This is a genomic window from Klebsiella quasivariicola (genome assembly GCF_002269255.1).
In the GTDB taxonomy this organism is placed as follows: domain Bacteria; phylum Pseudomonadota; class Gammaproteobacteria; order Enterobacterales; family Enterobacteriaceae; genus Klebsiella; species Klebsiella quasivariicola.
Map to the genome: position 1 here is coordinate 5,359,190 of NZ_CP022823.1, position 115,343 is coordinate 5,474,532.

The window sequence follows — 115,343 nt, forward strand, 5'->3', positions numbered from 1 at the left end:
TCTTCTCCTGCCCTGAGCTGGAGCCGACCGGCCCGCTGCATACCCAGTTCGGCTACCACATCATCAAAGTGCTGTACCGCAAGTAACCCAGTTAGCACCCTCCAAATCTAACATGTTAGATTAAAAACCCTCTTCCACTTCAACCCTGCAACTTTAAAAGAAGCAGGGTTTCATATTGCGTAAAAATCTTTTATCTGACATGTCAAAAAAAATCTAAACACCACTTATTTTGTGATTAAAATCACTAAATAACGTCATCATGATAACAATATTCGTGATCATTGCTGCATTTTAACGCACTCACTGTCGCCATCCGGAAATCAACAAGTAAACTACGTGACATGTCAGATTAAGAAAGGCTACACAACTGACTAAACCCGCATTATCTCCATGCTATGGTGTGGAGGACGTGTATCAGCACCTCATGACTTTATTCAGGAAGCACGTATATGAGTCAATCAATACAGCAACAGTCCCTGGATGCAAAAAATGATTTAGAAAAAATCATTGTAACAAAAACGACCAGGAAACTTGTTCCACTGATGGTCTTAATGTACATCGTGGCATATATAGATCGTCAAAATATTAGTTTTGCTAAATTACAAATGATAGATAGCCTGGGCTGGAGTGAATCAGCATTTGGCCTCGGTGCATCACTTTTTTTCATTGGCTATTTAGTTTTCAGTGTGCCCGGTAATTTAATTTTATCTAAAGTAGGAGCAAAACGCTGGTTTACCATCAGTTTATTATCATGGGGAATTATTACCATGGCTCTTTCGTGGACAGAGAAAATGTCCACATTCTATGCCCTTCGGTTTATTTTAGGTATTGCCGAAGCTAGTTTTTATCCTGGTTTAATTTACTATTCCACCAAATGGTTCCCCTTAAAATACCGTCCACTCATTGTTGGTTTTTTAGTCACCGCCAGCATGGTGGCAAATATGATTGGCGCCCCAATTAACGGCTCGCTGCTTAGCATGCACGGCTTTATGGGGCTGGAAGGATGGCAGTGGCTATTCCTGGCGACTGGAGTGCTTGCGCTTCTGCTAATTGCCCCGGTGCTGCTGTGGTTTCCGCAAGGTCCGGAACAGGCTCGCTTCTTGAACGCAGAAGAAAAGAACTGGTTGATTAAAAAACTGGCTGCCGAACAGGATGCCAACACCGACAAATCGGTCAATAGCCTGGGTAAGTCGCTGACCGACTGGCGCGTTCTGGCCCTCGCGCTGGTATACGGATTCATCTGCTTTGGCGCCTACGGTATCAGCTACTGGATGCCGACTATCGTTAAAACCTTCGGTGCTTCGGATATGATGAATGGCCTGGTCAATATGATCCCATGGGCGATGGTTATCATCATGCTACGTTGGATAACCAGTAAACCAGAACGTACCGAGAACCCTTATATTAATGTCGCATTACCTATGTTCACTGCCGCAATATGTCTGCTGCTCTCGGTCTGGACATTCGCCCAGCCGGTTATTAGCTTCATCTGTATTTGCGGCGTTGTATTATCAGTATTTGCAATTCAACCCTGCTTCTGGAATCTGACGAAATTCCTTTCAGGCGCAACGGCGGCAGCAGGCATTGCTATTATTAACTCACTGGCAAATCTGGGTGGATTTTTCGCGCAAAATACTATTCCTCTGGTACGTGACTTAGAAAAAAGCGACTCGGCACCAATGCTATATTTAAGCGCGGTTATGCTGATCGGCGGGATCGTCACAATCTTAATTATTCGCTGGTTAAAGAATATTGCCATCAAGGACGCCAAACCCGTTACGCTGTGATGATATAAAGCCTAAGCAAAATACTCATTAATTTCACATCCCGCCTTCAGGATGCGGCGAACTACAGTCGTAGAAATTAAAACACTTAATTTTATAATTAAGAGCGGTAGATATTATGAAGAAGATAGTTGTTATTGAACCCGGATATTTAAATTATTCTGCAGAAGAAAGTATTTTACAGAATTGGGATCCGCAGTTTGTTGTTGTTCCAGCAAACGCCTCGCTGGAAGAGAAGCTGCGCCAGGTAAGCAATGCTGACGCCATCATGGTCCGCGAAGCAACCGTCAGTCGCCCTATGATTGAAGCGATGCAGCAATGCCGCGTTATCGTGCGCTACGGCGTCGGCGTAGACAATATCGATAGCCAGGCCGCCAGGGAAAAAGGCATTTACGTTGCTAACGTACCGGACTACGGCTCGGAAGATGTTGCTGAGCACGCTCTGGCGCTGCTCCTGGCCGCAACGCGCCGCATCGCCACTCGCAACCGTGATGTTCGCGATGGTCAGTGGGACATTGGCCAGCGCGAACCCATGTTCCGCCTGGCAGGAAAAATTCTCGGCGTCGTCGGCTTTGGCCGAATCTCCCGCTGCTTTGTGCAAAAAGCATCAGGGATCGGTTTTAAGCGCATCCTGGTAGTCGATCCGCTGCTTACCGATGAGCAGGCTTTACAGGCCGGCGTGACGCGAGTCAGCCTTGATACGCTGTGCCATGAAGCGGACTTCATCTCCCTTCACGCTCCGTTAACCCCGGACACCCATCACCTTATCGGCGAAGCCGAACTGGCCAAAATGAAGCCCAGCGCCGTACTGGTCAATACCTCGCGCGGCGGGCTTATCGATGAGCAAGCGCTGATCAACGCCCTGCTACAACAACGTATTTTCGCTGCCGGACTCGACGTTTTTGAATCCGAACCCCTCAGTGCAAAAAGTCCATTACTGCAAATGGAGAACACCTTATGCACGGACCACACCGCCTGGTTTACCGAAGAGTCGGTAGTCGAGCTGCAAAGTAAAGCCGCGCATGAAGTGCGTCGGGCATTTGAAGGCGAGCATCCGCTTAATTGGGTTAATCCATAAATTCGCATTCGCTATAAAGAGAGGAAGTGTTATGTACAGCAAAGATATTATCGACGGTTTTCGCGCTATTTTCTCGACCGCTTCCGTCGCTGACGCCTGCGATCAGATCCTGGGCAAAACGATGTTCCTGCCTTTTGAAATCAAAAACCGCATCAACGACAAGAAAATCGTTGGCCCGGCCGTCACTATTTATGAAGACGTCACCGACGAAAAACTGCCACCGCAGCATGCGCTGGACGCCATTGACGAATCCGCCAGCGGTTCGGTCATCGTCATTACCGGCAACCCGTCGCTGGAAACCGTTGCCGTCTGGGGCGGGCTAATGACCGCCGGGGCTGTTGTCAATAAACATGAGGCCGCAGTGTTGAACGGCGGCGTCCGTGACCTGGCGGAGATCCGTCGCGATTACGATTTCCCGGTTTACGCCAAGACCGTAACCCCAGGCACTACGCTTGGTCGCTTCAAGACCATTTCAGCCAACCAGCCCGTCACCATCGGCGATGTCACGGTGAATCCAGGGGATTTGATTGTTGGGGATATCGACGGCGTGGTGTGCGTACCGCAGGCGGTCGCTGCCGAAGTCTTAGCGCTGGCGCAATCCATTGATATCCGCGAGCTGGAACAGGCTAAACTGATTATTCAGTCCGGTTCTCTGCGTGAAGGCCTGGCGAAATACGGCCGAATCTAATTATCCCAGACGCCATCAGCCAAACCGGCTGATGGCGAGCCTGGACACTATCACATGGAGAACGCAATGAAGCAGTTCGATATTCTTTCATTTGGTGAACCCCTTTTCGAATTCAATCAACTTCCCACGGAGCATTCTGAGCAGCATTACCTCAGCGGATTTGGCGGCGATACATCGAATTTCGCCATTAGCGCGGCGCGACAGGGCGCTAAAGTTGCCATGTTAACCCAACTCGGCGATGACGTATTTGGGCAGAATTTCCGCGCATTATGGGATGCAGAAAAGGTCAATCATCAATGGGTTTACACGCATAAAACTGCCCCGACGGGGATCTATTTTATTTCGCACAATGAACAAGGCCACCACTTTACTTTTTATCGTAAAGGCTCTGCGGCCTCAACGATGACTGTCGATGATATCAATGAGTCCGCCATTGCCGCCGCGCGCTTATTTCACAGTTCAGCCATCACGCACGCCATTGGCAATAACGTCAGCGATGCGCTTTTTCACGCCATTGAACTGTGCCAAAAGCACCAAACGCTGATTTCCTTCGACACCAATCTGCGGCTCAAACTGTGGCCGTTAGCCCGCGCTCGCGCCATCATTCATGAAACCATACGCCACGTAGATTACTGCATGCCTAGCCTCGACGAGGCTCGTCTGCTAACCGGCAAGCATCACGCAGATGAAATTACGGATTTCTATCTGCAGCTCGGGGCAAAGAATGTGGTGTTAAAAATGGGCGCGGAAGGCGCGATGTTCGCCAATGAGAACCGGCGGGTTATCTACTCAGGCCATAAAGTCGCCGCCGTCGACGCGACCGGGGCCGGAGACTGCTTCTCGGGCGCGTTTCTTTATCGCATTATCAAAGGCGATTCGCCGGAAGATGCGCTGTGCTACGCCAACGCCGCCGCCGCGCTGACAACAACCGGTTATGGCGCCGTCGCGCCTATTCCTCGCCAACAACAAGTAAAGGCATTTCTCCAGCAAACCGAACAACAGTAATTTATGCCGCGCCTGACAGCGCGGCGCTTTACCACTTACATCTGCTATGGCAACTTGTTGCCATATATCATTTCCCCATTCTCTCAAATTTGTTATACAGTCACCTCTGCAACTGTTCATCACTATCGTTAACTGCCGGAATTTTCAATCAATATGACAACGGACTTACTAAAAGACGTTATTTATCGTCGTATCAGAGATATGATCATTAACGGCACGTTACCAATGGGTGGGAAAATATCGGAATCCGCACTCGCAACACGCCTCTCATCAACCAAGGCCCCCGTACGCGATGCGCTTCGCCGTTTGCAAAGCGAAGGGTTAGTTCATATTCGCCCGAAAAGCGGGACATTTGTATTTAATCTAAATGACATTGAATTCAACGCGTTACTAGAGTTTCGTTACATTGTCGAAGCCAAAGCCCTGGAGCTTTCTTTACAACATAATCCGCGTCAGTTGGTACAAGCCTTATCCTCCAACCTTGACCACATGACTTATTGTCTCGAGAACAGTGCCACGCACGAATATATACGCCTCGATAATCTGTTTCATGAAGCGTTGTTCACTTATTGCGGAAACTCTTATTTACAGCAATCATACGTCTTAATCTCTGCTCAAATGGCGACAATACGTAACTACCTGGGTAGCAACAACGAACATATGCACCGCTCCCATCAACAACATGTTGCTATCATTCAGGCGATTCAGGACGGCAATGCAGCGAACGCGTTAAACGAGCTACAAAAACATATCCTGCCAGACAAAGGCGCTTACTGGGGGCAGTTCTAAGCAATCGTCTCTGCGTATAAAAAAGGCCCAGTAGCAAGGCGCTTACTGGGCCGGATGGTAATGACGGTCTATTAGCCGGCGACCGCAATACGCTTCATATCAGTCATATAACCGCGCAGTTTTTTGCCCACTTCTTCGATTGCGTGGCTGCGAATCGCTTCGTTCACGTCACGCAGCTGGGCGTTATCTACTGCGCCTTCGGCAATCGCCGTGCCCAGGTCGCCCGTCTGCAGGGTAGTCATGAACTCTTTCAGCAGCGGTACGCAAGCGTAAGAGAACAGGTAGTTACCGTATTCAGCGGTATCGGAGATAACCACGTTCATCTCATACAGACGCTTACGGGCGATGGTGTTGGCGATCAGCGGCAGCTCATGCAGTGATTCGTAATAAGCAGACTCTTCGATAATACCGGAGGCCACCATGGTTTCGAAGGCCAGCTCAACGCCCGCTTTCACCATCGCGATCATCAGAACGCCTTTATCGAAGTACTCCTGCTCGCCGATTTTGCCTTCATACTGCGGCGCGGTTTCGAAAGCAGTTTTGCCGGTCTCTTCACGCCAGGTCAGCAGTTTCTTATCATCGTTCGCCCAGTCTGCCATCATACCGGAGGAGAATTCGCCGGAGATGATGTCGTCCATGTGTTTCTGGAACAGCGGCGCCATGATCTCTTTCAGCTGCTCGGACAGCGCATAAGCGCGCAGTTTCGCCGGGTTAGAGAGGCGATCCATCATCAGGGTAATACCGCCCTGCTTCAGCGCTTCGGTGATGGTTTCCCAGCCGAACTGAATCAGTTTTTCTGCATACGCCGGATCGGTACCTTCCGCCACCAGCTTGTCGAAGCACAGCAGAGAACCCGCCTGCAGCATGCCGCAGAGAATAGTCTGCTCGCCCATCAGGTCAGATTTCACTTCTGCCACGAAGGAAGATTCCAGAACGCCTGCACGGTGGCCGCCAGTCGCCGCCGCCCATGCTTTGGCAATGGCCATGCCTTCGCCTTTCGGGTCGTTTTCCGGATGGACAGCGATAAGCGTCGGTACGCCGAAACCGCGTTTGTACTCTTCACGAACCTCGGTGCCCGGGCACTTCGGCGCGACCATCACCACGGTGATGTCTTTACGGATCTGCTCGCCCACTTCCACGATGTTGAAGCCGTGGGAATAACCCAGCGCCGCACCGTCTTTCATCAGCGGCTGTACGGAACGCACAACGTCTGAATGCTGTTTGTCCGGCGTCAGGTTGACCACCAGGTCCGCCTGCGGGATCAGCTCTTCATAGGTTCCGACTTTGAAGCCGTTTTCCGTCGCTTTACGCCAGGAGGCGCGCTTCTCAGCGATCGCTTCCTTGCGCAGCGCATAGGAGATATCCAGGCCGGAATCACGCATGTTCAGACCCTGGTTCAGGCCCTGTGCGCCGCAGCCGACGATGACCACTTTTTTACCCTGAAGGTAGCTTGCGCCATCGGCGAATTCGTCGCGCGCCATAAAGCGGCATTTGCCCAGCTGTGCCAGCTGCTGGCGCAGGTTCAGTGTATTAAAGTAGTTAGCCATGTCTGTAACTCCGTGATGTTGTGTCGTACTTATTGTTCGGTTCGCTTTTGCGAGAATGAACTTACTATATGACAGGAATTTTATTGCGGAAATTGATATATTCACAACGTCACGTTGCATTTTATGAAATATCAAACCGGGGAGTACGTGCCGTGGATTTACGCGATCTGAAAACCTTTCTGCATCTGGCGGAAAGCCGCCATTTTGGCCGCAGCGCGCGGGCCATGCATGTCAGCCCATCGACGCTTTCGCGCCAGATCCAGCGCCTGGAAGAGGACCTCGGCCAGCCGTTATTCGTGCGTGATAATCGCACGGTGACCCTCACCGAAGCCGGGGAGGAGTTACGCACCTTTGCCCAGCAAACTTTATTGCAGTACCAGCAGCTTCGCCACAGTATCGATCAGCAGGGCCCTTCGCTCTCCGGCGAGCTGCATATCTTCTGCTCTGTCACCGCCGCCTATAGCCATCTGCCGCCAATCCTCGACCGCTTTCGCGCCGCGCATCCCTCGGTGGAGATCAAGCTCTCGACCGGGGACGCCGCCGACGCCATGGAGAAGGTGGTCACCGGCGAAGCCGATCTGGCGATTGCCGGTAAACCGGAAACCCTGCCGGGATCGGTGGCGTTTTCGATGCTGGAGAATCTCGCCGTGGTGTTAATTGCCCCAGCCCTTCCCTGCCCGGTACGTAACCAGGTAACCGTCGATCGCCCCGACTGGTCGACGGTGCCGTTCATCATGGCCGATCAGGGACCGGTGCGCCGACGCATCGAGCTGTGGTTTCGACGCCATAAAATCAGCAACCCGTCGATCTACGCTACCGTCGGCGGACACGAAGCGATGGTGTCGATGGTCGCCCTCGGCTGCGGCGTGGCGCTGCTACCGGAGGTGGTACTGGAAAACAGCCCGGAACCAGTACGCAACCGGGTGATGATTCTGGAGCGCAGCGATGAGCAAACCCCATTTGAGCTGGGCGTTTGCGCACAAAAAAAGCGGCTGCATGAGCCGCTTATTGATGCTTTCTGGAAAATCCTGCCTAACCACTAGCCCGCGAGAAAAAAGCGGAACGCCGGGTTATGGGTTTCGTCGTGGCACTCATAGCCCAGCTCATTAAGACGGGTTTCAAAGTCCGGCTCGTGCTCGCCCAGCTCAAAAGCCGCTAACACCCGACCATAGTCGGTGCCGTGGCTGCGGTAGTGGAACAGCGAAATATTCCAGTGGGTGCCAAGGGTATGCAGGAACTTCAGCAGCGCGCCTGGGGATTCCGGAAACTCGAAGCTGAACAGACGCTCCTGCAACGCTTTAGACGGCCGGCCACCGACCATATAGCGCACATGCAGCTTGGCCATCTCATCGTCAGAGAGATCCACCACACTGTAGCCGCCGTCGTTCAGTAACTGGAGGATCTCTTTGCGCTCTTCCAGGCCGCGACTCAGGCGTACCCCGACAAAAATGCAGGCGTCTTTGGCGTCAGCAAACCGGTAGTTGAACTCCGTCACCGAGCGCCCGCCCAGCAGCTGGCAAAACTTGAGGAAGCTGCCCTTCTCTTCCGGGATCGTCACCGCCAGCAGCGCTTCACGCTGTTCTCCGAGCTCGCAGCGTTCAGACACGTAGCGCAGGCCGTGGAAGTTAACGTTGGCCCCGGACAGAATATGAGCCAGTCGCTCGCCGCGAATATTGTGCTGGGCGACATATTTCTTCATCCCCGCCAGCGCCAGCGCGCCGGAAGGCTCCGCCACCGCCCGCACATCTTCAAACAGATCTTTCATTGCCGCGCAGATAGCGTCGCTATCGACGGTAATGATATCGTCCAGATACTCCTGGCACAGACGGAAGGTTTCATCGCCAATGCGTTTGACCGCCACGCCTTCGGCAAACAAGCCGACGCGCGGCAGATCCACCGGATGACCCGCATCCAGCGCCGCTTTCAGACAGGCGGAATCTTCCGCCTCCACGGCGATCACTTTGATCTGCGGCATCAGCTGCTTGATCAGCACCGCCACGCCCGCCGCCAGACCGCCGCCGCCTACCGGGACGAACACACGGTCAATGTGGGCATCCTGCTGCAGCAGCTCCAGCGCCAGGGTGCCCTGGCCGGCGATCACCATCGGATGATCGAACGGCGGCACCCAGGTAAAGCCCTGCTGCTGGGCCAGCTCAATCGCGCGGGCTTTCGCTTCATCAAAGTTGGCGCCGTGCAGCAGCACTTCGCCACCAAAGCCGCGAACGGCATCGACTTTGATATCGGCGGTCGCTACCGGCATCACGATCAGCGCCTTAACGCCCAGCCGCGATGCGGAAAACGCCACACCCTGGGCATGGTTGCCCGCCGAAGCGGTGATCACGCCATGAGATTTTTGTTCCGTGGTCAGGCTGGACATCATCGCGTAGGCGCCGCGCAGCTTAAAGCTGTGTACCGGCTGGCGATCTTCACGCTTCACCAGAATGACGTTATCCAGCCGCGACGAGAGCTTTTCCATTTTTTGCAGCGGCGTTTTCTGCACTGCTTCATAAACCGGCGCGCGCAGCACTGCTCGCAGATACTCGGCGCCCTCAGGAGCGCCGGACAAGGGTTGTGAATCCGCCATGATTAACCACCCAGTTTGGATTTATCACGCACCGCACCTTTGTCGGCGCTGGTTGCCAGACTGGCGTAAGCGCGAAGGGCAAAGGAGACCTGACGCTGGCGATTCTTCGGCGTCCACGCCTGGTCGCCACGCGCTTCCTGGGCTTCACGACGCGCGGCAATTTCCGCATCGCTCAGCTGCAGCTGGATGCTGCGGTTCGGAATATCAATCGCGATCATGTCGCCATCTTCAATGAGCGCAATGTTGCCGCCGCTCGCCGCTTCCGGAGAGACGTGACCGATAGAGAGCCCTGAGGTACCGCCAGAGAAACGACCATCGGTGATCAAGGCACAGGCTTTGCCCAACCCCATCGACTTCAGGAAGCTGGTAGGGTAAAGCATCTCCTGCATCCCCGGCCCGCCTTTCGGACCTTCGTAGCGGATCACTACGACGTCGCCTTCAACAACTTTGCCGCCGAGGATAGCTTCTACCGCATCGTCCTGGCTCTCATATACTTTCGCCGGTCCGGTAAATTTCAGGATGCTGTCGTCCACGCCGGCGGTTTTGACGATACAGCCGTTTTCCGCGAAATTGCCGTACAGCACCGCCAGACCGCCGTCTTTGCTGTAAGCGTGTTCCAGAGAACGGATACAGCCTTCGGCGCGATCGTCATCCAGGGTATCCCAGCGGCAGTCTTGCGAGAACGCCTGGGTGGTACGGATGCCCGCCGGGCCGGCGCGGAACATTTTTTTCACCGCGTCGTCCTGGGTCACCATCACATCGTACTGTTCCAGGGTCTGCGGCAGCGTCAGGCCAAGGACGTTTTTGACCTCGCGGTTCAACAGCCCGGCACGGTCCAGCTCGCCCAAAATGCCCAGCACGCCGCCAGCGCGATGCACATCTTCCATATGGTATTTCTGCGTACTCGGCGCCACCTTACACAGCTGCGGCACCTTGCGGGAGAGCTTATCGATATCACTCATGGTGAAGTCGATTTCTGCTTCCTGCGCCGCCGCCAGCAGATGCAGGACGGTATTGGTGGAACCGCCCATGGCGATATCCAGCGTCATGGCGTTTTCAAAAGCCGCCTTGCTGGCGATATTGCGCGGCAGCGCGGAAGCGTCATCCTGCTCGTAATAGCGTTTGGTCAGCTCGACGATACGTTTACCGGCGTTCAGGAACAGCTCCTTACGATCGGCGTGGGTCGCCAGCAGCGAGCCGTTACCCGGCTGCGACAGGCCCAGCGCTTCGGTCAGGCAGTTCATGGAGTTCGCCGTGAACATCCCGGAACAGGAGCCGCAGGTCGGGCAGGCGGAACGCTCTACCTGATTGCTCTGCTCGTCGGACACTTTCGGATCCGCCCCCTGAATCATCGCATCCACCAGGTCAAGCTTGATGATTTTATCTGACAGCTTGGTCTTCCCGGCTTCCATCGGGCCGCCGGACACAAAGATCACCGGAATGTTTAGGCGCAGGGAGGCCATCAACATCCCCGGGGTGATTTTGTCGCAGTTGGAGATACAGACCATCGCATCCGCACAGTGGGCGTTAACCATGTACTCCACCGAGTCGGCGATCAGCTCGCGGGATGGCAGTGAGTAGAGCATACCCCCGTGGCCCATGGCGATCCCATCATCCACCGCGATGGTGTTAAATTCTTTGGCGACACCGCCAGCCGCTTCAATCTGCTCGGCAACCAGTTTGCCGAGATCGCGCAGGTGCACGTGCCCGGGAACAAACTGGGTAAAGGAGTTAACGACGGCGATAATCGGTTTGCCGAAATCGGCATCGGTCATCCCGGTTGCGCGCCACAACGCGCGGGCGCCCGCCATATTGCGGCCATGTGTGGTGGTGGCGGAACGGTACTTAGGCATGCTCTTTTTACTCCCATCTGTGTTTATTAAATGGGACGGTGCGTGCCGTCCCATTTTTAATTACTTACTTACCGGATCCAACCAGCCCCATTTATCTTCTGTTTCACCGGTGAAGAGGCCAAAGAAGGCTTCCTGAATGCGTTTAGTTACCGGACCACGACGGCCTGCGCCGACCTGGATACCATCCACGCTGCGTACCGGGGTGATTTCCGCCGCGGTGCCGGACATGAAGACTTCATCCGCCAGGTACAGAGATTCACGGGACAGTACCTGCTCGCGCACTTCGATGCCGAGATCTTTCGCCAGCTTGATGATGGCGTCGCGGGTAATGCCCGGCAGCGCGGAAGAGGTGAACGGCGGAGTAAACAGCACGCCATCTTTTACCTCAAACAGGTTTTCGCCTGCGCCTTCGGAGATATAACCGTTCACATCCAAAGCAATGCCTTCCTGGTAGCCGTGGCGACGTGCTTCGCTACCTACCAGCAGCGAGGACAGATAATTACCGCCCGCTTTCGCCGCCGTCGGGATGGTGTTCGGCGCCGCGCGGTTCCAGGAAGAGACCATTGCATCGATCCCCTGCTCAAGCGCTTCTGCGCCGAGGTAGGCTCCCCACGGGAACGCCGCGATGATCACGTCAGTGTTGTAACCCGGAGGCGGGTTTACTCCCATGCCAACATCGCCAACAAATACCAGAGGGCGGATATAAGCGCTGGTCAGATTATTGGTCCGAATGACTTCACGGCAGGCTTCCATCAGTTCGTCGATGCTCTGAGAGACCGGGAAACGATAAATTTTGGCTGAATCATGCAGACGCTGCATATGTTCACGATGACGGAACACCACCGGGCCTTTGTGCGAATCGTAGCAACGGATACCTTCGAATACCGAGGTACCGTAGTGCAACGCGTGGGACATCACATGAACTTTCGCTTCGCCCCACGGAACCATCTCGCCATTGAACCAAATGTAATCAGCTTTTTTCGTCGTCATTTTTCTTCCTTTGCGCTCAGGCGCGGATTTGTTGTGATGTGGGTTGCTGGATCTCGACGCAGGCAACGTCGACCAGTTTGCTTAATTGACTAAACAGTAATTCGACGGGCCGCGGGCTGGCAACGGTCAATTCGATATTTATATTTTGCGCATCTGCCGCGGTTTCCATATTCATTGCGCAGATTTGAAAACCCCGGTGGCGGACAACGCGCAGCACGCGCTCTAAGGTTTCCGGGTTGAAACGTGCCTGTAAAGCGACCTGATGTTGCATCATGATAATTTCTCCAGCATTTCAGAGTTACTGGCGCCGGGCGGCACCAACGGCCAGACATTCTCAAGTTCGTCGATTGAGACATGAAGCAGGTATGGCCCCTGGCTCGAAAGCATGGTGTCGAGTGCCGCTTCAACCTGGTCTTTACGGGTGATATGTTGGCCAGGAATACCGAAGGCGCTGGCCAGCGTGAGGAAATCAGGGTTATCAGTCAGAGTGGTTTCGCTATAACGTTCCTGGAAAAACAGCTGCTGCCATTGTCGAACCATCCCTAACCGCTGGTTGTCGAGCAATACGATCTTCAGCGGTAACTGCTTACGTTTAACGGTGCCCAACTCCTGCACATTCATCATGAAGGAGCCGTCACCGGAGATACAGATAACCGTATCGTCCGGGCGCGCCACCTGGGCGCCAACGGCGGCCGGCAGGCCAAAGCCCATGGTGCCTAAGCCGCTGGAGGTGATGAAGTTTTCCGGGCGGGTATAGGTCATATGCTGAGCCGACCACATCTGATGCTGGCCAACGTCGGTTGTCACCACGCTGTCCGCCGGCTTGCGGTCGGAAAGCTGTTTCAGCAACAGCGGCGCGTAGATTGCCTCACCGGGATGATCGTAACGCCAGGCATGCTCGGCACGCAGTGCGGCATTACGCTCGCGCCAGTCATCGATAGCTAACGGTTGCTGCAGCGCCGACAGCAAGCGGTTCAGATCGCCGGTCAGGCCGATATGCGCCTGGCGCAGCTTGTTCAACTCCGCCGGATCGATATCCATGTGGATCACTTTGGCATGTGGAGCGAAGGTATTGAGCTTACCGGTCACGCGATCGTCAAAGCGCGCACCGACGGCGATCAGCAGATCGCACTCCTGTACCGCCAGGTTGGCCGCCTTAGTGCCGTGCATTCCCAGCATACCGAGATAATACGGATAATCGGCGTCCACGACGCCCAGCCCTTTCAAAGTGCAAGTCGCTGGCATCCGGGTCACCGCCAGGAATTCGCGCAAGGCCGGTACCGCCTGCGCCATACCCACTCCACCGCCAACATACAGCATCGGTTTCTGTGACTGAGCCAGCATCTGCTGAGCCTGAGCAACCTCCGCCTGCGGAAATGCCATCTCGTCAGCGACGGTAGAGAAATGGGGATCGAGATCGCCCTGCGCCATCTGAATATCCTTGGGGATATCAACCAGCACCGGGCCTGGACGGCCTGAGTTTGCCACCTGAAAAGCTTCAGCGATAACCCGCGGCAGCTCGTCCAGAGACTGTACGAGGAAACTGTGCTTAGTACAGGCCAGTGACAAACCGAGAACGTCTACTTCCTGGAATGCATCCGTACCGATGAAGGGAGCGGCGACCTGGCCGGTGATGGCAACAATGGGGATAGAGTCAAGCAGAGCATCCGCCAGGCCAGTGATCAGGTTGGTCGCACCCGGGCCGGAGGTCGCGATGCACACCCCGGTTTTACCGGTTGCTCGCGCATAACCAATGGCCGCCATAGCAGCCCCTTGCTCATGCCGGCACAGCAGGTGCTCCACGCCGCCGTCATACAGTGCATCGTAAACCGGCATAATTGCGCCACCCGGATAGCCAAAAACTGTGTCGACTCCCTGTGTCCGCAAAGCATGTACCACCCACTGCGCGCCATTCATAGTTAGTTCCCCGTCATAAATCGGGAGAAACAGAATTTTATGCTAAAAGTCATCATCTGCTCCTCGCTTAGGTTATTTCAGTTATAAAAAAACCCCCGGACCTTTCGGTGCGGGGGTCTTAGTTCGTTAAGGCTTGATTTCTAAGCCTTTCCTCGTCCAAGTGCAGCCCCGCACGGTGGGATAATAATCACCACCACGCTAATCACGACCAGGCTAATCACTCGTAGAAGGGCTGTCATTTTCTGTACTTTCTGGCTTCTTGTTCGAAGGAATACCTAAAGAGTTACCACAGACATCACATAAAACACAAGATTTTTTTATATCGCCGTTGCTGAGCAGCCTAACAGTTTCAGTAAAAATAATTGTTTTATATGAAAAAAGTCAGAAATGAAAAAAATTCAGTTTTCTCTCGGCTTGCACACTCCTCTCCCTATTTCTCTCCACCCCCACGGGGTTTTGGGACCACACTTCCATTTTTGGTAAAATGTAACGATCTATCGTGAAAATAATGCATTCCTGCTTCTAAATTCGCGTTATTACGGCTCCCTTTTCACAGGAGGTTCGCCATAATCCTTCTCTGTTCAGGAGGTTTTATGTCGCTCGCCATCGTTTATACCCGCGCGGCGCTCGGTATCGAAGCGCCATTGATTACTATCGAGGTTCACCTCAGCAGCGGCCTGCCCGGTCTGACCATGGTCGGACTGCCGGAAACCACCGTTAAAGAGGCCCGCGACCGGGTGCGGAGCGCCCTGATCAACAGCGGCTACGCTTTCCCAGCGAAGAAGATAACCATTAACCTGGCGCCCGCGGACCTGCCCAAGGAGGGCGGGCGATACGATCTGCCCATCGCTCTCGCGCTTCTCGTCGCCTCAGAGCAGCTCAATACGACCCGATTGAATCAATATGAGTTTGTGGGCGAACTCGCCCTTACGGGTGGGTTACGCGGCGTTCCAGGGGCGATCCCCAGCGCAATGGAGGCCATCAAAGCCGGCCGGCGCATTGTCGTCTCCTCTGACAATGCGGCTGAGGTGGGTCTGATCGGCGGCAGCGATTGCCTGATCGCTGATCATCTACAAGAGGTATGCGCGTTTCTCGCAGGGCAGGCATCGCTTTCACCGCCCATCGCTGAGGAACCCTCTCTTGATGAACGCAGTGAAGATTTGCACGATGTTATCGGCCAGCAACAAGGCAAGCGAGCGCTGGAGATTGTGGCGGCTGGTGGCCACAATCTGCTCCTGATTGGCCCGCCTGGTACCGGGAAAACCATGCTTGCCAGCCGGCTCCCCGGTCTCCTGCCGCCATTAAGCAATCAGGAAGCGCTGGAGAGCACGGCTATTCAGAGCCTGGTCAATCTCCACACCGCGAAGACACGGTGGCGTCAGAGGCCGTTTCGCGCACCTCACCATAGCGCCTCGCTGGCAGCCATGGTGGGCGGAGGCTCGATACCTGTCCCCGGTGAGATTTCACTGGCTCATAATGGCGTGCTATTTCTTGATGAACTGCCGGAGTTTGAGCGCCGAGTGCTGGACGCGCTGCGCGAACCCATTGAGTCAGGCAAGATCCACATATCACGCTCGCGCGCCAAGATTGACTATCCGGCGCGCTTTCAGCTTATCGCGGCGATGAACCCAAGCCCGACAGGACATTATCAGGGCAAACACAATCGCGCATCTCCTGAGCAGACATTGCGCTACCTTGGACGCCTGTCAGGTCCCTTCCTCGACCGCTTCGATCTCTCCTTAGAGATCCCGCTGCCGCCGCCAGGGATACTGAGCCAGGGCATGCAGGGCGAAGAATCGAGCGCAACGGTCCGGCAGCGGGTGCTGGCGGCGCGTGAACGGCAAATGCTCAGGCAAAATAAGCTCAATGCCCACCTTGAGAATCATGAAATGAAGAGCTGCTGCCATTTACGACACGAGGATGCCGTCTGGCTGGAACAGACGCTAACCCGGCTGGGGCTTTCTATACGTGCCTGGCAACGTCTGTTAAAAGTGGCGAGAACCATTGCCGATCTGGCAGAGACGGAAGAGATTGAGCGTCGCCATTTGCAGGAGGCGCTCAGCTATCGGGCAATAGACCGAATGCTCAACCATCTGCAGAAAATGATGGCGTAAAAAAAGGGCTTACGCCCTTTTTCTTAGTCATCGCTTTCGGTGTAATCGTCAGCGCCTTCCATCTGCGGTTTGCCGCCAGACAGAGTATGGAAACGCTTCGGCCGCTTAATGCGTGCCATATACTTAATCCATACGCGTTCTGCTTCCGTTACCGGCTCACGTTCACCACGGCACACCGAGACAAATTGTTTTTCATCATCGGTAACAGGTTCGCGTTTACCCAGTTCCAGTTCGTTAAAGGCATAACCATGGCGTTCCAGCAGTTGCGCCTCTTTGATGGTGAAATCACCGTGACGGGAGAACCCGCGTGGATAATTTTTATTGTCGAAAAAACGATTAGTCGTCGTAAAGCTTTCCGCCATCCTACACGCTCCTGATTCTTTGGCCGAGCTATTTATGGCGCGGAGTATTAGTTACGCTTGACAGAGCGTCAAACAAAACATTTAAATCATGACGACAAATAATTTTGTGGAGAACAGTGTGGATACGGAATTGCTCAAGACTTTCCTGGAAGTGAGCAGAACTCGTCACTTTGGGCGGGCAGCAGAGGCACTTTACCTGACACAGTCAGCGGTCAGCTTTCGTATTCGTCAGCTGGAAAACCAACTCGGTGTGAACCTGTTCACCCGTCATCGTAATAATATTCGCCTGACGACCGCCGGAGAAAAGCTCCTGCCCTACGCCGAAACATTGATGAACACATGGCAGGCCGCGCGCAAAGAGGTCGCTCACTCTTCGCGACACAACGAATTCTCCATCGGTGCCAGCGCCTCCCTATGGGAATGCATGCTTAACGGCTGGCTCGGCACGCTTTATAACGCCCCCTACAATCTCCAGTTTGAAGCACGTATCGCGCAGCGGCAGTCGCTGGTTAAGCAGCTTCACGAACGTCAGTTAGATCTGCTGATCACCACCGAATCACCGAAGATGGATGAATTAAGCAGCCAGTTATTGGGTAATTTCACGCTTGCTCTATATTGTGCATCGCCAGCAAAAAACAGAAATGAATTAAATTACTTACGCCTTGAATGGGGACCTGATTTTCAGCAAAACGAAGTGGGGCTGATCGGTAGTGATGATGTTCCGCTGCTTACCACTTCTTCAGCAGAACTCATCTATCAGCAATTATCACGCCTGAACGGCTGCAGCTGGCTACCTGTGCGCTGGGCGAAGGAGAAGCATGGATTACACACAGTCATGGACAGCGCCACGCTATCCCGACCACTCTATGCGATTTGGTTACAAAATAGCGATAAGCAGGCGCAGATCCACGAGATCCTGAAAAGCTCGATTCTGGAATAAGTGGCACTCTCCATGGACGGAGATAATTAAGGTCTTATTGAAAGGAATACTACAGACAAAAAAAATCCTTTGCCTGAGCAAAGGATTCTTATAAATGGCAGGGGCGGAGAGACTCGAACTCCCAACACCCGGTTTTGGAGACCGGTGCTCTACCAATTGAACTACGCCCCTAAAACTTTCTTACCACTAAGCCTGCTATCTGAGCAGGCTTAATGTTAAATAAGTGGCGGAACGGACGGGACTCGAACCCGCGACCCCCTGCGTGACAGGCAGGTATTCTAACCGACTGAACTACCGCTCCACCGAATTTCTTCGCTTTATTACCACCGGTTGTCACCCCGGCTTACTGCAATTTGATGCCTGGCAGTTCCCTACTCTCACATGGGGAGACCCCACACTACCATCGGCGCTACGGCGTTTCACTTCTGAGTTCGGCATGGGGTCAGGTGGGACCACCGCGCTAGTGCCGCCAGGCAAATTCTTTGTGCTCAGTACGCAATTCTTTATATGGCGTACTCAACTCTGAATCTAAGCTGAAAATTCTCTCAAATCGCCAAAACATCTTCGGCGTTGTAAGGTTAAGCCTCACGGTTCATTAGTACCGGTTAGCTCAACGCATCGCTGCGCTTACACACCCGGCCTATCAACGTCGTCGTCTTCAACGTTCCTTCAGGAGACTTATAGTCTCAGGGAGAACTCATCTCGGGGCAAGTTTCGTGCTTAGATGCTTTCAGCACTTATCTCTTCCGCATTTAGCTACCGGGCAGTGCCATTGGCATGACAACCCGAACACCAGTGATGCGTCCACTCCGGTCCTCTCGTACTAGGAGCAGCCCCCCTCAATTCTCCAGCGCCCACGGCAGATAGGGACCGAACTGTCTCACGACGTTCTAAACCCAGCTCGCGTACCACTTTAAATGGCGAACAGCCATACCCTTGGGACCTACTTCAGCCCCAGGATGTGATGAGCCGACATCGAGGTGCCAAACACCGCCGTCGATATGAACTCTTGGGCGGTATCAGCCTGTTATCCCCGGAGTACCTTTTATCCGTTGAGCGATGGCCCTTCCATTCAGAACCACCGGATCACTATGACCTGCTTTCGCACCTGCTCGCGCCGTCACGCTCGCAGTCAAGCTAGCTTATGCCATTGCACTAACCTCCTGATGTCCGACCAGGATTAGCTAACCTTCGTGCTCCTCCGTTACGCTTTGGGAGGAGACCGCCCCAGTCAAACTACCCACCAGACACTGTCCGCAACCCCGATAAGGGGCCAACGTTAGAACATCAAACATTAAAGGGTGGTATTTCAAGGTTGGCTCCACGCAGACTGGCGTCCACGCTTCAAAGCCTCCCACCTATCCTACACATCAAGGCTCAATGTTCAGTGTCAAGCTATAGTAAAGGTTCACGGGGTCTTTCCGTCTTGCCGCGGGTACACTGCATCTTCACAGCGAGTTCAATTTCACTGAGTCTCGGGTGGAGACAGCCTGGCCATCATTACGCCATTCGTGCAGGTCGGAACTTACCCGACAAGGAATTTCGCTACCTTAGGACCGTTATAGTTACGGCCGCCGTTTACCGGGGCTTCGATCAAGAGCTTCTCCTTACGGATAACCCCATCAATTAACCTTCCGGCACCGGGCAGGCGTCACACCGTATACGTCCACTTTCGTGTTTGCACAGTGCTGTGTTTTTAATAAACAGTTGCAGCCAGCTGGTATCTTCGACTGGTCTCAGCTCCGTCCGCAGGGACTTCACCTACACACCAGCGTGCCTTCTCCCGAAGTTACGGCACCATTTTGCCTAGTTCCTTCACCCGAGTTCTCTCAAGCGCCTTGGTATTCTCTACCTGACCACCTGTGTCGGTTTGGGGTACGATTTGATGTTACCTGATGCTTAGAGGCTTTTCCTGGAAGCAGGGCATCTGTCACTTCAGTACCGTGGTACCTCGTCATCACACCTCAGCCTTGATTATCCGGATTTGCCTGGATAACCAGCCTACATGCTTAAACCGGGACAACCGTCGCCCGGATGACATAGCCTTCTCCGTCCCCCCTTCGCAGTAACACCAAGTACAGGAATATTAACCTGTTTCCCATCGACTACGCCTTTCGGCCTCGCCTTAGGGGTCGACTCACCCTGCCCCGATTAACGTTGGACAGGAACCCTTGGTCTTCCGGCGAGCGGGCTTTTCACCCGCTTTATCGTTACTTATGTCAGCATTCGCACTTCTGATACCTCCAGCAGCCCTCACAGGCCACCTTCACAGGCTTACAGAACGCTCCCCTACCCAACAACACATAGTGTCGCTGCCGCAGCTTCGGTGCATGGTTTAGCCCCGTTACATCTTCCGCGCAGGCCGACTCGACCAGTGAGCTATTACGCTTTCTTTAAATGATGGCTGCTTCTAAGCCAACATCCTGGCTGTCTGGGCCTTCCCACATCGTTTCCCACTTAACCATGACTTTGGGACCTTAGCTGGCGGTCTGGGTTGTTTCCCTCTTCACGACGGACGTTAGCACCCGCCGTGTGTCTCCCGTGATAACATTCTTCGGTATTCGTAGTTTGCATCGGGTTGGTAAGTCGGGATGACCCCCTAGCCGAAACAGTGCTCTACCCCCGAAGATGAGTTCACGAGGCGCTACCTAAATAGCTTTCGGGGAGAACCAGCTATCTCCCGGTTTGATTGGCCTTTCACCCCCAGCCACAAGTCATCCGCTAATTTTTCAACATTAGTCGGTTCGGTCCTCCAGTTAGTGTTACCCAACCTTCAACCTGCCCATGGCTAGATCACCGGGTTTCGGGTCTATACCCTGCAACTTAACGCCCAGTTAAGACTCGGTTTCCCTGCGGCTCCCCTATACGGTTAACCTTGCTACAGAATATAAGTCGCTGACCCATTATACAAAAGGTACGCAGTCACACCCGAAGGTGCTCCCACTGCTTGTACGTACACGGTTTCAGGTTCTTTTTCACTCCCCTCGCCGGGGTTCTTTTCGCCTTTCCCTCACGGTACTGGTTCACTATCGGTCAGTCAGGAGTATTTAGCCTTGGAGGATGGTCCCCCCATATTCAGACAGGATACCACGTGTCCCGCCCTACTCTTCGAGTTCACAGCCTGTGCATTTTGGTGTACGGGACTATCACCCTGTACCGTCGGACTTTCCAGACCGTTCCACTAACACACAAGCTGATTCAGACTCTGGGCTGCTCCCCGTTCGCTCGCCGCTACTGGGGGAATCTCGGTTGATTTCTTTTCCTCGGGGTACTTAGATGTTTCAGTTCCCCCGGTTCGCCTCGTTAACCTATGTATTCAGTTAACGATAGTGCAACGAATTGCACTGGGTTTCCCCATTCGGACATCGCCGGCTGTAACGGTTCATATCACCTTACCGACGCTTTTCGCAGATTAGCACGTCCTTCATCGCCTCTGACTGCCAGGGCATCCACCGTGTACGCTTAGTCGCTTAACCTCACAACCCGAAGATGTCTTGTTCTGTCCGGTTCGTTGCGCATCGTGAATCCTGCGTTGTGCCGTACTCGCGATGCTCATGGACATATAGTCCACTCCGCTTGCTGCGTGCGGTACGCCTTGGCTTCACTTTGCTCACGTCACCTTTTACAGTGCCATCTTCTGATTGCGAAAATTTGAGAGACTCGAACACACATTAACTGCGTGTCGTTTCAATTTTCAGCTTGATCCAGATTTTTAAAGAGCAAAACTTCGCAGTGAACCTTTTCAGGTACACTCTGAAGTTTTCTTGTTTTTGCAGTAAAGATGGTGGAGCTATGCGGGATCGAACCGCAGACCTCCTGCGTGCAAAGCAGGCGCTCTCCCAGCTGAGCTATAGCCCCATCGAATGAATCTCTTTTAACCTTAATTCGTTTTCGGGCGCGGCGTGGTGAAGCGAAGCATACTGAAGTATGCGAGCTTTGCCACAACAAAGCACGAGAGCGAATTTGGTAGGCCTGAGTGGACTTGAACCACCGACCTCACCCTTATCAGGGGTGCGCTCTAACCACCTGAGCTACAAGCCTGCAGAGATTACTTACTGCTCTATTTTCATCAGACAATCTGTGTGAGCACTACAAAGGCAGGTTCTTTAAGGTAAGGAGGTGATCCAACCGCAGGTTCCCCTACGGTTACCTTGTTACGACTTCACCCCAGTCATGAATCACAAAGTGGTAAGCGCCCTCCCGAAGGTTAAGCTACCTACTTCTTTTGCAACCCACTCCCATGGTGTGACGGGCGGTGTGTACAAGGCCCGGGAACGTATTCACCGTAGCATTCTGATCTACGATTACTAGCGATTCCGACTTCATGGAGTCGAGTTGCAGACTCCAATCCGGACTACGACATACTTTATGAGGTCCGCTTGCTCTCGCGAGGTCGCTTCTCTTTGTATATGCCATTGTAGCACGTGTGTAGCCCTGGTCGTAAGGGCCATGATGACTTGACGTCATCCCCACCTTCCTCCAGTTTATCACTGGCAGTCTCCTTTGAGTTCCCGGCCTAACCGCTGGCAACAAAGGATAAGGGTTGCGCTCGTTGCGGGACTTAACCCAACATTTCACAACACGAGCTGACGACAGCCATGCAGCACCTGTCTCACAGTTCCCGAAGGCACCAATCCATCTCTGGAAAGTTCTGTGGATGTCAAGACCAGGTAAGGTTCTTCGCGTTGCATCGAATTAAACCACATGCTCCACCGCTTGTGCGGGCCCCCGTCAATTCATTTGAGTTTTAACCTTGCGGCCGTACTCCCCAGGCGGTCGATTTAACGCGTTAGCTCCGGAAGCCACGCCTCAAGGGCACAACCTCCAAATCGACATCGTTTACGGCGTGGACTACCAGGGTATCTAATCCTGTTTGCTCCCCACGCTTTCGCACCTGAGCGTCAGTCTTTGTCCAGGGGGCCGCCTTCGCCACCGGTATTCCTCCAGATCTCTACGCATTTCACCGCTACACCTGGAATTCTACCCCCCTCTACAAGACTCTAGCCTGCCAGTTTCGAATGCAGTTCCCAGGTTGAGCCCGGGGATTTCACATCCGACTTGACAGACCGCCTGCGTGCGCTTTACGCCCAGTAATTCCGATTAACGCTTGCACCCTCCGTATTACCGCGGCTGCTGGCACGGAGTTAGCCGGTGCTTCTTCTGCGGGTAACGTCAATCGGTAAGGTTATTAACCTCACCGCCTTCCTCCCCGCTGAAAGTGCTTTACAACCCGAAGGCCTTCTTCACACACGCGGCATGGCTGCATCAGGCTTGCGCCCATTGTGCAATATTCCCCACTGCTGCCTCCCGTAGGAGTCTGGACCGTGTCTCAGTTCCAGTGTGGCTGGTCATCCTCTCAGACCAGCTAGGGATCGTCGCCTAGGTGAGCCGTTACCCCACCTACTAGCTAATCCCATCTGGGCACATCTGATGGCATGAGGCCCGAAGGTCCCCCACTTTGGTCTTGCGACGTTATGCGGTATTAGCTACCGTTTCCAGTAGTTATCCCCCTCCATCAGGCAGTTTCCCAGACATTACTCACCCGTCCGCCGCTCGTCACCCGAGAGCAAGCTCTCTGTGCTACCGCTCGACTTGCATGTGTTAGGCCTGCCGCCAGCGTTCAATCTGAGCCATGATCAAACTCTTCAATTTAAGTTTGATGCTCGTGAATTAAACTTCGTAATGAATTACGTATGTTCACTCAGAGACTTGGTATTCATTTTTCGTCCGAGGACGTTAAGAATCCATGTCACTTTGAGTGCCCACACAGATTGTCTGATAAATTGTTAAAGAGCGGTGCAACGCGGCGTTAAGCTCACCGTTGCGAGGTCCCGTATAATACGTTTTCCTCATTCAGAGTCAAGCCCTTATTTTGCTTTTCTCTGTTGGTTTTCAGCGTTGAACTTCACCGCTGAAACCCCGCTGACCCGGCGGCTTGCTTGCCGTTGTTCCGTGTCAGTGGAGGCGCATTATAGGGAGTTCTGAGACGTTGACAAGCCCTGTTTTCAAAAAATTATTCAACCGTCTCTTTTTTGTGCAAAACACCTTTAAAGCGGTAATTTTTCCAGCGTTGAGAAGCCATAGCGATGCAAAACGGGTAAAAGTTGTTCTGTTTCTGCCGTCAGCGCCATGCAGAATGCTTTATTCTCGTCACTGGACTTCGCGTCCGGCGCTTCATGCTCTAACAGCCAGGCGGTGCGACGGGCAATTGCCGCGCCAGAATCGATCAGCCGCGTGCCCTCCGGCAGAACGCGCTGCAGCTCCTCCTGTAGAAGAGGAAAGTGGGTGCAGCCCAGCACCACCGTATCCGGCGGCTCCTGCATCCGCAGCCACGGGCGCAGGATGCGGCGCAGTTCTTCTAACGGCACAGGCTCGCCGTGCAGTTTCGCTTCCGCCAGCTCCACCAGCTCCGCTGACCCCAGCATTTCAATCCGGCATTCATTGGCAAAGCGGTCAATCAGCTCACGGGTATAAGGACGCTTAACGGTACCGCGGGTCGCCAGCAGGCCGACAATCCCGTTCGCCGTCAGGCGGGCGGCGGGTTTAATCGCTGGCACCACGCCAACGACGGGAAAGGCAAACTTTTCACGCAGGGCAGGCAGGGAGACGGTACTGGCGGTATTACAGGCGATCACGGCCAGCGCCAGAGGGTAGCGCTGCTGAACGGCAGTGACAATTTCCAGCACGCGCTCAACGATAAACTCTTCGCTCTTCTCACCGTACGGGAAAGCAACGTTATCGAAAGCATAGATGTAATGCAGATTCGGCAGCAGCTGCCGAATCTCATTATAAACCGACAACCCACCGACGCCGGAATCAAACACCAGCACGGTGGGACGTGGATCAGAAGGTGTAGCTGCCAGACAAGGTGTATTCCCGTCCTGCAGATTGGTAGCCATAAACTGTCTCGTAATCTTTATCGAACAGGTTGGCTATTTTACCACGAACTGTCAGGTGTGAGGTGACGGGATACGATAAACCGACATCCCAGAGGCTCAACCCACCCATATTGACGGTACGCGAGTTGTCGTAATCATAATCGTAGCGTTTGCCGATGTAGTGATACGTCACATCCCACCCCAGATCGTAGACCTGACCGTTCAGCTCGTATTTCACCTGCTGCTTCGCCCGGCGATAGAGGATCTTGTTGGTTTCATCGTCGCGAGGGTCAACATACTGCAGCGTCAGATGATGCTCCACCGGCCCGGTGGTGACATTCCCCGTCCATTCCAGCCCCTTAATCGTCGCCGACTTGACGTTGTAATAGGCGTTGTTGTTGTAATCGATGAGGTTCTGAATCTCATAGCGATACGCGGAGAGACGCCAGTCGAGTGGCCCCGTTAACCCTTCCAGCCCGGCTTCCCACTGCTTCGACTCCTCGGGTTTCAGGTTCGGGTTGGAGGCAATGCCATAGCGTTCTGCGCCGTACTGCTGCCCGAGGGACGGTGCGAGGAATCCTGTACCGTACGAGAGCGTTGTCCGATAACCGTCGATAAATTCCCAGCCTGCCGCCGTCTGCCACGTACCGTGCCAGCCAAACTGCTCGTCATGATCCTCACGGCCGGAAGCTTCCAGCGTCACGCTATCGATCTGCTGCTGGCCCGTCAGATAAAGACCGGTGGTGTCACGCTTATACACGTCGGTACTGGTCGTTCCGCTGGATTTCAGCTTCTCTTGTTTCCAGTCTACGCCGCCGCTCACCGCGCCATGCCCCACCACAACATTATTTCCCCACTGGATATAGCGCTGTTCCATATCATCCAGGGTGGTGCCCGCGGCATAGCGGCCAGCGTCGCTGCTGTAGTTGTAATCCTTAATACGCTGATAGTTCGCAATCAGCTGGGAGGAGTAAATTCCGGAGTGATAGTGCAAACCGGTATCCCAGGACTGGGTGTAGGACTGGTCTTCATCGTTTCCGCCTGCGTAGCCCCAGTTACCCTGGTCATAGTCAGCGTTGGCGGAATAGCCGTATCCGCGGAAGAACCCCGAGAAGTTGTCATCGAACTGATGCTGTACCCCGCCCCACAGCATTTTATTGCGGTAGCCGTCGCGATCGCTGTCGCCGCTATAAGAGGAATTCGGCTGGACGTTAAACCCTTTGGTGGTCTGATAGGCGCCAGCAGCGGTAACCAGCGTGTTGCCAAACCGCTTGTTAAAAGCGCCGTCATAGGACTGATAGCCGTTCGTGCCCGCGCCGGCGTTGATTTGCGAACGTTCAGCGTCGGTCATGGTGATAATGTTCACCACCCCGCCGATCGCTCCGGAGCCGTAAACCGCGGAGCGCGGGCCACGGATATATTCCACCCGCTGGACCAGTGAGATAGGGATCTGACTAATATCTACGCCGTTGGAGATACCCGGACGCGCCATCGGCACACCGTCGATCAGCACCAGCACGTGGCGAGCCTCCGTCCCCCGGACATACAGCGAAGCACTCTGCCCCATGCCGCCGTTGCGGGAAATATCAACCCCGGGAAGACGACGCATCACATCGTTTAAATCTTTGGACTGCCAGCGGTCGATATCATCGCGCGTCACAATGTCGGTCGGCGCCAGCACGGTATTTACCGGTTGTTGAAAACGGTTTGCTGTCACCACTAACGTATCTGAATTGCTATCCTGCGCCCAGCCGGAAAATGCCGTGACGGATAAGGCCGTCATCAGCGAAGCTTTTTTAATCATTGTAAAAGCATCCGAAACAGAAAAAGGATGCCGCAGGTTTTATCATTTGCTCGCGACGATAAAACCCAGTGCGACGTATTCCGGCAGGTCTTCGGGCTTGGAGGCTGTTTCAAGAAATAATGACTTCCCACGGCTAGCCGCAGTGTCTGCACCGAGTGCGCTCATTTCTCACCTTCCTTACCGCTGCGCGTCAGCCCCAGATTTCCACTGGGTTCCCTTTTAACTCACAGGACCGGTAGGCGAATGCTACAATTAGACTCATATAGATGTCCAGACTGCTAATTATATTTCCCGCCACATTCGAGGCTGGACATCCCCGGCGCTTTCCCTACAATCCCCGCGTACTTATTTTATTCAGGATGCATCATGACCCCCGAACACCTTCCTACCGAACAATACGAAGCGCAGCTGGCAGAAAAAGTCGTCCGTTTGCAAACCATGATGGCGCCTTTTGCCGCGCCGGTTCCGGAAGTGTTTCGTTCGCCGGTCAGCCACTACCGCATGCGCGCCGAGTTCCGTCTGTGGCATGATGGCGACGATCTGTACCATATTATTTTCGATCAGCAGACCCGGTCGCGGATTCGCGTGGACAGTTTTCCGGCCGCCAGCGCGCTCATCAATCAGCTGATGACCGCCATGCTGGAGGGCGTGCGCAACAATCCCGTGCTGCGCCATAAGCTGTTCCAGATTGATTATCTGACCACCCTCAGCAACCAGGCGGTCGTTTCGCTGCTGTACCATAAAAAGCTGGACGATGCCTGGCGTGAGCAAGCGGAGGCGCTGCGTGACGCCCTGCGCGCCCAGGGGCTCAATGTGCATCTGATTGGACGCGCGACCAAGACCAAAATCGAGCTTGATCAGGACTATATAGATGAGCGCCTGCCGGTTGGCGGGCGGGAGATGATCTACCGTCAGGTGGAAAACAGCTTTACCCAGCCGAACGCGGCCATGAATATTCAGATGCTGGAGTGGGCACTGGATGTCACCAAAGGGGCGACCGGCGACCTGCTGGAATTATACTGCGGCAACGGCAACTTCTCGCTGGCGCTGGCGCGTAATTTCGATCGCGTGCTGGCTACCGAAATCGCCAAACCGTCGGTGGCTGCAGCGCAGTACAACATCGCCGCTAACCATATCGACAACGTACAGATTATCCGCATGGCGGCGGAAGAGTTTACTCAGGCGATGAACGGCGTACGTGAGTTCAACCGGCTGCAGGGGATCGATCTGCAAAGCTATCAGTGCGAGACCATTTTCGTCGATCCGCCGCGTAGCGGACTGGACAGCGAAACGGAAAAAATGGTGCAGGCCTATCCACGCATTCTGTACATTTCATGCAACCCGGAAACACTGTGCCGCAATCTGGAGACGCTAAGCCAGACGCACAACGTTACCCGGCTGGCGCTGTTCGATCAGTTCCCCTACACCCATCACATGGAGTGCGGCGTCCTGCTGACCCGGAAATAGGCCAAAAAAACCGGCAATGCTCTGTTGCCGGTTTTTTTATGGTTGGCAGCTTACTCAGCTGCTGTATGTTTGCGGTTACGCATTTTGTAGCCGATCCAGAAGACCATCGCAACGGACAGGACGGCCGGGAAGAAGTTGGAGCCGATATCAGGATACTCCGCACGCACAACGGTGCTGTACAGCAGCACCCCGAGAATAAAAAAGGCGGCAGCCAGACCTGGTAGCCCAACGGGCATACTGCGATTCTGATAGCGCTGATGCAAACAGTAGACCGTCAGCAGCAGTGACAAAATAGGGAAGACGGAAAACGGAACTATCGAACTGAATAGCGCCGCAAAGGCGCCATTGATGGATAAGCCGGCAATCAGCGCCAGCAGCAGCGTACCTTTATCTTGAACTGAGTGTTTCATTGCTCGTCCTTCACGTTATTCGGAATGATGTGACATTTTTTCTTGTTCACGGCGATACCAGTAATACGCGCCTTTCGAGATCATTCTGAGCTGCAGTACCAACCGTTCTTCCAGCTGTCGGCGCTGTTCAGGGCCGACATCCAGCGCTTCCGCGCCAGCGCTAAAAACGATGGTGACCATAGCTTCAGCCTGCGCTTCGGTAAAGGCGCGCGGCATATGGTTTTCGAGTTCTAAATAGTCGGCAAGTTCCGCAATAAAGTGCTGGATCTCGCGTGCGACGGCGGCGCGAAACGCCGCAGAAGTTCCCGAACGTTCTCGCAGCAGCAGGCGGAAGGCGTTCGGGTTGTTACCGATAAATTCCATAAAGGTGGAGACCGAGGTGCGGATCACGCTGCCGCCTTTAGCAATCCGCTGGCGCGCCTGGCGCATCAGCTGGCGCAGCATCAGTCCGCTCTCATCGACCATCGTCAGGCCCAGCTCATCGACGTCGCGAAAATGACGATAAAAGGACGTCGGCGCGATCCCTGCTTCCCGGGCCACTTCACGCAAGCTCAGGCTGGCGAAACTCCGCTCAGCGCTAAGTTGGCTGAATGCCGCTTCCACCAGCGAACGGCGGGTTTTTTCTTTTTGTTGTGCTCTTACGCCCATCACGATGTATGAATCCTTCCAATAGCCCTGCTGGCACTATACCAGAGATTAAAACTAATCGGTTTGCACTGGATTGTGAATGATTGTTTACGAGCCGTTTCTGCTTTTATGCTGCAAAAAAGCACAACGATAATTGGGTTAAAGCGCAGCGAATGTTATCATCGTGTTTATTTTATGTATAAAACAGGTGAGTAATGCCATGTCACACTCTTGGGATTATGATGCAATAGTGATTGGTTCCGGTCCTGGCGGGGAAGGCGCCGCTATGGGACTGGTGAAACAGGGAGCACGCGTTGCCGTCATCGAGCGCTACCATAATGTCGGCGGCGGTTGCACCCACTGGGGCACCATCCCGTCGAAAGCCCTCCGCCATGCCGTCAGCCGTATTATCGAGTTTAACCAAAACCCCCTCTACAGCGACCACTCCCGCCTTCTTCGCTCTTCTTTCGCCGACATCCTTAACCATGCCGACAGCGTCATTAACCAACAGACTCACATGCGCCAGGGATTCTATGAGCGCAACCACTGTGAAATTCTGCAGGGCAATGCCCATTTCGTGGATGAACATACCCTGGCGCTGGAGTGTCATGACGGCACGGTCGAGACAGTGACTGCGGAGAAATTCGTTATCGCCTGCGGATCTCGCCCCTACCATCCGGCGGATGTCGATTTCCACCACCCGCGCATCTATGACAGCGATTCGATTCTCAGCCTGCAGCATGAGCCGCGCCATGTGATCATTTACGGCGCCGGGGTGATCGGTTGTGAATATGCGTCGATCTTCCGCGGCATGGAGGTGAAAGTCGATCTGATCAACACCCGCGATCGTCTGCTGGCCTTCCTCGATCAGGAGATGTCCGATTCGCTCTCTTATCACTTCTGGAACAGCGGCGTGGTCATTCGCCATAACGAGGAGTATGAGAAAATTGAGGGGGTGGATGACGGGGTGATCATGCACCTGAAGTCCGGCAAAAAGCTGAAGGCCGATTGTCTGCTGTACGCTAACGGCCGCACCGGCAACACCGACACCCTGGCGCTGGAAAATATCGGTCTGCAGACCGACAGCCGCGGCCAGCTGAAGGTTAACAGCATGTACCAGACCGCCCTTCCGCACATTTATGCGGTTGGCGATGTCATCGGCTATCCGAGTCTGGCTTCTGCCGCTTACGATCAAGGGCGCATTGCCGCCCAGGCGCTGGTGAAAGGTGAAGCCTCAGCGCATCTGATTGAAGATATCCCGACCGGGATCTATACCATTCCGGAAATCAGCTCCGTCGGGAAAACCGAGCAGCAGCTGACGGCGATGAAAGTGCCGTATGAGGTGGGCCGCGCCCAGTTTAAACACCTGGCGCGGGCGCAAATTGTTGGCATGAGCGTGGGAACCCTGAAGATCCTGTTCCATCGGGAAACCAAGGAGATCCTTGGCATTCACTGCTTTGGCGAGCGCGCGGCCGAAATTATTCATATCGGCCAGGCGATCATGGAGCAGAAAGGTGGTGGCAACACCATTGAGTACTTCGTCAACACCACCTTTAACTACCCGACCATGGCGGAAGCGTACCGGGTCGCCGCGCTGAACGGCTTAAACCGCCTGTTTTAACGCCTTGTCGAAATGGCCATCCATCGTACCGCGGATGGCCTCCGCCAGATGTTCATAGCGGCTGCGCAGCGGCGAGCCTGGACGGTAAACCAGACCGATGGTGCGTCTTGGCTCTGGCTTAATGCACGGCAGGTAGACTACGCCATCGCGTTTTCTCTCCTGCGGTACCGCCAGCGCCGGCAGCAGAGTAATGCCGCTGCCTGCCGCCACCATATTGCGTAGCGTTTCCAGGCTGGTCGCGCGGAAGTGGGTATCCTCGTCCGCCCCCGCTTCAAAGCAGAAGCCCATCGCCTGATCGCGCAGGCAGTGACCATCCTCCAGCATCAGCAGCTTTTCACCGGCCAGATCCGACATCGGCACCCGGTCGCGGTTCGCCCACGGATGATCTTCATAGATAGCCAGCATCATCGGCTCATCGAACAGCGGCACCTCGATAAAGGCCTCGCTCTCTTTGACCAGCGCCAGGATGGCGCAGTCGAGCTTACCGCTGTCGAGCTGAGCCAGCAGCTGATGGGTCTGCGCTTCGTGCAGATACATTTCCAGCTTCGGGAAGGTTTGATGCAGCATCGGAATGATGTGCGGTAGCAGGTACGGGCCAATTGTCGGGATCAGGCCGATATGCAGCGGCCCGGACATGGTTTCCCCTTGTTGGCTTGCCATCTCCTTGAGCACTTTTACTTCGCGTAACACGGTACGCGCCTGATCCACCAGCAACAGCCCCGCCTGGGTAAACAGAACCTTACGGCTGGTGCGCTCCAGCAGCATGACGCCAAGCTCATCCTCCAGCTTGCGGATCTGTCCGCTGAGCGTCGGTTGGCTCACGTGGCATGAGTCAGCCGCCCGCCGGAAGTGGCGGTGTTCGGCGAGCGCTACCAGGTATTCAAGATCGCGAATATTCATTATTCATCCTCCATCGCCACGATAGTCCATGGCGATAGATAGCATAGCAACGAACGATTATCCCTATCAAGTTTTCTGTTCAATAATACGCCCATAAAGACGGTGAACCTGTGAAAATCATCGACCCGTCACACTGTTTCTCTACCCGAACAACTAAAGCCAACGTGAACTTTTGCGGACCTTGTGTCCGCTTTTTTTTGCATAAAAAACCCGGCGTCGCTGGGCTCGGCCGGGTTCGGGAAGGGGGATGCCTGTGACTTAGCTCAGGCGGGCCTTCGCCTCGCTGATAGCCTGCGCCACCTGCTGCGGCGAAACGCCGCCTTTCGCTGCGCGTTTATCCAGGCAGGACTGCAGGGACAGAATCGGATACACATCGTCCGCAATTACCGGACTGAATTTCTGCAGATCGACCAGGGCCAGCGCCTCCAGCGGTTTCCCTTGCGCAATGGCTTCCACTACCGCCTCACCAACAATATGGTGCGCCTCGCGGAACGGTACGCCTTTCGCCACCAGATAATCCGCCAGCTCCGTGGCGTTGGCATAGCCCTGCTGCGCCGCTTCCGCACAGCGCGGGCGTTTCACCTGGATACCGTCCAGCACCAGAGTCGCCATATGCAGGCAGTCGAGCCAGGTATCCAGGGCATCGAAAAGCCCCTCTTTATCTTCCTGCATGTCTTTGTTGTAGGCCAGCGGCAGCCCTTTCAGGGTCATCATCATGCCGGTCAGCGCGCCCTGCACGCGGCCGCATTTACCACGAATTAATTCCAGCGCGTCCGGGTTTTTCTTCTGCGGCATCAGCGAAGAACCTGAAGTCACGCGATCGGAAAGCTCAACGAAGTTCGCCTCGCCGGAGTTAAAGAAAATCAGATCTTCCGCAAAGCGCGACAGATGCACCATGCCGATAGACGCATCGGAAAGCAGCTCCAGCACATGATCGCGATCGGAAACGCTGTCGAGGCTGTTGCGGGTGGCAGAGGCAAAGCCCAACCAGCCGGCCAGCTGCTCGCGGTCGATTTCATACGCTGTACCCGCCAGCGCGCCGCAGCCCAACGGGCTAACGTCGAGGCGCTTCAGCGCGTCCTGCAGGCGGCTTTCGTCGCGCGCCAGCATTTCAACGTAGGCCAGACACCAGTGCGCGAACGTCACCGGCTGGGCGCGCTGCAGGTGGGTGTATCCCGGCATCACCGCATCCTGATTATGCTGCGCGGTCTCCACCAGCGCGCTCTGCAGCTGGCGGTTCGCCGACAGCAGTTCGACAACGGTATCTTTGCACCACAGTTTAAGATCGGTGGCGACCTGGTCGTTACGGCTGCGGCCGGTATGCAGTTTCTTGCCCAGTTGGCCCACTTTATCGATCAGTTTGCCTTCCACCCAGCTGTGAATATCTTCGGCATCGCTGGCGAGGATTTGCTGCGGATTGGCGCGCACCTCTTCCAGCAGCACAGTCAGCGCTTCTTCCAGCTGCTGCTGTTCAGTGGCACTCAGAACGCCGACCGTTACCAGCGCTTTCGACCAGGCGACAGAGCCAACGATATCCTGCTCCGCCAGACGATAGTCGAAGCGCAACGAGTCGTTGAACTGTTTGAACCGTTGATCTGCTGCCTGTGTAAAACGCCCGCCCCAAAGTGCCATAACATGCTTCCTTTATTCGTTAGTTCTGCCGGTGGCATTGTGCCTCCCCGGCCTACAGTCTGTAAGCCCGGCAGACGACGCGCCGCCGGGCATGAAATCTTAAGCCAGAATACGTGTGCCGATCGGCGTGCCGTTAAATAATGCGGGCAGCTGCTCGGCGTGACGCCAGGAGGCGATATCCACCGGACGGCCCAGAGCGCGCGCGGCGTCGAGGGCCGCATTCACTTTCACAATCATGCCGTCAGTGATAATACCCTGCTCGATCAACTGTTCTGCTTTCTCGGCGGTCATCTCGGCAATGCGCTGCCCTTTACCATCGAGGATACCGCTGACGTCAGACAGCAGGATCAGATCCGCCCCCAGAGTGGCCGCCAGCGCCGTCGCCGCCTGGTCAGCATTGACGTTCATCAGTTGGCCTTCATCGGTCACCCCGATAGAGCTCACCACCGGCAGGTAACCGCCCGCCAGCAGAGTGTTGATCAGCGCCGGGGAACCCGGCTGCGCCAGCCCGACATGGCCAAGCTCGGCATCCAGCTGTGTGACCTTCACGCTATCGCCATCGCCGAGGAACAGGCCGACAGAGGCCAGACCATGCTTTTTCGCCCACGCCAGCAGCGTCTTGTTGGCGGTTCCCGCCAGCGCGCCGGTAATGATGTCAATCTGATCGGCAGGCGTCACACGCAGACCATTTTTCTTTTGCACCGGCAGGTTAAGCTGCTTCATCAGCTCATCCACCACGCAGCCACCGCCATGGACGATGATCAGCGGGCGCTGGTGCGCTTCACGGTAGTTAACCAGCGCGGTAAACAGGCGCTCCAGCGCTTCTTCGCTATCGAGTAATACGCCGCCGAGTTTGATAATTAATGGGTTCATCATCACACCTTAAATAAGAGACTGCGTCTCAGCGAAGCCGAAACGAATATTCGCGCACTGCACCGCCTGCGCTGCGGCGCCTTTCAGCAGGTTATCTTCTGCCGCGACGACGATGAGATGATCGTCCTGAACGGCAAAACCGATGTCACAGAATGGCAGACCCTCGACGCTTTTCAAGGCGGGCACGCCTTTATCATATAAACGTACCAGCGGTTTATCGGCGTAAGCCTGCTGGTAAACCGCCGCGATCTGCGCGTGGCCGACGCCCGGCTTCAGGCGGCAGGTGATAGTTTCCAGGATACCGCGCTTAAAATTGCCCAGGTGCGGAGTAAAAATCACCTTCGCCCCGAGGTGGCTGGCAATCTCCGGCTGATGACGATGGTTAAAGATGCCGTACGGCTGCAGGCTAACTTCACAGAAGCTATTGCCGATCGCGGCTTTACGACCCGCGCCGCTCACCCCGCTGGTGGCGTTGATCACCGGCCACTGATTGAGATCCAGCAGATTGGCATCAATCAGCGGCTTCAGCGACAGCTGCGCCGCCGTCGGGTAGCAGCCAGGCACCGCGATTAACTGCGCTTCTTTAAGCGCATCCGCGCTCCACTCCGCCAGACCATACACCGCCTGTTTGAGCAGGTCGGGATGCTGATGAGTGAAACCGTAGTATTTTTCGTAGAACGCCCCATCGTTAACGCGGAAGGCGCCTGAGAGATCGAACACCACGCAGCCGGCGGCAAGGAACTGCGGCACCAGGTCGTGACTCACTTCGTGCGCGGTAGCGAGAAACACCACATCCACGCCAGCGCTGAATTCGCTGATATCGGACATCGGCTGCAGCGGCATATCGACAATGCCCTTGAGCTGCGGATGCAGGTCGGAAATTAATTTTCCCGCATCATTGCTTTGCGCGGAGACCGTCAAAGCGGTTATGTTCATATGCGGATGACGATTGATATAGGTCACCAGCTCTGCGCCGGCATAACCACTGGCACCCACAATCAGCGTATTTAACATTGGAAGCGCATCTCCTTACATTCGATGGGTTTTCTTACGCTCAACGATATTGTATTTTTATTCACAATAAATGCATGAATATTGATACTATCACGACCCAAGGTGTGTCAACAATGAAAAACAATTTACCGCCCTTTATCGAGATTTACCGCGCGTTGATCGCCACACCATCCATCAGCGCGACCGAAGAGGCTCTCGATCAAAGCAATGAGTCTTTAATCAATTTGCTGGCAGGCTGGTTCCGCGATCTCGGCTTCAATGTTGAAGTACAGCCGGTGCCGGATACGCGCCATAAATTTAACCTGCTGGCCAGCACCGGACACGGCGCCGGCGGCCTGCTGCTCGCCGGGCATACCGATACCGTGCCATTCGATGATGGCCGCTGGACGCGGGATCCGTTCACCCTCACCGAACACGATAACAAGCTCTACGGCCTCGGCACGGCCGACATGAAAGGCTTCTTCGCTTTTATTCTCGACGCCCTGCGCGATGTCGACGTCACCACGCTGAAAAAACCGCTGTATATTCTGGCCACCGCCGACGAAGAGACCAGCATGGCCGGCGCGCGCTATTTTGCCGAAACCACCCAACTGCGCCCGGACTGCGCCATCATCGGCGAGCCCACTTCCCTGCAGCCGATCCGCGCCCATAAAGGCCATATGTCCAACGCGATCCGTATTCAGGGCCAGTCCGGCCACTCCAGCGATCCGGCGCGCGGGGTCAACGCGATTGAGCTGATGCACGACGCCATCGGCCGCATTATGCAGCTGCGCGATCTGCTAAAAGAGCGCTACCACTTCGAGGCGTTCACGGTCCCTTACCCGACCCTTAACCTGGGCGCTATCCATGGCGGCGATGCCTCAAACCGTATCTGTGCCTGCTGCGAACTGCATATGGATATCCGCCCGCTGCCGGGGATGACTCTTAACGATCTTAATGGTCTGTTAGCCGAGGCGCTGGCCCCCGTCAGTGAACGCTGGCCGGGCCGGCTGACGGTTTCGGAGCTACATCCGCCGATCCCTGGCTACGAATGCCCGCCGGACCATAAGCTGGTGCAGGTGGTTGAGAAACTGCTCGGCGCGCAGACCGACGTGGTGAACTACTGCACCGAAGCGCCGTTTATCCAGACGCTTTGTCCGACGCTGGTGCTCGGCCCGGGCTCCATCAATCAGGCCCATCAGCCTGACGAGTATCTGGAGACGCGCTTTATCAAGCCGACCCGGGAGCTGATTAGCCAGGTGGTCCACCACTTCTGCTGGCACTAAAATCGCCCTCTTTTTCCGCCCCGCTCTCCCGGGGCGGAACGGTGACGATCGTCACATTTCCATAAGCGATGCTTATCCAGCGACCCCTGAATTAAATTTCGCAAATTACGGCGATTTACTCGTTTGCTGAAGCGATTTCGCAGTAATTGACGTGGGGGTATTTACGTGGCTTTATAAAAGACGGGTTGCTTATCCGTTGCTCACGTTCCAGCGCAGCGGATATAACAAAATAAAATGAGATGGGGTGTCTGGGGTAACATGAACGAACAATATTCCGCATTGCGTAGTAATGTCAGTATGCTCGGCAAGGTGCTGGGCGATACCATCAAGGATGCATTGGGAGAAAATATTCTTGATCGTGTCGAAACTATCCGTAAGTTGTCCAAATCTTCACGCGCCGGCAACGAAGCTAACCGCCAGGAGCTGCTGACCACGCTGCAGAATTTGTCTAACGACGAACTGCTGCCGGTGGCCCGTGCCTTCAGCCAGTTTCTGAATCTGGCGAACACCGCTGAGCAGTACCACAGCATTTCGCCCAATGGCGAAGCGGCCAGCAATCCGGAAGTCATTGCGCGTACCCTGAGAAAGCTCAAAGACCAACCCAATCTCAACGAAGACACCATCAAAAAAGCGGTGGAATCTCTGTCTCTGGAGCTGGTATTAACCGCCCACCCGACCGAGATCACCCGCCGGACGCTGATCCATAAAATGGTGGAAGTGAACAACTGCCTTAAGCAGTTGGACAACAAAGATATCGCCGACTACGAGCACCATCAGCTGATGCGCCGTCTGCGCCAGCTGATCGCCCAGTCCTGGCATACCGATGAAATTCGTAAGCACCGCCCGTCCCCGGTCGATGAAGCCAAATGGGGCTTCGCGGTGGTGGAGAACAGCCTGTGGGAAGGGGTGCCTAACTATCTGCGCGAGCTGAACGAACAGCTGGAAGCCAACCTTGGCTATCAGCTGCCGGTGGACTTCGTCCCGGTGCGTTTCACCTCATGGATGGGCGGCGACCGCGACGGCAACCCGAACGTAACGGCTGATATCACCCGCCATGTGCTGCTACTCAGCCGCTGGAAAGCGACCGACCTGTTCCTCAAAGACGTGCAGGTGCTGATCTCCGAGCTGTCGATGGTGGAGTGTACCGACGAACTTCGCGCGCTGGCCGGTGCGGAGGGTGCTCAGGAACCGTACCGTTATCTGATGAAGAAACTGCGCGCTCAGCTGATGGAAACTCAGGCCTGGCTGGAAGCGCGTCTGAAAGGGCAAAAACTGCCGAAACCGGCGGGACTGATCACGCAGAACGAGCAGCTGTGGGAGCCGCTGTACGCCTGCTATAAATCGCTGCAGGCCTGCGGCATGGGCATTATCGCCAACGGCGAGCTGCTCGACACCCTGCGCCGCGTGAAGTCTTTCGGCGTACCGCTGGTGCGTATTGATATCCGTCAGGAAAGCACCCGCCATACCGAAGCGCTGGGTGAAATGACTCGCTACCTCGGGATCGGCGACTACGAAAGCTGGTCAGAAGCCGACAAACAGGCTTTCCTGATCCGCGAACTGAATTCCAAACGTCCGCTGCTGCCGCGCCAGTGGGAGCCAAGCGAAGAAACCCGCGAAGTTCTCGACACCTGCAAAGTGATCGCCGAGGCGCCGCGCGGATCGATCGCCGCCTACGTGATCTCGATGGCGAAAACGCCGTCCGACGTGCTGGCGGTTCATCTCCTGCTGAAAGAGGCCGGGATTGGCTTTGCTCTGCCGGTGGCCCCGCTGTTCGAAACGCTGGACGACCTCAACAACGCCAACGACGTCATGACCCAGCTGCTGAATATCGACTGGTACCGCGGCTTTATCCAGGGCAAACAGATGGTCATGATCGGCTACTCTGACTCCGCTAAAGACGCTGGCGTGATGGCCGCCTCCTGGGCGCAGTACCAGGCGCAGGACGCGCTGATCAAAACCTGTGAGAAAGCCGGTATCGAACTGACCCTGTTCCACGGTCGTGGCGGCTCCATCGGCCGCGGCGGCGCGCCTGCCCATGCCGCACTCCTCTCGCAGCCGCCGGGAAGCCTGAAAGGCGGCCTGCGCGTCACCGAGCAGGGCGAGATGATCCGCTTTAAGTACGGCCTGCCGGAAGTGACCATCAGCAGTCTGTCGCTGTATACCAGCGCCATTCTGGAAGCCAACCTGCTGCCGCCGCCGGAGCCGAAAGCCGAATGGCGTGACATCATGGCCGAGCTGTCCGACGTCTCCTGCAAGATGTATCGCGGCTACGTGCGGGAAAACAAAGATTTCGTCCCTTACTTCCGTTCCGCGACCCCGGAGCAGGAGCTGGGCAAACTGCCGCTGGGTTCACGTCCGGCAAAACGTCGCCCAACCGGCGGCGTCGAGTCGCTGCGCGCCATTCCGTGGATCTTTGCCTGGACCCAGAACCGCCTGATGCTGCCGGCCTGGCTGGGCGCCGGCGCCGCGCTGCAGAAGGTGGTCGAAGGCGGGAAGCAGAGCGAACTGGAAGCCATGTGTCGCGACTGGCCGTTCTTCTCTACCCGCCTCGGTATGCTGGAGATGGTTTACTCGAAGGCCGACCTGTGGCTGGCGGAGTACTACGATCAGCGCCTGGTGAAACCAGAGCTGTGGGCGCTGGGTACCGAGCTGCGTAAGCTGCTGGCTGCCGATATCAACGTCGTGCTGGCCATCGCCAACGACTCCCATCTGATGGCCGACCTGCCGTGGATTGCCGAGTCTATCCAGCTGCGTAATATCTATACTGACCCACTGAACGTCCTGCAGGCGGAACTGCTGCACCGTTCACGCCAGGCTGAAGAAGAGGGCAAGGATCCGGATCCGCGCGTTGAACAAGCGCTAATGGTCACCATCGCCGGCGTTGCCGCCGGGATGCGTAACACCGGCTAATCAATGTCTCTCCCCCCGGCCGTCCGGCCGGGGGATTTTTCACTCGTTCTAGTGGTGCAGCATTTCATCAACGATCTGCTCTTTATGCAGCGCATAAGGATAATAGGTCGGCCAGTTATCCATCTCTTTCAGCAACGCCTCCTGTGATTCATTGCCCATGAAAATATGGAAATGCTGCGATTTACGCGGGCCAATGATATGGTCGCTGAACTGGACAAACTTCGGCGCGTTGGCATCGCCCTGCTGGCACTCAAACAAGTAACGCACGCCCTTCTTGCCGGAGGTGTAATGCAGAATTTTGTAGCCTGAATAGCGGTATTTGCAGCTATTGACGGTCTCGCCAACGTGGAACTCAATGACATCATTTTCAATGCCAATCTGCTCTACATCAGTGGCGTAGCCCTTTTTATAATAAGCGCGATACTCCTCCACACTCTTGCCGCCGGGCTTTTTCGCCTTCTGCTCGAGTACCGGATCGAGGTCGCCATTGAGCAGATACGGATTCACCGACTGCCAGACGCCCTCCCAGTCGCTCAGCGAGCGGTCCTGCACATTTTTATCCGCAAAAATGCCTTCGCTGGCCTGACGCTCCACTTCGGTTAGCGCCGGCCCATGGCTATGGTTGCCGTGGGCGAACGCCTGAGCGCTGGCTAACGCCATGCCGAATCCGAAGGCCAGCAGGGGGATCTTTCTGGTCATTACTCTCTCCTGAGTGTGATATCAATAGCGGCAAATTGTTACGATATAACATATCTCAAATGAGAATCAAGAGCGACAGGCAAGCGCTTTTACCGCTGGAATAATGTCCGGTATGATGAAAGAGGTGATGCTTTGAACGGAAGAATGATGGACAACGATATCAATCAGCTTATTGATTCATTGCTAAAAAAGCACAATAGTATCGGCCGGGTTCATTTTGCCGGCGAGGTGCGCTCGCCTGCTGAACCGGTAGTGCAGGTTGATTTTCCCCGTCTGAACATCATCCTCAATGGGCAGTTACGCGACCAGGCGCTCGGCGATAACGCCCTGCCCCTCGGGGCCAGGGACGTGCTCTATATCCCCGGAGATAGCTGGAACTGCCCGCAGTGGCAAGCGCCCTGCCTGCTGTTAAGCATCCTGTTCGATAAGCAGCAGCTGGAGTGCTCGCTGCAGCACTGGAATGGCAAGGCGATAACCGTTGTCGACAAGCGGCAGGCGCTGCGCCGCGGGCCGCGCGTCGGGTCATTTCTGCTGCAGGCGCTCAATGAGCTCCGGATGCAGCCTCATGAACAGCGAACCGCCCGCAGCATCGTCGTCAGCCTGCTTAGCCACTGCCATGATCTTCTCGGTAGCCAGGCGCAAACCTCCTCACGTAGTCAGGCGCTGTTCGAGGCGGTCCGCCAGTACATCGACGTCCATTACGCAGAGCCGCTGAGCCGGGAATCGGTGGCCCAGGCGTTCTATCTCTCTCCCAACTATCTTTCCCATCTGTTCCAGAAATGTGGACCAATGGGCTTCAATGAATATCTGAACCATATTCGTCTCGAACAGGCCCGTATGTTACTCAAGGGCCACGATATGAAAGTGAAAGATATCGCCCACGCCTGCGGCTTCGCCGACAGTAACTACTTCTGCCGGCTGTTTCGCAAAACCACAGAGCGCTCACCATCTGAGTATCGCCGTCAATATCACAGCCAGTTGACGGAAAAATTATCCCCGGCCAAAAACTAGATTTTTGTGTGTTAAACCTGACTTTTGTGCGCGTTTTTATTGCTGTACAACCCCACCATCCCGGATAAATGTGATCTAAATCATCCTTACTCGTGATGCGTACATTTATCCAGTTTTTGGCAAATTTGTCATCTGGCGATCCTTCGAACGAAAGCCGTATGCTTACCTCAACGACAGAACCGAATTAAGTATTGAGGAAAACATTATGGAACTCTATCTGGATACCGCCAACGTCGCTGAAGTGGAACGCCTGGCCCGCATCTACCCCCTGGCCGGGGTCACCACCAACCCGAGCATTATCGCCGCCGGTAAAACCCCGGTCTGGGACGTGCTCCCTCGCCTGCAAAAAGCCGTCGGACCCGAAGGGATCCTCTTTGCACAAACCATGAGCCGCGACGCACAGGGCATGGTGGAGGAAGCCAAACGCCTGAGCAATGCCGTACCAGGCATCGTGGTCAAAATCCCGGTCACCGCCGAAGGCCTCGCCGCCATCAAACTGCTGAAGAAAGAAGGCATCCCGACGCTTGGCACCGCCGTCTATAGCGCCTCGCAAGGCCTGCTGGCCGCACTGGCCGGGGCAAAATACGTCGCGCCTTACGTTAACCGCGTCGACGCCCAGGGCGGGGACGGCATCCGCATGGTGCAGGAGCTGCAATCCCTGCTGGAAATGCACGCGCCGGAAAGCAAAGTGCTGGCGGCAAGCTTCAAGACGCCCCGTCAAGCGCTGGACTGCCTGCTGGCTGGCTGCGAAGCAATCACCCTTCCACTAGATGTAGCGCAACAAATGCTCGGCACCCCTGCGGTAGAGTCAGCGATAGAGAAGTTTGAGCAGGACTGGAATAACGCCTTTGGCACGCTGAACCTGTAACCGGACCCGCGTGCCGCCTGCGGGTGGCACCACGGTCATCGAGGAGGAATCGAAATGGATCGCATTATTCAATCACCAGGCAAATATATCCAGGGCGCAGGCGCCATCAAGCGCCTCGGCGACTACCTGAAACCGCTGGCCGAACGCTGGCTGGTGGTGGGCGATAAATTCGTACTGGGATTTGCGGAAGAGATGCTGCGCAAAAGCCTGGCTGACGCTGGCCTGGCAGCGGAAATCGCGCCGTTTGGCGGTGAGTGTTCGCATAATGAAATCAATCGACTGCGCGATATCGCCGGCAGTGCGAAGTGTACCGCCGTGCTGGGGATCGGCGGTGGTAAAACGCTGGATACCGCGAAAGCGCTGGCCCACTTTATGAATGTGCCGGTGGCGATCGCTCCGACTATCGCCTCCACCGATGCGCCGTGTAGCGCGCTCTCGGTGATTTATACCGACGAAGGTGAATTCGACAGCTATCTGATGCTGCCGCATAACCCTAACATGGTCATTGTCGATACGCAGATCGTTGCCGGCGCGCCGGCCCGCCTGCTGGCCGCTGGTATTGGCGATGCGTTGGCCACCTGGTTCGAAGCCCGCGCCTGCTCCCGTAGCGGCGCCACCACCATGGCGGGCGGGAAATGCACCCAGGCAGCGCTGGCGCTGGCCGAACTGTGCTACAACACCTTAGTCGAAGAGGGTGAAAAAGCGATGCTGGCCGCCGAACAGCACGTGGTTACCCCGGCGCTGGAGCGGGTAGTGGAAGCCAACACCTACCTGAGCGGCGTTGGTTTCGAAAGCGGTGGTCTGGCGGCGGCCCATGCCATCCATAACGGTATGACAGCCATCCCTGACGCCCACCATTACTATCACGGTGAAAAAGTGGCGTTCGGTACCCTGACGCAGCTGGTGCTGGAAAACGCGCCGGTGGAGGAGATCGAGACCGTCGCCGCGCTGTGCCACAGCGTTGGGCTGCCGATCACCCTGGCGCAGCTGGATATCAAAGGTGATATCCCGACCAAAATGCGCCTGGTGGCGGAAGCCGCCTGCGCTGAAGGCGAAACCATTCACAATATGCCGGGCGGCGTTGATTCCGACCAGGTCTACGCCGCGCTGCTGGTGGCCGACCAGTATGGCCAGCGCTTCCTGCAGGAATGGGAATAAACCAGAGCAAAACACCCGGCGTCAGCCGGGTGTTTTTTTATGTTTCTCTGCGGGCCGGAACAGGCTATGCCCCTCGTCTCTTGATACTGATCATCGCCAACGCCAGTACTATCAACGCAATGCCACAGCCCTCCACCTTCCCCGGATTTTCATCTAGCAGCCACCAGGAAAACAGCACGCCACAGACCGGTACGGCCAGCGTACTCAGGCCAGCGATACTCGCCGGTAAATTACGCAATACAAAAAGCCACAAACTCCAGGCCAGCGCCGTTGCCAGGATCGCGCTGTAAGCCAGGGCCCAGAAAACGCCGGGCTGCCAGTCTACCGCCCGTTGCGGGACGAGCCAGGCCACTACGCTCATTACCACGGCGGCATACAGCATCTGCCAGGTCGTTAGCGCCAGCAAATCAACCTGCGGATATCGGGTATACATGCGCTTCGCAACGATCGCACCTGCCCCCCAGCTCACGCCGGAGAGGATTGCCAGCAAGGCGCTTTTCAGAGAAGTAAAGTCGAGTTGCCACGGTTGCAGGACGAGTATCAGACCCACGCATGCCACCCCGATGGCGATATATTGCCATCGCCGCATACGCTCACCTAAGAATAACGCGGCCATCACCACCACCCAGAATGGCATGGTGTAACTCAGGATCGCCACTTTACCGGCGCCACCGCTCATTAGCGCCCACTGCGCCAGACCAACCATGCCACAGGTTTGCAATAACGCGATCGCCAGGGTATAGCCGAAAGGCGTCGGCTTGAGCGCTTTACCGCGGATCAACATCACTATCCACAGCACCACGGCGCCAAAAATACAGCGCAGCGCCGTGAAGTCAAAGGCGCCGATATAGCTCGTCACTTGCTTCATCGCGATCCAGCTAAAGCTCCAGATCAGCGTTAATAACGCCAGCCCACCAAACGCCAGCGGATCGCGCTTCCTTGTCATTGCATAACCCGTCCCTGTCAATTATCAGGCTGGCACTATACGCGCTTTATCTTCTGCTCTCCCCTGACCTGTATCAGCGTTTTGGGCAAAAAAAAGCGATGGCGAAATCAGCTTCGCCATCGCACTAGACGGTAATGAAAACTCAGGCCGGGCGTACGCCCAGTGTATGGCAGATGGCGTAGCTCATCTCAGCGCGGTTCAGGGTGTAGAAGTGGAAATCTTTGACCCCTTCCCGGCTTAAGATCTTCACCATATCCATGGCGATGTTGGCCCCCACCAGCTGACGGGTTTCGGCGTCATTATCCAGCCCTTCAAACATTTTCGACATCCACACCGGGATACGGACGTTGGTCATATCCGCAAACTTTTTCGCCTGTTTAAAGTTGGAGACCGGCAGGATACCCGGAATGATTTCCACGTCGATGCCCGCCGAAACGCAGCGATCGCGAAAACGCAGGTAGCTTTCCACATCGAAGAAGAACTGAGTGATCGCGCGGTTGGCGCCCGCCTCGACTTTACGCTTCAGGTTCAGCAAATCCGCCTGTGCGCTTTTCGCTTCCGGATGCACTTCAGGATACGCGGCGACAGAGATATCAAAATCGCCCACCTCTTTCAGCAGCGTCACCAGATCGGCGGCGTACATATCCGGTTTACCGCTCCCCGGCGGCAGGTCACCGCGCAGGGCGACGATATGGCGGATACCGTTATTCCAGTAATCCTGGGCGATAGTGCGCAGCTCATCACGGCTGGCATCAATACAGGTCAGGTGCGGTGCTGCTTCCAGACCGGTTCGCTCTTTGATGCCCTTAATGATGCTGTGCGTGCGATCGCGCTCGCCGGAGTTCGCGCCATAGGTCACCGAAACAAACTTTGGTTTCAGACTGCTCAGGCGATCGATGGATTTCCACAGGGTTTGCTCCATTTCACTGGTCCGCGGCGGAAAGAACTCAAAGGACACATTAATCTGGCCCTGGACTTCCGCCAGGCTCTGATTCAGGGCTTCCCGCTGATTGGCGTGAAAAAAGCTCATACCTTACCTCATCAATCGCTTGTAATGGCTGTTATATTGCGAACTTCTATACGTTTAGACGTCCAGATGTAAAAATGACGGAAAAGCGCGCGGGCGTCAATAGAAAAATCTGCGTAAAGAGTGAGGAATAGGCCTCCAAAATGAAAAAAATTCATCTTCCGGCGTTTTGCCAGCCGAAAGAGCTCGCTCTGTAGTCAATATGGGGTAGTACGATGTTCAGCCTGAAACTAGCGAGTCGTCAGGTGCTTATCAAGCAGAGGGAGCCATTGCTGCACAGATTCCGCCTGGTGAGGCGCATAGACCACGCCAAGGCTTAACGGCATCGTATCGCCCTCAGCCACCGGGCAGAACGCCACCCCCTGACGCTGAATCGCGGAAAAGGAGGCCGGCAGCAGGATCATCCCTTCCCCACGCGCAATACGCGCCAGCAGCACATCATGCTCGGCCGGCTCTTCCACATAAGTCGGGGCATAGCCAGCCCGGTCGAAAATGCGGCGCGTGTAGTCAAAGAAATCAGGGTTACGCTCGCGTTTAAACCAGAACAGCGGCCGATGATTGAGCGCGCTTAACGTCAGCCCTGGCCTGGCGGCTTCCGGCCATGAGGCCGGTAATGCCGAAATCAGCGGTTCCTGATACGGCAAGGGATGCAGAAGCAGCCCTTCGGTATTCAGCGGCAGCGCGACCAGCGCCGCATCAAGTTTGCCTTTGCGCACCTGTTGAGCCAACACCGGTGAAGCGTGGCGAGTAACAGACAACACGCGGGTATGTTCACTCAAAGCAGACTCAACGGCGGCGAAAATACCTTGTTCAAAGGCAGTGGTCACGCCCAGATGCAGAGGCTGAGGCGAGCGGGTGGCAAGCTCACTCAATGCCGCCAGGGTGCGCGCCTGGAGCGCCAGCATAGGCTGAATGATCTCCAGCACCTCTCTTCCCGCATCGGTCAGGATCAGGCCTTTGCTATGGCGCAGGAACAACGTCACCCCCAGCTGCGTTTCCAGATGGCGAATATGGCGGGTCAGCGGCGGCTGCGAGATAAATAACCGCTGCGCCGCCCGGCTGATGTTATTTTCCTCCGCCACCACGGCAAAAGCGCGCAGCAGGCGAAGATCCAGGGAATGTAATCGCGACGTTGTCATACTGAAAAGGTATCACGAAAAGGGTATTACTCAAGTCCGGTAAACTTCCCTACCCTTCCTCTTAACGCACCATCACAGAGAGGAAAAAACGATGTCCAGCGAACGTTATATCATCGGTCAGGAAATGCTTCAGCGGGTGGATGGCAGTGGCGGGGAGGCCGTCGTCGACAGCCTGCGGGATATCGCCCCCGATTTCGCCCGCTATCTGATCGAGTTCCCCTTCGGCGACATTTACGCTAGGCCAGGGCTCGATTTACGCAGCCGGGAAATCGCCACCATCGCCGCGCTCACCGCGTTGGGTAACGCCGCGCCGCAGCTGAAAGTACACATTGCCGCGGGATTAAATGTCGGCCTGACGCAGGAGGAGATTACGGAAGCGATCATGCAGATGGCAGTCTATGCCGGATTTCCGGCGGCGCTAAACGGTCTGTTTGCCGCCAAAGCGGTTTTTGCGGCGCATTAACAAAAAGACCAGGCTTTGCCTGGCCTTTTTCTCGCGACTACAGCAGTTGCGCCAGACGGTTGATATCCGACTGGATAGCCCCGGCAGTCACATCGCGCCCGGCGCCGGGCCCGCGGATCACCAGCGGGTTATCGCGATACCAGCGGCTTTCGATGGCAAACACGTTATCGCACGGCAGCAGCGCCGCCAGCGGGTGCTCTTCGCGTACCGCTTCCACACCGACGCGTGCTTTGCCGTTGGCATCAAAGCGCGCCACGTAGCGGAGCACCAGCCCCATTTCACGAGCCGCCTCCAGACGCTGCAGCATTTGCTCGTTCAGCTCTTCGCCATTCTCAAAGAAGTGATCAACTGAACCCTCTTCGCAGTGGGCAGGGACCAGCGATTCCACACGTACCTGATCCGGTTCGATGTCATAGCCCGCTTCCCGCGCGAGGATCACCAGCTTGCGCATCACATCTTTACCAGACAGATCGACGCGCGGATCCGGCTCGGTCAGCCCCTGCTGCCACGCCTGATCCACCAGGTCGGTGAACGGCACGGTGCCATCAAACTGCAGGAACAGCCAGGAGAGCGTTCCCGAGAAGATACCGCTCAGGCCGAGGATGGTATCGCCGCTATCGATCAGATCGCGCACCGTATGGTTCACCGGCAACCCGGCGCCCACGGTAGCGTTATACAACCAGTGGCGACCCGTCTTCTCAAACGCGTCGTGGATCTGGCGATATTTATCGCTGCTGCTGGCGCCCGCCAGCTTGTTGGCGCTAATGACGTGGAAGCCATGGCTGGCGAAATCAAGATACTGGTCGGCCAGCTGTTCGCTGGCGGTGACGTCCAGCACGACTAAATCATCATACGGGTGCGCGCGCATCCACAGGAACAGCGACTCTTCATCCTGCTCTACCGCTTCATCGTTGAAGAAAGCCAGCGCCCGGCTGGCATCCAGCCCGTCGTAGTTCAGCAGGCTGCGTTTACTGTCGACTACGCCGGCGAGAATAAACTCAAAGCCGGTGCGCGCTGACAGCGTGGTTTGTTCACGGGCGAACAGCTCCAGCCAGCGGGAACCGATGTTCCCTTTGCCGAACAGCATCAGACCGATACGCTTTTCGGCGCGAAACAAGGACTGGTGCAGCCCCTGGATCAAGCTTTCCGTCGGCCCGGCGCGCAGCACCGCCACCAGGCTGATCCCCTCTTCAGACTGCCAGGTAAACTCCACCGGCTGCCCTTTAAGCTGCTGCCAGAAACGGTGGCAGTGCAGTGGGTTACGGGTGACACCCGCGCCCACCATCGCCACCAGTGCCAGCTTCTGACGCAGACGCAGCTCGCCCGGCAGACCGGCTTCATCGAGCAGCTTCAGCGCGCTGTCAGCCACCTCGGAGGTGTAGCAGAACTGCAGCAGCTTACGGTCGGCATGGACGCCAACGGCTAACGGGCGCAGCTGGGCGCGTTTGAGCAGAGCGTCCAGCTCTTTATGCGCCAGTTTGAAATCGTGACCGGCCGGCACCTGGAATTCCACCAGACAGACGTCATCATGGCTGGTGACAATCCGCGCACCGGTACCGGAGGCCAGCACGCGCTCAATGCGCGTGGAGCCCTGTTCCGGCGTATAGCTGCAGCGTAACTGCAGATCGATATCGCTGGCGGAGACCGGCTGCAGCGTGCGGGCATGGAGCACCGGCGCGGCCAGGCGCGCCAGCTCGCTGGCTTCATCCAGACGCAGCAGCGGCAGCAGACAGGCGTCTTTGACCTTACGTGGATCCGCGCTGTACACCCCGGCGACGTCGCTCCAGATGGTGACGCGAGAGGCGCCCGCCAGCGCACCGATCTGCGTGGCGGAGTAGTCAGACCCGTTACGGCCCAGCAGGACGGTTTCTCCGGCCTGGTTGCGGGAGATAAAGCCGGTCACCACCAGACGTTTATTAGGATGCTGCGCCATCAGCTGCTGCAGCAGTGGATAAGATAATCCCTCATCCACCTGCGGCTGCGCGGCGCGTTCCGCGCGCAGGAAAGCGCGGGCGTCAAGCCAGGCGGCTTCCATACCCAGCTGGTTGAGGACCGCCGCCATCAGGCGTGCGGACCAAACTTCCCCATGGCCGACCACTTCCGCATAAACGGCTTCGGTAACCCCGCCGTCCAGCAGGCCTGCCAGACGCTCAAGGTCGTGGATAAAAGCGGCGATCAACGTATCCGCCGCCGCTGGCTCCAGTAAACCGCCAATCAGCTCGGTGTGATAGCGGCGAAGCGACTGCTGGACCTGATGCGCAGCGAGGCGATCGCTCTGGCTAAGTTTAAGCCAGCTGATCAGCTGGTTGGTGGTGCTGCCAGCGGCAGAGACGACCATCATGTCCCCCGCCTGCGAATACTCTGTCATGATCCCCGCGACGCGCAGGTAACATTTCGCATCCGCTAAACTACTCCCACCAAATTTGTGCAGCTGACGACCCTTCGCCCCTGCCTGCGCAATCACACTCATCTTTATTCCTCGTTTGCTGCCCGGAAGCCATTTTCCAGGTCGGCAATTAAATCTTCACCATCTTCAATACCGGTTGAAATACGCAGGAGCGTTTCTGAAATTCCGGCGGCGGCACGCGCTTCAGGCGCCATGCCGGCATGCGTCATGGTTGCCGCATGGGAAATCAGGCTTTCAACGCCCCCCAGCGATTCCGCCAGTGTAAACAGCGACAGCCCGCTCAGGAAACGGCGCAGCGTCTGCTCGTCACCGTCCAGCTCGAAGCTTAACATTGCGCCAAAACCTTTTTGCTGACGCGCCGCAATTTCATGCCCCTGGTTTTCCGGCAGCGACGGATGATACAGCTTTTTCACCAGCGGCTGGGTTTTCAGATACTCAACGATCGCCAGGGCATTACGCTGCGCCACTTCCATACGCGGAGACAGCGTCCGCAAACCGCGCAGCAGCAGGTAGCTATCGAAGGCGCTGCCGGTGACGCCAATATTATTCGCCCACCATGCCAGTTCGGTGACAGTCGCCGGATCTTTGGCAATCACCACCCCGGCCACCACATCGGAGTGGCCATTCAGGTATTTAGTACAGGAATGCAACACCAGATCGGCACCCAGCGCCAGCGGGTTTTGCAGCGCCGGGCTCAGGAAGGTGTTATCGACCACGCTGATCGCCCCGGCCTCGCGCGCCAGGCCGCAGATTTTCGCAATATCCACCACCCGCAGCAATGGATTACTTGGGCTTTCCACCAGCACCAGCTTCGGTTTTTCCGCCAGCGCTGCCCGCAGCGCCTGCTCATCGTTTTGATCGACGAACTGAACGCGATAGCAGCCGCGCTTCGCCAGGCTGTCGAACAGACGGTAGCTGCCGCCGTAGCAGTCGTGCGGCGCCACCAGCAGATCGCCCGGTTTAAGGAACACCGTCGTCACCAGCAGGATCGCCGACATTCCGGTATTGGTCAGCACCGCGCCGGCGCCGCCCTCCAGCTCCGCTAAGGCGCGCTGCACCACATCGCGCGTCGGGTTGCCGCGACGGGAATAATCGTGGGCGCGAGGTTCGTTAAAGCCGGTGAAATTATAGGTGCTGGAAAGGTGGATCGGCGGGACAACGCAACCGTACTGCTCGTCGTCATTTAAACCGCTACGCACTGCGATGGTGGCCTGTTTACGCGTCATGTTGGGAAGTTCCTGGGCTGAGTCGGTGAAAAGTCAGGCTCCAGAGTAATCATTGTCACAATAGACGTCAATACATCTGGACATCTAAACTTCTTTGCGTATAGATTGAGCAAAGTGCAAATAGCCGTTAAAATTATATGCATTAGCGCACGCCGACGGCGGCTTATCTCATGTCAGAAAGCCCGCGCATACGGTAAACTACGCGCAATTATAGCCCGGGCGGAATATTCTGGCCCTTCACTAATAAACAGAGGATTAAGGTATCTCATGGCTGAATGGAGCGGCGAATATATCAGCCCATACGCTGAGCACGGTAAGAAGAGTGAACAAGTAAAGAAAATTACGGTTTCCATTCCTCTGAAGGTGTTAAAAATCCTCACCGATGAACGCACGCGTCGTCAGGTGAATAACCTGCGTCATGCAACCAACAGCGAACTGCTGTGCGAAGCATTCCTGCATGCCTTTACCGGACAACCGTTGCCTAACGATGAAGACCTGCGTAAAGAGCGCAGCGATGAGATCCCGGAAGCGGCAAAAGCGATTATGCGTGAACTGGGGATCGACCCGGATACGTGGGAATACTGAGACGATAAAAAGGGCGGAAGCAATCTTCCGCCCTTTTTCTTTCCCGCCCAGGCAGGCGAGAGAGACAAAAAAGCCGCCCTGAGGCGGCTTTTTCTGGCAACTTACTTGCTGCCCGGGATGCTGAAGCGCTTGTTGAAGCGGTCAACACGGCCACCGGTAGCAACATCACGCTGTTTGCCGGTGAAGAACGGGTGGCATTTGCCGCACACGTCGAGGTTCAGGTCGTGACCAACGGTGGAGCGGATTTTCATGACATTACCGCAAGAACAGGTAGCAGTAATTTCGTCGTAATTTGGGTGAATACCTTTTTTCATGGGAGAACCTCAGTTAAGGCCGCGTCGCTCTTCCAGCCCTAACGCCAGACACCACGCGATATTAGTAATTTCCCGTCGCCTTCTACGCTGCTGACAGCGTGAAGCACGCGGTAATGGTCAATCTTCAATGCGATATAAAGCGCATCAAAGGCGGCGAATCATACAGAATTTGACCAGCATATGCAAACTGATCCGCGCCGCCTTATCGTAATGTGTATACTATCCCGCCAGATTTCAAGTCAGGAAGATGACATGTCCGTCGCCCACGTTGCCCTACCCGTTCCGCTACCGCGCACTTTTGACTACCTGCTGCCTGAAGGCATGGCGGTCAAAGCGGGCTGTCGGGTGCGGGTGCCGTTCGGCAAACAGGAGCGGATCGGCATTGTCGCGGCGGTGAGCGAGCGCAGCGAACTGCCGCTGGATGAGCTAAAACCGGTCGCCGAAGCGCTGGACGACGAGCCGGTCTTCTCCACGACTGTCTGGCGACTGCTGATGTGGGCGGCTGAGTATTACCATCACCCGATCGGCGATGTGCTGTTCCATGCATTACCCGTTATGCTGCGCCAGGGCAAACCCGCCAGCGCCACGCCGCTGTGGTACTGGTTCGCCACCGAGCAGGGGCAGGTTGTCGACCTTAACGGCCTGAAACGCTCCCGGAAGCAGCAGCAGGCGCTGGCGGCGCTGCGCCAGGGTAAAATCTGGCGTCATCAGGTTGGCGAACTGGAATTCAATGAAGCGGCGCTGCAGGCGCTGCGCGGCAAAGGGCTGGCGGAGCTGGCCTGCGAAGCGCCCGCCCTCACCGACTGGCGCAGCGCGTATTCGGTTGCCGGCGAACGCCTGCGCCTGAATACCGAGCAGGCCACCGCCGTCGGGGCGATCCACAGCGCCGCCGATCGTTTCTCCGCCTGGCTGCTGGCGGGTATTACCGGCTCCGGGAAAACGGAAGTCTATTTGAGCGTGCTGGAGAATGTGCTGGCGCAGGGGCGCCAGGCGCTGGTGATGGTGCCGGAGATCGGCCTGACGCCGCAAACCATCGCCCGATTTCGCCAGCGCTTTAACGCGCCGGTGGAAGTGCTGCACTCCGGGCTCAATGACAGCGAACGTCTCTCGGCCTGGCTGAAGGCGAAAAATGGCGAAGCGGCCATTGTGATCGGCACCCGCTCCTCGCTGTTTACCCCATTTAAAGATCTCGGCGTCATCGTCATCGACGAAGAGCATGACAGCTCCTACAAGCAGCAGGAAGGCTGGCGCTACCATGCCCGCGACCTGGCGGTATGGCGCGCCCACAGCGAGCAGATCCCGATAATTCTCGGCTCGGCGACGCCGGCGCTGGAGACTCTGCATAACGTCCGCCAGGGTAAATACCGCCAGTTAACCTTAAGCAAACGCGCGGGCAATGCGCGCCCGGCCCAGCAGCACGTGCTCGATCTCAAAGGGCAACCGCTGCAGGCGGGCCTGTCTCCCGCGCTGATTAGCCGTATGCGCCAGCACCTGCAAGCGGATAACCAGGTGATCCTGTTTCTTAACCGCCGCGGCTTTGCGCCAGCGCTGCTGTGCCACGATTGCGGCTGGATAGCGGAATGCCCGCGCTGCGACAGTTACTATACGTTGCACCAGGCGCAGCACCATCTGCGCTGCCACCATTGCGACAGCCAGCGCCCGATCCCGCGCCAGTGTCCTTCCTGCGGCTCCACGCATCTGGTGCCGGTAGGGATCGGCACCGAGCAGCTGGAGCAGGCCCTGGCGCCGCTGTTCCCTGAGGTGCCTATCTCGCGTATCGACCGCGATACCACCAGCCGCAAAGGAGCGCTGGAGGAGCATCTCGCCGCCGTCCATCGCGGCGGGGCGCGTATTCTGATTGGCACCCAAATGCTGGCCAAAGGGCACCACTTCCCGGACGTCACTCTCGTCTCCCTACTGGATGTCGACGGGGCGCTGTTTTCCGCTGATTTCCGCTCCGCAGAGCGTTTCGCTCAGCTTTATACCCAGGTCTCCGGACGAGCGGGCCGGGCAGGAAAACAGGGCGAGGTCATTCTTCAAACCCACCATCCGGAACACCCTCTACTGCAGACCCTGCTGTATAAAGGCTACGACGCCTTTGCCGAACAGGCGCTGGCAGAGCGGCGGACGATGCAGCTGCCGCCGTGGACCAGCCATGTGCTGATTCGTGCGGAAGACCATAACAACCAGCAGGCGCCGCTGTTTTTACAGCAACTGCGCAATCTGCTGCAGGCCAGCCCGCTGGCCGACGATAAACTGTGGGTGCTCGGTCCGGTTCCGGCGCTGGCGCCGAAGCGCGGTGGACGCTGGCGGTGGCAAATATTGCTGCAGCATCCTTCGCGGGTGCGCCTGCAGCATATCGTCAGCGGTACGCTGGCGCTGATTAACACGCTGCCGGAGGCGAGAAAAGTGAAGTGGGTACTGGATGTCGATCCTATTGAAGGGTAAGGCTTCTCTTGCGAGCCGGATCGAAAAATTCAGCAAGCATCACGTTTTTCATGAAAATTCTGTAACTCACTGCTGCGACTATCTGATAAAAATGATGCAGCAGTTAGCGCCCAAGGGAAATGCCAGCGCCATTCAGCGAGGAGAAACCAGGTGAAGCCCAAAAAACAAGTGGTTGCCGCCACCATGAAAGACGTCGCCCTCAAGGCAAACGTTTCCACGGCAACCGTGTCCCGAGCGTTGATGAACCCTGATAAGGTGTCGCAAGCCACCCGTAACCGGGTCGAGCAGGCGGCGCTGGAAGTCGGCTATTTACCGCAGTCGCTCGGACGCAATATGAAGCGCAACGAATCGCGGACGATCCTCGTGATCGTCCCGGATATCTGCGATCCCTTCTTTAGTGAAGTGATCCGCGGTATTGAAGTCACTGCCGCCGAGCACGGCTATCTGGTGTTAATCGGCGATTGCGCCCACCAGAATCAGAAAGAAAAAACCTTTATCGACCTTATCATCACCAAGCAGATCGACGGCATGGTGCTGCTCAGTTCGCGCCTGCCGTTCGACGCCAGCGTGGAAGAGCAGCGCAATTTGCCGCCGATGGTCATGTCGAACGAGTTCGCGCCGGAGCTGGAGCTACCCACCGTCCACATCGATAACCTGACGGCAGCCTTTAACGCGGTGAATTATCTCCATGAGCTGGGACACCAGCGTATCGGCTGTATCGCCGGCCCGGAAGATATGCCGCTGTGCCATTATCGCCTGCAGGGCTATGTGCAGGCGCTGCGCCGCTGCGGTATCACCGTCGATCCGCACTATATCGCTCGCGGCAACTTTACCTTCGAAGCCGGCGCCAATGCGCTGGAGCAGTTGCTGTCGCAGCCGATACCGCCTACCGCCGTCTTCTGCCATAGCGATGTAATGGCGCTGGGCGCCTTATCGCTGGCGAAACGCCGCGGCCTGAAGGTGCCGGACGACCTGTCAATTGTCGGCTTCGATAACATCGCGTTGTCTGAATTTTGCGACCCGCCGTTGACCACGGTTTCACAGCCACGGTTTGATATCGGCCGTGAAGGAATGCTGCTATTACTGGAGCAAATGCAGGGGCATAACGTGAACAGCGGCTCGCGTCTGCTCGATTGCGAACTGATTGTTCGCGGCAGTACGCAAAAAATCAGACGATAACCATCAGGCTTTCGGGCCTGCTCTTCTGGTCAAAGGCCCGCCGCTTAAGTAACATGGCGGGCTGACGAACGAATATAAGACAGCGAAACGATAGTGGCACAACGAGATTATGTACGCCGCAGCCAACCGGCTTCTTCGCGGCGCAAAAAGAGCACGACCCGAAGCTCAAGGAATAAGCAAAGCAGCCTTCCGGCAATTTCACCGGCGATGGTGGCGATCGCGGCGGCTGTGCTGGTGGCCTTTATCGGTGGCCTCTATTTCATTACGCACCATAAGAAAGAAGAAGCGGAAGCGATGCAAAATCGCCAGGCCGCCGGCAACGGCTTGCCGCCCAAACCGGAAGAGCGCTGGCGCTATATTAAAGAGCTGGAAAGCCGCCAGCCGGGTGTTCGCGCGCCAACCGAACCGACCGCCGGTGGCGAAGTCATGAAACCGGAACAGCTGACCGACGAGCAGCGCCAGCTGCTCGCCCAGATGCAGGCCGATATGCGCCAGCAGCCAACCCAGTTGACCGAAGTGCCGTGGAACGAACAAACGCCGGCGCAGCGCCAGCAGACGCTGCAGCGTCAGCGTTTAGCACAGCAGCAACAGCAGGCGCAACAGCAGCAGTGGACGCAAACTCAGCCGCAGGCCGTTCAACAGCAGCCGCGCGTCCAGCAGCCGAAGCCGGTTCAGCAGCAACAGCCGAAGCAGACCGCGTCGAACCAGCAGCCGTATCAGGATCTGCTGCAGACGCCGGCGCATACCAATACCACGCAGCCGCGTACCCAGGCCGCGGCGCCAGTGACTCGCGTGGAAGAAACGCCGAAAACGACCGCCGAGAAGAAAGACGATCGTAGCTGGATGATCCAGTGCGGCTCCTTTAAGGGCGCTGAGCAGGCCGAAAGCGTCCGCGCTCAGCTGGCTTTTGAAGGGTTTGCTTCGCACATCACCACTAACAACGGCTGGAACCGCGTGGTCATTGGCCCGCTGAAAGGCAAAGAAAGCGCCAACGAGATGATCACCCGCCTGAAGATGGCCGGACACGCGAACTGCATTCGTCTCGCCGCCAGGGGTTGAAACCCTCAAAATCCCCCCCATCTATAATTGCATTCGGCCCCGCGAACAGCGCGGGGCCCCTGTTCCGCTTTTGCAACCAAGGGGTCTGCTCGTGACTACAATTGTAAGTGTTCGCCGTAACGGCCATGTTGTTATTGCCGGTGATGGCCAGGCCACGCTGGGCAACACCGTGATGAAGGGCAACGTGAAAAAAGTGCGTCGTCTGTACAACGATAAAGTGATTGCCGGTTTTGCTGGCGGCACTGCTGATGCCTTCACGCTGTTCGAACTGTTTGAACGTAAACTGGAAATGCACCAGGGCCATCTGGTGAAGGCCGCCGTTGAGCTGGCCAAAGACTGGCGAACCGATCGGATGTTGCGCAAGCTGGAAGCGCTGCTGGCCGTCGCAGACGAAAACGCGTCGCTCATCATCACCGGTAACGGCGACGTGGTACAGCCAGAAAACGATTTGATTGCTATCGGCTCCGGCGGTCCTTACGCCCAGGCCGCGGCCCGCGCGCTGCTGGAAAATACCGATATGGGCGCGCGCGACATCGCCGAGAAAGCGTTGGATATTGCAGGTGATATCTGCATCTATACCAACCATTTCCACACCATCGAAGAATTACCTTCTAAAGCGTAAGGATCTCCCATGTCTGAAATGACCCCACGCGAAATTGTCAGCGAACTGGACAAACACATTATCGGCCAGGACGCCGCCAAGCGTTCTGTTGCTATCGCCCTGCGTAACCGCTGGCGCCGGATGCAGCTTAACGAAGAGCTGCGTCATGAAGTCACGCCGAAAAACATTCTGATGATCGGCCCAACCGGCGTCGGTAAAACCGAGATTGCCCGTCGTCTGGCAAAACTGGCCAACGCGCCGTTTATTAAAGTTGAAGCGACCAAGTTCACCGAAGTGGGCTATGTCGGTAAAGAAGTGGACTCGATCATCCGCGATCTGACCGACGCAGCGATCAAAATGGTGCGCATGCAGTCCATCGATAAAAACCGTTACCGCGCGGAAGAGCTGGCGGAAGAGCGCGTGCTTGACGTGCTGATCCCTCCGGCGAAAAACAACTGGGGCCAGGCTGAACAGCCGCAGGAACCCTCTGCTGCGCGCCAGGCGTTCCGCAAGAAACTGCGTGAAGGCCAGCTGGACGATAAAGAGATTGAAATCGATCTCGCTGCGGCGCCGATGGGCGTTGAAATCATGTCCCCTCCGGGCATGGAAGAGATGACCAGCCAGCTGCAGTCCATGTTCCAGAACCTCGGCGGCCAGAAGCAGAAACCGCGTAAGCTGAAAATCAAAGACGCGATGAAGCTGCTGATTGAAGAAGAAGCGGCCAAACTGGTCAACCCGGAAGAGCTGAAGCAGGAAGCCATTGACGCGGTAGAGCAGCACGGTATCGTCTTTATCGATGAAATCGACAAAATCTGTAAGCGCGGCGGCAACACTTCCGGCCCGGATGTGTCTCGTGAAGGCGTACAGCGCGACCTGCTGCCGCTGGTGGAAGGCTGCACCGTCTCCACCAAGCACGGGATGGTGAAAACCGACCACATCCTGTTTATCGCCTCCGGCGCGTTCCAGGTGGCCAGCCCGTCCGATCTGATCCCTGAGCTGCAGGGGCGTCTGCCGATCCGCGTTGAGCTGAAAGCGCTGACCACCCATGACTTCGAGCGCATCCTGACCGAGCCGAATGCCTCCATCACCGTGCAGTACAAAGCGCTGATGGCGACCGAAGGGGTGAATATCGAATTCACCGAAGACGGTATCAAGCGTATCGCCCAGGCCGCGTGGCAGGTAAACGAAACCACCGAGAACATCGGTGCGCGTCGCCTGCACACCGTGCTGGAGCGTCTGGTGGAAGATATCTCCTATGATGCCAGCGAGATGAACGGCCAGACCGTCACTATCGATGCCGAATATGTGAGTAAACACCTGGATGTTCTGGTGGCAGATGAAGATCTGAGCCGTTTTATCCTATAATCCGGTGCAATGCATTTTCATCACTGTTGATGGGGGCTATCGCCCCCATTTTTATTGGCTAAAATAACTATGACTGATATCAGCCGTTCACAGGCGTGGCTGGAAAGCCTGCGTCCTAAAACGTTACCGCTGGCATTTGCCGCGATTATTGTTGGCACCGTCCTTGCCTGGGAGCAGGGCCATTTTGATCCCTGGGTTGCCCTGCTGGCGCTGATCACCGCCGGCTTGCTGCAAATTCTTTCCAACCTCGCCAATGACTACGGCGACGCGGTTAAGGGGAGCGATAAACCGGATCGCATCGGGCCGCTGCGCGGGATGCAGAAAGGGGTGATTACCCCCCAGCAGATGAAGCGCGCCCTGATCGTCACCGTCGTACTCATCTGCCTGTTTGGTCTGGCGCTGCTGTGCGCCGCCTGGCAGAGCGTCGGCGATTTCATCGGCTTCCTCGCCCTGGGAGGCCTGTCTATCGTGGCCGCCATCACCTACACGGTGGGCACCCGTCCGTATGGATATATTGGTCTGGGTGATATCTCAGTACTCGTTTTCTTCGGCTGGCTGAGCGTCCTCGGCAGCTGGTATCTGCAAGCCCATAATGTGGAAGCGGCCATTTTTCTGCCGGCGACAGCCTGCGGTCTGCTGGCGACCGCCGTGCTAAACATCAATAATCTGCGCGATATCGACAGCGACCGGCAGAACGGGAAGAACACCCTCGCCGTGCGCCTGGGCCCGGTCAATGCCCGCCGCTATCATGCCTGCCTGCTGCTCGGCGCCCTGCTGTGTCTGGCGCTATTTAACCTGCTGGCGCTGCATTCAGCCTGGGGCTGGCTGTTTATTCTCGCCACGCCGCTGCTGGTGAAACAGGCGCGCTACGTCCTGCGCGAATCCGATCCGCTGGCGATGCGGCCAATGCTCGAAAAGACGGTCAAAGGGGCCTTACTGACCAACCTGCTGTTTGTTATCGGAATTATTGCCAGTAAGCTGATGGCTTAACTGACAAATATCAATTAACAATTGATGATTTTGCCAACAATGCGATTCGCGGGATATACTAAAAACTCTCGCAGCAACTGAACGTTAAGCCTATGAAATACGATACTTCCGAGCTTTGTGACATCTACCAGGAAGATGTCAACGTCGTGGAACCGCTGTTCTCTAACTTTGGAGGACGGTCGTCGTTTGGTGGACAGATCATTACGGTTAAATGTTTCGAGGATAACGGGTTGCTCTACGATCTGCTCGAGCAGAATGGCCGTGGTCATATTCTCCTGATCGACGGCGGCGGCTCAGTACGACGCGCGTTAATTGACGCTGACCTGGCGCGTCTGGCCGTCCAGAATGAATGGGAAGGGTTGGTGGTCTATGGCGCGGTGCGCCAGGTTGACGACCTTGAGGAACTGGACATTGGTATTCAGGCGCTGGCGGCTATTCCGGTCGGCGCGGCTGGCGAAGGCATCGGCGAAAGCGACGTGCGCGTCAATTTCGGCGGGGTGACTTTCTTCTCCGGCGACCATCTGTATGCCGATAACACCGGGATGATCCTGTCGGAAGACCCGCTGGATATCGAATAAACCTTCCGCCATAAAAAAGGCCTTCTCCATGAGAAGGCCTTTTGTTTATCCGGCGCGTAACTTAGTACAGTTTCTTCGCGCAATCCAGCCAGTCGTTCTTGAACGGACGCTTCATGTTCTCGATGGCATCGATGATGTCGTGGTGCACCAGCTTCTCGTTCTGGATGCCGACGCAACGGCCGCCATGGCCCTGCAGCAGCAGCTCAATCGCATAGGCGCCCATGCGGGAAGCCAGGATGCGGTCGTAAGGAACCGGGGAACCGCCGCGCTGAATGTGGCCGAGGACGGTGGCGCGAGTTTCACGGCCAGTCTCTTTCTCGATGTAGCTTGCCAGCTCGTCAACGTCGCACATGTGCTCGGTGATGGCCACGATAGCGTGTTTTTTCCCTTTCGCGATACCGGCTTTGATTTCTGCCACCAGATCGTCACGGGTATATTCCACTTCAGGCACCATGATGAACTCACAGCCGCCGGCAATCGCCGCCGCCAGGGTCAGGTCGCCACAGTAACGGCCCATCACTTCCACCACGGAGATACGCTGGTGCGAAGAGGAGGTGTCGCGCAAACGGTCAATCGCTTCCACCACGGTGCTCAGGGCGGTGAAAAAGCCGATGGTGTAGTCAGTGCCTTTGATATCGTTGTCGATAGTGCCTGGCAGACCGATGCACGGGAAGCCCATCTCGGTCAGGCGCATCGCCCCCATATAGGACCCGTCACCACCGATAACCACCAGCGCGTCCAGGCCGCGCTTCTTCATGTTTTCGATAGCCACAGCGCGAATGTGTTCTTCGCGGAATTCCGGGAAGCGAGCGGAGCCCAGGAAGGTGCCGCCGCGGTTGATCATGTCGGAAACGCTGTAACGGTCGAGCTGAACCATACGGTCTTCATACAATCCGAGGTAACCGTCATAGATTCCAAAAACTTCCAGACCTTCCGTTAATGCCGCGCGCACCACGCCACGAATTGCTGCGTTCATGCCCGGCGCATCACCGCCACTTGTCAACACACCGATTTTCTTAATCATGACTACCTCTGAACTTAGGAAGCAAAAAATAATTCTGTTGCCTGAAGCGCTCCCTCACCAGGAGTGCACGACGCTAATGACAATAGTATATCAAACGCCTCAAGCTGAATTGATTCAGGTCAGACCAAACGGCGGTAATTTATACAAAAAATGCCGATCTGCCCCACATTTTTACATCGAGTTTACAGACTATAACCTAACGCTCAAAAAAGCCCTGCTGCGCCGCTGGCACCACAGAACTGGGATCCTGATGGATAATGACATCAGAACCCGGGAAACGGCGCAGAATCGCCTGCTCCACCTGGTCTGCAATCACGTGGGCTTGCACCAGCGGGAGGTTATCTTCCATTTCCAAATGAATCTGAATAAAGCGGGTCGGCCCTGACTGCCGCGTTCGTAGATCGTGCGCCCCGCGGATACCGGGCCATGCGGTCACGATGGTGATAATGTCCTGACGCTCCTCGTCAGGCAAGGCGCGGTCGAGTAGTGACTGAACCGCCTCATAGCCCATCCGCAGCGCGCTATATAAAATATAGATGCCAATTCCTAAGGCAAACAACGCATCGGCGCGATGCCAGCCATACCAGGAGAGGCCCAGCGCCACCAGAATGGCGCCGTTCATCATAACATCAGACTGATAATGAAGCATATCCGCCCGCACCGCCTGGCTCTGGGTTTTTCGCACCACCCAGCGCTGGAAGGTCACCAGCGCCAGCGTGCTGAACAGGGCGATCAACGTGACGACGACACCAACGCCAGCGGCCTGCAGCGGCTCCGGACGCACCAGGTGCTGAATGCCGGTGAGAAACAGAAACAGCGCCGAGCCGGAGATAAACATGCTTTGCGCCAGCGCCGCCAGCGATTCCGCTTTGCCATGGCCAAAGGTATGTTCTTCATCAGCAGGTTGCAGCGAATAACGAACCACCAGCAGGTTGGTCAGCGAGGCGGCAATATCCACCAGCGAATCCACCAGCGCAGCCAGAATACTGACTGAACCGGTATACCACCACGCAAAAATTTTGATCAAAAGTAACGCGGAGGCCATGGCTGTCGCCGCGATAGCGGCGCGGCTGACCAACCGGCCATAAGATTGATTCATATAGGCTCCTTCTCCTGCAATGCGCTTAGTATAACCCGAACTTGTGACGCTCACGGGATAGGCGAAGGAGTTGATTTACCGTAAAAAGGGCAAAAAAAAACCCCCACATCATGTGGGGGAAGACAGGGATGGTGTCTATGGCAAGGAAAACAGGGTTTGTTACTGGGGTTGCAGGGTGTTGCTACTACTCGAAAGCATCATCGCTGAGCCTTTCTGCATCCTTGCAACCTCACGCAACTGATCCATACGCTGCTGGTGCTTAGCATTTAAAACCGCTTGCTGCTCTGGCGTAAGCAGGTGATACATCTGGTTGCGGACCTTAGCCATTTCGACCTGGCGGGCAACCTGTTCCTGCGCCATCTTTTCTGCCTGAGCGCGCACAGCGTTTTCATCAAAATTTTCTGCGGTGACAAGGCGATGCATTGTCTCCATTTCGCTAACATTAACGGGGAGCCTGTCGTGGCGTGCCCGTTGCATAAGATCCCGTAACTGCTGACGTTGCTGCTCGGTTAAACTTATGCCGTCAAACATATGGCTTTGGCTACCGCGCTGTCCCCCGTCGTCTCCGGGGAGCCAGTTAACGCTGGTAACGACTTCAGCGGCCTGGCTATATGCACTTAGCGCCAGCGTTGAGGCCATGACGGCAGCGATAACATTGCGCATCACATACTCCCAAAACGTTTGTGTCGCGATTCAACGAGAGACAGTCTACGATTCAGGCTGCAAACATGCGTCAGGGGGTGTAAAACAAAGTAAAGTCATGGATTAGCGGGCCTTGATGACGTAATTTCTGCCTCGGAGGTATTTAAAAGATGAATAAAATCCTGTTAGTTGATGATGACCGGGAGCTCACCTCCCTGTTAAAAGAGCTGCTCGATATGGAAGGTTTTAACGTGCTGGTGGCCCATGATGGGGAACAGGCGCTGGCCCTTCTGGACGACAGCGTTGATTTATTGCTGCTCGACGTGATGATGCCGAAGAAAAACGGTATCGATGCGCTGAAAGAGCTGCGTCAGACACACCAGACTCCGGTTATCATGCTAACAGCGCGCGGGAGCGAGCTGGATCGCGTTCTCGGCCTCGAACTGGGCGCGGATGACTATTTGCCTAAACCATTTAACGATCGCGAGCTGGTGGCCCGTATACGCGCGATTCTGCGTCGTTCCCACTGGAGCGAGCAGCAGCAGACGACCGAAGCCGGATCGCCAACGCTGGAAGTGGATGCCTTAAGTCTCAATCCGGGCCGTCAGGAAGCCAATTTCGACGGTCAGACGCTGGAGCTCACCGGTACCGAGTTCACCCTGCTCTATCTGTTAGCGCAGCATCTCGGCCAGGTGGTGTCCCGTGAGCATTTAAGTCAGGAAGTGTTAGGCAAGCGCCTGACGCCGTTCGACCGCGCTATCGATATGCATATTTCCAATCTGCGGCGTAAGCTGCCGGAGCGTAAAGATGGTCATCCGTGGTTTAAAACGCTGCGTGGTCGCGGGTATCTGATGGTTTCCGCTTCATGATTGGAAGTTTGACTGCACGCATCTTCGCCATCTTCTGGCTCACGCTGGCGCTGGTGTTGATGCTGGTGCTGATGTTGCCCAAACTGGATTCCCGGCAGATGACCGAGCTGCTGGAAAGCGAGCAGCGTCAGGGCATTATGATCGAACAGCACGTCGAGGCCGAGCTGGCGACCGATCCGCCAAACGACCTGATGTGGTGGCGCCGTCTGTTTCGCGCCATCGATAAATGGGCGCCACCGGGACAACGCCTGCTGCTGGTGACCAGCGAAGGCCGCGTGATCGGCGCAGAACGCAACGAGATGCAGATCATTCGTAACTTTATCGGCCAGGCCGATAATGCCGATCATCCGCAGAAAAAACGCTATGGCCGCCTGGAAATGGTGGGCCCGTTTTCCGTCAGGGACGGCGAGGATAACTATCAGCTCTATCTGATTCGTCCCGCCAGCACCTCACAATCCGACTTTATCAACCTGCTGTTTGATCGACCATTGCTGCTGCTTATCGTCACGATGCTGGTCAGCGCCCCGCTGCTGCTGTGGCTGGCGTGGAGCCTGGCGAAACCGGCGCGTAAGCTGAAAAATGCCGCCGATGAAGTTGCCCAGGGTAACCTGCGGCAGCATCCGGAGCTGGAAGCCGGGCCGCAGGAGTTTTTAGCCGCTGGCGCCAGCTTTAACCAGATGGTCACCGCCCTGGAAAGGATGATGACCAGCCAGCAGCGGCTGCTGTCCGATATCTCGCACGAGCTGCGCACGCCGCTTACGCGCCTGCAGCTGGGTACCGCCCTGCTGCGCCGCCGCAGCGGTGAGAGCAAAGAGCTGGAGCGTATCGAAACCGAAGCGCACCGGCTGGACAGCATGATCAACGACCTGCTGGTGATGTCGCGCAATCAGGCGAAAAACGCCCTGGTCAGCGAGACGGTGAAAGCCAATCAGCTATGGGGGGAAGTGCTGGACAATGCGGCGTTTGAAGCCGAGCAGATGGGGAAATCTTTCACCGTTGAGTATCCGCCGGGCCCATGGCCGCTGTACGGTAACCCTAATGCGCTGGAAAGCGCGCTGGAGAATATCGTCCGCAACGCCCTGCGTTACTCGCACACGAAGATTTCCGTCAGCTTCTCGGTGGACAAAGACGGAATTACGGTTAACGTGGACGACGACGGCCCGGGCGTCAGCCCGGAGGATCGCGAACAGATTTTCCGGCCATTCTACCGAACCGACGAGGCGCGCGACCGCGAGTCCGGCGGTACCGGCCTGGGGCTGGCAATTGTCGAAACCGCTATTCAGCAGCACCGCGGCTGGGTGAAGGCCGACGACAGCCCGCTGGGTGGTCTGCGTTTAACAATCTGGCTGCCGTTGTATAAAAGAACCTGATGCTATCCCGGCTTACGCTGCGCTAAGCCGGGAGCTTCCCCGGAAATACGCAATAGGGGGGAATTATTTCCCCCATAATCTCCGCGAATTATCCTCGATCTTGCCGCTTAAACGCCGTTTCTGCATGGTTCTGCTCCAGCTCACCGACAGGCCCGCTGCCGACAATAAACGATGATACTGGTCATCATCAAACGGCATCTGCCAGGCAATCGCCCCGGCCTCATGAACACTGACATCACTCAGCCGGGAAACCAGCTTGAGCGGCGCATCGCTGGAAACTTGCCCTCCGGCAATCACCCGGTACAGCCAGCCGGTTTTTCCGCTGTTTTGCATCAGCTGAGCCATATCATTGATCGCAAAATGAAAGTTGAGCTTGAAGCACGGCGATCGCGGCTGGGTGACCTGAATCAGCGCGTCGCCCCAGCGAAAGATATCGCCGATATAGACGTTTTGCTCGGTAAGCCCGGTGGTGGAGAGGTTTTCGCCGAACGCCGGCGCACAGAACCGCTCGGCCTGCTGGGGGAAGTCACGGATCCAGTCGGCATAGTGTTCGCGCGGATAGTGGCACAGCGCGCGGTCCGGACCGCCGTGGATTTTTTTCTCCGCCTGCTCGTCCCCTTCGAGACCGCGTTCGCCAAGCAGCAGTTCGCCATCAACCTGGATTTTACCGATCGCGCTGGGGCGACTGCCCGCGTAATCCCTGATTTTGCCGATAAAGACATTCACCGGATAATGCATGGCTGCTCTCCTTGCTACAGATATAAAAAAAGCGAGTCATCAGACTCGCTTCTCTCTTAGCGCAATGCAACCTTATTTTTTGGCGGCAAAACGCGCTGCAGCTTCGTCCCAGTTCACCACGTCCCAGAAGGCTTTGATGTAGTCCGGACGACGGTTCTGGAATTTCAGGTAGTAAGCGTGTTCCCATACGTCCAGACCCAGGATCGGGTAGCCGGAAGCGCCGGAAATGGCTTCGCCCATCAGCGGGGAATCCTGGTTAGCCGTGGAGACAACGGCCAGTTTGTCACCTTTCAGTACCAGCCACGCCCAGCCAGAGCCGAAACGGGTCGCAGCGGCTTTTTCAAATTCCGCTTTGAAGTTGTCTACGGAGCCGAAATCGCGCTCGATAGCCGCTTTCAGATCGCCCTGCAGGGTAGTGCCGGTTTTCAGGCCTTTCCAGAACAGGCTGTGGTTCGCGTGGCCGCCCGCGTTGTTACGCAGTACGGTTTTTTTGTCAGCCGGCAGCTGATCCAGTTTGGTGATCAGCTCTTCAGCGGACAGGTTAGCGAACTCCGGCAGGCTTTCCAGCGCGGCGTTGGCGTTGTTCACATAGGTCTGGTGGTGTTTAGTGTGATGGATCTCCATCGTCTGCTTGTCGAAGTGCGGTTCCAGAGCATCGTAAGCGTACGGCAGGGATGGCAGGGTATAGCTCATAATCATCTCCATTATTGTCGAGCGGCTCAAGTGTTAACGCCGCGTAAGCAGTTTGTCCATTATAGTTAATTAAATGGTATTGAAAATGCTTATCAATGCCGTATTTTTCATATGGATATAACCAGAAGAAATACCCGCCGTTTTGTGATGTAGAACAACTAATTAAGTCAGTAGTTGCCAGGGTTCGCCATCCTGTGGCAAGGACTTGAAGGCGGCCAAAGCGGCCAATTTTTACACTCATCACATCGGAAGCCGCCGTCTCCGATAAAAAAAGATGAGGATAAAATCAATGAACCACGCGATTACGATGGGTATTTTTTGGCATTTGATAGGAGCCGCCAGTGCCGCCTGTTTCTATGCCCCGTTCAAGAAAGTAAAACACTGGTCGTGGGAAACCATGTGGTCGGTTGGTGGGATTGTCTCCTGGCTGATCCTGCCCTGGGCCATCAGCGCCACGCTGTTACCCGATTTCTGGGCCTACTACCGCTCTTTTAGCGCCTCCACGCTGCTGCCGGTCTTTCTGTTCGGCGCCATGTGGGGCATCGGTAATATTAACTATGGCCTGACCATGCGCTATCTCGGCATGTCGATGGGGATTGGCATCGCCATTGGTATCACGCTGATTGTCGGCACGCTGATGACGCCCATTATTAACGGTCAGTTTGCAGTGCTGATGCACACCCAGGGCGGTCAAATGACGCTGCTCGGCGTGCTGGTGGCGGTGATTGGCGTCGGCATCGTCACCCGCGCGGGCCAGTTGAAAGAGCGTAAAATGGGCATTAAAGCCGAAGAGTTCAATCTGAAGAAAGGGCTTCTGCTGGCGGTGATGTGCGGCATCTTCTCGGCAGGGATGTCGTTCGCGATGAACGCCGCCAAACCGATGCATGATGCCGCCGCAGCGCTCGGCGTCGACCCGCTGTACGCTGCGCTGCCAAGCTATGTAGTCATTATGGGCGGCGGGGCGCTGGTCAATCTTGGCTTCTGCTTTATTCGTCTGGCGAAAGTGAAGAACCTGTCAGTCAAAGCCGATTTCTCGCTGGCAAAACCGCTTATCATCAGCAACCTTCTGCTCTCCGCCCTCGGCGGTCTGATGTGGTATCTCCAGTTCTTCTTCTATGCCTGGGGCCACGCCAGCATTCCGGCGCAGTATGACTATATGAGCTGGATGCTGCACATGAGCTTCTACGTGCTGTGCGGCGGAGTGGTGGGCCTGGTACTGAAGGAGTGGAACAATGCCGGCCGCCGTCCGGTGAGCGTCCTGAGCCTCGGCTGCGTGGTGATTATCATCGCCGCCAATATCGTCGGTCTGGGAATGGCCAGTTAACCATCGGGTCATCAGACAGACAATAACGGCCTTCAGGCGGCGGCGCGACTGCGCTGCCGCCACTGCCCCGGCGACATGCCGATTTCCCGGCTAAAAACCACCGAAAAGTAGTTACTGTCCTCAAAGCCGCACTGCATGGCGATATCGCCGATTAAGCGCTCGGTATGCTGCAGCAGGTACTGCGCGTGGCAGATCCGCAGCTGGCGTAAATAGTGATTGATGGTCATCCCGGTTTGCTGGCGGAACTGCTGACGAAGCGCCCGCTCGCTGCCGCCCTCTTGCTCGCAGAAACGCTCCAGAACAAAGGGGCGGCTAAGGCTGGCCGCCAGCGCGGCCAGCAGTTTGTCGAGCAATGCTTCGCGCTGCGTCGCCGCCGGATCATCCGTCGCGTAGCGATGGCGCTGCAGCGTCAGCGCCAGCTGGGCAAACAGCAGCTCAGCCATCGCATTTCCCTGCGCGTCGCGCCGGGCGCACTCATGCTCAAGCTGGCTAATCACCTGGCGCGCCTGAGCCATACCGGTGCTGCCCATGCGCCAGTGGGGCTTCCACGGCGTGCCGAAAAGGCCAGGGATCGCCCCGGCCCAGTCGAAATTGAGCTGCAGCCGCTCCGGGCAATAGATGATGTTCTGCAGAACGAGATCGTTAACGGAAGCATAGGAGTGTTTATCTTCGGCGCGAATATAGAACAGATCGCCGCGGGTAATGCGCCAGGGGCGATCGTTAAGGACGTGCAGCCCGTTGCCCCGCCACACCAGCACCAGCTCGCAGAACTCATGGGTATGTTCGGCAAAGACATTTTGCGGATAGCGGTCGGCCACCGCCACCGCCTGCGTGGCGGAAGGGAAAAACTCCTCTTTACGTAGAATCAGACCGGCCACGGCTCACACTCCAAACGCGGATAACGGCACATTATTCGCGTTTTTAGTCCGCAATACGTTGACTCTTCTCGCGTTACTGAAGAATGGCGTCGCGCCCCTGGCGGATATCGCGCGGTGACCAGTCAAACTCGCGGCGAAAAAGCGTCGAAAAATGATTACTGTCGCCAAAGCCGCAGCGATAAGCGATATCAGTCACGCTTTCATCGCTATGGCGCAACAGGTGGCGGGCCTTCATCAGGCGCACCCGATTAAGATAGCGCTGGGGCGTCAGGCCGGTCTGCTGCTTCAGCTGGCGGTGCAGGGTACGCAGCGACAGCGAAAACTGCGCCGCCGCCTCCTCCCAGCAGATCTCCTGCGCAAAATGGTCTTCCAGCCAGGCCAACAGTTGATTCAAGCGCGCATCGTTGTTGGTGGCCTCTTCCGCAAGGCTGCTTTTACGTAACAGCACCAGCAGCTGCATAAACAGGATCTCACGGCTGGCGACAGCATGGGTATCCGTGTCGCTCCCCACGGCCTCGATCTGCGCCACGATATGCCGCACCTGTTGCAGGACGGTCTGATTCACCCGCCAGTGCGACGGGTAGTTCCCTTCCTGCTCCTGGGGCAGGAGTTGACTGACCCCGGCGAGAAAGCGAAACGCATCCGGCGCGCGATAGAGCACATTGGTCAGACACAAATTGTCCGTGTGCTCGTAAAGATGGCGATCGTGATCGCGGATAAAACAGACCGAACCGCCGCCAATGGTATAGGGCTGGCCATTGAAGACGTGAATACCCGATCCCTGTTCCACGATAACTATTTCATGGAAATCATGATGATGTTCCGGAAAGGCCGACTGAGGGAGGCGGGGTTCAATAGCCACCGTCGAGATCCCGGCCTTAAAGAAATCCGTACTGTGCAATATGGTCATGATACCACCCTCGTAATGAGAAAAATTATCAGTCACCGGCTGATAGTAATGAAGGGTTGGCTATCCGGCCTTCAATTTTTGACCGCGAAATTCGTAAATCCTGCCGCTTTTTCAAGAATCAGCCGGAAAGATGCGGAACTGCGGACGCCATCACATCCCCCTCGCCACCCCCTAAAACTGCAAACTGTGATGTCCCTCACGGTCACCTTTGCTTTCTTGCCAGCGGCCAGTTTGCACTGTCCGTAATGAGAAGGTGTCAGTAAGCGGCCTTTTTTAGACTGCGAACAATGATTTTAAGAAGGATCGTTCCATGAGTATTCGTCATTGTGTCGCCGTCGATTTAGGCGCCTCCAGCGGGCGGGTAATGCTCGCCAGCTATCAGTCCGGGCCGCGCGCCCTGACGCTGCGCGAAATGCACCGCTTCACCAATAGCCTGCAGAAGGTAGACGGCTTCGACTGCTGGGATGTGGATAGCCTGGAAGGCGAGATCCGCCGCGGGCTGGAGAAAGTGTGTGAGCAGGGCATTCTGATCGACAGTATCGGCATCGATACCTGGGGAGTGGATTATGTCCTGCTGGATAAGCAGGGTCAGCGCGTCGGGCTGCCGATCTCCTATCGTGACGACCGCACCCAGGGCCTGCTGCGTCACGCTGAAGCGCAGCTGGGCCGGGCGGAAATCTATCGCCGCAGCGGTATTCAGTTTCTGCCGTTTAACACCCTTTATCAGCTGCGCGCTCTGGTGGAGCAGCAGCCGGAGCTGGTCAGTCAGGCCGCCCACGCCCTGCTGATCCCCGACTATTTCAGCTTCCGCCTGACCGGCAATCTGAACTGGGAGTATACCAACGCCACCACCACCCAGCTGGTCAACATTAACAGCGACAGCTGGGATGAGACGCTGCTGAACTGGACCGGCGCGCCGTTGGCGTGGTTCGGAAAGCCGACCCACCCCGGCAATGTGATTGGTCACTGGATCTGCCCGCAGGGCAACCGTATTCCGGTGGTCGCTGTCGCCAGCCACGACACCGCCAGCGCGGTGATCGCCTCCCCGCTGGCCGACCGCCATGCCGCCTATCTCTCCTCCGGCACCTGGTCGCTGATGGGGTTTGAAAGCCTGACGCCATATACCTGTGACGCGGCGCTGCAGGCCAATATCACCAACGAAGGCGGAGCCGAAGGCCGCTATCGGGTGCTGAAAAATATCATGGGCCTGTGGCTGCTGCAGCGGGTGCTGAAAGAGCAAAACGTCAGCGACCTGCAGGCGCTGATCGCCCGCACCGCCGCGCTACCGGCGTGCCGCTTCATTATTGACTGCAACGATGATCGCTTTATCAACCCGGCCAGTATGAGCGCCGAGATCCAGGCCGCCTGTCGCGACGCGGGCCAACCGGTTCCTGACAGCGACGCCGAGCTGGCGCGCTGCATTTTCGACAGCCTGGCGCTGCTTTACGCCCGGGTACTTAACGAGCTGGCGACTCTGCGCGGCCAGCCCTTCAGCCAGTTGCATATCGTCGGCGGCGGCTGTCAGAACGCCCTGCTCAACCAGCTGTGCGCTGACGCCTGCGGGATCGCCGTCGTGGCCGGCCCGGTGGAGGCCTCCACCCTCGGCAATATCGGCATCCAGTTAATGACCCTCGACGAGCTGGCCAATGTCGATGAGTTTCGTCAGGTGGTGCGCGGCAACGCAGCGCTCACCGCTTTTACCCCCAATCCTGATAGTGAAATTGCCCGTTTCGTGGCGCAGTTTCAGCCACAACAGACCAAGGAGCTTTGCGCATGACCACTCAACTTGAACAAGCCTGGGAAATTGCTAAGCAGCGCTACGCCGCCGTCGGCGTGGATGTCGAGGAGGCCCTGCGCCAGCTGGACCGTCTGCCCGTCTCCATGCACTGCTGGCAGGGTGACGACGTCGCCGGTTTCGAAAACCCGGCGGGAAGCCTGACCGGCGGCATCCAGGCGACCGGCAACTACCCGGGCAAAGCGCGCAATGCGCAAGAGCTACGCGCCGACCTTGAGCAGGCGCTGAGCCTGATCCCGGGACCAAAGCGTCTCAACCTGCACGCTATTTATCTGGAATCCGACGCGCCGGTAGCGCGCAATGAGATTAAGCCAGAGCACTTTAAAAACTGGGTTACGTGGGCGAAAGCCAACAACCTGGGGCTGGATTTCAACCCTTCCTGCTTCTCGCATCCGCTGAGCGCCGACGGCTTTACCCTGTCGCATGCCAACGATGAGATCCGCCAGTTCTGGATCGACCACTGCAAGGCCAGCCGTCGCGTTTCCGCGTATTTCGGCGAGCAGCTGGGTACGCCGTCGGTGATGAATATCTGGATCCCGGACGGCATGAAAGATATCACCGTTGACCGCTTCGCCCCGCGCCAGCGGCTGCTGAATGCGCTTGATGAAGTGATCAGCGAAAAATTCGACCCGGCGCATCACATCGACGCGGTGGAGAGCAAGCTGTTCGGGATTGGCGCAGAGAGCTACACCGTCGGCTCCAACGAGTTCTATATGGGCTACGCCACCAGCCGCCAGACCGCTCTGTGCCTCGATGCCGGCCACTTCCACCCGACGGAAGTGATCTCCGACAAAATCTCCGCCGCGATGCTCTATATCCCGCGCCTGCTGCTGCACGTCAGCCGCCCGGTGCGCTGGGACAGCGACCACGTGGTGCTGCTGGATGACGAAACCCAGGCCATCGCCAGCGAAATTATTCGCCACGATCTGTTCGACCGCGTGCATATCGGCCTCGACTTCTTCGATGCCTCGATCAACCGCATCGCGGCCTGGGTGATTGGTACCCGCAATATGAAGAAAGCGCTGCTGCGCGCTCTGCTGGAGCCGACCGCCCAGCTGCGCCAGCTGGAACTGGATGGCGATTACACCGCCCGCCTGGCGCTGCTGGAAGAGCAGAAATGTCTGCCGTGGCAGGCCATCTGGGAGATGTACTGCCAGCGTCACGATACGCCAGCAGGCAGCCAGTGGCTGGATAACGTGCGGGCTTATGAGAATGCGGTTCTGAGCCAGCGCGGGTAATGCACGGGCTTTCCCGGGTCGCGGCTGACGCCTTACCCGGGCTACGAACTGCGCGATGTTGCCAGAGCGCACCGAACAGTTCCCTCTCCCCTGTGGGGAGAGGGTTAGGGTGAGGGGCTACCCCCACCGAATCAACAGGAAAGACAAGACTATGCAGACCATTATCGACGCCTGGTTCGTCCAGGGCATGATCAAAGCCACCTCCGACGCCTGGCTGAAGGGCTGGGACGAGCGCAACGGCGGCAACCTGACGCTGCGTCTGGATGAAGCGGATATCGAACCTTACGCGGCGGATTTCCACGCCAAACCGCGCTATATCGCCCTCAGCCAGCCGATGCCAACCCTGGCCAACCAGCCGTTTATCGTCACCGGCTCCGGCAAATTCTTCCGTAACGTCCAGCTCGACCCGGCCGCTAACCTCGGGGTGGTGAAGGTCGACAGCGACGGCGCGGGATACCATATCCTCTGGGGCCTCACCGAAGATGCCGTACCGACCTCCGAGCTGCCGGCACACTTCCTGTCGCACAGCGAGCGCATCAAACTGACCGGCGGCAAAGACCGGGTGATCATGCACTGCCATGCCACCAACCTGATCGCCCTGACCTATGTTCTGGAGAACCACAGCGATCTGTTCACCCGCAAGCTGTGGGAAGGTAGCACCGAGTGTCTGGTGGTCTTCCCGGACGGCGTCGGCATTCTGCCGTGGATGGTGCCGGGCACCGATGAAATAGGCCAGGCGACCGCCGAAACCATGCAAAAGCACTCGCTGGTGCTGTGGCCGTTCCACGGCGTCTTCGGCAGCGGCCCCACGCTGGATGAGACCTTCGGCCTGATCGATACCGCCGAGAAGTCCGCCGAAGTGCTGGTGAAAGTCTTGTCCATGGGCGGGATGAAGCAGACCATCACCCGCGAAGAGCTTATCGCCCTTGGCAAACGCTTCAACGTGCAGCCGCTGCAGTCCGCATTAGATCTTTATCCATAACAACATCGCGCCCCGCTCACCGAGACGGGGCGAAACATCACCTGCAAACCCTACAAAACTAACTCATGTGGAGTAAAAGCAATGAAAACAAAGACAAGCTTGATCCTCACCGTTGCCGCCCTGGCGTTGTCCGGTTCCGCCTTAGCAGAAGTTAAAATCGCCCTCGTGGCGAAATCGCTGGGAAATGGCTTCTTCGAAGCCGCCAACGCTGGCGCCCAACAGGCAGCCAAAGAGTTAGGTGATGTCAAAGTGATCTACACCGGCCCGACCACTACCACCGCCGAAGCGCAGATCGATGTGCTGAACGGGTTGATCGCCCAGGGGGTGGATGCGATCGCCATTTCCGCCAACGATCCGGACGCGGTGGTGCCGGTGCTGAAAAAAGCGATGCAGCGCGGCATCAAGGTGGTCTCGTGGGACTCCGGCGTGGCGCCGGCAGGCCGCCAGATCCATCTTAACCCCTCGAATAACGCCTTAATTGGCGAAACCAACGTCAAGCTCGCCGCCGAGGCGCTGAAGGCGCTGAACGTTGAGAAAGGCGAGGTGGCCGTGTTAAGCGCCACCCCAACCTCCACTAACCAGAACATCTGGATTGAGGAGATGAAAAAGGTGCTGCCGCAGTATCCGTCCGTACAGCTGGTCACCGTCGCCTACGGGGACGATCTGTCGGATAAAAGCTACCGCGAAGCGGTGGGCCTGCTGAAATCATATCCGGACCTGAAAGTCATTGTTTCGCCGTCGTCGGTGGGGATTGTTGCCGCCGCGCAGGCGGTGAAGGACCAGGGCAAAATCGGCAAAGTGTATGTCACCGGGCTGGGGCTGCCGTCGGAAATGGCCGGCGCGATTAAGTCCGGCGCCAGCAAAAGCTTCGCCATCTGGAACCCGATTGACCTGGGCTACGCCGCCACCTATCTGGCCGACGATTTAGTCAAAGGCACGGCGACCAAAACCGAAGCCAGTATGGGCAAGCTGGGCAAAGTGAAGCTGGATGCCGAGGGGAATGGCGCGATGGCCGAGCCGTTTGTCTACGATGCGAGCAACATTGATAAGTTCTCGAAAATTTTCTAACCCTTGTTCCCTCACCCCGGCCCTCTCCCGAAGGGAGAGGGGGAAAGGCTGGTCCTCTGCACGATGCGGCCAGGGAGCACTAAATAGCTCCCTTGCTCCTTTGGCAAGAGGAAAGTCCAGCCCTCTGCGCGATGCGGCCAGCGGGCGCCGGACCGTTCCTTCGCCCCTTTGGGGAAGAGGAAAAGGGCTGGCCCTCTGCGCAATGCTGTCAGGGCGCACCAAACGGTCCCCTCGCCCCTTTGGGGAGAGGGTTAGGGTGAGGGGGATTTTACGGAGAACTATCATGTCAGCATCAACACCACTGCTGTCGCTGAAGGGGATCACCAAGATTTTTCCCGGTGTGCGCGCCCTTGAGAACGTACAGCTCGATCTCTGGCCCGGCAAAGTGACCGCCTTAATCGGCGAAAACGGCGCGGGGAAATCCACGCTGGTCAAAGTGATGACCGGTATTTATCAGCCCGAAGAGGGCGAGATCCTCTATAAAGCGATCCCCATTCATCTGCCAACGCCGGAGTCGGCGCATAAGGTGGGGATCACCGCCATTCACCAGGAAACCGTGCTGTTTGACGAACTCTCGGTCAGTGAGAATATTTTCGTCGGCCAGTATCTGTATAAAGGGCTGCTCAAAACGCTCGACTGGCCGGCGATGCACCGCAGAGCCAGCGAAATCCTCGCCCGGCTGGAAGTCCAGATCGACCCGCGGGCCACGCTGAAAACGCTCAGCATCGCCCAGCGGCACATGGTGGCGATTGCCCGGGCGCTGGCTTTCGACGCCCAGGTGGTGATCCTCGATGAGCCAACCGCCGCGCTCTCCCAGCATGAAATTCTGGAGTTCTATCACATCGTTGAGCGCCTGAAGCAGGACGGCAAAGCGATCCTGTTTATCTCACATAAGTTCGATGAAATTTTCGAGCTGGCCGACTATTACACCATCCTGCGCGATGGGGTGTACGTCAGCTCCGGGGCAATGAGTGACATCACCGAAGAGCGGATGGTGTCGATGATGGTGGGCCGGGCGATCAGCCAAACCTACCCGAAAGTCGACTGCACACCCGGAGAAACGGTGCTGGAGGTAAACGATCTCTGTCATCCTACCGAGTTTGCCCATATCAGCTTCCGCCTGCGCAAGGGAGAAATTCTCGGCTTTTACGGCCTGGTGGGCGCCGGACGCACCGAGCTGATGCAGGCGCTCTCCGGTGTCTCGCGTCCCTCCTCCGGCGAGATCCGCCTGAACGGCAGATCCATGCACTTTGACCAGCCTGCCGATGCCATCCGCGCGGGCATCGTCTGCGTGCCGGAAGAGCGACAGAAACAGGGAGCGATCATCGCCCTGCCTATCGCCCAGAACATCAGTCTACCGCAGCTCAGCAAGCTCAATCCTAACGGCGTCCTGAACGACGCCCGGGAATGGCGGCTGGCGGACGAGTACGCCTTGCGCCTGCAGGTTAAAGCCTTCAGCTGGCGCCAGCCGGTGGAGACCCTCTCCGGCGGCAACCAGCAGAAAGTGGTGATCGGCAAATGGCTGGCGACCCAGCCCGAGGTGATCATTCTCGATGAGCCGACCAAAGGCATCGATATCGGCTCAAAAGCCGCCGTGCATCAGTTTATGTCCGAGCTGGTCAGCCAGGGGCTGGCGGTGATTATGGTGTCGTCAGAGCTGCCGGAAGTGATGGGCATGGCCGACCGGATTATCGTGATGCACGAAGGGCTGATGGTCGCCGAGTACCAGGCCGGTGAAGCGACAGCGGAAACCATCGTCAGCGCCGCCAGCGGCATCGGCCAGGAGGCAGCATGATGGGACACGCATGGCTGAAACATCGTGAAGCGCTGCTGGCGGTGGTCATCATTTTGATGATCGGCGCTATTGGCAGCCGGGCGCCCTCGTTCGTTTCACCGGGCAATCTGGTGGAGATGTTTAACGATACCGCCATCCTTATCATCCTCGCCCTCGGGCAGATGATGGTGTTGCTCACCAAAGGCATCGATCTGTCTATGGCCGCCAACCTGGCGCTGACCGGGATGATCGTCGCCCTGCTTAACGCCCACTATCCGGGTATTCCGGTGGTAGTGCTGCTGGCGCTGGCGACTCTGCTGGGCCTGCTGATGGGGATGATTAACGGCCTGCTGGTCTGGCGCCTCGGCATTCCCGCCATCGTGGTGACCCTCGGCACCATGAGCATTTATCGCGGCATTATCTTCCTGCTGACTGACGGCGGCTGGGTTAACTCACATCAGATGAGCGCTGATTTTCTCAGTCTGCCGCGCAGCACGCTCCTGGGGCTGCCTCTGCTGAGCTGGTGCGCCATCGCCGCGCTGCTGCTGGTGGGGTATTTCCTGCGCTACAGCCGCACCGGCCGGGCCTTATACACCGCGGGCGGCAACGCGACGGCGGCGTACTACACCGGCATTAACGCCGGAAAAATGCAGTTCGTCAGCTTCTGCCTCTCCGGCGCGCTGGCCGGCTTCTGCGGCTATCTGTGGATCTCGCGCTTCGCTGTCGCCTATGTCGACGTCGCCAACGGTTTTGAACTCCAGGTGGTCGCCGCCTGCGTGATCGGCGGCATCAGCACCATGGGCGGAAGCGGACGGGTGCTGGGCTGCCTGTGCGGCGCACTGTTCCTCGGCGTCATCAATAACGCCCTGCCGGTGATCGGCATCTCGCCCTTCTGGCAAATGGCGATTTCCGGGGCGGTGATCGTCATGGCGGTGCTGCTCAACGAGCGCGGCAATCGCGGTCATGGGCGGTTAATCCTGCGCAACGCGGCGTTAGCCCGACAGAAACAGGCGGTGAAATCATGAGCAAGATGATGGTATCGGAAGAGATGAAAAACGCCCCGGCCGCGCCGTCGCCGCTGCGCCGCCTGCTGTGCTGGGAAGGGTTTTTACTGGCGGTCACCCTGGCGGTATTTATCGGCAACGCGGTGGCTTCCCCGTACTTTCTCAATATCTGGAACCTGTCGGACGCGACCTTTACCTTTACCGAGAAGGCGATCGTCGTCCTGCCGATGGCGATGCTAATTATCGCCCGGGAAATCGATCTGTCGGTAGCCTCGACGATGGCCCTCAGCTCAACGGTGATGGGCTTCTGCGCGGCAGCGGGGGTTGATACTCCGCTGCTGGTGGTCATCGGCCTGGGCGTAGGTCTGCTGTGCGGTCTGTTCAACGGCTTGCTGGTGACCCGCTTTAACCTGTCGTCCATTGTGATCACCATCGGCACCATGAGCCTGTATCGCGGCATCACCTATATCCTGCTGGGCGATCAGGCGCTCAACCACTATCCGGAGAGCTTCGCCTGGTTCGGCCAAGGGTATGTGTGGGGGGCGCTCTCTTTTGAGTTTGCGCTGTTTATCCTCCTTGCCGCCGCCTTCACCTTCCTGCTGCATAAAACCAACTTTGGCCGCCGGACCTACGCCATCGGCAATAACCCGACCGGCGCCTGGTTCTCCGGGATCAACGTTAAGCGTCATAACCTGGTGCTGTTCGCGCTGGTCGGGCTGATGGCCGGGCTGGCGGCGGTCCTGCTGACCTCACGGCTCGGCAGTACCCGCCCTACCCTGGCGATGGGCTGGGAGCTGGCGGTTGTCACCATGGCGGTGCTCGGCGGCGTCAATATTCTCGGCGGTTCCGGCAGCATGCCCGGGGTGATCATTGCCGCCTTTCTGATGGGGCTGGTGACCTTCGGCCTGAGCCTGCTGAACGTCCCCGGCATCGTGATGTCGGTGATTATCGGCGCCATGCTGATCGTGGTGATCTCCCTGCCGATTATTACCCGGCGGATGATGCAGCGAAGACGATGTTAATTTCCCCCTCACCCTGGCCCTCTCCCCAAGGGAGAGGGGACTGCCCGGCGCACGCAGGCAGCCTGTAGTCCGGGACCGGTTTTCCCCCTCTCCCTGCGGGAGAGGGTCGGGGTGAGGGGAAACGGATTTCCCAAAATAAACATTAAGGAGAATTATCATGAGCTTTATGTTGGCACTACCAAAAATCAGCCTCCACGGCGCAGGCGCTATCGGTGATATGGTTAAACTGGTGGCCGGTAAGCAGTGGGGCAAGGCGCTGATCGTCACCGACGGTCAGCTGGTGAAGCTGGGCCTGCTGGACAGCCTGTTCGCCGCGCTGGATGAACAACAGATGGCTTATCAGCTATTTGACGAGGTGTTCCCTAACCCCACCGAAGCGCTGGTGCAGCAAGGCTATGCGGCATACCAGGCGGCACACTGCGATTACCTGATCGCCTTCGGCGGCGGCAGCCCGATTGATACCGCCAAAGCGATAAAAATCCTCACCGCCAACCCGGGGCCATCAACCGCCTACTCCGGCGTCGGCAAAGTGAAAAACGCTGGCGTACCGCTGGTAGCCATCAACACCACCGCCGGCACAGCGGCGGAGATGACCAGTAATGCCGTGATTATCGATAGCGAGCGGCAGGTGAAAGAGGTGATTATCGACCCGAACCTGATCCCGGATATCGCCGTCGACGACGCCAGCGTGATGCTCGACATCCCGCCAGCCGTTACCGCCGCCACCGGAATGGACGCCCTGACCCACGCCGTCGAGGCCTTTGTCTCCGTTGGCGCCCATCCGCTGACCGATGCCAATGCCCTCGAGGCCATTCGCCTGATCAATCTGTGGCTACCGAAAGCGGTAGACGATGGACACGATCTGCAGGCCCGCGAGCAGATGGCCTTTGGTCAGTATCTGGCGGGCATGGCGTTCAACAGCGCCGGTCTCGGGCTGGTACACGCCCTGGCGCATCAGCCTGGTGCCACCCATAATCTGCCGCACGGGGTATGCAACGCCATCCTGCTGCCGATCATCGAAAACTTTAACCGCCCGAACGCGGTGACGCGCTTTGCCCGCGTGGCGCAGGCGATGGGCGTCGATACTCGCGGCATGAGCGATGAGGCTGCCAGCATGGAGGCCATCAATGCCATCCGCGCGCTGAGCAAACGCGTCGGGATCCCCCAGGGTTTCAGCCAGCTTGGCATCAGCAAAGCCGATATCGAAGGCTGGCTGGATAAGGCGCTGGCCGACCCATGCGCGCCGTGTAACCCGCGCACCGCCAGCCGCGATGAGGTTCGCGAGCTCTATCTGGAGGCCTTATGATCCGTAAAGCCTTCGTCATGCAGGTGAACCCCGACGCGCACGAAGAGTACCAGCGCCGCCATAACCCCATCTGGCCAGAGCTGGAAGCGACGCTGAAAGCACACGGCGCGCACCACTACGCCATTTATCTCGATAAAGAACGCCATCTGCTGTTCGCGACGGTGGAGATTGAGTCGGAAGCCCGCTGGGAGGCGGTCGCCAGCACGGAAGTATGCCAGCGCTGGTGGAAATACATGCGCGAGGTGATGCCCAGCAACCCGGATAACAGCCCGCTGAGCGCGGAACTTAAAGAAGTGTTTTATCTGGCGTAAAAAATCGCGAGGCCGGACAGTCTCTTCTCCGGCCTCCGCCCGATCCGGGCTGGAGGCCGGTTCAAAACAAATAACATGATCCCTTACGCCACCCGGTTTCTATCGCCCATCATCCGGGGAAAAGCGCGTATTTGTCTTTATCCGCCTCGGTAATTTCTCTTAATACCCGGCAAGGTACGCCTGCGGCAACCACATTCGCCGGTATGGAACGATTCACCACACTGCCCGCGCCAATGACCGAATTCTCCCCAATCGTTACCCCGGGATTAATAATCACCCCCGTGCCTAACCAGACCCCATCTTCAATCACCACCGGCAATGAAAACTGTTGATGCGTATGGCGCAGCGCGGGGTGGATGGGATGTCCGGCGGTGGAGATAGTGACATTTGGTGCAAACATGACGTTATTGCCGATGATAATGTCCGCATCGTCGACCAACGTGAGGTTAAAATTGGCGTAAAAATTGTCACCAATCGTCGTATGGATCCCATAGGCAATATTGATCGGCGGTTCTATCCAGCATTGTTCGCCAACTTTAGCGAACATGCGCTGAATAATATCGTTGCGCAATTCCTGATTAAACGGATGCGAATGATTATATTCATAGGCCCGCGCTTTACCCATCAGTCGCTGCTCCGGCAAGCCATATCCTGCATCCAGGTAAAGCTCGCCGCTGTTCATACGTTTTTTCATATCCATCATGACATCTTCCTTCTCTGTCAGGCACCACCCTGTGCCACGGAATGTTGATAATTAAACGGTCATCGCATTATCGCGCAGCGGCTCGGTTTTCGCCTTACCCGCTAACGTAAACGCGGAGATTAAGGTGACGGTCAGGGCAATACCGCCGAGGATCATATAGGTATCCTGAAAGCCGATCCGATCGTACATATTGCCGGCGAAGGCGGAGAGGAAGATCGCCGCCACCTGCTTGGCGAACTGGAAGCCCACCAGGTAAATGGTCGCCGACAGCCGGACATCAAACACGCCGGTAATATATTTAAAGGCGCCCACCAGCAGGAACGGCACCTCCAGCGCATGAAGCATTTTCAGCGCCACCACTTCTGCGGCCGTAGTGGCGAAGGAAGAGCCAATCATCCGTGCCGCCATCACCATCCCGGCGATCAGCAGGGTATTCTTCGCCCCGATGCGGTTAATAATCCACGGTGAGCTGAACATAATGATGGCGTTACATATTTCTCCCGCGGTGGTGGCGAAACCAAAGGCGCGGGTGCCCGCTTCCGGGGTCGCGAAGAATGATTTGAAGAAGGTGGCGAACTGCTGATCGAAGACGTCATACACGCAGGCCACGCCGATGACATACAGAATAAACATCCACATCTTCCGCTGGCGGAACATGCGCACCGCCGTTTTTAAATCGACGGCCGGGCGATTGGCGCCGAGCGAGTCCATCACCTGCGCGGCCTGACTGGTCTGCGGTTTGGCGATGGCCACCAGCACCACCAGCAGCAGCGCGGCGGCCGACCCCATCCAGAACACCCATTCGGGATTAATGCTGAACAGCATTCCGGCGGTGGTCGCGCACAGCGCCCATCCCAGGCAGCCAAAGGTGCGCGCCTTGCCGTATTCAAACCCGCTGTTGCGGCTTACCCGTTCGATATAGGCCTCCATCGCGCCGGCACCCGCAGAGAAAACAAAGCCGATATAGGCGCCGCCGCTCAGCGCCCCGAGCCAGATGTTGGCTTTCAGCAGCGGAGCAAAAACATAGAGGAAGAAGGGAGCGATCAGCACCAGCAGAACGGTCACGATCCACATCAGGTGTTTTTTCAGCCCCAGCTTGTCAGAGATCACCCCGAGAACCGGCTGGAAACAGATGGCGAACAGCGACAGGCTGGAGAAAACGAGGCCGGTTTCGGTTTTATTCAGGCCAATGACGTCCGACAGCCAGATCGGCAGAAACGGAAAGCAGGTGGCCATGATGAAGAAGTAGAGAAAGAAGAACAGCCCGAAAATCCAGAAGTTGGGGTTGTTTTTGTGGGTACAGACGGTCGGGTTCATTATATTTTCCTCAAGAAGGGCCGCGACGCGGCCCGATACCATCACACGCGTTGCAGGCCAATTAGAATGGCGCTTTCCGGATCAAGAATGGGCAGCGCCAGCCCCGCCTGCTGTAGCCACTCACCGCTCACCGTTTGCGGCGTCGTCATCCATGCCGGCAGCTTGCGCATGGTGTGGCCGCCCTCGCCGGTGATCTGAATATTCGGATGATCGAGGAGCGTCACCTGATAGCGGGCGCTCGTCTCCAGCCCCGCCAGGCGCAGGGGCGCCATCAGGGTGTAGTCCGGCATCGCCAGCTGGCTAACGAGGAAAATCGCCTGCGCTTTATCCGGGCTGACGACGCCATGGGCAAGCGTGGTGGCGTCCGGCATATCTATCCGCCACTGCACGCCGTGATGGATCACGTCGCGCCACTGTTTATGCAGGGCCGCATATTTCCGGTATCCGGCGCGCTCTTCTTCATCGGCGCTCACCGGATCCAGCTCAAGCCCCATATGACCGAACAGCGCCGTCAGGCCGCGGAAGGCGATACTGTGCTGGCGGAAGGTGGCATGACAGTGGCGGTTGCCGATGTGCGCGCCCATCACCTCCGGCGGGAAGAAGTAGCTCATGCCCCGCTGGATGGTGTTGCGCTCAAGGGCGTCATTGTTGTCAGACGCCCAGAAGCGATGGCTGCGCTTGAGAACTTCATAATCGATCCGTCCGCCGCCGGAGGAGCAGGATTCAAATTCAATGTGCGGGAAACGGGCCACCAGCGTATCCAGCAGGCGGTAGAACTGGCGCGTTTGCGCGTCCGCAGCGGCGCGTCCCTGATGCCCGGGCTGCACCAGCTCGCGGTTCATGTCCCACTTCACATAGTCCACTGCATGCTCGCCCAGCAGCCAGCTCATCCGCTCCAGCAGATAATCAAACGCTTCGGGAATATTGAGGTTCAGGACAAACTGATGACGGCCGGTCAGCGGGGTATAGCCCGGCAGCGCCAACACCCAGTCCGGATGTGCCCGGTACAGATCGGAATCCGGGTTAATCATTTCCGGCTCCACCCAGATACCGAATTCCATCCCCAGCGATTTCACATGATCGATAACCGGCGTCAGGCCGTGGGGATATTTTTTCTCATCGAGATACCAGTCCCCAAGCGCCGCCCAGTCGTCGTTGCGCCCTTTAAACCAGCCATCATCGATAATAAAGCGCTCGACGCCCAGCGCTGCCGCTTCTTCGGCCATACGCATGATGTAGTCCGGGTCGTGATCGAAATAGATCCCCTCCCAGGTGTTGAGATGCACCGGGCGCGGCTTGTTGCCCGGGAAACGGATAATCTGTTGTCGCAGGAAGCGATGGAACTGTTGGCTCATGCCGTTCAGCCCATTCGCCGAGTAGCTGGCATACAGGTACGGTGTCCACAAGGTTTCCCCTTCCGCCAGCGCCATTTCGCCCGGCAGATAGAGCGCCTCGGCCTGCAGATAGCGGCGGCCGTCGGTTTTCACCTCCGCCCGCAGGCGATGGTTGCCGCTCCATCCCAGATGCACGCCCCAGACTTCACCCTGCATCTCGCTAAAGGCGCGGCTGCCGGTGATCAGGGCCGGGAAATGTTCGTGAGAGGTGCGCCCGCGACGGTTCTCCAGCACAAAGCTGTCGTGTTCCAGGACCAGACGATGGGGCTGAAACTCGCGGATCCAGCGGCCATGGAAAGCCATCACCTCACGAGCGCGTTCAGCGACCGGCAGCGTGACTGCCAGGCGATCGACCTGCCATGGGCTGGCGCGCAGATTAGTCACGCCATGACGCACGCTCAGCACGCCGCTGGCATCCAGCGCAATTTCACTGTGCAGACGCAGGCCGGCATGCGGGTCCTCACTGACCAGGATCAGCGCCTGGCCCTCGCGCCGCACTTCGGTAGTGGTGAACAGCGGAGAGGCATCCAGCCCCTGACGATGGCCTTCAATGCCCGGCGCGCCAAACAGGCCATGGCCCAGCTCCGCCATTAAGGTCACTGGCGAATCGATATCCAGTCTGCCGTTGGCGACCGGGCGCGTCAGGCTGTCGGCATCCTGCGGTGAAAAATGGCTTAAATGCGGCCCCCAGTAGACAATTTCGGCGAAAGGACGGGTTTTAATCACAACATCGGCACCCGCGCTTTGCAGGTGAATCAGCGAATCAGACATCAGACATCTCCATAACAAGGAATGTCTTACTGTTGATCCGAAACGTTTCGGATGCCAACCAAAACGTTTTGGATCCGTGATCGGCTTCAGAATTACGATTTAAAAAACGTCAGATCAGGCGGTTTCACCCGGGATAAATTCTGGCTGCCACAGCACCTGCAGCGTGGCGAGATCCTCCCCGGCGATTAAGCGGCGCACCATATCGGCAATCTGGCGTCCCACGCCCTGGCGCGTGGACTGGATCACCGCGGCAACGTCGGTCTCAATGATGCTGTCCTGCGGCAAGCCGTCATACACTACTAAGGCGACGCGGTTGTCACCGGTCAAACGCCCCAGATGGGCGAGCGCCATTGCGGCGCCATCGCCATGGGTGTTGCAGTCGGTGATAATCGCGGTGGGCGGCTCCGGCAGGCGCAGCAGCTCCAGCGTGGCCTGATAGCCGCCGCGGCGCGTCGGCGACACGCTGCGCAGCCATGCATCAGATAAACCCGCCTCGCGCAGGGCATCGAGGTAGCCGTTACGCCGTTGCAAAATAAACGCCTGATTATTGTTCTCGCCCAGCAGAGCGATACGCTGGTGGCCCTGCTGAATCAGATGGCGGGTGGCGCGACAGGTACCGGCATAGTTATCGAAATCAAACCAGGCGTAGGGCTGCGTCAGGCGGCTACGGCCGAGCGCCAGAAATGGAAAGCCAGAGGCCTGCAGCTGCGCCAGCCGCGGATCGTCATCCAGGGTATGAGCCACGATTAATGCGTCGACGCGACGGCCCTGCACCATGCGCATATAGCCATGTTTATCCGCCTGTTCATCATCGGCGATCAGCAACAAATCAATGTCATGGCGCGCCAGCTCATGGCTGATCTCCCCGACCATCTCGAGAAAAACGTTATTGTTGAGCGGCGCGGGGCGGACAGGAAAGACGAGACCAACGGCATCAATGGTGCCCATTTTCAGACGGCGGGCAAAGGTGTTGGGGCGATAGCCCCGGCGCTGCGCTTCAGCCTCAACCCGGGCGCGGGTCTCCTGCGACACATCGTCATAGCCGTTCAACGCCCGGCTGACGGTCGTGACGGAGATCCCAAGTTGTTTAGCAATGGCTTTCAGCGACATAAAATTCCCTGTTTTCGCATAGGAAAAGCTAGTTTCCCGCAATACGGCTATGGCGTCCAGCGAGCGCGCGTCCCCCGCCGGTGCGGTGTCAGTTTTGCTCAGCGATCAGCAGAGCCTGCGTATCCGGCTCCAGCGCCTGAAAAACATGCTCCTGATCCGCCGGGTAACAGATATAGTCGCCCTCGCCCAGCTCTTCCGGCGCCGACGTCAGCCCGACCCGCGCCCGCCCCTGGGTGACGATAATATGTTCCACCGAGCCTGACGGATGGGGATGTGAAATACGGTCCGCCCCGGGCTGGGTTAACAGTAAATAAATATCCCGACGCGCGCCGGGGGGACAGGCGGCCAGTAAAATAGCCTGATAGTTCGCCTGCTCCGCCACCACTTTGGTCCCCTCGCCGCGGCGGATCACCTGCGTTTTGTTCACCTGCGGCTCAAGCAGCCGGGCAAACGGGATATCCAGCGCCACGCAGAGCGACCACAATGTTTCCAGACTCGGATTGCCATTCCCGGACTCCAGTTGTGAAAGCGTGGATTTTGCGATACCTGCCCGGCGCGCGACTTCCGCCAGCGAAAGACCGGTCCGCGCCCGCTCCCGCACCAGGCTCTTGGCAATAACGCTAATTGGCTGTGTCATATCCGCCCCTTAGTTTTTTATATCGAACGATTCGTTCGTCTTGAAAAACGATTTTTCTGCGTTCATTATAATGGAAATTCGTTCGATATGGCTAAGTGATATGAAACAAACTCTCTCCAGTCTCAGCGGAGACACGATAAAAGCGATTGTTTTAGTTTGCCTCGCCGTCGGGGTGGTGGGCATGTCCTATGGGTCGCTGGCGGTGGCTTACGGCTTCCCCTTATGGGTGCCGCTCTTGCTGTCGGTGTCCGTCCTGGCGGGCGCCTCTGAATTTATGTTTATCGGCATTGTTGCCAGCGGCGGTAGCCCGCTAGCCGCCGCTGCCGCCGGCCTGCTGGTCAATGCACGCCATATCCCGTTCGGGGTGACCGTGCGCGAACTGGTTGGTCAGCGCGCCTTAAGCTTTATCGGGTGCCACATTATGAACGACGAGAGTGTGGTCTTTGGTTTGTCGCAGCCCACCCCCGCGCAGCGCAAAGCGGCCTACTGGCTGTGCGGCGCCGGCGTGGCGCTGATCTGGCCCCTCGGAACCCTAACCGGCGCAGCCGTCGGCAAACTGCTGCCGGCGCCGGAAACCATCGGGCTTGATGCGGTCTTCCCGGCGATCCTGCTGGCGCTGGTGATCCCGGCCTTTAAAAACCGCACTACGCTGATCCGCGCCGCCAGCGGCGCCGCGCTGGCGCTTGCCGCCGTACCGTTTGTGCCCACCGGGCTGCCAGTGCTGCTTTCACTGTTTGGTTTACTGTCGAGGAAAAAATAATGGGCAATATGACGCTGTTTATCGCCGGTATCGCCATCCTGTCACTGGGAACCTATCTGATGCGTCTCGGCGGCGCGAAGCTCGGCAATCGGCTGGCGTTTTCCGAGCGCTCGCAGGCGCTGCTTTCCGATGCGGCGACGGTACTGCTTTTTTCCGTCGCCCTGGCTACCACCTTCTATGAAGGCGCACACTTCGCCGGCATGGCGCGCGTCCTGGGCGTTGCTTTCGCTGTGTTCCTCGCCTGGCGCAAAGTCCCGCTGATCGGCGTGATTATCGCCGCAGCGGTAGTGACGGCGCTGCTGCGCCTGGCGGGTATGCCCTAGGACGAGTAAGCGTAATCTGTAAAACCGCTGTGCTGTCGGGCGATCGTGCCTTCAAGCCACTGAATAACCGGTTCGATCTGCAGCGGGTGCCGCTGGTCTATCGTCAGTACAGGTCCTAACGACATGGGCTGCGCCCGCCCGGCCAGCTGGGCCAGCTCCGGCAGATACTCTTCTCCGGGGTGGCCCGGCGGCCGCGTCGCCAGCCGCGAGGCATAGCGCGCGACGGCCAGCTCCGGAGAGATATGGTTCCAGACCTCAATCACCTGCTCCACGCCCGCCTGCTGTAGCAGTCTCTGCAAGGTCTCCCGTGGCTGAAAGCCGAACCAGGCGTCGATCAACCAGACCATGCTGGCAGGCGATGCGCCGACAATCGACCAAATCACCTCATACGCCGCGCAGCCCAGCTGGCGATTCATCGGCCGGTCGACAGGGGCCAGGCGCGCCATAAACGGCTCTTTGATGCCGTCGATCGTCAACACCGGCAGGCTAAAGGTCTCCGCCAGCAAACGGGTAATGGTACTCTTCCCGGAAGCCGGAATGCCGTTGATTAAAATGGCCGTTTTACAGCCTGGCGTCAGATGTCTGTTCATAATAATGCGACGACCTCCTCCCGACTGCGGGCCGTCCGCAGTTTGGCCATCGTTTCATTGTTATCGAGCAAGGCGACGATGGCACGAATGCCCTCCTCGATGTGCGCATTGCTGTCCTGAGCGCCAAACATAATGACAATATCCGCCTTTTCACTGTCCGCAAATGGGATAGGCTTTTCCAGCACCACCAGGCTAAAGCAGTTGCGTCTGACGCCGCACTCGGGGCGGGCATGGGGGATGGCAATCCCTTCATCAAAAACATAATAGGCGCCATGGTTCAGAGTATTGGCGATCACCGCCTGGCTATATTCCGCCGAAATAAAGCCTTTCGCCTCCAGCGGGCGGGCAGCCAACTTTATTACCCGCTGCCAGTCAGATTCCACAACGCCAACCTGTATTGCATCGGCCTCAATAAGCAGTTCTTTTATGGTCATTCTCTGTTCCTAAATATTGCGGCGAATAATATTGCGTAAATTATCAATCTGCAGAAACAGCGCATCGATATCCTGCCGGTGGCTCTTACTTTTGGCATATACCGATAGTGCCCGGTTGTAAGTCAACATCAATGTTTTTTGCACGTCGCTATTATCGGGCTTGCGCTGTAATTCGCCTTCCAGTCTGGCGATCTCTTCCGCCAGCTGACGGGACTGTTGATCATAATCCTGCAGCGGGCTTTGCTCTTTTTTCCACAACGTTTTCAATGATTCAAACATAGCAAGCTCCCTCCCTGGCGGAAGACAGGGCAACGAAATAGAGTGTGATAGAGAAAACGTTATTTAAATAACGCCATTTTTTCCATTAAGACGTCAGTGACCGCCTGGTTGGCGGGAATTAAAAATTTCCGGACACTGTCATTCACTTTTCCTTTCTCAAACGTCGTCTTACAGCGGTCGACCCATTGCACGTTCATTTCCGTGCCGACGTTCACTTTATTAATCCCTTCGGTGACGGCCAGCCGCATATCCTCATCACTGACGCCGGTGCCACCATGCAGCACCAGCGGCACGCCGGTCGCTTCGCTTATCGCCTTCAGCCGCGCATGCTGTATCTGCGCTTTACCGGTGTACAGGCCATGCACTGTGCCCACGGAGATGGCCAGCATATCGACCTGCGTCTCCTGCACAAAACGTTTCGCGTCTTCAACGGTAGTAAAACAAATATCTTCCGCCGCCACCGCTTTTCCATCCTCTGATCCGCCGATTGCCCCCAGTTCGCCTTCGACCGTAATATTCCGCGGGCGGGCCATCTCCACCACAATTCGCGTATTACCGATATTTTCCTCGAGGCTTAAATGAGAGCCGTCGTACATCACCGAAGAAAAGCCCGCATTCATTGCCGTCTCGATGGCCTTAATATCGGAACAGTGATCAAGATGCAGGCAGGTTGGGATATTTTCGCTGTCAGCTAATGAACACACGGCATCGACCAGTAACCGATACCCCAGATACTCTGCGGTACCGGTTGAAATTTGGATCATTAACGGACTATGACTGTTTTGCGCGGCTTTAAAAAATGCCGGCAACATCTCAATACAGTGTAAGTTAAACGAGCCAATCGCTTTGAAATTTCTCTCCTGAGCGATATTTAAAATCTCATTAAAATTATACAGACTCATGAACATTTTCCCCTTTCGGCTTAGCGGATTTACCGTTTACAAACCATGCCAGTGCGGCGACAAACACAATAAGCACGGCGACAAAGAGCCAGTTATTCTGGAAGGCGTGACCTAATACCAGGCCGGAGCTGATAACGTCTGAATCGCTGAAGGTGACGCCTGTAAAGCCGTAGCTCTCCAGCATGGGTACCAGGATGGCTGGCAGAAAGGTGATAAACAGGCCATGGATAACCCCGCCGATCATCGCCCCACGGCGTCCACCCAGCGCATTGCCAAATACCCCTGCTGTGCCACCGGCAAAAAAGTTGGTTAACAGCCCGGGGAGGATCATCGCCAGGCCGAACATCGGGAAGACCAGCATGCCGATGATTGAGCCGACCGTGGTCGCCAGAAATCCGACAATCACCGCATTCGGCGCATAGGGAAACAGCACCGGGCAATCGAGAGCGGGCTTTGCATCCGGGACAATACGCATCGCGATACCGCGAAAAGCCGGCACCAGCTCATTGAGCAATAAACGCACGCCGCTATAGAGAACAAAAACCCCGGCGACGAACTGAATGGATTGCATAAAGGCATACATCAGGTAGTTAATGCCGCCGGAGAATTGGGCGATGTACTGCGGCCCCGCCGCGACAGCCGGAATGAGATACATCGGCACCATCACCACCGCCATCGCCAGATAGGTATCCTGCAGAAACTTAAAGTTATCAGGCAGCTCGAGATCTTCCGTGGAGCGAGAGCCTTTTCCGACAACTTTAGCGACGGCGGCCTGCACCAGATAGCCGATGGTACAGAAGTGCCCCAGGGCCACATCGTCAGACCCGGTAATGCGCCTGACCACCGGCTGCGCCAGGGCCGGCATTAAGACCGCCATCACCCCGCCGAAGATACCCCCGGTTAAAATCAGCGGTACGCCAGTGAGCCCGGACTTATAGCCAATGACAGCCCCAATTGTCGCCATCCACAGCAGCGCCTGGCCGGTCAGGAAAATATATTTCAGCGGCGTCAGACGAGCGATAATAATATTGACGGCAAAGATCACCAGCAGCGTCAGCGCCACTTCCGACCCTAATTCCCGATTCGCTAACCCGGCGATAGCGGCCACATCGGTAATGTAGCCCTTCATGCCAAATCCCTGGGTGAAGATATCGTTCAGGAAGGTCAGCGTGGCGACAATGATGTTGATCCCGGCCATCATAATTAAGAAACCGAGCAGCGTTTTAAACGTCCCTTCCGCGGTTTTGCCTGGCGATTTCTTTTGCAGGATCAGGCCAAGCATGGCAATAAAAGCAATAAGGATGGATGCCTGGCCGAGTAAATCCTTAACAATAAACGCAACGAAGCTATTCATAATCAGCCACCTTCAGATGACGTTCTTTTAAGAATGCGACGATCTTGGTTTCAATCTCCTCTTTATCAGTAAGTTTATTCAATACCACGACACGCTTAATTTCTTCTTCACTGGCATCGGCAGTTAAGATGTCGGCAAAGGTTTTTTGCGTCAAAATCATATCCGATTTAAAGGCTCCGGCTTCGGAAACGGTGGTGTGTTCAATATGAGCGGGAATTTCCAGCTTCTTTAAAACTGCCTTCGCCGTCATTTCAATGGCAAAGCTTGAACCGAGGCCGCAGCCACATACGCATAAAATTTTCAGCATGGAGGGTCTCCTCAAATAATATTGAGTTGCTTGGCAAGTTTATAATGATGTCCTTCAGTATCGACCAGACGTTTTTTCATACTGACTAAATCAATCGGAATAGGTTTGTTACTGGAATTAATTATTATGGCTTTATTTTTCATACCTGACTGAATACAGCGAACCACTTCACTGGCCATAATAGTGCCCTGATAAATCTCTTCGCAGGTTGGATCACCGCTGCGTAAACCATAGCCGACGATCGTTTTACGGATACGGACACCTATTTGTGGTTCCAGCTGTTTAATCATGGTATCAATCGCCCCCTGAAAGCCGGGAGAGTACTCTTTGGTATAGCCTTCTGAGCAGAGGATAACGACGCTATTCTGCGTACTCAGCTTCCGGGTAATCCGTTCCGCGAGCACGGCCAACGGCATCTGTGCCTCCGGGATCAGGGCAATATCCGCATTACATTTAATGGCGGACTGCAACGTTAGTTCTCCACAATAGCCTCCTAATATCTCAACCATAAAAACCCGACCGGGCAGCGCTCTTCCGGTATTTCTTAAACGAGAGACTTCTTTAATAATTTGCTCACAGGCCGTGGAAAAACCAATCGTATAATCACTGCCATACACATCATTATCGATAGTCATTCCCACACCAAAGCAATTAATCTCAAATTCACTAAGGGTATTCAGAAACTGCAGGCTGCCATCCCCCCCGGCCATAATGAGCACATCAATACGCAGAGATTTAAGTTTTTTAGCAATGCTTTCATATTCACTGCGCTGCAGTTTGCGACTGGTTCGCCCCGAGGTAATGATCGGCACCGCGGTAATTGAATAATCAACCAGATCGCGCCACGCCATATCCTGATGACTTTTCTCCAGTAGCCCTGGAATACCGCCATTAAACAGCGTGATATCGGCATTAGCCTGCCTGGCTATCTGGAATATAAAATTATTCATTCCAGAAACATCCCCGCCGCTAATAACGATACCAATTTTCATGACGCATCCTCGCTCATTTGCCTGACAACATTTTTCCCTGAGTACAAGCCTTCTATTTGCAATGAAGATCACATAATGCGTATTAAATTACCGCAGTGAATAGTTGACAGGTACGGCGAAACGCCTATTTTTGTGATACATATCCCATTTAAAGAGAGTGATCTCCATCGCTTTCTGTTTTTAATATCTTTAAATTTCATGGCGTTAAAAAATCGAGATATTCAGGCGTGCTGACCTTTCCTTTGCCATAAAAAGGAGGATTTAAGAAAAGAACGGAAACGTGATTACTGCCACATTTTTTTCGTAGCAGAGGAAAATATTGGCAAATTTCGCAGAGACGGGAAGCGGAAAACGAAAACAAAAAAAGCGCCCTGAGGCGCTCTTTCGACAGTTGCTATACGCTTATTTGTTCAGTTCGGCAGTCATATGCACGCGGTTGCCGGTAAACGCTTCGGTGATTTTGTAAGACGAAGCGCCGGCAGCCTGCGCCTGTGCGGCGATTTTCGCTTCCGCGCCGTCCATTGTGGAGGCGGTTGCGGTCACGGTTTCAGCAGCGAAGGAAGCGAAAGAGGCGGCCATAGCGATTACTGCGACAAAAGTTTTGATGCTTTTCATGATATAAACCCTTTCATTTAGTTGTTTAGATAAGGCGCTGTGCCTTGATGTGTTAAATAGTATCCCGCACATCGCTAAACAAAAAGCGGAAGGATTTGCTGTCATTGTTCAAATTTATTGACCAATATTTAACCCGCAATTAAACGCTGCGGATGGGTGTAAACTGTCGCCCTGCCCGGCTTGCAAAAGCCCACCAGCGTCAGATTGCAGCGCTCGGCAACTTCCACTGCTAAGGTGGTGGCCGCCGAGACCGCGAACAGGATCTCGACGCCGCACATCGCCGCCTTCTGCACCATTTCATAGCTGGCGCGGCTGGAGACCAGCGCGGCGCCATGCTGCCACCCCTCGCCGACTTCCGCCCGCCGGCCCAGCAATTTATCCAGGGCGACATGCCGGCCAACGTCTTCAAACCCCCCCGCCAGTTCGCCCGTCAACCGGACCCACGCGGCCGCGTGAGTACAGCCGGTGAGCCGGCCAACCGGTTGAAAGTCGTTAAGATGCGCCAGGGCCTGATCGAGATTGGCTAAATCGAACGACTGAGTGAACGGCAGCGGCTGGACCGGCTTACCAATATCATTGAGCTGCTCGACGCCGCATACGCCGCAGCCGGTGCGCCCGGCCAGCGCGCGACGCCGGGCTTTGAGGCCCATAAAACGCCGGCTGGAGAGCTCAATCTGCACCTCAAGGCCGTTGCACACCGCTACCACGTCCATGCCGAAAATCTCCCGCCGGTGCTCGATAATCCCTTCGGATAAGGAGAAGCCGACGGCGAATTGCTCCAGATCTTTCGGGGAGGCCATCATCACCACGTGGGAGATACCGTTGTAGACCAGCGCGACGGGCACCTCTTCCGCTAACTCATCTGGCTGAGGGTGTTGCAGATCCTCGCGTTTCCAGAGGGAGACCTGGCGATATCCTGTGACATTCGTCACATTTTTGATTTGTTCGAGAGGCTTCTTGTTCACTTTGCTTTAACCGTATTGGAACAGGCATACACACAATGTGGTATTCTGTTTTTATCCCTTCAGGAATGAGGGAAATTTGCCCTAATTCTGAACCTTTGCGGCCTTCACCGCAAAGCAAATAACTACATGTGACAATGTCGAAACAAGGAGCGAACCATGCAGGTCAGCAGAAGGCAGTTCTTTAAGATCTGCGCTGGCGGTATGGCGGGAACCACGGCAGCAGCGCTGGGCTTTGCCCCGGCAACTGCGCTCGCGGAGACACGGCAGTACAAATTGCTGCGCACGCGCGAAACCCGTAACACCTGCACATACTGTTCTGTCGGCTGTGGGCTGTTGATGTATAGCCTCGGCGACGGCGCGAAAAACGCCAAAGCATCCATTTTCCATATCGAAGGCGATCCGGATCATCCGGTCAACCGTGGTGCGCTCTGTCCGAAAGGGGCTGGTCTGGTGGACTTTATCCATTCTGAAAGCCGCCTGAAATTCCCGGAATATCGCGCGCCAGGCTCCGATAAATGGCAGCAAATCAGTTGGGACGAAGCGTTCGATCGCATCGCCAAGCTGATGAAAGAGGACCGCGACGCCAACTTTATCGCGCAAAACGACGCCGGCACCACCGTCAACCGCTGGTTGACTACCGGGATGCTGTGCGCCTCCGCCTCCAGTAACGAAACCGGCTATTTAACGCAAAAATTCACCCGCGCCCTCGGGATGCTGGCGGTGGATAACCAGGCGCGTGTCTGACACGGACCAACGGTAGCAAGTCTTGCTCCAACATTTGGTCGCGGTGCGATGACCAACCACTGGGTTGATATTAAAAACGCCAACCTGGTCGTAGTGATGGGCGGTAACGCCGCAGAAGCGCATCCGGTGGGGTTCCGCTGGGCGATGGAAGCCAAAATTCATAACGGCGCCAAGCTCATCGTTATCGATCCGCGCTTTACGCGTACGGCGTCGGTGGCTGATTTCTATACCCCGATTCGTTCCGGTACCGACATTACCTTCCTGTCGGGCGTGATCCTGTATCTGCTGAATAACGAAAAATTCAACCGCGAATACACCGAAGCCTACACCAACGCCAGCCTGATCGTGCGTGAGGACTATAGCTTCGACGACGGGCTGTTCAGCGGCTATAACGCAGAAAAACGCCAGTACGACAAAACCAGCTGGAACTATGAGCTGGACGAAAACGGCTTCGCCAAACGCGATACTACGCTGCAACATCCGCGCTGCGTCTGGAACCTGCTGAAACAGCACGTCTCCCGTTATACCCCGGATGTGGTCGAAAATATCTGTGGTACGCCGAAGGCTGACTTCCTCAAAGTCTGTGAATACATTGCCGAAACCAGCGCGCCGGATAAGACCGCGTCGTTCCTGTATGCTCTCGGCTGGACCCAGCACTCCATCGGCGCACAGAACATCCGCACCATGGCGATGATCCAGCTGCTGCTCGGCAACATGGGGATGGCAGGCGGTGGCGTCAACGCCCTGCGCGGTCACTCCAATATCCAGGGTCTGACCGACCTCGGCCTGCTCTCCACCAGCCTGCCAGGCTACATGTCGCTGCCGAACGAAAAGCAGGCCGATCTGCAGACCTACCTGGCGGCCAACACGCCGAAACCGCTGCTGAAAGATCAGGTCAACTACTGGGGCAACTATCCGAAGTTCTTCGTCTCGATGATGAAAGCTTTCTTCGGTGACAAAGCCACCGCAGAAAACAGCTGGGGTTATGACTGGCTGCCGAAATGGGATAAGAGCTACGACGTTCTGCAGTACTTCGAGATGATGAATCAGGGCAAAGTGAATGGCTATATTTGCCAGGGCTTTAACCCGGTGGCGTCATTCCCGAACAAAAACAAGGTTGTGGCTTCTCTGTCGAAACTGAAGTTCCTGGTGACCATCGATCCGCTCAACACCGAAACGTCCACCTTCTGGCAAAACCACGGTGAGTCCAACGATGTTGATCCGGCGAAAATCCAGACCGAAGTGTTCCGTCTGCCATGTACCTGCTTCGCCGAAGAGAACGGGTCTATCGTCAACTCCGGCCGCTGGCTGCAATGGCACTGGAAAGGCGCTGATGCCCCGGGGATTGCCGTCACCGATGGTGAAATACTCGCCGGTATATTCTCACGCCTGCGTAAGATGTATGCCGAAGAAGGCGGCCCAGCGCCAGAGCCGGTGCTCAACATGACGTGGAACTACTCCACACCGCACGAACCGGCATCGGAAGAAGTGGCGATGGAGAGCAACGGTAAAGCGCTGGCGGATATTATCGACCCGGCAACCGGGGCGGTGATCGTCAAGAAAGGCCAACAGCTTAGCTCCTTTGCCCAGTTGCGCGATGACGGCACCACCTCCAGCGGCTGCTGGATCTTCGCCGGGAGCTGGACGCCGGAAGGCAACCAGATGGCGCGCCGCGATAACGCCGATCCATCCGGTCTCGGCAATACGCTGGGCTGGGCCTGGGCATGGCCGCTGAACCGCCGCATTCTGTATAACCGCGCCTCCGCGGACCCGCAGGGTAAACCGTGGGATGCGAAGCGGCAGTTGCTGAAGTGGGACGGCGCCAAATGGGGCGGCGTGGATATTCCGGACTATAGCGCCGCCGCGCCTGGCAGCGATGTCGGTCCGTTTATCATGCAGCCGGAAGGGATGGGCCGTCTGTTCGCTATCGATAAGATGGCGGAAGGACCGTTCCCGGAACACTACGAGCCATTTGAAACGCCGCTCGGAACCAACCCGTTGCACCCGAACGTGGTCTCTAACCCGGCCGCTCGCGTCTTTAAAGGCGATCTCGAGCAGATGGGTAAGGCCGAGAAGTTCCCGTACGTCGGCACCACATACCGTCTGACCGAGCACTTCCACTACTGGACCAAGCATGCGCTGCTCAACGCTATCGCACAGCCGGAGCAGTTTGTGGAGATCGGTGAAAAACTGGCGAATAAGCTCGGCATCGGTCACGGCGATACCGTGAAAGTTTCCTCCAACCGCGGCTATATCAAAGCCAAGGCGGTGGTGACCAAGCGTATTCGCACGCTGAAAGTTGACGGTAAGGATATCGATACCATCGGCATTCCTATTCACTGGGGCTATGAAGGTGTGGCGAAAAAAGGCTTTATTGCCAACACGCTGACGCCGTTCGTCGGTGATGCGAACACGCAGACGCCGGAGTTCAAAGCTTTCCTCGTGAACGTGGAAAAGGTGTAACGGAGACGACTTATGGCTTATCAATCGCAAGATATTATTCGTCGTTCCGCGACTAACGGTTTCACCCCCGCGCCTCAGGCGCGGGACCACCAGCAGGAGGTGGCGAAGCTTATCGACGTCACCACCTGTATCGGCTGCAAAGCCTGTCAGGTGGCCTGCTCCGAATGGAACGATATTCGTGATGAAGTCGGTCACAACGTCGGGGTGTATGACAATCCGGCGGACCTGACCGCCAAGTCATGGACGGTGATGCGCTTCTCGGAAGTAGAGCAAAACGACAAGCTGGAATGGCTTATCCGCAAGGATGGCTGCATGCATTGCGCTGACCCGGGCTGCCTGAAGGCCTGCCCGTCAGAAGGCGCGATCATTCAGTACGCCAACGGTATCGTCGACTTTCAGTCCGAGCAGTGCATCGGCTGCGGCTACTGCATCGCAGGTTGCCCGTTTGATGTACCGCGTCTGAACCCGGAAGACAACCGCGTCTACAAATGTACGCTGTGCGTAGACCGTGTGACCGTCGGCCAGGAACCAGCCTGCGTGAAAACCTGCCCGACCGGCGCAATCCACTTTGGCTCCAAAGAGGATATGAAAACGCTGGCCGGCGAACGCGTGGCTGAGCTGAAAACCCGCGGTTACGACAATGCGGGCCTGTACGATCCGGCCGGCGTCGGCGGCACCCACGTCATGTACGTGCTGCACCACGCCGACAAACCGAATCTGTACCATGGCCTGCCGGAGAATCCGGAGATCAGCCAGACCGTGAAGTTCTGGAAAGGCATCTGGAAACCGCTGGCGGCCGTCGGCTTCGCCGCGACCTTCGCAGCCAGTATCTTCCACTACGTCGGCGTCGGTCCGAACCGCGCGGAAGAGGAAGAGGACAATCTGCATGAAGAGAAAGACGAGGTGCGCAAATGAAAAGACGTGACACCATCGTGCGCTACACGGCGCCGGAACGCATCAACCACTGGGTCACCGCCTTCTGCTTCGTCCTGGCGGCGGTGAGCGGGTTAGGCTTTTTCTTCCCGTCCTTTAACTGGCTGATGCATATTCTCGGCACGCCGCAGCTGGCGCGTATTCTCCACCCGTTCGTCGGGGTGGTGATGTTCGCGTCGTTTATCATCATGTTTTTCCGTTACTGGCACCACAACCTAATCAATCGGGATGATATCTTTTGGGCGAAGAATATTCGTAAGATCGTCGTCAACGAGGAGGTAGGCGATACCGGGCGCTATAACTTCGGCCAGAAATGCGTGTTCTGGGCGGCGATTATTTTGCTGGTACTGCTGCTGGTGAGCGGTGTGATCATCTGGCGTCCGTATTTTGCGCCGGCTTTCTCAATCCCGGTGATCCGATTTGCGCTGATGCTGCATTCATTTGCCGCAGTGGCGTTAATTGTGGTTATCATGGTGCATATCTACGCCGCCCTCTGGGTGAAAGGCACCATTACCGCGATGGTGGAAGGCTGGGTTACCAAAACGTGGGCGAAGAAACATCACCCGCGCTGGTACCGAGAGGTCCGCCAGAAACAGGAAAAGTCATCTGAATGAGTATTCGCATAATCCCGCAAGACGAGCTGGGTTCGAGCGAGAAACGCACGGCGGAAGCAATTCCGCCGTTACTGTTCCCCAGGCTGAAAAATCTGTACAACCGCCGCGCTGAACGCCTGCGCGAGCTGGCCGCCGATAACCCGCTGGGCGATTACCTGCGCTTTGCCGCACTGATTGCCCATGCCCAGGAAGTGGTGCTGTACGACCATCCGCTGCAGATGGATCTCACTGCCCGCATTAAAGCGGCCAGCGAACAGGGTAAACCGCCGCTGGATATCCACGTTCTGCCGCGCGACAAGCACTGGCACAAGCTGCTGCACTCGCTGATTGCCGAGCTGAAGCCGGAGATGAGCGGCCCGGCGCTGGCGGTCATTGAGAATCTGGAAAAAGCCTCTGAGCAGGAGCTGGAGCAGATGGCCAGCGCGCTGTTTGTTTCCGATTTCGCCTCCGTCAGTAGCGACAAAGCGCCGTTTATCTGGGCCGCGCTGTCGCTCTACTGGGCGCAGATGGCCAGTCTGATCCCAGGAAAAGCGCGCGCCGAATATGGAGAACAACGGCAGTTTTGCCCGGTGTGCGGCTCGATGCCAGTCTCCAGTATCGTGCAGATCGGCACCACTCAGGGGCTGCGCTATCTGCACTGCAACCTGTGCGAAACCGAGTGGCACGTGGTGCGCGTCAAGTGCAGTAACTGTGAACAGAGCCGCGACCTGCACTACTGGTCGCTGGACAACGAGCAGGCGGCGGTGAAAGCCGAAAGCTGTGGCGACTGCGGAACCTACCTGAAGATTATGTATCAGGAGAAGGATCCGAAAGTCGAAGTCGTCGCCGACGATTTGGCATCCCTGGTGCTCGACGCCCGCATGGAACAGGAAGGCTTCGCCAGAAGCTCGATTAACCCGTTCATGTTCCCTGGCGAAGGGGAGTAAGTTCTGCGCTACTATAACGGGCGGCTCAGGTCGCCCGTTATAATTCATACGGTGTGAGCACGCCGGGAATGCCTGCAAAATCCTTCGTATTCCGTGTAATCAGTTCAAGACGATGAACCCGCGCCGTCGCCAGGATAATGGCGTCCGGCAGTTTCATGCGATACTCATGTCGCAGATCGACGCTTCGTTCAGCAATCTCATGCGAAACATCAATGATGTTAAAAGAGCTCAAGGCAATCCGCGTACGCTGCTCCTGGTGATACTTTTTGGCGCCAACCATGACCTCCATCCAGGTAATTAAACTAATTGCATTCTGCGACGGCCAGGACTCTAACGCCTCCTTGGCTTCACGCCGCCCGCTAAATAAATCAATGAGAATATTAGTATCAAATAGCGCGACGCCCTTAACCATTACCACTCCTCGCGCAGTTTACGTTGGTATTCAACGCCGTCTTCTTCGCAGCCTTGCCACAGGCCGAGGGCGCCTGAAATGCTCTCTTTAGCCCGATCCTGCTTCTCCAGATATTGTTCAACGGCTTCACGTAACAGCTCCGCTCGCGGAAGATTACGCTGCGCTTTGAGGTCATCCAGCCGTTTGATGACATCGTCTGGTAAATCGAGAAGAATTCTGCCCATATCGCTTTCAGCCAGCATGCTCATATATACCTCCAGTATATCATCAGCGTTCAGATAACGAGCAAATTACACCCGATAAAAGCTAAGAAGAAGCAGATCTCTGTTGAGAAATACGCTTTTGCGAGCCGCTTTCCAGAATGCGATCGCGGCTTTATTCGGTATATCTTTTTCGCATAAACCAGGCTATAACACTGGATATTAATCCAGTAAAAGGGACTTACCATGACGTTGGAAAAAGGTATTGCTTCGCTGGTTGAGGAGTTTATTGCTGCGGGGCGGCCATCATCGCGAGAACAGAGTATTGATGACCGGAGAAACGGCTATCTCGCCAGCACCGTTCTCGCCGGGGCAATGGAAACGCGGGTACAGGTTGAAGACATTACGCTCGATGGCATGACCTTGCGCGTCGTCTCGCCGCCAAGAAGCAACGGCTTGCTACCCACCATGGTGTATTACCACGGCGGCTGTTTTGTGAGTGGCGGCTTTGCCACCCATGACAATCAATTGCGCCAGCTTGCCTGGTTCAGTGGGTGCCGGGTGATCGCCATGCAGTATCGCCTGGCCCCGGAGTACCCTTTTCCGGCGGCGCACGATGATGCGGAACGAGGCGCCAACATTATCCATCGGTATGCGCAGCAGCTTGGCGTTGACGCGGCGCGCATCACGCTGGCCGGCGACAGCGCCGGCGGCCACCTTGCCCTGGTCACGGCTTTGCGCCTGAAAGCGGCGGGAGCATGGCAACCTGCGCAGCTTATCCTGATTTACCCGATGCTCGACGCTACCGCCAGCATGGAAAGCTACGCCAGCAACGGCGAGGATTACATCATTACCCGGGACACACTGCTGAGCGGCTACGAAATGTATTTAGCGGCCACACCCGCTACCCATCCGGAAGCCAGTCCGCTGTGGCGCGACGATTTTCACGGTCTGCCACCGGTTCATATCCTGACGGCCGAATTTGACCCTTTGCGCGATGAGGGAGAAGCGCTGTACCGAAGGCTGACGGAGCAAGGGGTGGAGAGTTCCTGCCAGCGCTATCTGGGGGTGATCCACGGCTTCTTTCAGCTGGGAGGCGTCAGCAACGCCGCGCGTGATGCCATGCGGGATATCGCCTGGCGCGTGGCATCGTCAGGACGATAACTGCCGCAGGCGCTTACTCTTCTTCGTTGCCACCCTCTTCGTACGAGCCAAAGGGCTTCGCCGGCAGCACGATGTAGATCCCCTCGAAAACGGCGCCTTGTTTATCGTCGCCAAAAAGCTCCACCTGCATTTGCACGCGGGCTTTACGCCCCCGCGCCAGGCGGTCGAGGTCGCCGCTCAGCGATCCCAGGTCGGCGATGGCGCTGGGGCGGCCGCTAATGGGCTGACTGTAACGGATATGCGCATCCGCCAGAATGATGGTACCCCCCAGGTGCCGCTCGCGCAGCATCAGCCAGATAAGTCCCCAGCCGGTTAAGGTGGCGAGCGAAAACAGGCTGCCGGCAAACAGCGTATGGTGCGGATTCTGGTTCCCCGCTTCCGGCATGGTGGTAATAAATTTCTGCCCGGTGTACTGCTGAATGCGTACACCCATTTTTTCACTCAGCGGAATGTGCTGATACCACGCCTGCTGGAGCTGCGCGCACCAGTCGCCGCGATGCAAAATATCGTCCAGCGACGCGACCGGTTTAATCATCAGAAAATGGCGGATCGGCGTGGTGGTTGGGGTAGTGATCTCCCCCTGATTGACAAAGCCCAGCTTAGAGAAAAACTCCACTGCATCTTCGCGGGCGCTACAGGTAACCCGCTTCACCCCTTCCTGGCGCGCGACGGACTCGAGGGTCATCGCCATCAGCGTCCCGAGCCCTTTATCCTGCACCGAGGGATGAACGGCCATAAAGCGAATAGACGCTTCATTCTCCGCATTGATATATAGCCGACCGACGGCAACCAGATTGCCCTCTTCATCCACCACCATCTGATGATGCGCCATCGCATCCCAGGCGTCGCGTTCCGATCCTTTAGGCTGATGCAGCGGCTTACGCAGCATCTCCCAGCGGAACTGGTAGTAGCTCTCTAACTCTTCTGCTGTTTGCGGTACACGAAGGTGATACATAGTCGTACTCTCTTTTGTTACCCGCAGCCTGCCCGGAAGCTGGGTCATACCTGCAACCAAAAGGTCACGGGACCATCATTGACCAAAGAAACCTGCATATCCGCAGCGAATCTTCCGGTCTGGGTGTTCATTTCCTGCTGGCGACAGCGGGCGACGAAATACTCATATAGCGCCTCGGCGCGGTCCGGTGCTGCACCTTTCGAAAAGCTCGGCCGCATCCCCCTCTCGGTATCCGCCGCCAGCGTAAATTGCGAAACCACCAGCACGCTGCCGCCCGCCTGCTGGACATTCAGGTTCATTTTACCCTCCGCATCGCTAAAGATGCGGTAGCCCAGCACTCGTTCACAGAGGCGATTCGCCTTTTGTTCATCATCGTCTTTCTCGACGCCCAGCAGCACCAGAAGCCCCGGGCCGATTTCGCCCGTCACTTCATCCGCCACGGTAACGCTTGCACGGGATACGCGTTGAATTAATGCAATCATGGTTGTTCTGTTTCTTCTGTTTTAAGTTTGCGGTATTCACCGAGAGTGACAGTAATTTCAGCGCCAAGCAAGACGATACACCAGGTCCAGTACACCCAGACGAACAAAATCGGTACCACCGAAATCACGCCATAAATTAACTGGTAGGACGGAAAGGTAGTGATATAGAGGGCAAATGCTTTTTTACCTGCCTCAAACAGCAACGCCGCCACCAGCGCCCCGATCACCGCATCGCGGTTACGCACCTGGGTGGTCGGCACAATACTGTAGAGCAGCCAGAACGCTGCCCAGGAAAGGATCAGCGGGAAGAGGCGGAGCAGATTATCAATCACACCGTCCAGATCGCTCGCCCAGCGCAGCGACAGCAGATAGGAACTGATCGCCAAACTCGCGCCCGCCAGCAGCGGGCCGAGGGTCAGGATCATCCAGTAGACGGCAAAAGAGTAAATTTTGGGACGGCTGCGCGTGCTGCGCCAGATGGTGTTTAGCGCACTGTCGATGGAGTACATCAGCAGCAGCGAGGTGACAATCAGGCCAAACGCACCCACAGCGGTCATACGGCTGGAATTGGCCACGAACTGCTCAATATAGCCCTGAATAACATCCCCGGTCGCCGGAATAAAATTGGCGAAGATAAAGTGGCGGATCTGTACGCTGACTTCAGAAAACATGGGAAAGGCCGCAAACAGCGCGAACACGACGGCTATCAGCGGCACCAGGGAAAGTAATGACACATAGGCGAGGTTCCCCGCCAGGGTGGTCATATGGTCTTCATCAATGCGCCGCCACAGCAGCTTAAGCCACGCTAGCAGCGGCCGGGTATGGTGGAGTAATTTTTGCTGAACGGTTTTTAGCATAGCTGTTTCGCGAAATAGTCAGGGATGGTCTTCTTCCCGGTCACCAGAATACTGGTGATCCCCAACCGGTTGGCCCCTGCTATATTATCGACGTTATCATCAAAAAAGACCGTATCTGCGGCGGAAAAGCTCTCTTCTTCCAGTACTCGCTGATAAATTTGCGCTTCAGGCTTACGCATTCCCATCTCCTGTGAGAGATAGATGCGATCGGCGGCAGCACGCACTTCCGGGTATTCATCAGGCCAGAACGTGGTGTGCAGACGGTTGGTATTGGAGAGCACCACTACCCGATGCCCCTGGGCACGAAGTTTATGCATGATGGTGATCACCTCCGGGCGCAGCGCGACGAATACCGCCTGCCAACCGTGAGCAAACTGCTCATAGCTGAGGGACATATTCATTTCATGACACATGGCAGCGGCAAAGTCTTCATCGCTGATCTCGCCGCGCTCATGCTGATGGAAAGCCTCTCCCATGGTGAAATGTTGCTTAAGCGTCGCCAGCGGGATGCGGGTTAAATCACTCCAGGCTCCCAATACCCGGTTGAAGTCAATGTCGACAATCACATTACCTAAATCAAAGATATAGAGCATTTTTGTCTCCTTCCGCGCCGTGGAAAATTAACTTTAGCGGGAAAGATGAGGTTTGACTATGCATAAACCTGAAACAACCGCGTGGGTCGCCAGCCCCTGACGAACAAAGCCGCATAGCGCGGCTTTGAATAAACAAAATGAGGTGGGGGGTTATTCAGTCGCAGCGCGCAGCGTTTTCCTGCCACCGCTAATTCGTTTCACTAACATGACCGAAACGAACGCGCCGCAGAGCGCAAAGCCCGCCATGATGCCAAAGACTATCTTGTAGCCTGCCAGACCTGGGTTGAGGTCAAGAATGTAGCCGTACAGGCTGTAGCAGAACATGGCCGGCGCATAGCCTATAAAGCTCCCCAGCGCCATGGCTGCGCCTGTCCGGTTTTCAGCGATTTTTGCTTCCCCGATCGGAGCAAAGAATACCGCTCGCTGCGTAAACACAATCGCGCCAAATCCGAGGGTGCAGATCATGCCCAGATAGACCGGCATACTTTCATGGGGCAACAATATTAACGCGACTAAGGCCACGGTACTGACACAGAAGGTATAGAAGAGATATTTGCTAGGCGACTTAAGGATTTTATCGGCTATCAGGCCGCCAATCGGTCCGCCAACCATTTTTAAACAATACTGATTAATGATGCCGTAGGCGCCCACCAGCGCCACCGGCAACAGGTAGATATTTTTCAGGAAGGGGATAAAGAAAGTAAGTCCACAGTAAACGGCGTAAACGAAGAAGACGTTGAACGCGATGAGCCAGATGGTTCTATCTTTTAATACCGAAGAGATGCTACTTTTCTCTGTCGCGCTCTCGGCGATAGTTTTCTCAGGCGCATCCTCATCCTTTTCTTTCAGCATAAAAAACAGCATGATCCCGACAACAATCACGATGAGAGCGTAGAACCAGATCCCGGCTTTAAAACCCAGCAAACCGCTACCAAACCAGGTGAAAATAGCCAGGGCAGAGAAAGCAATAATCGTGTCGACAATCCCCCGTCCGGTTTCAAAGAAACCAAATAATCGCCCCTGCTGTTCGCTGTTACCCAGCCGACTCACCGACTTTAATAACACCGGCCAGTTCATCATATCGCAGGTGACACCAAATAAGGCCCAAACGAAGAGAACCCCCCAATATCCAGGCATCGTCGTCAGGTAAATTCCTAATAAACCTGTCGCAATCAGTGACAATGACATGGTGTAACGGCGAGGAAGCTTATCGGCAAAGTAAATTGACAAGAAAAAACCAATCGTGGTCACCAAGGAGTTCACCGACATGGCATTACCTATCTGGCCATTAGTCAGATGAAAATAGTCCTGCATGGGAATATAAAAGGCATCTTTCAGTGAAGGCAGTTTATAAATGGTGCCGCCGCACAGGGTTAATAAACTGAATATAGCCCATTTCTTTTTCGTGAGCATAGGTTCCCCTAATGATTTAACATCATTTGGTTTAAGGAATATAACAAACCATCATCATTTATTAAAAATGATGTTCCGGTATAACGAATTATCGATAAATTTAGTGTGCCAGTACGGCAAGCGCTTCGTCTTTTATTATTTGCAAAGTATCTTCGACATATTTCAACTGCGCAATTGCATCCTGCTTTTCTTTCAGCAGTCGTTCTTCAAGCTGGTCAGCGTCAGGCAGTGGGGTTTCGCTCATCTGCCGCCACGGGATCCACGGGTTGTCACCTTCCGTGGCAAACCGGAACGGGGGAGCATAGTAATCCACCTCCTCTTCCAGGCCATACGCGATGACCTGCGGCTGGTCATCGCCAAGGCAAATTAATTTCGTCAGCAGCGCCTTAAATGGCATATCGCCCTGGCCTGAGTTACAGGCCCGATGCCCAAGCCCACCGTTCTCAGCAATAATACAAGCATCTTTAATATGAACCTGCGTAATGTAAGGTGACATCAACGCTAACGCCTCAAGCGGTCGTTCATTGGCGTTGATCATATTGGCAAAGTCAAAAAGGAGCGATAGAGATGGCATCTCGCTGTGTTTAATTAAATTCACCAGTTCAACGCTTTTCAGATCTTCATGTTGCTCAAGGGTGAACGTCAGGCCGGTATGGCTATATGCTTTTTTAATATATTGAATATCGAAGGCGATTTTTTCAATAACGTCGTGTAAATGCCCTTCATAACGAGGATAAAAGCGAACGGAGGATGCGCCTGTTTTTAAGGCGATAGTAACGGCCTGATCGATAGTCGGTTTATCGGAGGCACTGGTCTCGATATGAATATCCAGCTGCAACGATTTTGCTTTATCACCAAACTCGGCTAACTGGATATCATTCATATTGCTCAGCGAGTAACGCTCGCCATCAAGAACATGTATTTTCACCCCCTTTAAATGCAGGCTGTCTGCGATGTTCAGCAAATCATTCGGTAAAATACGTTCAAGCCGCATATTCAAATGATAGGCATAGGCATGAAGGTAGAGCGGTATATTATCAATACGGGAAAGGATCTTCCCGGCGTTATCTTTAGTGACCATAAAATACCTACAAGTTAATAAAGAGATCCACAGCTTCAAATCGCCAGTATTCGAGATCTATCTGCACAATATTACCTTCACTATCGGCACGGTGTTTTTCAATCAGGATGGCTGGCAGGCCCGCAGAGCCGCCGATAAATTTGCTCACCTCTCCCGACATTCTTACGGGTCGAAAGGCCAGCTTTTTAATGACGACAGGTTTGTGATATTCACGCTCCCAAACGGAGGAAAAAGACTGGTTCTTAAGTCTGTCAATAAAACCTGGCGCGACGTTAGGATTGATAAAGGTCTCGTGGTAGAAAACTTTATGCCCTTCCAGCGCTCCCCAGCCGGTCACCAGATATAAATCATCAGCCGGGGTTGCTGCGAGCAGGGGCTTAGCAACGTCGGGATACTCTCGGGTACGCTGTTTCTCAAAAAAGCCCCATGAGGGTTCTCTGCCCTGCTCAATGGCGGCCCGCTGAAAGCTCGCGGAGAGCTCAGGGCTATAGTTAAAACGCGGCTGGGCGACAAACCATCCTTTACGGTCTTTACGAAAAATCCTCGATTCCGCTTCCAGGCCGAGCAGCGCCTGACGCAGCGTCATCCGTTTGATGCCCAGTAACTCACCAAGCTCTCTTTCTGACGGCAGTTTCCCCCCCGCAACCGTCAGCCCTTGCTTAAGCCACAGATCCAGTTTCTCTTTCGCATTTTCGACAGTGGAGAGATTTTCAGTCATTGTTTAATCCATTTGGTTTAAACCAGATGACTCATCTTACTCTTCCGTAAAAAAAGAAAGCAATTCCTCGCGCAAACTTTAGATATAAATGTGACCGAGCTCTCTCGGGATCCCGGAGACAGTACGACGATAAGCAGATTCCGCCCATAAAAAAACCCCGCCGGAGAGGCGGGGTTTAGCGAACAAAGAAAAGAAAAATTACTCTTCTTTTGCACCGCGCATCGCGCGTTTACGGTCGTTCTCGGTCAGGTGACGTTTACGGATACGGATAGAGGTCGGAGTGACTTCTACCAGTTCGTCGTCATCGATGAACTCCAGAGCCTGTTCCAGGGTCATCTTAACCGGCGGAACCAGAACCGTGGCTTCGTCAGTACCGGACGCACGCATGTTGGTCAGTTTCTTACCGGTCAGGCAGTTTACGGTCAGGTCGTTAGAGCGGCTGTGAATACCGATGATCTGGCCTTCGTAAACTTCCGCACCGTGACCGAGGAACAGCTTACCGCGATCCTGCAGACCGAACAGCGCGAACGCTACCGCTTTACCCTGACCGTTGGAGATCAGCACGCCGTTGTTACGCTGGCCCACTTCGCCCGGACGAACGTCGTCGTAGTGACTGAAGGTGGAGTACAGCAGACCGGTACCGGAGGTCATGGTCATGAATTCTGAACGGAAGCCGATCAGACCGCGGCTTGGGATCACGTAGTCGAGACGTACGCGGCCTTTACCGTCCGGATTCATGTTTTTCAGGTCGCCTTTACGCTCGCCCAGCGCCTGCATGACAGAACCCTGGTGCTGCTCTTCGACGTCCAGCGTCACGTTCTCGAACGGCTCTTGTTTACGGCCATCGATTTCGCGGAAGATAACTTTCGGACGGGAAACCGCCATCTCGAAACCTTCACGACGCATGTTTTCAATCAGAACAGACAGGTGCAGTTCACCACGGCCGGAAACGCGGAACGCGTCAGCGTCTTCGGTTTCTTCAACGCGCAGCGCCACGTTGTGCACCAGCTCTTTGTTCAGACGGTCCAGGATCTGGCGAGAGGTAACGAACTTACCTTCTTTACCGCAGAACGGAGAGGTGTTGACGTTGAAGAACATGGAAACGGTCGGCTCATCAACGGACAGGGCCGGCAGCGCTTCGACATTCTGCGGGTCGCAGATGGTGTCGGAGATGTTCAGCTCACCCAGACCGGTGATCGCGATGATGTCGCCCGCTTCAGCTACGTCGCTCTCGATACGCTCAAGACCCAGGTGAGTCAGCACTTTACCAACTTTACCGTTACGGGTTTTGCCTTCGCTATCGATGATAGTGACCTGCTGGTTCGGCTTCACTTTACCGCGTTTGATGCGGCCGATGCCGATGACGCCAACGTAGTTGTTGTAGTCCAGCTGGGAGATCTGCATCTGCAGCGGGCCGTCAAGGTCAACGTCCGGCGCCGGCACGCGATCGACAATCGCCTGATACAGCGGGGTCATGTCGTCAGCCATGTCTTCGTGGTCCAGACCGGCGATACCGTTCAGCGCGGACGCGTAAACGATCGGGAAGTCCAGCTGTTCGTCGGTCGCGTCGAGGTTAACGAACAGGTCGAACACCTGATCGACAACCCAATCCGGACGCGCGCCCGGGCGGTCAACTTTGTTAATGACCACGATCGGCTTCAGACCGTGGGCAAAAGCTTTTTTGGTCACGAAGCGCGTTTGCGGCATCGGGCCATCAAAGGCATCTACCACCAGCAGCACAGAGTCAACCATGGACATAACACGCTCAACTTCACCTCCGAAGTCGGCGTGCCCTGGGGTATCAACGATGTTGATACGGTAATCATTCCATTTGATTGCGGTGTTTTTAGCGAGGATGGTAATCCCACGCTCTTTCTCCAAATCGTTGGAGTCCATCACACGTTCTTGTGCTTCAGTACGTGCGTCGAACGTACCGGATTGCTGTAGCAGCTTGTCAACCAGGGTAGTTTTACCATGGTCAACGTGCGCGATGATGGCGATATTACGCAGATTTTCGATCACAACTTTGCCTCAGGCATTAGAAATAGCGCGTTATTGTACACGTATTAAGCGAAGGACTGAACAGGATCACAAACATCCTCCGCAAACAAGTATTGCAGAGTTTCTTTGTGACCGCTTTCACGGAGCGATAAAAGGGCACCGTAACAAAAATTGCACCAAAATGGTGCTCAATGTTCACACTGAGGCACTATTTTGGTGCATTATCTCCATCATGGTGCAGTCCTTTTGCACTATGGTGCGCATGATACAGCGTTTTATGGGGCATTTAAAAGTTGGCACAGATTTCGCTTTATATTTTTTAAGGCAACAACGCCACTTTTAAGCAGTATGAAGTTTTCGTTACCACGACGACAATGACCAATCCGGGAGAGTTTAAGTATGTCCGCTGAACACGTTTTGACGATGCTGAACGAGCACGAAGTGAAGTTTGTCGATCTGCGCTTCACCGATACCAAAGGTAAAGAACAGCACGTCACGATTCCGTCTCATCAGGTAAATGCCGAATTCTTCGAAGAAGGCAAAATGTTTGATGGCTCCTCGATTGGTGGCTGGAAAGGTATCAACGAATCTGACATGGTCCTGATGCCGGACGCGTCCACCGCGGTCATTGACCCGTTCTACGAAGAACCGACCCTGATCATCCGCTGCGATATCCTCGAGCCAGGCACCCTGCAGGGCTATGACCGTGACCCGCGCTCCATCGCGAAACGCGCTGAAGAGTACCTGCGCGCCACTGGCATCGCTGACACCGTCCTGTTCGGGCCAGAACCAGAATTCTTCCTGTTCGACGACATCCGTTTTGGCGCCTCTATCTCCGGCTCCCATGTCGCGATCGATGACATCGAAGGTGCGTGGAACTCCTCCACCAAATACGAAGGCGGTAACAAAGGTCACCGTCCGGGCGTGAAAGGGGGTTACTTCCCGGTTCCGCCAGTAGACTCTTCTCAGGATATCCGTTCCACCATGTGTATGATCATGGAAGAGATGGGCCTGGTTGTTGAAGCTCACCACCACGAAGTGGCTACCGCAGGTCAGAACGAAGTGGCAACCCGCTTCAACACCATGACCAAAAAAGCGGACGAAATTCAGATTTACAAATACGTTGTTCACAACGTCGCTCACCGCTTCGGTAAAACCGCGACCTTTATGCCGAAACCAATGTTCGGCGATAACGGCTCCGGCATGCACTGCCATATGTCTCTGGCGAAAAACGGGACTAACCTGTTCTCCGGCGACAAATACGCTGGTCTGTCTGAGCAGGCGCTGTTCTACATCGGCGGCGTCATCAAACACGCTAAAGCCATCAACGCCCTGGCGAACCCGACCACCAACTCCTACAAGCGTCTGGTCCCGGGTTACGAAGCGCCGGTTATGCTGGCTTACTCTGCCCGTAACCGCTCTGCCTCTATCCGTATTCCGGTAGTAACCTCTCCGAAAGCGCGTCGTATCGAAGTGCGTTTCCCGGACCCGGCTGCCAACCCGTACCTGTGCTTTGCGGCGCTGCTGATGGCTGGCCTTGATGGTATCAAGAACAAAATCCATCCGGGCGAAGCAATGGACAAAAACCTGTATGACCTGCCGCCGGAAGAAGCGAAAGAGATCCCGCAGGTTGCAGGCTCTCTGGAAGAAGCCCTGCAGGCCCTGGATGCTGACCGCGAGTTCCTGACCGCTGGCGGCGTGTTCACCAATGACGCTATCGATGCCTACATCGCCCTGCGTCTGGAAGAGAACGACCGTGTACGCATGACGCCGCATCCGGTTGAGTTCGAACTGTACTACAGCGTCTAATTTTGCTGTAAATCCAGGGTATGTCGTGTTGTGGCGCGGGATGCCCGGGATATTTTGTTGCCGTGGAAACTTTCAGCCCATCTCAGGATGGGCTTTTTTCTCCACCAACACGCTGATCTCGCGAGCTTTTTACCGCTAAAAAGCTATACTGCACTAAATTGGTGCACTCATTTTCAGGAGACTGTCGAATGGCAACAGGCACACTGCCCGATGCTGGGCAGATCCTTAACTCTCTTATCAACAGTATTTTACTGGTCGATGATGACCTGGCGGTGCACTTTGCCAACCCTGCGGCGCAGCAGCTGCTGGCGCAGAGTTCGCGCAAGCTGTTTGGCACCCCGTTACCTGAGCTGTTGAGCTATTTCTCACTGAATATTGGGCTGATGCAGGAGAGTCTGCAGGCGGGCCAGGGATTTACCGATAACGAAGTCACGCTGGTTATCGATGGCCGCTCGCACATCCTGTCGCTGACCGCCCAGCGGCTACCGGAAGGCTTTATTCTGCTGGAAATGGCGCCGATGGATAACCAGCGCCGCCTGAGCCAGGAGCAGCTGCAGCACGCGCAGCAGGTCGCCGCCCGCGATCTGGTCCGCGGCCTGGCACATGAGATAAAAAACCCGTTAGGTGGCCTGCGCGGCGCGGCACAGCTGCTCAGCAAAGCCCTGCCCGACCCGGCGCTAACGGAATATACCAAAGTGATCATTGAGCAAGCCGATCGGCTGAGAAATCTGGTCGACCGCCTGCTTGGGCCACAGCATCCGGGTATGCACGTTACCGAAAGCATCCACAAAGTCGCCGAGCGGGTAGTGAAACTGGTCTCCATGGAGTTACCGGACAACGTGAAGTTGATCCGCGATTACGACCCCAGCCTACCAGAGCTACCCCACGACCCGGATCAAATTGAACAGGTGTTGCTGAACATCGTCCGTAATGCGCTGCAGGCGCTGGGGCCGGAAGGGGGCGAAATTGTTCTCCGCACCCGCACTGCTTTCCAGCTGACGCTGCACGGGGTGCGTTATCGCCTCGCCGCCCGTATTGACGTTGAAGATAATGGCCCGGGTATTCCGCCCCATCTTCAGGATACGCTGTTTTATCCGATGGTCAGCGGCCGCGAAGGCGGTACCGGTCTGGGTTTATCGATCGCCCGCAGCCTTATCGATCAGCACTCCGGCAAAATTGAATTCACCAGCTGGCCGGGTCATACCGAATTTTCGGTATACCTGCCTATTCGGAAGTAGAGGTGTTTATGCAACGAGGGATAGCCTGGATCGTTGATGACGATAGCTCCATCCGCTGGGTGCTTGAACGCGCGCTCACCGGAGCCGGCTTGAGCTGCACAACGTTCGAAAGCGGCAATGAGGTGCTAGATGCCCTCACCACCAAAACCCCGGATGTCCTGCTGTCAGATATCCGTATGCCGGGAATGGATGGTCTGGCGCTGCTCAAACAAATTAAGCAGCGTCATCCAATGCTTCCGGTCATCATAATGACCGCGCATTCCGATCTGGACGCTGCGGTCAGCGCTTATCAGCAAGGCGCGTTTGATTATCTGCCCAAACCTTTTGATATTGATGAAGCCGTCGCCCTGGTCGACCGGGCGATTAGCCACTATCAAGAGCAACAGCAGCCGCGAAATGCGCCGATAAGTAGCCCAACCGCCGATATCATTGGCGAAGCGCCGGCTATGCAGGATGTCTTTCGCATTATTGGCCGCTTGTCGCGCTCATCCATCAGCGTATTGATCAATGGTGAATCCGGTACCGGTAAAGAGCTGGTCGCTCATGCCCTGCATCGTCATAGCCCGCGCGCGAAAGCGCCGTTTATCGCGCTTAATATGGCGGCGATCCCCAAGGACCTGATCGAGTCTGAACTGTTCGGGCATGAAAAAGGAGCCTTTACCGGCGCCAATACCGTCCGCCAGGGACGCTTCGAACAGGCTGATGGCGGCACGCTATTCCTGGATGAAATTGGCGATATGCCGCTTGATGTCCAGACTCGTCTGCTGCGCGTGCTGGCGGATGGCCAGTTTTATCGTGTGGGCGGCTACGCGCCGGTGAAGGTTGATGTGCGGATCATCGCCGCCACCCACCAGAATCTGGAGCAGCGGGTGCAGGAGGGGAAATTCCGGGAAGATTTATTCCACCGCCTGAACGTCATCCGGGTGCATTTGCCGCCGCTGCGCGAGCGCCGGGAAGATATTCCGCGTCTGGCCCGCCATTTCCTGCAGATAGCCGCCCGCGAGCTGGGCGTTGAAGCCAAGCAGTTGCATCCGGAAACGGAGACGGCGCTGACCCGCCTGGCGTGGCCGGGCAACGTCCGTCAGCTGGAAAATACCTGTCGCTGGCTCACCGTCATGGCCGCCGGCCAGGAGGTGCTGACGCAGGATCTACCGAGCGAACTGTTTGAGACCACGGTCCCGGACAGCCCGACGCAAATGCAGCCCGACAGCTGGGCGACGCTGCTGGGCCAGTGGGCCGATCGGGCGCTGCGCTCCGGTCATCAAAACCTGCTCTCCGAAGCGCAACCCGAAATGGAACGCACGCTGCTGACGACCGCCCTGCGCCATACTCAGGGGCACAAACAGGAGGCTGCGCGCCTGCTGGGATGGGGGCGTAATACCCTGACACGTAAGCTAAAAGAGCTGGGCATGGAGTAGTGATTAACGGCGTGATGAAAAATCGCCGAACAGCGCAAAGTGCTGCTATTTTGTACTTTACTGTTCCGATGAGTTGAGTATGATCGTGCCCGGCATTAGGGGAGAGCATCATGTTTGAATCACTGGTGAGTATGATATCGAGCGGCGCCGCTGCGAGTCACACGCCACAAACGGCAGTCGCTGCCGTGCTGTGCGCTGCGCTGGTCGGGCTGTTCAGCTAATTGTTCCCCCTCTCCTGCGGGAGAGGGGGAAAACCTTAAATTACCCGTGAGAACTGCTGCATCCGGGCCTTTTGCCGTAGATAGGCATCAAAGCACATACAGATGTTGCGGATCAGCAGGCGGCCTTTCGCCGTTACCTGAATTGCCTTACTATCCACCTCCACCAGCCCGTCATGCGCCAGCGGCGCCAGCAGCTTCAGGTCTTCCGCAAAATAAGACGCAAAATCCACGTCCCACTGCGCCTCGACCGCCGCGATATCCAGCCGGAAATTACAGATCAACGCCTTAATCACGTCGCGACGCAGACAGTCATCGCGGGTTAACGCGATCCCGCGCCACAGGGCGTTTCCTTGCTCAGCCACCTGCTGGTAGTACTGCTTGAGCTCTTTTTGGTTCTGGGCGTAGCTGTCGCCAATCATGCTGATCGCCGAAACGCCCATCCCCAGCAGATCGGTATCGCCCTGGGTGGTGTAACCCTGGAAATTGCGATGTAGAACGCCGTGACGTTGTGCGACAGCTAATTCATCATCAGGACGCGCGAAGTGGTCCATACCGATAAACTGATAACCTGCCGCCGTTAACGAGCCGATGGTCTCCTGCAGGATCTCCAGTTTCTGTTCAGCAGAGGGCAGATCGGCATCTTTAATCTTCCGCTGAGCGGCAAAGAGCGTGGGCAGATGCGCATAGTTGAACACGCTGAGGCGGTCAGGGTTAAGTTCCGCAACCTTTTGCAGGGTAAAGGCAAAGCTCTCCGGCGTTTGCTTCGGCAGGCCATAAATGAGGTCGATATTGGTCGAGGTAAATCCAATCTCCCGCGCATGGTTGAGCAAATCAAAGATGAACGCTTCGTCCTGCTCGCGGTTAACCAGACGCTGAACCTCTTTATTGAAGTCCTGCACGCCCATACTCAGGCGGTTGAACCCTTCAGTGCGTAAATGATCGAGGACATCCAGTTCGATTTCACGCGGATCGACCTCAATGGAGATCTCAGCTTCCGCGCTGAAATGGAAGTGGCTCCGCAACAGGGCCATCAGACGACTGATTTGCGCCTTATTAAGATAGGTTGGCGTGCCACCCCCCCAGTGCAATTGCTTAACCTGACGGTTAGCAAACAGTGGCGCGCGGTGAATAATTTCCTGTTCAAGGACATCAAGATACTGATCGGCCTTATGCTGCTGGCGGGTGACTATCTTATTGCAGCCGCAGAAATAACACAGCTTATGGCAAAACGGGATATGCACGTACAGCGACAGGGGACGCTGTGGGTATCGAGCCACAGCGGCATCGAATTCCGCCGCGCCGAATTGCGGTGAAAACTCCAGCGCGGTGGGATACGAGGTATAGCGCGGCCCGGAATAGTTATATTTCTGGATCAGGGCCAGATCCCAGTCGATTATCTGCTCAGACATGCTCACTCCTTCCGATGGTGCCGCCGACGGGTACGCCGTCCCGGCCCTACCGCACCGCGGGTCATGAGCCGGTTGCGCAGCCATTTCTGACGCCGCGACAACCGTCGTAGTTTAACGAATAACCACAGCAGATAACATATAACCAGAAGGGTTATAAGCAGTACCGGGAATCCGATGGGATGCAAATGTTAGTTTCCACCCTTCAGCAGACGCATCATATCTTCCTGCCGCTCTTCCTCTTCTTCATCTTCGTCATCGTAAGAGAGGCCGAGCTGTTGCATCAGCTCATCAATGCGATCCAGTTTGGCATCCACCCAGCTCTGCTCTTCAGCATTCAGGGTGCCGCCCTCTTCCAGACGTTCCAGTAGCGCGTCCAGGCGCTCATCATTCTCCAGCAACTCCAGCTCAGCCTGCGGTGAAAGCATAGGTTTCTCGCTCTTTGGTTTATGCTGCTTGGGAGCTGGGGTGCTGCTTTCGCTCACGCCCAGCGGGATCGGTTTTTTGCTGCCAACGCGCGGATCTTGCGCCTGACGCTGTTTTTTACCCGCTGAAGCCGCATCGCCGCCGTTCGCGCGACTTCCAGCCGCGTGGCCACGATGTTTCTTCTGCCGTTTGCGATCGCGAGCTTCCTGATTTAACTCTTCACGCGACTTGCGGCCGGATTTGCCACGGGTGGCGGATGTCGGTTTTTTCATGGTGTGTAATCTTCAGACAGTATTATTCAGTATAGAATTGAGGCGGAATCTAGCAGAAAGCAAGCAAAGAAAAAAGGCGACAGATTACTCTGTCGCCTTTTTCCTCACTGACCACCCTTTACGGGCTCTTCTTTCCCTGTTCGCTAACGACTTACCCTGTCTTTCCCTTAGCGTCCAACTATCCTTGTTACTTCCTTTTCCCTTCGAAACGTCTCCAAGACGCGCGTCATCCTGACAATCCTGTGGTCTTCGCCTCCTGGCGCTTCCTGACTCCTCGTCCTGAGTCCTAATCCTTTCAGCATCCCCGCCGTTGTGTATTACTTTACCTTGCTGACAAAAATCGACAACCAGTCTGGCCGTTAAAAATCCATTTTCAGATTTC

105 protein-coding genes, 4 tRNA genes, 3 rRNA genes and 1 riboswitch (1 of these 113 cut by a window edge) are annotated in these 115,343 nt (G+C 56.2%); of the genes, 48 read left to right on the forward strand and 64 right to left on the reverse strand.

Features of this window, described 5'->3' with window-relative positions:
• The 6 genes from ppiC to B8P98_RS26965 form a co-directional block, all read left to right on the forward strand.
• Positions 1-86 carry the final stretch of a peptidylprolyl isomerase PpiC gene (ppiC, locus tag B8P98_RS26940; protein ID WP_002883180.1) on the forward strand. The gene continues 196 nt to the left of window position 1, outside the view, so 86 of the gene's 282 nt are visible here — the last part of the coding sequence; its start codon lies off the left edge, out of view; it ends in the stop codon at positions 84-86.
• A 363-nt stretch (positions 87-449) separates the two neighbouring features.
• On the forward strand, positions 450-1,787 hold the full coding sequence (locus tag B8P98_RS26945; RefSeq protein WP_095033588.1) for an MFS transporter: 1,338 nt from the start codon (positions 450-452) through the stop codon (positions 1,785-1,787).
• A gap of 115 nt (positions 1,788-1,902) precedes the next feature.
• Positions 1,903-2,862 (forward strand): C-terminal binding protein, encoded by a 960-nt coding sequence (locus B8P98_RS26950; RefSeq protein WP_025711249.1) that lies wholly within the window; start codon positions 1,903-1,905, stop codon positions 2,860-2,862.
• 31 nt (positions 2,863-2,893) lie between these two features.
• On the forward strand, positions 2,894-3,550 hold the full coding sequence (locus B8P98_RS26955; protein WP_025711250.1) for an RraA family protein: 657 nt from the start codon (positions 2,894-2,896) through the stop codon (positions 3,548-3,550).
• A gap of 66 nt (positions 3,551-3,616) precedes the next feature.
• Entirely contained in the window at positions 3,617-4,555 is a 939-nt protein-coding gene (locus B8P98_RS26960; protein ID WP_025711251.1) for a sugar kinase, read from the forward strand.
• 153 nt (positions 4,556-4,708) lie between these two features.
• Complete coding sequence (locus tag B8P98_RS26965; RefSeq protein WP_042929076.1) at positions 4,709-5,344, forward strand: GntR family transcriptional regulator; 636 nt, start codon at positions 4,709-4,711, stop codon at positions 5,342-5,344.
• Positions 5,345-5,415: 71 nt separating this feature from the next.
• On the opposite strand, the gene ilvC is transcribed toward B8P98_RS26965, so the two are convergent.
• Complete coding sequence (gene ilvC, locus B8P98_RS26970) at positions 5,416-6,891, reverse strand: ketol-acid reductoisomerase (protein ID WP_064164665.1); 1,476 nt, start codon at positions 6,889-6,891, stop codon at positions 5,416-5,418.
• Between the two features lie 152 nt (positions 6,892-7,043).
• Between ilvC and ilvY the strand changes: the two genes are divergently transcribed.
• Positions 7,044-7,934: an HTH-type transcriptional activator IlvY gene (gene ilvY, locus B8P98_RS26975; protein ID WP_025711254.1), complete on the forward strand. Its 891-nt coding sequence runs from the start codon at positions 7,044-7,046 to the stop codon at positions 7,932-7,934.
• Here ilvY and ilvA read toward each other — a convergent pair.
• The 7 genes from ilvA to ilvL all read right to left on the reverse strand — a co-directional run bounded on the left by ilvA (position 7,931) and on the right by ilvL (position 14,474).
• A complete protein-coding gene (ilvA, locus tag B8P98_RS26980) occupies positions 7,931-9,475 on the reverse strand; it encodes a threonine ammonia-lyase, biosynthetic (protein WP_025711255.1) in 1,545 nt (514 codons plus the stop codon). The two genes, ilvY and ilvA, sit on opposite strands and share 4 nt — an antisense overlap.
• A gap of 2 nt (positions 9,476-9,477) precedes the next feature.
• On the reverse strand, positions 9,478-11,328 hold the full coding sequence (ilvD, locus tag B8P98_RS26985) for a dihydroxy-acid dehydratase (protein WP_002883173.1): 1,851 nt from the start codon (positions 11,326-11,328) through the stop codon (positions 9,478-9,480).
• A gap of 60 nt (positions 11,329-11,388) precedes the next feature.
• Entirely contained in the window at positions 11,389-12,318 is a 930-nt protein-coding gene (gene ilvE / locus B8P98_RS26990) for a branched-chain-amino-acid transaminase (protein WP_025711257.1), read from the reverse strand.
• A gap of 16 nt (positions 12,319-12,334) precedes the next feature.
• On the reverse strand, positions 12,335-12,592 hold the full coding sequence (ilvM, locus tag B8P98_RS26995) for an acetolactate synthase 2 small subunit (protein WP_004886870.1): 258 nt from the start codon (positions 12,590-12,592) through the stop codon (positions 12,335-12,337).
• A complete protein-coding gene (ilvG, locus tag B8P98_RS27000; protein WP_025711258.1) occupies positions 12,589-14,235 on the reverse strand; it encodes an acetolactate synthase 2 catalytic subunit in 1,647 nt (548 codons plus the stop codon). Before ilvG ends, ilvM begins: the two co-directional genes overlap by 4 nt.
• A gap of 2 nt (positions 14,236-14,237) precedes the next feature.
• The gene (gene ilvX / locus B8P98_RS32095) at positions 14,238-14,291 is read right to left on the reverse strand and encodes a peptide IlvX (RefSeq protein WP_201281575.1); all 54 of its coding nucleotides are present in this window, start codon (positions 14,289-14,291) and stop codon (positions 14,238-14,240) included.
• A gap of 84 nt (positions 14,292-14,375) precedes the next feature.
• Positions 14,376-14,474 (reverse strand): ilv operon leader peptide, encoded by a 99-nt coding sequence (ilvL, locus tag B8P98_RS27005; protein ID WP_001311244.1) that lies wholly within the window; start codon positions 14,472-14,474, stop codon positions 14,376-14,378.
• Between the two features lie 354 nt (positions 14,475-14,828).
• On the opposite strand from ilvL, the gene B8P98_RS27010 reads away from it, so the two are divergent.
• Positions 14,829-16,349, forward strand: a complete 1,521-nt coding sequence (locus tag B8P98_RS27010) for a YifB family Mg chelatase-like AAA ATPase (RefSeq protein WP_025711259.1) — start codon at positions 14,829-14,831, stop codon at positions 16,347-16,349.
• Positions 16,350-16,372: 23 nt separating this feature from the next.
• On the opposite strand, the gene B8P98_RS27015 is transcribed toward B8P98_RS27010, so the two are convergent.
• On the reverse strand, positions 16,373-16,711 hold the full coding sequence (locus B8P98_RS27015; RefSeq protein WP_004886877.1) for a MaoP family protein: 339 nt from the start codon (positions 16,709-16,711) through the stop codon (positions 16,373-16,375).
• 118 nt (positions 16,712-16,829) lie between these two features.
• Here B8P98_RS27015 and hdfR point away from each other — a divergent pair, with 118 nt between their 5' ends.
• Positions 16,830-17,651, forward strand: coding sequence for an HTH-type transcriptional regulator HdfR (gene hdfR / locus B8P98_RS27020; protein ID WP_025711260.1), 822 nt, complete (start codon positions 16,830-16,832; stop codon positions 17,649-17,651).
• Between the two features lie 95 nt (positions 17,652-17,746).
• Here hdfR and B8P98_RS27025 read toward each other — a convergent pair.
• From B8P98_RS27025 to btuB, 9 genes are all read right to left on the reverse strand, one after another.
• Positions 17,747-17,822, reverse strand: a tRNA-Trp gene (locus tag B8P98_RS27025).
• A gap of 53 nt (positions 17,823-17,875) precedes the next feature.
• Positions 17,876-17,952 (reverse strand) — tRNA-Asp (locus B8P98_RS27030).
• Positions 17,953-18,009: 57 nt separating this feature from the next.
• Positions 18,010-18,125: ribosomal RNA gene (gene rrf / locus B8P98_RS27035) — 5S ribosomal RNA — on the reverse strand.
• 100 nt (positions 18,126-18,225) lie between these two features.
• Positions 18,226-21,127: ribosomal RNA gene (locus B8P98_RS27040) — 23S ribosomal RNA — on the reverse strand.
• Between the two features lie 306 nt (positions 21,128-21,433).
• A tRNA-Ala gene (locus B8P98_RS27045) sits at positions 21,434-21,509 on the reverse strand.
• A 106-nt stretch (positions 21,510-21,615) separates the two neighbouring features.
• Positions 21,616-21,692: transfer RNA gene (locus B8P98_RS27050), tRNA-Ile, on the reverse strand.
• A 71-nt stretch (positions 21,693-21,763) separates the two neighbouring features.
• Positions 21,764-23,303 (reverse strand): 16S ribosomal RNA (locus tag B8P98_RS27055).
• The 16S, 23S and 5S rRNA genes sit together here with 4 tRNA genes alongside, the layout of an rRNA operon.
• Before the next feature lie 395 nt (positions 23,304-23,698).
• Positions 23,699-24,550, reverse strand: coding sequence for a glutamate racemase (murI, locus tag B8P98_RS27060; protein WP_042929041.1), 852 nt, complete (start codon positions 24,548-24,550; stop codon positions 23,699-23,701).
• Positions 24,495-26,333, reverse strand: a complete 1,839-nt coding sequence (gene btuB / locus B8P98_RS27065) for a TonB-dependent vitamin B12 receptor BtuB (RefSeq protein ID WP_087805114.1) — start codon at positions 26,331-26,333, stop codon at positions 24,495-24,497. The genes murI and btuB overlap by 56 nt, the downstream gene beginning before the upstream one ends.
• A gap of 65 nt (positions 26,334-26,398) precedes the next feature.
• Positions 26,399-26,585: riboswitch (cobalamin riboswitch) on the reverse strand.
• Between the two features lie 114 nt (positions 26,586-26,699).
• Between btuB and trmA the strand changes: the two genes are divergently transcribed.
• Positions 26,700-27,800, forward strand: coding sequence for a tRNA (uridine(54)-C5)-methyltransferase TrmA (gene trmA, locus B8P98_RS27070; RefSeq protein WP_004203692.1), 1,101 nt, complete (start codon positions 26,700-26,702; stop codon positions 27,798-27,800).
• A gap of 50 nt (positions 27,801-27,850) precedes the next feature.
• Here the strand turns inward: trmA and B8P98_RS27075 are convergent, their stop codons facing one another.
• Complete coding sequence (locus B8P98_RS27075; protein WP_025710969.1) at positions 27,851-28,210, reverse strand: YijD family membrane protein; 360 nt, start codon at positions 28,208-28,210, stop codon at positions 27,851-27,853.
• A 15-nt stretch (positions 28,211-28,225) separates the two neighbouring features.
• The gene (fabR, locus tag B8P98_RS27080; RefSeq protein ID WP_004151856.1) at positions 28,226-28,861 is read right to left on the reverse strand and encodes an HTH-type transcriptional repressor FabR; all 636 of its coding nucleotides are present in this window, start codon (positions 28,859-28,861) and stop codon (positions 28,226-28,228) included.
• 196 nt (positions 28,862-29,057) lie between these two features.
• Here fabR and sthA point away from each other — a divergent pair, with 196 nt between their 5' ends.
• Complete coding sequence (gene sthA / locus B8P98_RS27085; protein ID WP_002883016.1) at positions 29,058-30,458, forward strand: Si-specific NAD(P)(+) transhydrogenase; 1,401 nt, start codon at positions 29,058-29,060, stop codon at positions 30,456-30,458.
• On the opposite strand, the gene oxyR is transcribed toward sthA, so the two are convergent.
• The 4 genes from oxyR to argC form a co-directional block, all read right to left on the reverse strand.
• Positions 30,441-31,358, reverse strand: coding sequence for a DNA-binding transcriptional regulator OxyR (gene oxyR / locus B8P98_RS27090; RefSeq protein ID WP_002883015.1), 918 nt, complete (start codon positions 31,356-31,358; stop codon positions 30,441-30,443). The genes sthA and oxyR overlap by 18 nt on opposite strands.
• Before the next feature lie 258 nt (positions 31,359-31,616).
• Positions 31,617-32,990 carry an argininosuccinate lyase gene (gene argH / locus B8P98_RS27100; RefSeq protein ID WP_025710968.1) on the reverse strand — a complete coding sequence of 458 codons (1,374 nt, stop codon included), beginning with the start codon at positions 32,988-32,990 and terminating at the stop codon, positions 31,617-31,619.
• A gap of 99 nt (positions 32,991-33,089) precedes the next feature.
• The gene (gene argB / locus B8P98_RS27110; protein ID WP_087805116.1) at positions 33,090-33,866 is read right to left on the reverse strand and encodes an acetylglutamate kinase; all 777 of its coding nucleotides are present in this window, start codon (positions 33,864-33,866) and stop codon (positions 33,090-33,092) included.
• A 6-nt stretch (positions 33,867-33,872) separates the two neighbouring features.
• Positions 33,873-34,877, reverse strand: coding sequence for an N-acetyl-gamma-glutamyl-phosphate reductase (gene argC / locus B8P98_RS27115; protein WP_087805118.1), 1,005 nt, complete (start codon positions 34,875-34,877; stop codon positions 33,873-33,875).
• Between the two features lie 113 nt (positions 34,878-34,990).
• On the opposite strand from argC, the gene argE reads away from it, so the two are divergent.
• Complete coding sequence (gene argE / locus B8P98_RS27120) at positions 34,991-36,142, forward strand: acetylornithine deacetylase (protein ID WP_025710966.1); 1,152 nt, start codon at positions 34,991-34,993, stop codon at positions 36,140-36,142.
• Between the two features lie 258 nt (positions 36,143-36,400).
• A complete protein-coding gene (gene ppc, locus B8P98_RS27125; RefSeq protein ID WP_025710965.1) occupies positions 36,401-39,052 on the forward strand; it encodes a phosphoenolpyruvate carboxylase in 2,652 nt (883 codons plus the stop codon).
• 48 nt (positions 39,053-39,100) lie between these two features.
• Here ppc and zinT read toward each other — a convergent pair whose 3' ends face one another.
• Positions 39,101-39,751: a metal-binding protein ZinT gene (gene zinT / locus B8P98_RS27130; RefSeq protein WP_025710964.1), complete on the reverse strand. Its 651-nt coding sequence runs from the start codon at positions 39,749-39,751 to the stop codon at positions 39,101-39,103.
• A gap of 147 nt (positions 39,752-39,898) precedes the next feature.
• On the opposite strand from zinT, the gene B8P98_RS27135 reads away from it, so the two are divergent.
• From B8P98_RS27135 to gldA, 3 genes are all read left to right on the forward strand, one after another.
• The gene (locus B8P98_RS27135; protein WP_025710963.1) at positions 39,899-40,762 is read left to right on the forward strand and encodes an AraC family transcriptional regulator; all 864 of its coding nucleotides are present in this window, start codon (positions 39,899-39,901) and stop codon (positions 40,760-40,762) included.
• 205 nt (positions 40,763-40,967) lie between these two features.
• The gene (fsa, locus tag B8P98_RS27140; protein WP_025710961.1) at positions 40,968-41,630 is read left to right on the forward strand and encodes a fructose-6-phosphate aldolase; all 663 of its coding nucleotides are present in this window, start codon (positions 40,968-40,970) and stop codon (positions 41,628-41,630) included.
• A 54-nt stretch (positions 41,631-41,684) separates the two neighbouring features.
• A complete protein-coding gene (gldA, locus tag B8P98_RS27145; protein WP_025710960.1) occupies positions 41,685-42,788 on the forward strand; it encodes a bifunctional L-1,2-propanediol dehydrogenase/glycerol dehydrogenase in 1,104 nt (367 codons plus the stop codon).
• A 64-nt stretch (positions 42,789-42,852) separates the two neighbouring features.
• Here the strand turns inward: gldA and B8P98_RS27150 are convergent, their stop codons facing one another.
• From B8P98_RS27150 to B8P98_RS27160, 3 genes are all read right to left on the reverse strand, one after another.
• A complete protein-coding gene (locus B8P98_RS27150; protein ID WP_025710959.1) occupies positions 42,853-43,734 on the reverse strand; it encodes a DMT family transporter in 882 nt (293 codons plus the stop codon).
• A 142-nt stretch (positions 43,735-43,876) separates the two neighbouring features.
• Complete coding sequence (metF, locus tag B8P98_RS27155; protein ID WP_002882952.1) at positions 43,877-44,764, reverse strand: methylenetetrahydrofolate reductase; 888 nt, start codon at positions 44,762-44,764, stop codon at positions 43,877-43,879.
• A 227-nt stretch (positions 44,765-44,991) separates the two neighbouring features.
• Positions 44,992-45,900, reverse strand: coding sequence for a LysR family transcriptional regulator (locus B8P98_RS27160; RefSeq protein WP_025710957.1), 909 nt, complete (start codon positions 45,898-45,900; stop codon positions 44,992-44,994).
• A 91-nt stretch (positions 45,901-45,991) separates the two neighbouring features.
• Between B8P98_RS27160 and B8P98_RS27165 the strand changes: the two genes are divergently transcribed.
• The gene (locus tag B8P98_RS27165) at positions 45,992-46,363 is read left to right on the forward strand and encodes a carboxymuconolactone decarboxylase family protein (RefSeq protein ID WP_087805120.1); all 372 of its coding nucleotides are present in this window, start codon (positions 45,992-45,994) and stop codon (positions 46,361-46,363) included.
• 37 nt (positions 46,364-46,400) lie between these two features.
• Here B8P98_RS27165 and B8P98_RS27170 read toward each other — a convergent pair whose 3' ends face one another.
• Together B8P98_RS27170 and metB are read right to left on the reverse strand one after the other, a co-directional pair.
• On the reverse strand, positions 46,401-48,833 hold the full coding sequence (locus B8P98_RS27170) for a bifunctional aspartate kinase/homoserine dehydrogenase II (RefSeq protein WP_087805122.1): 2,433 nt from the start codon (positions 48,831-48,833) through the stop codon (positions 46,401-46,403).
• 2 nt (positions 48,834-48,835) lie between these two features.
• Positions 48,836-49,996 (reverse strand): cystathionine gamma-synthase, encoded by a 1,161-nt coding sequence (gene metB / locus B8P98_RS27175; protein ID WP_087805124.1) that lies wholly within the window; start codon positions 49,994-49,996, stop codon positions 48,836-48,838.
• A 267-nt stretch (positions 49,997-50,263) separates the two neighbouring features.
• Here metB and metJ point away from each other — a divergent pair, with 267 nt between their 5' ends.
• On the forward strand, positions 50,264-50,581 hold the full coding sequence (metJ, locus tag B8P98_RS27180) for a met regulon transcriptional regulator MetJ (protein WP_002882924.1): 318 nt from the start codon (positions 50,264-50,266) through the stop codon (positions 50,579-50,581).
• A gap of 101 nt (positions 50,582-50,682) precedes the next feature.
• On the opposite strand, the gene rpmE is transcribed toward metJ, so the two are convergent.
• Complete coding sequence (rpmE, locus tag B8P98_RS27185; RefSeq protein WP_002882922.1) at positions 50,683-50,895, reverse strand: 50S ribosomal protein L31; 213 nt, start codon at positions 50,893-50,895, stop codon at positions 50,683-50,685.
• A gap of 252 nt (positions 50,896-51,147) precedes the next feature.
• Between rpmE and priA the strand changes: the two genes are divergently transcribed.
• The 7 genes from priA to rraA all read left to right on the forward strand — a co-directional run bounded on the left by priA (position 51,148) and on the right by rraA (position 59,115).
• On the forward strand, positions 51,148-53,343 hold the full coding sequence (gene priA, locus B8P98_RS27190; RefSeq protein ID WP_095033589.1) for a primosomal protein N': 2,196 nt from the start codon (positions 51,148-51,150) through the stop codon (positions 53,341-53,343).
• 150 nt (positions 53,344-53,493) lie between these two features.
• Positions 53,494-54,522 carry a DNA-binding transcriptional regulator CytR gene (gene cytR, locus B8P98_RS27195; protein ID WP_025710953.1) on the forward strand — a complete coding sequence of 343 codons (1,029 nt, stop codon included), beginning with the start codon at positions 53,494-53,496 and terminating at the stop codon, positions 54,520-54,522.
• Between the two features lie 93 nt (positions 54,523-54,615).
• Positions 54,616-55,581, forward strand: coding sequence for a cell division protein FtsN (gene ftsN / locus B8P98_RS27200; RefSeq protein WP_080897834.1), 966 nt, complete (start codon positions 54,616-54,618; stop codon positions 55,579-55,581).
• 91 nt (positions 55,582-55,672) lie between these two features.
• Positions 55,673-56,203: an ATP-dependent protease subunit HslV gene (gene hslV / locus B8P98_RS27205; RefSeq protein WP_002882918.1), complete on the forward strand. Its 531-nt coding sequence runs from the start codon at positions 55,673-55,675 to the stop codon at positions 56,201-56,203.
• Between the two features lie 9 nt (positions 56,204-56,212).
• Entirely contained in the window at positions 56,213-57,547 is a 1,335-nt protein-coding gene (gene hslU / locus B8P98_RS27210) for an HslU--HslV peptidase ATPase subunit (protein WP_080897835.1), read from the forward strand.
• 69 nt (positions 57,548-57,616) lie between these two features.
• Positions 57,617-58,537 (forward strand): 1,4-dihydroxy-2-naphthoate polyprenyltransferase, encoded by a 921-nt coding sequence (gene menA / locus B8P98_RS27215; protein WP_002882914.1) that lies wholly within the window; start codon positions 57,617-57,619, stop codon positions 58,535-58,537.
• 92 nt (positions 58,538-58,629) lie between these two features.
• Complete coding sequence (rraA, locus tag B8P98_RS27220; RefSeq protein ID WP_002882913.1) at positions 58,630-59,115, forward strand: ribonuclease E activity regulator RraA; 486 nt, start codon at positions 58,630-58,632, stop codon at positions 59,113-59,115.
• Between the two features lie 61 nt (positions 59,116-59,176).
• On the opposite strand, the gene pfkA is transcribed toward rraA, so the two are convergent.
• The 3 genes from pfkA to cpxP form a co-directional block, all read right to left on the reverse strand.
• Positions 59,177-60,139, reverse strand: a complete 963-nt coding sequence (gene pfkA, locus B8P98_RS27225) for a 6-phosphofructokinase (RefSeq protein ID WP_002882911.1) — start codon at positions 60,137-60,139, stop codon at positions 59,177-59,179.
• Positions 60,140-60,335: 196 nt separating this feature from the next.
• Positions 60,336-61,238, reverse strand: a complete 903-nt coding sequence (gene fieF, locus B8P98_RS27230; protein WP_008807873.1) for a CDF family cation-efflux transporter FieF — start codon at positions 61,236-61,238, stop codon at positions 60,336-60,338.
• Positions 61,239-61,397: 159 nt separating this feature from the next.
• Entirely contained in the window at positions 61,398-61,901 is a 504-nt protein-coding gene (gene cpxP / locus B8P98_RS27235; RefSeq protein WP_002882903.1) for a cell-envelope stress modulator CpxP, read from the reverse strand.
• A 149-nt stretch (positions 61,902-62,050) separates the two neighbouring features.
• Here cpxP and cpxR point away from each other — a divergent pair, with 149 nt between their 5' ends.
• Positions 62,051-62,749 (forward strand): envelope stress response regulator transcription factor CpxR, encoded by a 699-nt coding sequence (cpxR, locus tag B8P98_RS27240; protein WP_095033590.1) that lies wholly within the window; start codon positions 62,051-62,053, stop codon positions 62,747-62,749.
• A complete protein-coding gene (gene cpxA, locus B8P98_RS27245) occupies positions 62,746-64,119 on the forward strand; it encodes an envelope stress sensor histidine kinase CpxA (RefSeq protein WP_025710950.1) in 1,374 nt (457 codons plus the stop codon). The genes cpxR and cpxA overlap by 4 nt, the downstream gene beginning before the upstream one ends.
• A gap of 63 nt (positions 64,120-64,182) precedes the next feature.
• On the opposite strand, the gene yiiM is transcribed toward cpxA, so the two are convergent.
• Together yiiM and sodA are read right to left on the reverse strand one after the other, a co-directional pair.
• Positions 64,183-64,857, reverse strand: a complete 675-nt coding sequence (yiiM, locus tag B8P98_RS27250) for a 6-hydroxyaminopurine reductase (RefSeq protein WP_095033591.1) — start codon at positions 64,855-64,857, stop codon at positions 64,183-64,185.
• A 72-nt stretch (positions 64,858-64,929) separates the two neighbouring features.
• Complete coding sequence (gene sodA, locus B8P98_RS27255; protein ID WP_025710948.1) at positions 64,930-65,550, reverse strand: superoxide dismutase [Mn]; 621 nt, start codon at positions 65,548-65,550, stop codon at positions 64,930-64,932.
• A 289-nt stretch (positions 65,551-65,839) separates the two neighbouring features.
• Between sodA and rhaT the strand changes: the two genes are divergently transcribed.
• A complete protein-coding gene (rhaT, locus tag B8P98_RS27260; RefSeq protein WP_002882892.1) occupies positions 65,840-66,874 on the forward strand; it encodes an L-rhamnose/proton symporter RhaT in 1,035 nt (344 codons plus the stop codon).
• 32 nt (positions 66,875-66,906) lie between these two features.
• On the opposite strand, the gene rhaR is transcribed toward rhaT, so the two are convergent.
• Entirely contained in the window at positions 66,907-67,752 is an 846-nt protein-coding gene (gene rhaR / locus B8P98_RS27265; protein WP_002882891.1) for an HTH-type transcriptional activator RhaR, read from the reverse strand.
• Positions 67,753-67,825: 73 nt separating this feature from the next.
• A complete protein-coding gene (gene rhaS, locus B8P98_RS27270) occupies positions 67,826-68,662 on the reverse strand; it encodes an HTH-type transcriptional activator RhaS (RefSeq protein WP_025710946.1) in 837 nt (278 codons plus the stop codon).
• A 310-nt stretch (positions 68,663-68,972) separates the two neighbouring features.
• Between rhaS (B8P98_RS27270) and rhaB the strand changes: the two genes are divergently transcribed.
• From rhaB to rhaM, 9 genes are all read left to right on the forward strand, one after another.
• Positions 68,973-70,439: a rhamnulokinase gene (gene rhaB / locus B8P98_RS27280; RefSeq protein ID WP_025710944.1), complete on the forward strand. Its 1,467-nt coding sequence runs from the start codon at positions 68,973-68,975 to the stop codon at positions 70,437-70,439.
• Entirely contained in the window at positions 70,436-71,695 is a 1,260-nt protein-coding gene (rhaA, locus tag B8P98_RS27285) for an L-rhamnose isomerase (protein WP_025710943.1), read from the forward strand. Before rhaB ends, rhaA begins: the two co-directional genes overlap by 4 nt.
• 151 nt (positions 71,696-71,846) lie before the next feature.
• Positions 71,847-72,677, forward strand: coding sequence for a rhamnulose-1-phosphate aldolase (gene rhaD / locus B8P98_RS27290; RefSeq protein ID WP_025710942.1), 831 nt, complete (start codon positions 71,847-71,849; stop codon positions 72,675-72,677).
• An 81-nt stretch (positions 72,678-72,758) separates the two neighbouring features.
• A complete protein-coding gene (gene rhaS / locus B8P98_RS27295) occupies positions 72,759-73,745 on the forward strand; it encodes a rhamnose ABC transporter substrate-binding protein (RefSeq protein WP_095033592.1) in 987 nt (328 codons plus the stop codon).
• A gap of 283 nt (positions 73,746-74,028) precedes the next feature.
• Complete coding sequence (locus tag B8P98_RS27300) at positions 74,029-75,540, forward strand: sugar ABC transporter ATP-binding protein (protein WP_025710940.1); 1,512 nt, start codon at positions 74,029-74,031, stop codon at positions 75,538-75,540.
• Positions 75,537-76,544, forward strand: a complete 1,008-nt coding sequence (locus B8P98_RS27305) for an ABC transporter permease (RefSeq protein ID WP_162263624.1) — start codon at positions 75,537-75,539, stop codon at positions 76,542-76,544. Before B8P98_RS27300 ends, B8P98_RS27305 begins: the two co-directional genes overlap by 4 nt.
• Positions 76,541-77,545 (forward strand): ABC transporter permease, encoded by a 1,005-nt coding sequence (locus tag B8P98_RS27310; RefSeq protein ID WP_025710937.1) that lies wholly within the window; start codon positions 76,541-76,543, stop codon positions 77,543-77,545. Before B8P98_RS27305 ends, B8P98_RS27310 begins: the two co-directional genes overlap by 4 nt.
• A gap of 157 nt (positions 77,546-77,702) precedes the next feature.
• The gene (fucO, locus tag B8P98_RS27315) at positions 77,703-78,851 is read left to right on the forward strand and encodes a lactaldehyde reductase (protein ID WP_080897838.1); all 1,149 of its coding nucleotides are present in this window, start codon (positions 77,703-77,705) and stop codon (positions 78,849-78,851) included.
• Positions 78,848-79,162 (forward strand): L-rhamnose mutarotase, encoded by a 315-nt coding sequence (gene rhaM / locus B8P98_RS27320; RefSeq protein WP_025710935.1) that lies wholly within the window; start codon positions 78,848-78,850, stop codon positions 79,160-79,162. Before fucO ends, rhaM begins: the two co-directional genes overlap by 4 nt.
• 109 nt (positions 79,163-79,271) lie before the next feature.
• On the opposite strand, the gene B8P98_RS27325 is transcribed toward rhaM, so the two are convergent.
• From B8P98_RS27325 to B8P98_RS27345, 5 genes are all read right to left on the reverse strand, one after another.
• A complete protein-coding gene (locus tag B8P98_RS27325) occupies positions 79,272-79,865 on the reverse strand; it encodes a maltose acetyltransferase domain-containing protein (protein WP_077253998.1) in 594 nt (197 codons plus the stop codon).
• 51 nt (positions 79,866-79,916) lie between these two features.
• Positions 79,917-81,182, reverse strand: a complete 1,266-nt coding sequence (locus B8P98_RS27330) for an MFS transporter (protein ID WP_025710932.1) — start codon at positions 81,180-81,182, stop codon at positions 79,917-79,919.
• Positions 81,183-81,223: 41 nt separating this feature from the next.
• Positions 81,224-83,347, reverse strand: coding sequence for an alpha-galactosidase (locus B8P98_RS27335; RefSeq protein WP_080897839.1), 2,124 nt, complete (start codon positions 83,345-83,347; stop codon positions 81,224-81,226).
• Positions 83,348-83,461: 114 nt separating this feature from the next.
• The gene (locus tag B8P98_RS27340) at positions 83,462-84,457 is read right to left on the reverse strand and encodes a substrate-binding domain-containing protein (protein WP_095033593.1); all 996 of its coding nucleotides are present in this window, start codon (positions 84,455-84,457) and stop codon (positions 83,462-83,464) included.
• A gap of 88 nt (positions 84,458-84,545) precedes the next feature.
• Complete coding sequence (locus B8P98_RS27345) at positions 84,546-85,094, reverse strand: helix-turn-helix domain-containing protein (protein ID WP_025710929.1); 549 nt, start codon at positions 85,092-85,094, stop codon at positions 84,546-84,548.
• A gap of 100 nt (positions 85,095-85,194) precedes the next feature.
• On the opposite strand from B8P98_RS27345, the gene B8P98_RS27350 reads away from it, so the two are divergent.
• Entirely contained in the window at positions 85,195-85,854 is a 660-nt protein-coding gene (locus B8P98_RS27350) for an AzlC family ABC transporter permease (RefSeq protein WP_025710928.1), read from the forward strand.
• Positions 85,854-86,177 carry an AzlD domain-containing protein gene (locus B8P98_RS27355; protein ID WP_002882863.1) on the forward strand — a complete coding sequence of 108 codons (324 nt, stop codon included), beginning with the start codon at positions 85,854-85,856 and terminating at the stop codon, positions 86,175-86,177. The genes B8P98_RS27350 and B8P98_RS27355 overlap by 1 nt, the downstream gene beginning before the upstream one ends.
• Here the strand turns inward: B8P98_RS27355 and B8P98_RS27360 are convergent.
• From B8P98_RS27360 to fdhD, 9 genes are all read right to left on the reverse strand, one after another.
• Complete coding sequence (locus tag B8P98_RS27360; protein ID WP_025710927.1) at positions 86,174-86,767, reverse strand: AAA family ATPase; 594 nt, start codon at positions 86,765-86,767, stop codon at positions 86,174-86,176. The two genes, B8P98_RS27355 and B8P98_RS27360, sit on opposite strands and share 4 nt — an antisense overlap.
• The gene (locus tag B8P98_RS27365) at positions 86,764-87,201 is read right to left on the reverse strand and encodes a PTS sugar transporter subunit IIA (protein WP_025710926.1); all 438 of its coding nucleotides are present in this window, start codon (positions 87,199-87,201) and stop codon (positions 86,764-86,766) included. Before B8P98_RS27365 ends, B8P98_RS27360 begins: the two co-directional genes overlap by 4 nt.
• A gap of 9 nt (positions 87,202-87,210) precedes the next feature.
• A complete protein-coding gene (locus tag B8P98_RS27370) occupies positions 87,211-87,480 on the reverse strand; it encodes a hypothetical protein (RefSeq protein WP_025710924.1) in 270 nt (89 codons plus the stop codon).
• A gap of 59 nt (positions 87,481-87,539) precedes the next feature.
• Positions 87,540-88,382, reverse strand: a complete 843-nt coding sequence (locus B8P98_RS27375) for a class II fructose-bisphosphate aldolase (protein ID WP_025710923.1) — start codon at positions 88,380-88,382, stop codon at positions 87,540-87,542.
• The gene (locus B8P98_RS27380; protein WP_095033594.1) at positions 88,369-89,736 is read right to left on the reverse strand and encodes a PTS sugar transporter subunit IIC; all 1,368 of its coding nucleotides are present in this window, start codon (positions 89,734-89,736) and stop codon (positions 88,369-88,371) included. The genes B8P98_RS27375 and B8P98_RS27380 overlap by 14 nt, the downstream gene beginning before the upstream one ends.
• On the reverse strand, positions 89,729-90,043 hold the full coding sequence (locus B8P98_RS27385; protein ID WP_004151864.1) for a PTS sugar transporter subunit IIB: 315 nt from the start codon (positions 90,041-90,043) through the stop codon (positions 89,729-89,731). The genes B8P98_RS27380 and B8P98_RS27385 overlap by 8 nt, the downstream gene beginning before the upstream one ends.
• Positions 90,044-90,054: 11 nt before the next feature.
• Positions 90,055-91,035 (reverse strand): 6-phosphofructokinase, encoded by a 981-nt coding sequence (locus tag B8P98_RS27390; protein ID WP_002882831.1) that lies wholly within the window; start codon positions 91,033-91,035, stop codon positions 90,055-90,057.
• 402 nt (positions 91,036-91,437) lie between these two features.
• Positions 91,438-91,650, reverse strand: a complete 213-nt coding sequence (locus B8P98_RS27395) for a YdgH/BhsA/McbA-like domain containing protein (protein ID WP_002882830.1) — start codon at positions 91,648-91,650, stop codon at positions 91,438-91,440.
• A 128-nt stretch (positions 91,651-91,778) separates the two neighbouring features.
• A complete protein-coding gene (gene fdhD / locus B8P98_RS27400; protein ID WP_002882828.1) occupies positions 91,779-92,615 on the reverse strand; it encodes a formate dehydrogenase accessory sulfurtransferase FdhD in 837 nt (278 codons plus the stop codon).
• 156 nt (positions 92,616-92,771) lie between these two features.
• On the opposite strand from fdhD, the gene fdnG reads away from it, so the two are divergent.
• Genes fdnG through fdhE form a run of 4 tightly spaced genes read left to right on the forward strand, consistent with a single transcriptional unit; the run spans position 92,772 to position 98,295 of the window.
• A complete protein-coding gene (gene fdnG / locus B8P98_RS27415) occupies positions 92,772-95,822 on the forward strand; it encodes a formate dehydrogenase-N subunit alpha (protein ID WP_136025569.1) in 3,051 nt (1,016 codons plus the stop codon).
• Between the two features lie 12 nt (positions 95,823-95,834).
• A complete protein-coding gene (gene fdxH / locus B8P98_RS27420) occupies positions 95,835-96,737 on the forward strand; it encodes a formate dehydrogenase subunit beta (protein WP_002882822.1) in 903 nt (300 codons plus the stop codon).
• A complete protein-coding gene (fdoI, locus tag B8P98_RS27425; protein WP_008807902.1) occupies positions 96,734-97,369 on the forward strand; it encodes a formate dehydrogenase cytochrome b556 subunit in 636 nt (211 codons plus the stop codon). Before fdxH ends, fdoI begins: the two co-directional genes overlap by 4 nt.
• Positions 97,366-98,295: a formate dehydrogenase accessory protein FdhE gene (fdhE, locus tag B8P98_RS27430; protein ID WP_025710916.1), complete on the forward strand. Its 930-nt coding sequence runs from the start codon at positions 97,366-97,368 to the stop codon at positions 98,293-98,295. The genes fdoI and fdhE overlap by 4 nt, the downstream gene beginning before the upstream one ends.
• Before the next feature lie 37 nt (positions 98,296-98,332).
• Here fdhE and B8P98_RS27435 read toward each other — a convergent pair whose 3' ends face one another.
• Both B8P98_RS27435 and B8P98_RS27440 read right to left on the reverse strand, forming a co-directional pair.
• Positions 98,333-98,707 (reverse strand): type II toxin-antitoxin system VapC family toxin, encoded by a 375-nt coding sequence (locus B8P98_RS27435; protein WP_025710915.1) that lies wholly within the window; start codon positions 98,705-98,707, stop codon positions 98,333-98,335.
• Positions 98,707-98,949: a ribbon-helix-helix domain-containing protein gene (locus B8P98_RS27440; RefSeq protein WP_025710914.1), complete on the reverse strand. Its 243-nt coding sequence runs from the start codon at positions 98,947-98,949 to the stop codon at positions 98,707-98,709. Before B8P98_RS27440 ends, B8P98_RS27435 begins: the two co-directional genes overlap by 1 nt.
• Positions 98,950-99,153: 204 nt before the next feature.
• Between B8P98_RS27440 and B8P98_RS27445 the strand changes: the two genes are divergently transcribed.
• A complete protein-coding gene (locus B8P98_RS27445; RefSeq protein ID WP_095033595.1) occupies positions 99,154-100,071 on the forward strand; it encodes an alpha/beta hydrolase in 918 nt (305 codons plus the stop codon).
• Between the two features lie 13 nt (positions 100,072-100,084).
• Here B8P98_RS27445 and fabY read toward each other — a convergent pair whose 3' ends face one another.
• From fabY to typA, 8 genes are all read right to left on the reverse strand, one after another.
• Complete coding sequence (gene fabY, locus B8P98_RS27450; RefSeq protein ID WP_025710912.1) at positions 100,085-101,026, reverse strand: fatty acid biosynthesis protein FabY; 942 nt, start codon at positions 101,024-101,026, stop codon at positions 100,085-100,087.
• Between the two features lie 44 nt (positions 101,027-101,070).
• Positions 101,071-101,508, reverse strand: coding sequence for a D-aminoacyl-tRNA deacylase (gene dtd / locus B8P98_RS27455; protein WP_004203627.1), 438 nt, complete (start codon positions 101,506-101,508; stop codon positions 101,071-101,073).
• Complete coding sequence (locus tag B8P98_RS27460; RefSeq protein ID WP_025710911.1) at positions 101,505-102,365, reverse strand: virulence factor BrkB family protein; 861 nt, start codon at positions 102,363-102,365, stop codon at positions 101,505-101,507. The genes dtd and B8P98_RS27460 overlap by 4 nt, the downstream gene beginning before the upstream one ends.
• Entirely contained in the window at positions 102,359-102,958 is a 600-nt protein-coding gene (gene yihX, locus B8P98_RS27465) for a glucose-1-phosphatase (protein WP_095033596.1), read from the reverse strand. The genes B8P98_RS27460 and yihX overlap by 7 nt, the downstream gene beginning before the upstream one ends.
• Before the next feature lie 150 nt (positions 102,959-103,108).
• Positions 103,109-104,371 (reverse strand): MFS transporter, encoded by a 1,263-nt coding sequence (locus B8P98_RS27470; RefSeq protein WP_095033597.1) that lies wholly within the window; start codon positions 104,369-104,371, stop codon positions 103,109-103,111.
• 100 nt (positions 104,372-104,471) lie between these two features.
• Positions 104,472-105,452 carry a sugar phosphate isomerase/epimerase family protein gene (locus B8P98_RS27475; RefSeq protein WP_095033598.1) on the reverse strand — a complete coding sequence of 327 codons (981 nt, stop codon included), beginning with the start codon at positions 105,450-105,452 and terminating at the stop codon, positions 104,472-104,474.
• Between the two features lie 7 nt (positions 105,453-105,459).
• Positions 105,460-106,170, reverse strand: a complete 711-nt coding sequence (locus tag B8P98_RS27480; protein ID WP_095033599.1) for a GntR family transcriptional regulator — start codon at positions 106,168-106,170, stop codon at positions 105,460-105,462.
• A 198-nt stretch (positions 106,171-106,368) separates the two neighbouring features.
• On the reverse strand, positions 106,369-108,192 hold the full coding sequence (gene typA, locus B8P98_RS27485) for a ribosome-dependent GTPase TypA (protein ID WP_002882755.1): 1,824 nt from the start codon (positions 108,190-108,192) through the stop codon (positions 106,369-106,371).
• 378 nt (positions 108,193-108,570) lie between these two features.
• Here typA and glnA point away from each other — a divergent pair, with 378 nt between their 5' ends.
• From glnA to B8P98_RS27510, 4 genes are all read left to right on the forward strand, one after another.
• Complete coding sequence (glnA, locus tag B8P98_RS27495; protein ID WP_004203622.1) at positions 108,571-109,980, forward strand: glutamate--ammonia ligase; 1,410 nt, start codon at positions 108,571-108,573, stop codon at positions 109,978-109,980.
• Between the two features lie 188 nt (positions 109,981-110,168).
• Complete coding sequence (gene glnL / locus B8P98_RS27500; RefSeq protein WP_008807910.1) at positions 110,169-111,218, forward strand: nitrogen regulation protein NR(II); 1,050 nt, start codon at positions 110,169-110,171, stop codon at positions 111,216-111,218.
• A gap of 8 nt (positions 111,219-111,226) precedes the next feature.
• The gene (glnG, locus tag B8P98_RS27505) at positions 111,227-112,636 is read left to right on the forward strand and encodes a nitrogen regulation protein NR(I) (RefSeq protein WP_025710906.1); all 1,410 of its coding nucleotides are present in this window, start codon (positions 111,227-111,229) and stop codon (positions 112,634-112,636) included.
• A gap of 110 nt (positions 112,637-112,746) precedes the next feature.
• Entirely contained in the window at positions 112,747-112,857 is a 111-nt protein-coding gene (locus B8P98_RS27510) for a YshB family small membrane protein (RefSeq protein WP_004152951.1), read from the forward strand.
• A 35-nt stretch (positions 112,858-112,892) separates the two neighbouring features.
• Here the strand turns inward: B8P98_RS27510 and hemN are convergent, their stop codons facing one another.
• On the reverse strand, positions 112,893-114,266 hold the full coding sequence (gene hemN, locus B8P98_RS27515; protein WP_080897843.1) for an oxygen-independent coproporphyrinogen III oxidase: 1,374 nt from the start codon (positions 114,264-114,266) through the stop codon (positions 112,893-112,895).
• Positions 114,267-114,454: 188 nt separating this feature from the next.
• The gene (yihI, locus tag B8P98_RS27525; protein ID WP_025710904.1) at positions 114,455-114,961 is read right to left on the reverse strand and encodes a Der GTPase-activating protein YihI; all 507 of its coding nucleotides are present in this window, start codon (positions 114,959-114,961) and stop codon (positions 114,455-114,457) included.
• Positions 114,962-115,343 lie beyond the last annotated feature (382 nt).

Bases quoted from the DNA above. Each gene is read 5' to 3' on its own strand.
- B8P98_RS26945 (WP_095033588.1), top strand. From the start codon at position 450: ATGAGTCAATCAATACAGCAACAGTCCCTGGATGCAAAAAATGATTTA.
- B8P98_RS26950 (WP_025711249.1), top strand. From the start codon at position 1,903: ATGAAGAAGATAGTTGTTATTGAACCCGGATATTTAAATTATTCTGCA.
- B8P98_RS26955 (WP_025711250.1), top strand. From the start codon at position 2,894: ATGTACAGCAAAGATATTATCGACGGTTTTCGCGCTATTTTCTCGACC.
- B8P98_RS26960 (WP_025711251.1), top strand. From the start codon at position 3,617: ATGAAGCAGTTCGATATTCTTTCATTTGGTGAACCCCTTTTCGAATTC.
- B8P98_RS26965 (WP_042929076.1), top strand. From the start codon at position 4,709: ATGACAACGGACTTACTAAAAGACGTTATTTATCGTCGTATCAGAGAT.
- ilvC (WP_064164665.1), bottom strand. From the start codon at position 6,891: ATGGCTAACTACTTTAATACACTGAACCTGCGCCAGCAGCTGGCACAG.
- ilvA (WP_025711255.1), bottom strand. From the start codon at position 9,475: ATGGCGGATTCACAACCCTTGTCCGGCGCTCCTGAGGGCGCCGAGTAT.
- ilvD (WP_002883173.1), bottom strand. From the start codon at position 11,328: ATGCCTAAGTACCGTTCCGCCACCACCACACATGGCCGCAATATGGCG.
- ilvE (WP_025711257.1), bottom strand. From the start codon at position 12,318: ATGACGACGAAAAAAGCTGATTACATTTGGTTCAATGGCGAGATGGTT.
- ilvM (WP_004886870.1), bottom strand. From the start codon at position 12,592: ATGATGCAACATCAGGTCGCTTTACAGGCACGTTTCAACCCGGAAACC.
- ilvG (WP_025711258.1), bottom strand. From the start codon at position 14,235: ATGAATGGCGCGCAGTGGGTGGTACATGCTTTGCGGACACAGGGAGTC.
- ilvL (WP_001311244.1), bottom strand. From the start codon at position 14,474: ATGACAGCCCTTCTACGAGTGATTAGCCTGGTCGTGATTAGCGTGGTG.
- B8P98_RS27010 (WP_025711259.1), top strand. From the start codon at position 14,829: ATGTCGCTCGCCATCGTTTATACCCGCGCGGCGCTCGGTATCGAAGCG.
- B8P98_RS27015 (WP_004886877.1), bottom strand. From the start codon at position 16,711: ATGGCGGAAAGCTTTACGACGACTAATCGTTTTTTCGACAATAAAAAT.
- murI (WP_042929041.1), bottom strand. From the start codon at position 24,550: ATGGCTACCAATCTGCAGGACGGGAATACACCTTGTCTGGCAGCTACA.
- btuB (WP_087805114.1), bottom strand. From the start codon at position 26,333: ATGATTAAAAAAGCTTCGCTGATGACGGCCTTATCCGTCACGGCATTT.
- trmA (WP_004203692.1), top strand. From the start codon at position 26,700: ATGACCCCCGAACACCTTCCTACCGAACAATACGAAGCGCAGCTGGCA.
- B8P98_RS27075 (WP_025710969.1), bottom strand. From the start codon at position 28,210: ATGAAACACTCAGTTCAAGATAAAGGTACGCTGCTGCTGGCGCTGATT.
- sthA (WP_002883016.1), top strand. From the start codon at position 29,058: ATGTCACACTCTTGGGATTATGATGCAATAGTGATTGGTTCCGGTCCT.
- oxyR (WP_002883015.1), bottom strand. From the start codon at position 31,358: ATGAATATTCGCGATCTTGAATACCTGGTAGCGCTCGCCGAACACCGC.
- argH (WP_025710968.1), bottom strand. From the start codon at position 32,990: ATGGCACTTTGGGGCGGGCGTTTTACACAGGCAGCAGATCAACGGTTC.
- argB (WP_087805116.1), bottom strand. From the start codon at position 33,866: ATGATGAACCCATTAATTATCAAACTCGGCGGCGTATTACTCGATAGC.
- argC (WP_087805118.1), bottom strand. From the start codon at position 34,877: ATGTTAAATACGCTGATTGTGGGTGCCAGTGGTTATGCCGGCGCAGAG.
- argE (WP_025710966.1), top strand. From the start codon at position 34,991: ATGAAAAACAATTTACCGCCCTTTATCGAGATTTACCGCGCGTTGATC.
- ppc (WP_025710965.1), top strand. From the start codon at position 36,401: ATGAACGAACAATATTCCGCATTGCGTAGTAATGTCAGTATGCTCGGC.
- zinT (WP_025710964.1), bottom strand. From the start codon at position 39,751: ATGACCAGAAAGATCCCCCTGCTGGCCTTCGGATTCGGCATGGCGTTA.
- B8P98_RS27135 (WP_025710963.1), top strand. From the start codon at position 39,899: ATGGACAACGATATCAATCAGCTTATTGATTCATTGCTAAAAAAGCAC.
- fsa (WP_025710961.1), top strand. From the start codon at position 40,968: ATGGAACTCTATCTGGATACCGCCAACGTCGCTGAAGTGGAACGCCTG.
- gldA (WP_025710960.1), top strand. From the start codon at position 41,685: ATGGATCGCATTATTCAATCACCAGGCAAATATATCCAGGGCGCAGGC.
- B8P98_RS27150 (WP_025710959.1), bottom strand. From the start codon at position 43,734: ATGACAAGGAAGCGCGATCCGCTGGCGTTTGGTGGGCTGGCGTTATTA.
- metF (WP_002882952.1), bottom strand. From the start codon at position 44,764: ATGAGCTTTTTTCACGCCAATCAGCGGGAAGCCCTGAATCAGAGCCTG.
- B8P98_RS27160 (WP_025710957.1), bottom strand. From the start codon at position 45,900: ATGACAACGTCGCGATTACATTCCCTGGATCTTCGCCTGCTGCGCGCT.
- B8P98_RS27165 (WP_087805120.1), top strand. From the start codon at position 45,992: ATGTCCAGCGAACGTTATATCATCGGTCAGGAAATGCTTCAGCGGGTG.
- B8P98_RS27170 (WP_087805122.1), bottom strand. From the start codon at position 48,833: ATGAGTGTGATTGCGCAGGCAGGGGCGAAGGGTCGTCAGCTGCACAAA.
- metB (WP_087805124.1), bottom strand. From the start codon at position 49,996: ATGACGCGTAAACAGGCCACCATCGCAGTGCGTAGCGGTTTAAATGAC.
- metJ (WP_002882924.1), top strand. From the start codon at position 50,264: ATGGCTGAATGGAGCGGCGAATATATCAGCCCATACGCTGAGCACGGT.
- rpmE (WP_002882922.1), bottom strand. From the start codon at position 50,895: ATGAAAAAAGGTATTCACCCAAATTACGACGAAATTACTGCTACCTGT.
- priA (WP_095033589.1), top strand. From the start codon at position 51,148: ATGTCCGTCGCCCACGTTGCCCTACCCGTTCCGCTACCGCGCACTTTT.
- hslU (WP_080897835.1), top strand. From the start codon at position 56,213: ATGTCTGAAATGACCCCACGCGAAATTGTCAGCGAACTGGACAAACAC.
- menA (WP_002882914.1), top strand. From the start codon at position 57,617: ATGACTGATATCAGCCGTTCACAGGCGTGGCTGGAAAGCCTGCGTCCT.
- rraA (WP_002882913.1), top strand. From the start codon at position 58,630: ATGAAATACGATACTTCCGAGCTTTGTGACATCTACCAGGAAGATGTC.
- pfkA (WP_002882911.1), bottom strand. From the start codon at position 60,139: ATGATTAAGAAAATCGGTGTGTTGACAAGTGGCGGTGATGCGCCGGGC.
- fieF (WP_008807873.1), bottom strand. From the start codon at position 61,238: ATGAATCAATCTTATGGCCGGTTGGTCAGCCGCGCCGCTATCGCGGCG.
- cpxP (WP_002882903.1), bottom strand. From the start codon at position 61,901: ATGCGCAATGTTATCGCTGCCGTCATGGCCTCAACGCTGGCGCTAAGT.
- cpxR (WP_095033590.1), top strand. From the start codon at position 62,051: ATGAATAAAATCCTGTTAGTTGATGATGACCGGGAGCTCACCTCCCTG.
- cpxA (WP_025710950.1), top strand. From the start codon at position 62,746: ATGATTGGAAGTTTGACTGCACGCATCTTCGCCATCTTCTGGCTCACG.
- yiiM (WP_095033591.1), bottom strand. From the start codon at position 64,857: ATGCATTATCCGGTGAATGTCTTTATCGGCAAAATCAGGGATTACGCG.
- sodA (WP_025710948.1), bottom strand. From the start codon at position 65,550: ATGAGCTATACCCTGCCATCCCTGCCGTACGCTTACGATGCTCTGGAA.
- rhaT (WP_002882892.1), top strand. From the start codon at position 65,840: ATGAACCACGCGATTACGATGGGTATTTTTTGGCATTTGATAGGAGCC.
- rhaS (WP_025710946.1), bottom strand. From the start codon at position 68,662: ATGACCATATTGCACAGTACGGATTTCTTTAAGGCCGGGATCTCGACG.
- rhaB (WP_025710944.1), top strand. From the start codon at position 68,973: ATGAGTATTCGTCATTGTGTCGCCGTCGATTTAGGCGCCTCCAGCGGG.
- rhaA (WP_025710943.1), top strand. From the start codon at position 70,436: ATGACCACTCAACTTGAACAAGCCTGGGAAATTGCTAAGCAGCGCTAC.
- rhaD (WP_025710942.1), top strand. From the start codon at position 71,847: ATGCAGACCATTATCGACGCCTGGTTCGTCCAGGGCATGATCAAAGCC.
- rhaS (WP_095033592.1), top strand. From the start codon at position 72,759: ATGAAAACAAAGACAAGCTTGATCCTCACCGTTGCCGCCCTGGCGTTG.
- B8P98_RS27300 (WP_025710940.1), top strand. From the start codon at position 74,029: ATGTCAGCATCAACACCACTGCTGTCGCTGAAGGGGATCACCAAGATT.
- B8P98_RS27305 (WP_162263624.1), top strand. From the start codon at position 75,537: ATGATGGGACACGCATGGCTGAAACATCGTGAAGCGCTGCTGGCGGTG.
- B8P98_RS27310 (WP_025710937.1), top strand. From the start codon at position 76,541: ATGAGCAAGATGATGGTATCGGAAGAGATGAAAAACGCCCCGGCCGCG.
- fucO (WP_080897838.1), top strand. From the start codon at position 77,703: ATGAGCTTTATGTTGGCACTACCAAAAATCAGCCTCCACGGCGCAGGC.
- rhaM (WP_025710935.1), top strand. From the start codon at position 78,848: ATGATCCGTAAAGCCTTCGTCATGCAGGTGAACCCCGACGCGCACGAA.
- B8P98_RS27325 (WP_077253998.1), bottom strand. From the start codon at position 79,865: ATGATGGATATGAAAAAACGTATGAACAGCGGCGAGCTTTACCTGGAT.
- B8P98_RS27330 (WP_025710932.1), bottom strand. From the start codon at position 81,182: ATGAACCCGACCGTCTGTACCCACAAAAACAACCCCAACTTCTGGATT.
- B8P98_RS27335 (WP_080897839.1), bottom strand. From the start codon at position 83,347: ATGTCTGATTCGCTGATTCACCTGCAAAGCGCGGGTGCCGATGTTGTG.
- B8P98_RS27340 (WP_095033593.1), bottom strand. From the start codon at position 84,457: ATGTCGCTGAAAGCCATTGCTAAACAACTTGGGATCTCCGTCACGACC.
- B8P98_RS27345 (WP_025710929.1), bottom strand. From the start codon at position 85,094: ATGACACAGCCAATTAGCGTTATTGCCAAGAGCCTGGTGCGGGAGCGG.
- B8P98_RS27350 (WP_025710928.1), top strand. From the start codon at position 85,195: ATGAAACAAACTCTCTCCAGTCTCAGCGGAGACACGATAAAAGCGATT.
- B8P98_RS27355 (WP_002882863.1), top strand. From the start codon at position 85,854: ATGGGCAATATGACGCTGTTTATCGCCGGTATCGCCATCCTGTCACTG.
- B8P98_RS27360 (WP_025710927.1), bottom strand. From the start codon at position 86,767: ATGAACAGACATCTGACGCCAGGCTGTAAAACGGCCATTTTAATCAAC.
- B8P98_RS27365 (WP_025710926.1), bottom strand. From the start codon at position 87,201: ATGACCATAAAAGAACTGCTTATTGAGGCCGATGCAATACAGGTTGGC.
- B8P98_RS27370 (WP_025710924.1), bottom strand. From the start codon at position 87,480: ATGTTTGAATCATTGAAAACGTTGTGGAAAAAAGAGCAAAGCCCGCTG.
- B8P98_RS27375 (WP_025710923.1), bottom strand. From the start codon at position 88,382: ATGAGTCTGTATAATTTTAATGAGATTTTAAATATCGCTCAGGAGAGA.
- B8P98_RS27380 (WP_095033594.1), bottom strand. From the start codon at position 89,736: ATGAATAGCTTCGTTGCGTTTATTGTTAAGGATTTACTCGGCCAGGCA.
- B8P98_RS27385 (WP_004151864.1), bottom strand. From the start codon at position 90,043: ATGCTGAAAATTTTATGCGTATGTGGCTGCGGCCTCGGTTCAAGCTTT.
- B8P98_RS27390 (WP_002882831.1), bottom strand. From the start codon at position 91,035: ATGAAAATTGGTATCGTTATTAGCGGCGGGGATGTTTCTGGAATGAAT.
- B8P98_RS27395 (WP_002882830.1), bottom strand. From the start codon at position 91,650: ATGAAAAGCATCAAAACTTTTGTCGCAGTAATCGCTATGGCCGCCTCT.
- fdxH (WP_002882822.1), top strand. From the start codon at position 95,835: ATGGCTTATCAATCGCAAGATATTATTCGTCGTTCCGCGACTAACGGT.
- fdoI (WP_008807902.1), top strand. From the start codon at position 96,734: ATGAAAAGACGTGACACCATCGTGCGCTACACGGCGCCGGAACGCATC.
- fdhE (WP_025710916.1), top strand. From the start codon at position 97,366: ATGAGTATTCGCATAATCCCGCAAGACGAGCTGGGTTCGAGCGAGAAA.
- B8P98_RS27435 (WP_025710915.1), bottom strand. From the start codon at position 98,707: ATGGTTAAGGGCGTCGCGCTATTTGATACTAATATTCTCATTGATTTA.
- B8P98_RS27440 (WP_025710914.1), bottom strand. From the start codon at position 98,949: ATGCTGGCTGAAAGCGATATGGGCAGAATTCTTCTCGATTTACCAGAC.
- B8P98_RS27445 (WP_095033595.1), top strand. From the start codon at position 99,154: ATGACGTTGGAAAAAGGTATTGCTTCGCTGGTTGAGGAGTTTATTGCT.
- fabY (WP_025710912.1), bottom strand. From the start codon at position 101,026: ATGTATCACCTTCGTGTACCGCAAACAGCAGAAGAGTTAGAGAGCTAC.
- dtd (WP_004203627.1), bottom strand. From the start codon at position 101,508: ATGATTGCATTAATTCAACGCGTATCCCGTGCAAGCGTTACCGTGGCG.
- B8P98_RS27460 (WP_025710911.1), bottom strand. From the start codon at position 102,365: ATGCTAAAAACCGTTCAGCAAAAATTACTCCACCATACCCGGCCGCTG.
- yihX (WP_095033596.1), bottom strand. From the start codon at position 102,958: ATGCTCTATATCTTTGATTTAGGTAATGTGATTGTCGACATTGACTTC.
- B8P98_RS27470 (WP_095033597.1), bottom strand. From the start codon at position 104,371: ATGCTCACGAAAAAGAAATGGGCTATATTCAGTTTATTAACCCTGTGC.
- B8P98_RS27475 (WP_095033598.1), bottom strand. From the start codon at position 105,452: ATGGTCACTAAAGATAACGCCGGGAAGATCCTTTCCCGTATTGATAAT.
- B8P98_RS27480 (WP_095033599.1), bottom strand. From the start codon at position 106,170: ATGACTGAAAATCTCTCCACTGTCGAAAATGCGAAAGAGAAACTGGAT.
- glnA (WP_004203622.1), top strand. From the start codon at position 108,571: ATGTCCGCTGAACACGTTTTGACGATGCTGAACGAGCACGAAGTGAAG.
- glnL (WP_008807910.1), top strand. From the start codon at position 110,169: ATGGCAACAGGCACACTGCCCGATGCTGGGCAGATCCTTAACTCTCTT.
- glnG (WP_025710906.1), top strand. From the start codon at position 111,227: ATGCAACGAGGGATAGCCTGGATCGTTGATGACGATAGCTCCATCCGC.
- B8P98_RS27510 (WP_004152951.1), top strand. From the start codon at position 112,747: ATGTTTGAATCACTGGTGAGTATGATATCGAGCGGCGCCGCTGCGAGT.
- hemN (WP_080897843.1), bottom strand. From the start codon at position 114,266: ATGTCTGAGCAGATAATCGACTGGGATCTGGCCCTGATCCAGAAATAT.
- yihI (WP_025710904.1), bottom strand. From the start codon at position 114,961: ATGAAAAAACCGACATCCGCCACCCGTGGCAAATCCGGCCGCAAGTCG.